The 101,123-nt window shown below is 42.3% G+C and carries 90 protein-coding genes and 1 pseudogene (1 of these 91 running past the window's edge); 47 read left to right on the forward strand and 44 right to left on the reverse strand.

The genetic code is table 11. The features are described from left to right. The 6 genes from LNTAR_RS07945 to LNTAR_RS07970 form a co-directional block, all read left to right on the forward strand. Positions 1-509 carry the final stretch of a sulfatase gene (locus LNTAR_RS07945; RefSeq protein WP_007278157.1) on the forward strand. It extends 1,063 nt beyond the left edge of the window, so 509 of the gene's 1,572 nt are visible here — the last part of the coding sequence; the start codon falls outside the window, past its left edge; its stop codon occupies positions 507-509. A gap of 403 nt (positions 510-912) precedes the next feature. Then, positions 913-3,165 (forward strand): APC family permease, encoded by a 2,253-nt coding sequence (locus LNTAR_RS07950; RefSeq protein WP_007278158.1) that lies wholly within the window; start codon positions 913-915, stop codon positions 3,163-3,165. A 123-nt stretch (positions 3,166-3,288) separates the two neighbouring features. Beyond that, on the forward strand, positions 3,289-4,140 hold the full coding sequence (kdsA, locus tag LNTAR_RS07955) for a 3-deoxy-8-phosphooctulonate synthase (protein ID WP_007278159.1): 852 nt from the start codon (positions 3,289-3,291) through the stop codon (positions 4,138-4,140). Positions 4,141-4,261: 121 nt separating this feature from the next. After that, a complete protein-coding gene (locus tag LNTAR_RS07960; RefSeq protein ID WP_007278160.1) occupies positions 4,262-4,798 on the forward strand; it encodes a hypothetical protein in 537 nt (178 codons plus the stop codon). Between the two features lie 11 nt (positions 4,799-4,809). Continuing rightward, entirely contained in the window at positions 4,810-6,156 is a 1,347-nt protein-coding gene (locus LNTAR_RS07965; RefSeq protein ID WP_007278161.1) for a hypothetical protein, read from the forward strand. After that, positions 6,153-7,466 (forward strand): B12-binding domain-containing radical SAM protein, encoded by a 1,314-nt coding sequence (locus tag LNTAR_RS07970; RefSeq protein WP_007278162.1) that lies wholly within the window; start codon positions 6,153-6,155, stop codon positions 7,464-7,466. Before LNTAR_RS07965 ends, LNTAR_RS07970 begins: the two co-directional genes overlap by 4 nt. On the opposite strand, the gene LNTAR_RS07975 is transcribed toward LNTAR_RS07970, so the two are convergent. From LNTAR_RS07975 to LNTAR_RS08000, 6 genes are all read right to left on the reverse strand, one after another. Further along, positions 7,463-8,044 (reverse strand): DUF4136 domain-containing protein, encoded by a 582-nt coding sequence (locus LNTAR_RS07975; protein WP_007278163.1) that lies wholly within the window; start codon positions 8,042-8,044, stop codon positions 7,463-7,465. The genes LNTAR_RS07970 and LNTAR_RS07975 overlap by 4 nt on opposite strands. A 716-nt stretch (positions 8,045-8,760) precedes the next feature. Further along, positions 8,761-9,531 carry a tryptophan synthase subunit alpha gene (gene trpA, locus LNTAR_RS07980; RefSeq protein WP_007278165.1) on the reverse strand — a complete coding sequence of 257 codons (771 nt, stop codon included), beginning with the start codon at positions 9,529-9,531 and terminating at the stop codon, positions 8,761-8,763. Next, on the reverse strand, positions 9,524-10,771 hold the full coding sequence (gene trpB / locus LNTAR_RS07985; protein WP_007278166.1) for a tryptophan synthase subunit beta: 1,248 nt from the start codon (positions 10,769-10,771) through the stop codon (positions 9,524-9,526). Before trpB ends, trpA begins: the two co-directional genes overlap by 8 nt. Positions 10,772-10,882: 111 nt before the next feature. Continuing rightward, on the reverse strand, positions 10,883-12,967 hold the full coding sequence (locus LNTAR_RS07990) for a serine/threonine protein kinase (protein WP_157473385.1): 2,085 nt from the start codon (positions 12,965-12,967) through the stop codon (positions 10,883-10,885). Between the two features lie 100 nt (positions 12,968-13,067). After that, positions 13,068-13,592, reverse strand: coding sequence for an NADPH-dependent FMN reductase (locus tag LNTAR_RS07995; RefSeq protein WP_007278168.1), 525 nt, complete (start codon positions 13,590-13,592; stop codon positions 13,068-13,070). 354 nt (positions 13,593-13,946) lie between these two features. Beyond that, complete coding sequence (locus LNTAR_RS08000) at positions 13,947-14,507, reverse strand: sugar O-acetyltransferase (RefSeq protein ID WP_007278170.1); 561 nt, start codon at positions 14,505-14,507, stop codon at positions 13,947-13,949. Positions 14,508-14,694: 187 nt separating this feature from the next. Between LNTAR_RS08000 and rluF the strand changes: the two genes are divergently transcribed. After that, a complete protein-coding gene (rluF, locus tag LNTAR_RS08005) occupies positions 14,695-15,588 on the forward strand; it encodes a 23S rRNA pseudouridine(2604) synthase RluF (protein WP_007278171.1) in 894 nt (297 codons plus the stop codon). A gap of 1 nt (position 15,589) precedes the next feature. Here rluF and LNTAR_RS27930 read toward each other — a convergent pair. The 7 genes and pseudogenes from LNTAR_RS27930 to LNTAR_RS08040 all read right to left on the reverse strand — a co-directional run. Next, positions 15,590-15,877, reverse strand: a pseudogene (locus LNTAR_RS27930) (peptide chain release factor family protein); the annotation flags it as partial. An 82-nt stretch (positions 15,878-15,959) separates the two neighbouring features. Then, positions 15,960-16,448 carry a CYTH domain-containing protein gene (locus LNTAR_RS27935; RefSeq protein WP_007278173.1) on the reverse strand — a complete coding sequence of 163 codons (489 nt, stop codon included), beginning with the start codon at positions 16,446-16,448 and terminating at the stop codon, positions 15,960-15,962. Then, positions 16,448-17,344: a glycosyltransferase family protein gene (locus LNTAR_RS08020; RefSeq protein ID WP_007278174.1), complete on the reverse strand. Its 897-nt coding sequence runs from the start codon at positions 17,342-17,344 to the stop codon at positions 16,448-16,450. The genes LNTAR_RS27935 and LNTAR_RS08020 overlap by 1 nt, the downstream gene beginning before the upstream one ends. Before the next feature lie 9 nt (positions 17,345-17,353). Beyond that, positions 17,354-18,139 (reverse strand): acyl-ACP--UDP-N-acetylglucosamine O-acyltransferase, encoded by a 786-nt coding sequence (gene lpxA, locus LNTAR_RS08025; protein WP_007278175.1) that lies wholly within the window; start codon positions 18,137-18,139, stop codon positions 17,354-17,356. A gap of 1 nt (position 18,140) precedes the next feature. Further along, the gene (locus LNTAR_RS25385; protein WP_007278176.1) at positions 18,141-19,070 is read right to left on the reverse strand and encodes an ApeI family dehydratase; all 930 of its coding nucleotides are present in this window, start codon (positions 19,068-19,070) and stop codon (positions 18,141-18,143) included. A gap of 2 nt (positions 19,071-19,072) precedes the next feature. Next, a complete protein-coding gene (gene lpxC, locus LNTAR_RS08035) occupies positions 19,073-19,921 on the reverse strand; it encodes a UDP-3-O-acyl-N-acetylglucosamine deacetylase (protein WP_040914478.1) in 849 nt (282 codons plus the stop codon). Positions 19,922-19,998: 77 nt separating this feature from the next. Next, positions 19,999-20,712 carry a zinc metallopeptidase gene (locus LNTAR_RS08040; RefSeq protein WP_007278178.1) on the reverse strand — a complete coding sequence of 238 codons (714 nt, stop codon included), beginning with the start codon at positions 20,710-20,712 and terminating at the stop codon, positions 19,999-20,001. Between the two features lie 66 nt (positions 20,713-20,778). On the opposite strand from LNTAR_RS08040, the gene rsgA reads away from it, so the two are divergent. Continuing rightward, entirely contained in the window at positions 20,779-21,981 is a 1,203-nt protein-coding gene (gene rsgA, locus LNTAR_RS08045) for a ribosome small subunit-dependent GTPase A (protein ID WP_007278179.1), read from the forward strand. A gap of 13 nt (positions 21,982-21,994) precedes the next feature. Then, on the forward strand, positions 21,995-23,839 hold the full coding sequence (locus LNTAR_RS08050) for a DUF2062 domain-containing protein (protein ID WP_007278180.1): 1,845 nt from the start codon (positions 21,995-21,997) through the stop codon (positions 23,837-23,839). Positions 23,840-24,069: 230 nt separating this feature from the next. Here LNTAR_RS08050 and LNTAR_RS08055 read toward each other — a convergent pair whose 3' ends face one another. Genes LNTAR_RS08055 through LNTAR_RS08065 form a run of 3 tightly spaced genes read right to left on the reverse strand, consistent with a single transcriptional unit; the run spans position 24,070 to position 27,501 of the window. Next, complete coding sequence (locus LNTAR_RS08055) at positions 24,070-24,840, reverse strand: succinate dehydrogenase/fumarate reductase iron-sulfur subunit (RefSeq protein WP_007278181.1); 771 nt, start codon at positions 24,838-24,840, stop codon at positions 24,070-24,072. Next, positions 24,840-26,774: a fumarate reductase/succinate dehydrogenase flavoprotein subunit gene (locus LNTAR_RS08060; protein WP_007278182.1), complete on the reverse strand. Its 1,935-nt coding sequence runs from the start codon at positions 26,772-26,774 to the stop codon at positions 24,840-24,842. Before LNTAR_RS08060 ends, LNTAR_RS08055 begins: the two co-directional genes overlap by 1 nt. Position 26,775: 1 nt before the next feature. Next, positions 26,776-27,501 carry a succinate dehydrogenase cytochrome b subunit gene (locus LNTAR_RS08065; protein ID WP_007278183.1) on the reverse strand — a complete coding sequence of 242 codons (726 nt, stop codon included), beginning with the start codon at positions 27,499-27,501 and terminating at the stop codon, positions 26,776-26,778. A gap of 176 nt (positions 27,502-27,677) precedes the next feature. On the opposite strand from LNTAR_RS08065, the gene LNTAR_RS08070 reads away from it, so the two are divergent. Beyond that, on the forward strand, positions 27,678-28,025 hold the full coding sequence (locus tag LNTAR_RS08070; RefSeq protein ID WP_157473391.1) for an STAS domain-containing protein: 348 nt from the start codon (positions 27,678-27,680) through the stop codon (positions 28,023-28,025). On the opposite strand, the gene LNTAR_RS08075 is transcribed toward LNTAR_RS08070, so the two are convergent. Both LNTAR_RS08075 and LNTAR_RS08080 read right to left on the reverse strand, forming a co-directional pair. Further along, entirely contained in the window at positions 28,026-28,637 is a 612-nt protein-coding gene (locus LNTAR_RS08075; RefSeq protein ID WP_007278185.1) for a hypothetical protein, read from the reverse strand. It abuts the gene before it with no gap. Beyond that, positions 28,609-29,007, reverse strand: coding sequence for an RrF2 family transcriptional regulator (locus LNTAR_RS08080; protein WP_007278186.1), 399 nt, complete (start codon positions 29,005-29,007; stop codon positions 28,609-28,611). The genes LNTAR_RS08075 and LNTAR_RS08080 overlap by 29 nt, the downstream gene beginning before the upstream one ends. A gap of 123 nt (positions 29,008-29,130) precedes the next feature. Between LNTAR_RS08080 and hmpA the strand changes: the two genes are divergently transcribed. Continuing rightward, positions 29,131-30,282: an NO-inducible flavohemoprotein gene (gene hmpA / locus LNTAR_RS08085; protein ID WP_007278187.1), complete on the forward strand. Its 1,152-nt coding sequence runs from the start codon at positions 29,131-29,133 to the stop codon at positions 30,280-30,282. A 19-nt stretch (positions 30,283-30,301) separates the two neighbouring features. On the opposite strand, the gene LNTAR_RS08090 is transcribed toward hmpA, so the two are convergent. From LNTAR_RS08090 to dprA, 4 genes are read right to left on the reverse strand one after another with little or no spacing between them, the layout of a single operon-like run. Next, positions 30,302-31,705, reverse strand: a complete 1,404-nt coding sequence (locus tag LNTAR_RS08090) for an MATE family efflux transporter (protein WP_007278188.1) — start codon at positions 31,703-31,705, stop codon at positions 30,302-30,304. Next, entirely contained in the window at positions 31,680-32,858 is a 1,179-nt protein-coding gene (locus LNTAR_RS08095) for a D-alanyl-D-alanine carboxypeptidase (protein ID WP_007278189.1), read from the reverse strand. Before LNTAR_RS08095 ends, LNTAR_RS08090 begins: the two co-directional genes overlap by 26 nt. Positions 32,859-32,875: 17 nt before the next feature. Continuing rightward, positions 32,876-35,569 (reverse strand): type I DNA topoisomerase, encoded by a 2,694-nt coding sequence (topA, locus tag LNTAR_RS25390; RefSeq protein WP_007278190.1) that lies wholly within the window; start codon positions 35,567-35,569, stop codon positions 32,876-32,878. After that, complete coding sequence (dprA, locus tag LNTAR_RS08105) at positions 35,562-36,704, reverse strand: DNA-processing protein DprA (protein ID WP_007278191.1); 1,143 nt, start codon at positions 36,702-36,704, stop codon at positions 35,562-35,564. Before dprA ends, topA begins: the two co-directional genes overlap by 8 nt. A 522-nt stretch (positions 36,705-37,226) precedes the next feature. On the opposite strand from dprA, the gene LNTAR_RS25395 reads away from it, so the two are divergent. The 9 genes from LNTAR_RS25395 to LNTAR_RS08150 all read left to right on the forward strand — a co-directional run bounded on the left by LNTAR_RS25395 (position 37,227) and on the right by LNTAR_RS08150 (position 49,351). Next, a complete protein-coding gene (locus tag LNTAR_RS25395) occupies positions 37,227-39,413 on the forward strand; it encodes a DUF1559 domain-containing protein (RefSeq protein ID WP_007278193.1) in 2,187 nt (728 codons plus the stop codon). A gap of 229 nt (positions 39,414-39,642) precedes the next feature. After that, positions 39,643-40,233 carry a prepilin-type N-terminal cleavage/methylation domain-containing protein gene (locus LNTAR_RS08115; RefSeq protein WP_007278194.1) on the forward strand — a complete coding sequence of 197 codons (591 nt, stop codon included), beginning with the start codon at positions 39,643-39,645 and terminating at the stop codon, positions 40,231-40,233. 21 nt (positions 40,234-40,254) lie between these two features. After that, positions 40,255-41,028, forward strand: a complete 774-nt coding sequence (locus LNTAR_RS08120) for a hypothetical protein (protein WP_040914481.1) — start codon at positions 40,255-40,257, stop codon at positions 41,026-41,028. A gap of 22 nt (positions 41,029-41,050) precedes the next feature. Beyond that, entirely contained in the window at positions 41,051-42,130 is a 1,080-nt protein-coding gene (gene mqnE, locus LNTAR_RS08125) for an aminofutalosine synthase MqnE (RefSeq protein WP_007278197.1), read from the forward strand. A gap of 112 nt (positions 42,131-42,242) precedes the next feature. Beyond that, positions 42,243-44,165: a protease modulator HflK gene (gene hflK / locus LNTAR_RS08130; RefSeq protein WP_007278198.1), complete on the forward strand. Its 1,923-nt coding sequence runs from the start codon at positions 42,243-42,245 to the stop codon at positions 44,163-44,165. Between the two features lie 2 nt (positions 44,166-44,167). After that, positions 44,168-45,088, forward strand: coding sequence for a protease modulator HflC (hflC, locus tag LNTAR_RS08135; RefSeq protein ID WP_007278199.1), 921 nt, complete (start codon positions 44,168-44,170; stop codon positions 45,086-45,088). After that, complete coding sequence (locus LNTAR_RS08140; protein WP_007278200.1) at positions 45,088-46,257, forward strand: SPFH domain-containing protein; 1,170 nt, start codon at positions 45,088-45,090, stop codon at positions 46,255-46,257. The genes hflC and LNTAR_RS08140 overlap by 1 nt, the downstream gene beginning before the upstream one ends. Beyond that, positions 46,257-48,221: a heavy metal translocating P-type ATPase gene (locus LNTAR_RS08145; protein WP_007278201.1), complete on the forward strand. Its 1,965-nt coding sequence runs from the start codon at positions 46,257-46,259 to the stop codon at positions 48,219-48,221. Before LNTAR_RS08140 ends, LNTAR_RS08145 begins: the two co-directional genes overlap by 1 nt. After that, positions 48,221-49,351 carry an ABC transporter ATP-binding protein gene (locus tag LNTAR_RS08150; RefSeq protein ID WP_007278202.1) on the forward strand — a complete coding sequence of 377 codons (1,131 nt, stop codon included), beginning with the start codon at positions 48,221-48,223 and terminating at the stop codon, positions 49,349-49,351. The genes LNTAR_RS08145 and LNTAR_RS08150 overlap by 1 nt, the downstream gene beginning before the upstream one ends. Here the strand turns inward: LNTAR_RS08150 and LNTAR_RS08155 are convergent. Together LNTAR_RS08155 and LNTAR_RS08165 are read right to left on the reverse strand one after the other, a co-directional pair. After that, positions 49,348-50,346, reverse strand: coding sequence for a glycosyltransferase (locus LNTAR_RS08155; RefSeq protein ID WP_007278203.1), 999 nt, complete (start codon positions 50,344-50,346; stop codon positions 49,348-49,350). The genes LNTAR_RS08150 and LNTAR_RS08155 overlap by 4 nt on opposite strands. A 503-nt stretch (positions 50,347-50,849) precedes the next feature. Next, complete coding sequence (locus LNTAR_RS08165) at positions 50,850-51,110, reverse strand: hypothetical protein (RefSeq protein WP_007278205.1); 261 nt, start codon at positions 51,108-51,110, stop codon at positions 50,850-50,852. 570 nt (positions 51,111-51,680) lie between these two features. Here LNTAR_RS08165 and cmk point away from each other — a divergent pair. From cmk to LNTAR_RS25400, 5 genes are read left to right on the forward strand one after another with little or no spacing between them, the layout of a single operon-like run. Beyond that, complete coding sequence (gene cmk / locus LNTAR_RS08170; RefSeq protein WP_007278206.1) at positions 51,681-52,370, forward strand: (d)CMP kinase; 690 nt, start codon at positions 51,681-51,683, stop codon at positions 52,368-52,370. A 4-nt stretch (positions 52,371-52,374) separates the two neighbouring features. Further along, positions 52,375-52,788 (forward strand): acyl-CoA thioesterase, encoded by a 414-nt coding sequence (locus tag LNTAR_RS08175; protein WP_007278207.1) that lies wholly within the window; start codon positions 52,375-52,377, stop codon positions 52,786-52,788. Next, the gene (locus tag LNTAR_RS08180; protein ID WP_007278208.1) at positions 52,788-53,369 is read left to right on the forward strand and encodes a DUF4202 domain-containing protein; all 582 of its coding nucleotides are present in this window, start codon (positions 52,788-52,790) and stop codon (positions 53,367-53,369) included. Before LNTAR_RS08175 ends, LNTAR_RS08180 begins: the two co-directional genes overlap by 1 nt. Then, entirely contained in the window at positions 53,370-54,599 is a 1,230-nt protein-coding gene (rlmD, locus tag LNTAR_RS08185; RefSeq protein WP_007278209.1) for a 23S rRNA (uracil(1939)-C(5))-methyltransferase RlmD, read from the forward strand. It abuts the gene before it with no gap. Positions 54,600-54,652: 53 nt separating this feature from the next. Beyond that, positions 54,653-56,587, forward strand: coding sequence for a DUF389 domain-containing protein (locus LNTAR_RS25400; RefSeq protein ID WP_007278210.1), 1,935 nt, complete (start codon positions 54,653-54,655; stop codon positions 56,585-56,587). A gap of 12 nt (positions 56,588-56,599) precedes the next feature. Here LNTAR_RS25400 and LNTAR_RS08195 read toward each other — a convergent pair whose 3' ends face one another. Together LNTAR_RS08195 and LNTAR_RS08200 are read right to left on the reverse strand one after the other, a co-directional pair. Further along, entirely contained in the window at positions 56,600-58,027 is a 1,428-nt protein-coding gene (locus tag LNTAR_RS08195) for a DNA recombination protein RmuC (protein WP_007278211.1), read from the reverse strand. A gap of 2 nt (positions 58,028-58,029) precedes the next feature. After that, on the reverse strand, positions 58,030-59,316 hold the full coding sequence (locus LNTAR_RS08200) for a 3-deoxy-D-manno-octulosonic acid transferase (RefSeq protein ID WP_007278212.1): 1,287 nt from the start codon (positions 59,314-59,316) through the stop codon (positions 58,030-58,032). Positions 59,317-59,442: 126 nt separating this feature from the next. On the opposite strand from LNTAR_RS08200, the gene LNTAR_RS08205 reads away from it, so the two are divergent. Genes LNTAR_RS08205 through LNTAR_RS26570 form a run of 5 tightly spaced genes read left to right on the forward strand, consistent with a single transcriptional unit; the run spans position 59,443 to position 62,303 of the window. Beyond that, entirely contained in the window at positions 59,443-60,051 is a 609-nt protein-coding gene (locus tag LNTAR_RS08205; RefSeq protein ID WP_007278213.1) for an adenylate kinase family protein, read from the forward strand. A gap of 2 nt (positions 60,052-60,053) precedes the next feature. Beyond that, the gene (locus LNTAR_RS25405; protein ID WP_007278214.1) at positions 60,054-60,647 is read left to right on the forward strand and encodes a DUF2760 domain-containing protein; all 594 of its coding nucleotides are present in this window, start codon (positions 60,054-60,056) and stop codon (positions 60,645-60,647) included. Positions 60,648-60,700: 53 nt separating this feature from the next. Further along, positions 60,701-61,291, forward strand: a complete 591-nt coding sequence (locus LNTAR_RS08215; protein ID WP_157473394.1) for a site-2 protease family protein — start codon at positions 60,701-60,703, stop codon at positions 61,289-61,291. Then, entirely contained in the window at positions 61,263-61,958 is a 696-nt protein-coding gene (locus tag LNTAR_RS08220) for a uracil-DNA glycosylase (RefSeq protein ID WP_157473397.1), read from the forward strand. Before LNTAR_RS08215 ends, LNTAR_RS08220 begins: the two co-directional genes overlap by 29 nt. Before the next feature lie 33 nt (positions 61,959-61,991). Beyond that, complete coding sequence (locus LNTAR_RS26570) at positions 61,992-62,303, forward strand: VF530 family protein (protein WP_007278217.1); 312 nt, start codon at positions 61,992-61,994, stop codon at positions 62,301-62,303. A 7-nt stretch (positions 62,304-62,310) separates the two neighbouring features. On the opposite strand, the gene LNTAR_RS08230 is transcribed toward LNTAR_RS26570, so the two are convergent. After that, complete coding sequence (locus LNTAR_RS08230) at positions 62,311-63,606, reverse strand: voltage-gated chloride channel family protein (RefSeq protein WP_007278218.1); 1,296 nt, start codon at positions 63,604-63,606, stop codon at positions 62,311-62,313. After that, positions 63,606-65,981, reverse strand: a complete 2,376-nt coding sequence (locus tag LNTAR_RS08235) for an endonuclease MutS2 (protein WP_007278219.1) — start codon at positions 65,979-65,981, stop codon at positions 63,606-63,608. Before LNTAR_RS08235 ends, LNTAR_RS08230 begins: the two co-directional genes overlap by 1 nt. A 130-nt stretch (positions 65,982-66,111) precedes the next feature. On the opposite strand from LNTAR_RS08235, the gene LNTAR_RS25410 reads away from it, so the two are divergent. The 3 genes from LNTAR_RS25410 (at position 66,112) to LNTAR_RS08250 (ending at position 70,138) form a co-directional block, all read left to right on the forward strand. Continuing rightward, the gene (locus LNTAR_RS25410; protein ID WP_007278220.1) at positions 66,112-67,326 is read left to right on the forward strand and encodes a sigma-70 family RNA polymerase sigma factor; all 1,215 of its coding nucleotides are present in this window, start codon (positions 66,112-66,114) and stop codon (positions 67,324-67,326) included. 122 nt (positions 67,327-67,448) lie between these two features. Beyond that, complete coding sequence (gene lysS / locus LNTAR_RS08245) at positions 67,449-68,927, forward strand: lysine--tRNA ligase (RefSeq protein ID WP_007278221.1); 1,479 nt, start codon at positions 67,449-67,451, stop codon at positions 68,925-68,927. 674 nt (positions 68,928-69,601) lie between these two features. Further along, on the forward strand, positions 69,602-70,138 hold the full coding sequence (locus LNTAR_RS08250) for an REP-associated tyrosine transposase (RefSeq protein ID WP_007278222.1): 537 nt from the start codon (positions 69,602-69,604) through the stop codon (positions 70,136-70,138). Positions 70,139-70,529: 391 nt separating this feature from the next. On the opposite strand, the gene LNTAR_RS08255 is transcribed toward LNTAR_RS08250, so the two are convergent. From LNTAR_RS08255 to lpxB, 5 genes are all read right to left on the reverse strand, one after another. After that, positions 70,530-71,060 carry a type II secretion system protein gene (locus LNTAR_RS08255; protein WP_007278223.1) on the reverse strand — a complete coding sequence of 177 codons (531 nt, stop codon included), beginning with the start codon at positions 71,058-71,060 and terminating at the stop codon, positions 70,530-70,532. Positions 71,061-71,069: 9 nt separating this feature from the next. Continuing rightward, positions 71,070-71,708, reverse strand: a complete 639-nt coding sequence (locus tag LNTAR_RS08260) for a glutathione S-transferase family protein (protein ID WP_007278224.1) — start codon at positions 71,706-71,708, stop codon at positions 71,070-71,072. A 15-nt stretch (positions 71,709-71,723) separates the two neighbouring features. After that, positions 71,724-72,995: an ISL3 family transposase gene (locus tag LNTAR_RS08265; RefSeq protein WP_238527699.1), complete on the reverse strand. Its 1,272-nt coding sequence runs from the start codon at positions 72,993-72,995 to the stop codon at positions 71,724-71,726. Between the two features lie 172 nt (positions 72,996-73,167). Beyond that, complete coding sequence (locus LNTAR_RS08270; RefSeq protein WP_007278225.1) at positions 73,168-73,902, reverse strand: J domain-containing protein; 735 nt, start codon at positions 73,900-73,902, stop codon at positions 73,168-73,170. Further along, positions 73,899-75,023 (reverse strand): lipid-A-disaccharide synthase, encoded by a 1,125-nt coding sequence (lpxB, locus tag LNTAR_RS08275; protein ID WP_007278226.1) that lies wholly within the window; start codon positions 75,021-75,023, stop codon positions 73,899-73,901. The genes LNTAR_RS08270 and lpxB overlap by 4 nt, the downstream gene beginning before the upstream one ends. 116 nt (positions 75,024-75,139) lie before the next feature. Here lpxB and LNTAR_RS08280 point away from each other — a divergent pair, with 116 nt between their 5' ends. The 4 genes from LNTAR_RS08280 to dbpA all read left to right on the forward strand — a co-directional run bounded on the left by LNTAR_RS08280 (position 75,140) and on the right by dbpA (position 80,278). Continuing rightward, positions 75,140-75,583 carry a hypothetical protein gene (locus tag LNTAR_RS08280; protein ID WP_007278227.1) on the forward strand — a complete coding sequence of 148 codons (444 nt, stop codon included), beginning with the start codon at positions 75,140-75,142 and terminating at the stop codon, positions 75,581-75,583. 48 nt (positions 75,584-75,631) lie between these two features. After that, the gene (gene priA / locus LNTAR_RS08285) at positions 75,632-77,839 is read left to right on the forward strand and encodes a replication restart helicase PriA (RefSeq protein WP_007278228.1); all 2,208 of its coding nucleotides are present in this window, start codon (positions 75,632-75,634) and stop codon (positions 77,837-77,839) included. 79 nt (positions 77,840-77,918) lie between these two features. Continuing rightward, the gene (locus tag LNTAR_RS08290; RefSeq protein WP_007278229.1) at positions 77,919-78,749 is read left to right on the forward strand and encodes an aldose epimerase family protein; all 831 of its coding nucleotides are present in this window, start codon (positions 77,919-77,921) and stop codon (positions 78,747-78,749) included. Positions 78,750-78,889: 140 nt separating this feature from the next. After that, on the forward strand, positions 78,890-80,278 hold the full coding sequence (dbpA, locus tag LNTAR_RS08295; protein WP_007278230.1) for an ATP-dependent RNA helicase DbpA: 1,389 nt from the start codon (positions 78,890-78,892) through the stop codon (positions 80,276-80,278). Between the two features lie 52 nt (positions 80,279-80,330). Here the strand turns inward: dbpA and LNTAR_RS08300 are convergent, their stop codons facing one another. From LNTAR_RS08300 to LNTAR_RS08310, 3 genes are all read right to left on the reverse strand, one after another. After that, positions 80,331-82,214, reverse strand: a complete 1,884-nt coding sequence (locus LNTAR_RS08300; RefSeq protein ID WP_007278231.1) for an outer membrane protein assembly factor BamB family protein — start codon at positions 82,212-82,214, stop codon at positions 80,331-80,333. Positions 82,215-82,335: 121 nt separating this feature from the next. Next, on the reverse strand, positions 82,336-83,652 hold the full coding sequence (locus LNTAR_RS08305; RefSeq protein WP_007278232.1) for a hypothetical protein: 1,317 nt from the start codon (positions 83,650-83,652) through the stop codon (positions 82,336-82,338). A 63-nt stretch (positions 83,653-83,715) separates the two neighbouring features. Further along, positions 83,716-85,182 carry a bifunctional metallophosphatase/5'-nucleotidase gene (locus LNTAR_RS08310; protein ID WP_007278233.1) on the reverse strand — a complete coding sequence of 489 codons (1,467 nt, stop codon included), beginning with the start codon at positions 85,180-85,182 and terminating at the stop codon, positions 83,716-83,718. 56 nt (positions 85,183-85,238) lie between these two features. Between LNTAR_RS08310 and LNTAR_RS08315 the strand changes: the two genes are divergently transcribed. After that, positions 85,239-86,258, forward strand: coding sequence for an FtsZ/tubulin family protein (locus tag LNTAR_RS08315; protein WP_007278234.1), 1,020 nt, complete (start codon positions 85,239-85,241; stop codon positions 86,256-86,258). Next, positions 86,255-87,127 (forward strand): M28 family metallopeptidase, encoded by an 873-nt coding sequence (locus tag LNTAR_RS08320; protein WP_007278235.1) that lies wholly within the window; start codon positions 86,255-86,257, stop codon positions 87,125-87,127. Before LNTAR_RS08315 ends, LNTAR_RS08320 begins: the two co-directional genes overlap by 4 nt. Here LNTAR_RS08320 and LNTAR_RS08325 read toward each other — a convergent pair. From LNTAR_RS08325 to LNTAR_RS25415, 4 genes are all read right to left on the reverse strand, one after another. Further along, on the reverse strand, positions 87,124-87,717 hold the full coding sequence (locus LNTAR_RS08325; RefSeq protein ID WP_007278236.1) for a tetratricopeptide repeat protein: 594 nt from the start codon (positions 87,715-87,717) through the stop codon (positions 87,124-87,126). The genes LNTAR_RS08320 and LNTAR_RS08325 overlap by 4 nt on opposite strands. A gap of 63 nt (positions 87,718-87,780) precedes the next feature. Beyond that, complete coding sequence (gene miaA, locus LNTAR_RS08330; protein WP_007278237.1) at positions 87,781-88,680, reverse strand: tRNA (adenosine(37)-N6)-dimethylallyltransferase MiaA; 900 nt, start codon at positions 88,678-88,680, stop codon at positions 87,781-87,783. Further along, entirely contained in the window at positions 88,664-89,260 is a 597-nt protein-coding gene (gene lspA, locus LNTAR_RS08335) for a signal peptidase II (RefSeq protein WP_007278238.1), read from the reverse strand. Before lspA ends, miaA begins: the two co-directional genes overlap by 17 nt. Then, entirely contained in the window at positions 89,238-89,681 is a 444-nt protein-coding gene (locus LNTAR_RS25415; RefSeq protein WP_007278239.1) for a TraR/DksA family transcriptional regulator, read from the reverse strand. The genes lspA and LNTAR_RS25415 overlap by 23 nt, the downstream gene beginning before the upstream one ends. Positions 89,682-89,829: 148 nt before the next feature. Between LNTAR_RS25415 and zwf the strand changes: the two genes are divergently transcribed. Further along, positions 89,830-91,257: a glucose-6-phosphate dehydrogenase gene (zwf, locus tag LNTAR_RS08345; protein WP_007278240.1), complete on the forward strand. Its 1,428-nt coding sequence runs from the start codon at positions 89,830-89,832 to the stop codon at positions 91,255-91,257. A gap of 71 nt (positions 91,258-91,328) precedes the next feature. Here zwf and LNTAR_RS08350 read toward each other — a convergent pair whose 3' ends face one another. Both LNTAR_RS08350 and LNTAR_RS08355 read right to left on the reverse strand, forming a co-directional pair. Next, positions 91,329-91,730, reverse strand: a complete 402-nt coding sequence (locus tag LNTAR_RS08350; protein ID WP_007278241.1) for a hypothetical protein — start codon at positions 91,728-91,730, stop codon at positions 91,329-91,331. A 123-nt stretch (positions 91,731-91,853) separates the two neighbouring features. Further along, positions 91,854-92,453: a c-type cytochrome gene (locus LNTAR_RS08355; RefSeq protein WP_007278242.1), complete on the reverse strand. Its 600-nt coding sequence runs from the start codon at positions 92,451-92,453 to the stop codon at positions 91,854-91,856. A gap of 290 nt (positions 92,454-92,743) precedes the next feature. Between LNTAR_RS08355 and LNTAR_RS08360 the strand changes: the two genes are divergently transcribed. From LNTAR_RS08360 to LNTAR_RS08385, 6 genes are all read left to right on the forward strand, one after another. Next, positions 92,744-93,043 (forward strand): Dabb family protein, encoded by a 300-nt coding sequence (locus LNTAR_RS08360; protein WP_007278243.1) that lies wholly within the window; start codon positions 92,744-92,746, stop codon positions 93,041-93,043. Continuing rightward, positions 93,030-93,530 (forward strand): hypothetical protein, encoded by a 501-nt coding sequence (locus tag LNTAR_RS08365; protein WP_007278244.1) that lies wholly within the window; start codon positions 93,030-93,032, stop codon positions 93,528-93,530. The genes LNTAR_RS08360 and LNTAR_RS08365 overlap by 14 nt, the downstream gene beginning before the upstream one ends. Before the next feature lie 10 nt (positions 93,531-93,540). Next, positions 93,541-95,622 (forward strand): GreA/GreB family elongation factor, encoded by a 2,082-nt coding sequence (locus LNTAR_RS08370; RefSeq protein ID WP_007278245.1) that lies wholly within the window; start codon positions 93,541-93,543, stop codon positions 95,620-95,622. A 9-nt stretch (positions 95,623-95,631) separates the two neighbouring features. Next, positions 95,632-96,474, forward strand: coding sequence for an ACP S-malonyltransferase (fabD, locus tag LNTAR_RS08375; RefSeq protein ID WP_007278246.1), 843 nt, complete (start codon positions 95,632-95,634; stop codon positions 96,472-96,474). A gap of 151 nt (positions 96,475-96,625) precedes the next feature. Then, complete coding sequence (locus LNTAR_RS08380) at positions 96,626-97,507, forward strand: hypothetical protein (protein ID WP_007278247.1); 882 nt, start codon at positions 96,626-96,628, stop codon at positions 97,505-97,507. Between the two features lie 68 nt (positions 97,508-97,575). Beyond that, a complete protein-coding gene (locus LNTAR_RS08385; protein WP_007278248.1) occupies positions 97,576-99,075 on the forward strand; it encodes a sulfatase family protein in 1,500 nt (499 codons plus the stop codon). A 147-nt stretch (positions 99,076-99,222) separates the two neighbouring features. Here LNTAR_RS08385 and LNTAR_RS08390 read toward each other — a convergent pair whose 3' ends face one another. Next, on the reverse strand, positions 99,223-99,441 hold the full coding sequence (locus tag LNTAR_RS08390; RefSeq protein WP_007278249.1) for a BrnA antitoxin family protein: 219 nt from the start codon (positions 99,439-99,441) through the stop codon (positions 99,223-99,225). A 5-nt stretch (positions 99,442-99,446) separates the two neighbouring features. Continuing rightward, complete coding sequence (locus tag LNTAR_RS08395) at positions 99,447-99,731, reverse strand: BrnT family toxin (protein WP_007278250.1); 285 nt, start codon at positions 99,729-99,731, stop codon at positions 99,447-99,449. A gap of 644 nt (positions 99,732-100,375) precedes the next feature. Here LNTAR_RS08395 and LNTAR_RS08405 point away from each other — a divergent pair. Further along, positions 100,376-101,123 (forward strand): tyrosine-type recombinase/integrase (locus LNTAR_RS08405; RefSeq protein ID WP_040914551.1); only part of this gene is annotated, 748 nt, incomplete at its 3' end.

The following is a 101,123-nucleotide window of genomic DNA, read 5'->3' on the forward strand; positions in this document are numbered from 1 at the left end:
GTTTAAAGAATGTATTAGCGAAAGGAGATAAGGCCTCAGTAGAGCGTAATCTACGCGACTTCGTCTTTTATTTCCCTTGGTATAATGGTGAGCCCGAGAGTGCGTTGATCTCAGGGAAGTACAAAATTCTCAAGAATCTCGATACTAAAGTCGTGCAGCTCTTTGACCTCAGTAAAGATGTTTCAGAAGGCAATGATATTGCCAATCAAATGCCTGAGAAAACAGTTGAAATGGAAAAGACACTGGATAATTACATCAAAAAAGTAAAGGCAGAAGATCTCATGGATTTGCGCATTGGTTACCTTGATCGCATGACCAAGTTATGGATCCCCAATACGGATAGAGAAATTATTGAGAACAAGAAGCTCATGGAGCAGGGCGATGCGCGTGGTAAAAAGGAATACGAACGCCTAACGGGTTACCGTAAATGGATGGAAGGCGAAATTAAATTCACTGTCGAACGTGCGAAAATGCACGGTAAAGATCTAAGTCATTATTTAAAACTCTAGTGACACGGCCATTTCAGCAATCTGTAGAGATCTTGCGAGTGATCTGCAAGTTCGCAGGCCGATATACTAACTTTACTTCTCGCTAAGGCGCTAAGACTTAGAGACATATTTTATGCCAAAGCCCATCAATTTTTGATGGGCTTTTTTGTTTTTTATTTTCATACTAGCAAATACAGGAAAATTCACTAATAATTTGAATGCTTAAACTGTAAGTTTTCATACTTAGTTTATTGTTCACTAATAGATAAAATAATGATTTAGCAGAATAAGGGCATGATGCTTTGCATACGAGAGGAATCCTTCCCCTCGAGCTCCCCTAGCAAGGATTTGCCAATCCTTGACCAGGCGACTGAGCTTTGCTCCTCTTTATGCTTAATCATGTGTAAATTTAGAGAAGGAAATTATGTCGACTCAGAACGAAGTACAGACTTCAGTTGATTCCCCAACGGGGAAGGTTGACAATGGGGCGCAAGCCGAACTCTTTGGGACTTTTCACGGTGTTCTGAAACCGACTTTACTGACGATTATTGGTGTGATGCTCTACATTCGTGAGGGCTGGCTTGTTGGCCATGCGGGCTTACTAGGAGCTCTTGGCGTCATTGTTCTAGCCTATGTGATTACCGGGACAGCGGCTTTATCTATTTCATCGATTACCAGTAATGTGCGTATGGAAAAAGGCGGTGTATTTACTTTAGTGGGGCAGACACTGGGCCTCGAGATTGGCGGTGCGATAGGGATCCCACTGTATTTTGCGCAGGCGATGTCGGCCGCGATGTACTTACACGGGATGAAAGAGGGCTGGTTATCCTTGTTCCCAGCAGAAAGAATGCAAGACACTTTTATGGCGCCGATTGTTGAAGCAGGAATCTACGAAAGCTTCATGGTAGTAGCTTTTTTCTTTTGTGCCATTGGGCTGACGCTCATCAGTACTCGGGTGGCTTTTAAGGTTCAGAATTTAGTCATGGTATTTATTGTTGTGGCCCTGAGCAGTATGTTTTTGGGCTTGAGTGTGCACGAATGGCAGACGCCGCAACTCATTGGCGATTTTGCCGATGGCAATAGCTTCAAATCCTTATTTGCTGTTTTCTTCCCTGCAGCCACAGGCGTCATGGTCGGGGCGAGTATGTCGGGGAGTTTAAAGGATCCGCGTAGAAGTATTACTAAGGGGACTTTGGGGGCTTGGGGGATTTCCTTTGTGGTTTACGCCTCAGTTGCAGTATTGGCCGCTTTTTTAGTTCCAACTCCAGAATTGATTAGCAACACCACCTCTTTGATTGATTATGCCCGCTGGCCTTTGCTCGTTCAGTGCGGCCTCATTGCCTCCTGTTTCACTGCGACTTTGAGTTCGCTAGCGGCGGCTCCAAGAGTTTTGCAGGCCTTGGGTGAATATCGCATTGTTCCGCGCGGTGATTTACTCGAGCAAGAAAATAAAGGCGAGCCTCGCAAAGCTTTGATTTACACGGGTATAAAAGTTTTTATTGTGGTTCTCTTGGGTGACTTGAATGCGATTGCCATGATTTTGACAATGTTTTTTATCTTAGCTTATTTCACCATCAATACGGTCCTATGCATCGAAAAGTCGATGAATTTGATTAGTTTTCGCCCCGTATTTTCGATCCCTTTCCTAGTACCTTTCTTAGGCTCTTTTTGTTGTCTTGGTGCGATGTTTGTGATTAATCCTCTTATGTCGCTCGTTTCCCTGGGGATTATTTTGGCGATTTACATTATTTTGGATCGAAAAAAACTGGAGAAGCCTTGGGAGACAGTGCACTCGGGACTGTTCGGAATTATTGCCAACTGGGCTGCCAAAAAAGTTTTCCGCACGGGGTACTTTGAACAGAAACGTGCTTGGAAACCCGACTTAATTATGCCGGTGGAAAAGGGTTCTCAACTCGAAGGTGTTTCGCCAATTTTAAAAGCCATCACTTACCCGCAAGGTTCACTGCAAGTGGTGGCCTTAAGTTATGAAGATAAGGCGAGTACTGAGCAGTTGCGCGGTGTCAATCAAATTGTTAAAGATCTCAACACGAAAGGGATTTTTGCCACCAGTTCACTTGTGGAAGCGCGGCGCTTTAGTGGTGCGGTGAAGACCGCAGTTTCAGTGATGCGTGGATCATTTTTTAAACCGAACGTTTTGTTTTTGCCAATCGAAGATCGCAGTGATGAAGAGCTGCGAGATTCGGCACTTACGGCTAAATCGGGCAGGATGTCCTTGGTCTTGATGAGCCTGCATCAAGAAAATGTTTTTGGACAGCAAAAGAGTGTTAATATTTGGGTGCGCGATCAATCGCCAGATTGGAATTTAGGTCTCTATATGACCAACGTCGATATGCTTGCATTGACGGCTTACAAAATTGCGGGCAACTGGAAGGGAAAAATTTGCCTCTGTTGCGCAGTTAGCAAAGAAGAGTATAAACGCCCCACGAGAAAGTTTTTCAAAAACCTCACTAGCTTAGCTCGTTTGGGCTCAAATGTGGAGATATTTGTCACAGATGAGAGCTTTTCAAATGCGCTTCATTCGGTTGATAAAGCTGACCTCAATATCTTCGGCCATAGCGATGAATTGACCAAGCAGGCCATGGAAGACCTGACCAAAAACTTAGGAACAACTTGCTTCTTTGTTAGAGGTTCCGGCATCGAAAGTATTATGGCTTAAAAATAAGCCCGCCTAGAGACTCATTAAAATTATTTATTAAAATTGGCGCATGAGAGTCAAACTGATTGCAGATGAACTGAGTACTCGTATATTCAGCGGAATTGATTAATTATGAGGATCAACATGAGTAAAGTTATTGAGTTCAATAATATTAGCCTAGCTAATGATAAGCCCTTCGTTTTGTTTGGTGGTTTAAACGTTTTGGAAAACGAAGCGGACACCCTAAAAGTTTGTGAAAAGTACCTTTCGGTTTGTGAAGAATTAAGTATTCCTTACGTTTTTAAAGCGTCATTTGACAAAGCGAACCGTTCCTCGGTGCATAGCTTCCGTGGTGTCGGTCTCGAAAAGGGAATGGAAATTTTTAAGGCACTCAAACGCGAATTTAATAATGTGCCAATTATCACTGACGTTCACGAAGTTGAGCAATGTCAGCCGGTGGCTGATGTGGTTGATGTGATTCAGCTTCCAGCCTTTTTAGCGCGCCAGACTGATTTAGTTGTCGCTATGGCGAAAACGAACGCTGTGATTAACATTAAAAAACCTCAATTTCTTAGTCCTGGTCAAATGAAAAATATCGTTGAAAAATTTGCCGAAGCAGGAAATGAAAAAACGATTCTTTGTGAGCGCGGATCTTGCATGGGTTATGATAACTTAGTGGTAGATATGCTAGGTTTCAGAACAATGAAGCAGAGTACTGGCGGCGCTCCGGTGATCTTTGATGTAACTCATAGTCTGCAATGTCGCGATCCCCTCGGAGCGGCTTCTGGCGGTCGTCGTGAACAAGTGCTTGAACTCGCTCGTTCGGGCATGGCAACGCGCTTAGCGGGTCTCTTTTTAGAGTCTCATCCGAATCCAGAAGAAGCCAAGTGTGATGGTCCTTCGGCCTTACCACTCGATCTTCTTAAACCCTTCTTACAGCAAGTCAAAGCCATCGATGATTTGGTCAAAAGTTTTGAGGAATTGGAAATAAAATAAATAATTGATTAAGAGCATATTAATATCTTTGAAATCCTTTTCTTGATGATTTTTAGTGAGATGGGACAGGTTTTTCTTTGTCCACTTTATTTCTAAATATCAAAGACTCATGGAGGATAGGATGAGCTTAACGCATAAAGAAGATCCAATAGATTACTTTTTAAACGCCTGTGATAAAGCACAAATTGTATATAAGATTGCAGATCAATTGGGAGAGCGCTTTGGTTCGCAGTCAAACTTATTAAGGGCTGACTTGCAGCAAGTGCTTCAATTAGGTCGGCAAGCACTTATTAATTATCATTTAATGCCTGATGATTGTCAAAAATCCAAACTCGAGTTGCTTAATGTTTTACAGCTCACAATGGATGAATTACGTGATGAAGTGAGCGATTTTTTGGAGCTTAAGCGCTACTCAAAATGGAAATGTAATTCAGCTCAAGTCTCCTTTGTTTATAATTTATCAATTATGGAAGATTATTCCTACAAATCTTATAGTAGTTTTATCGAGAAAAATAATATTGATAAGGTAGCCAACTTATTGATTTGTGTGATCGACCAAACTTCTGATGAATTAAGGCACGAAATTCACGTATTAGAACGCAGTATTAAACGATCAATGAGCATTACCAAAATTAAGGATAAATTGAGTCGTGCTTAAATGGGAGTTTTATGAGCGAGCGATTGAATCGAGAAGAAATTGATTCGCAGGAAAATGATCTTGAAGTTGCTGACTTAAAGGGACAGGTCGACAGCCATTACAATTTACAAGTAAAAGATATGCTCTTTTATTTATTGGGACGTAGAGAGGCCATTTTAAAAGTGGCTCGCAACAGCTCGAGTTTGTGGTATGGCATACTCTTTGTTTTTTTTGCGGGTATTGCAAGAGAGTATGACCAAGAACTCATTAGCAAAAACTTAGAGATTTATTTTATTCCTTTTGCGGCCTCTGCAATTATGATCCTATGGATAATGTTGTGGTTTCAAATCAATACGCGAACTCTCAGTATACTGCTTAAGCAGCGTCAGATGCGGTCATTCTTTACGCTGTTTTGGATGACGGGGCCATTAGCCTTTCTCTACGCATTCCCCGTGGAGGAATTCTTCACCTCTATGGTTGCAGTGAATATTAATCTCAGCCTCTTAACTTTAGTCGCATTGTGGCGTGTATTTTTGTTTGGTCGCGTGCTTCACATTTGTACGGGAGTTAATTTTTATGCACCACTAATCACTGCTTGCTGTGTGGTAGCTTATCCGAGTCTGATGTTCAAATATGTTTCGATTGTGGGCGTTATGAGTGGTTCGGTCTTGAGTCCGGAGCAGGAAGTACTGCGCAACTTCACAGGGGGCAGTATGGGAGTGGTTTCTATATCATTTTTTGTTTCCCTACCGGTGACTTTGTGGCAATTTGTGATGTTTAAAAAAGCGGAAAGTGGACCAGTAGTCTTTCCAAACATTGATCAAAAGGGACGAGTCAGCTGGGTATTTATAGTTTTGGCTAGTCTCATTTCTTGTCTTGCTTTGATGTACTTTCAGCCCAAATTGAATATTCATCACAAGTTCACCTCTTTAGTTCGCCAGGATAAGTATGATGAGGCGCTTGATTTTACTCAAGATTTGAACCGCGATGACTTTGTAAAAACACGTCCACTGATTATCAAGTATACCCATGACGAAGGGATTTATCTCATGGTGGGACTCCAAGATACACATCCACTTTGGTTAAAAGAAGTTGTTTACAACTGGGCGTTAAAGAATATGAGTGAAGGATGGAGTAAAGACGAAGCCCTATTGGCTTTGCTTAATAAAAGGCCCTTATTAGAAAGTGATCTCGAATTTCTAAAATCGAATAAAGAAGTTTTTAACGAGTTCCTTTTTGATACCTTACCAAATACTAAAGCGAAATCCTATGAGAAAAAGAAAGGAAGTCAGTTAATTGAAGCTGTATCAAATTTTGTTCAATATGGAATTATTTCCGATATAAACCTCGAACATTTAAAGCAAGTTCAAAATCAATGAAAATTGCTTTTGTGGCGATGAGTGGGGTGCGAGTTCAAGATGAGGACTTGTTGCGCGAGGGCTTAACGCTTCCGGGTTTTGTGGAGCGTAGTGAAGTCATTGCCTCACTCCCCAGTTTAGGCTTGTTGACTTTGGCGGGGCTAACTCCAGGCTACCATGAGAAAGCCTATTTTGAGGTGAAACAATTTGAGGGCATAGATTTTCTCTCTGCTGATTTTGATCTAGTTGTGATTTCTTCTTTTAGCGCGCAAATTTTCGAAGCCTATGACTTGGCCAAGGCTTGTCGCATTCAGGGCATGAAGGTGATCATGGGAGGTCTTCACGTGAGTCTAAATCCTCATGAGGCGATGAATCATTGTGACGCCATATGTCTTGGTGAAGGAGAAATCCTATGGGCGCAGATTTTAGGCGACTTTGAAAAAGACGAAGTCAAAAAAGTTTACGATGCGTCAGGACAAGAATATTGTCTCCAGAACTCTCCAATGCCGGCCTATGAATTATTAGATCCAAGTTTTTATAATCGTCTCACCATTCAAACGAGTCGTGGCTGTCCGCATAGCTGTGAGTTTTGCGCAGGATCCATTTTACTAACGTCTAAGTACAAGCAGAAGCCAGCTGAGAAAATATTAGCTGAACTTGATAGGATATGTGAATTGTGGGATCGACCCTTTATTGAATTCGCCGATGATAATAGCTTTGTCAATAAAAAGTTTTGGAGAGAATTATTGCCCGAGATTCAAAAGCGCAATATTCGTTGGTTTACCGAGGCGGATATTGCAGTTGGCGATGATGAAGATTTTTTGGACTTGCTCTTTCAGTCAGGATGTAAGGAACTCTTGATTGGTTTAGAGAGTCCCGTTTTGAACGGTTTAGATGGAATCGAATTGCGCAATAATTGGAAAGCTAAAAGGATTGAGACATATAAAGAAAACCTTTTGCGAATCCAGCAAAAAGGCATCCGAGTGAATGCCTGCTTTATCATTGGTTTGGATTCACATGACGAAAGAATTTTTGACGCTGTTTATGATTTTTGCGATGAGTGCAATGTCTATGATGTACAAGTGACTTTACCGACGCCTTTTCCAGGGACGGAGCTCTACAAGCGACTAAAGAAATCAGGGCGATTACTAGAAGATCAAGCTTGGGATAAATGCACTTTATTTGACCTCAATTTTGAACCCATTCATTTTACTTACGATGAGTTAAGAGATGGGTTTCGAGGCTTGGTGAAGCGCCTTTATGCAAAGGAATTCACAAACAAGCGCCGAGAGCATTTTAAGCGTCAATGGAAGCTAGCGCGAACGGTTTAATTCTGCTTAGTGGGCTTATCTTTGGGATTTGGAGGAAAGTTTTTCATCACTTCATTGACGGTCTCTTTCACGACTTCGTTGCGGCGTAAGCGATCCATGTTATTGGGGATGCGTCGAGTTCCCACACCACGCCAAATGAGTTTGTTAGTTTTGGCAGAAAGGATGTCGATGAAAATGGTGCCTTTGCGATAATTGCGAAGCTCAACGTTGCTGGCGTGATAACTCGGGTAATGATGACGTCCGTAATAATGAGGGGAGTAGCCCGAGTAAGAAGTCACACTGCGGATCTCCTGCATCTCTTTGGCAACAACGACATAGTTGACGAGAAAGTGAACGGCCTCACCTTCTTTGGCAGGATGATAGCCATCGAAGTTGAGTTCTTGGTCGATATTGCGGGTTATGCGTCGGTGAAGGAGGTCATCAACTCCAGGAGGGTTTTTCTCGCGTTCATACCATTTGTAAGCACGTAAAAGCCTGAAATCAGCGAACTCATCATAATCACTAGAAGTTTTGACGGGACTGATACTACATGAAGATAAGAAGAGGGTGAATAAAAGGGTGAGGCAAAGTTGTTTCATGTTGTGTCCTATTGATGAAAATAATACTATCTATTATGTGTTATCTAAAGTGAAATAAAAGTAAATAGGCACAAAAAAACCCGCATGTAAAAATGCGGGTTGATCTGAAATCAAAAAGAATTACTTCTTTGATTTTGCGATAGCTTCGCGAACAGCCTCTCTCTGACGCTTGTTGTATCTTTTGCGTGCAGCGCGCTTTGTTCTTTTACGTAGTTGCTGGCCCATAGTGGACTCCTTTTAAATTATGCTTTTCTATAAAAAGTAGGCTAAGTATAGTTCCACTCTTTTAAGTTTCTAGATCATTTTAAATTTTTGAGGGAAGAAGATTTCAGTACGCAGTTATCAGCCGTCAGATTTTAACGAATTTTCGGAAATGGTTCAGTCGTCCGTATGAGGTTATCTATCAGTAACATTCTTATGCCAATTCAATTGAAGTAGAGACATAAGATTTCACGCCAAGGCGCTAAGTCGCCAAGAAAGACATAAATGGTAATTTTGAATGATTCATTATAAAATTTGAATTGATGATTCAGCAATAGGCTTGAGTTTGAAATGTAGGGATTCTGACCCCTGCCCTGCTACGGTGACTATCCATCGACTCTGCGTAAAACTTGGTGCCTTAGCGCCTTTGCGAGAGAAACCTGAGAGTAATTCCCTGCGTCAATTCAATTGAAATAGAGACATAAGATTTCACGCCAAGAAGCCAGTGCTCTAAATCATTTTAAATTTTTGAGGAAGGTTTCCAGTTCGTCTTCGCCACCCTTTTCCCAAGCACGGAGTGAAGCGGTACCGACAATGGCCATGTCCGCTTTGCCCTTGAGGAAGTCAGTGTCTTCTTTAGAAGAGACGCCAAAACCCACCGCGAGTGGTAAGTCAGTGGCTTCTTTACAGCGACTAAGGAAATCTTCGAGCGCAGTACTCATTTGAGTTTTTGTGCCCGTTACTCCCTTGCGAGCGACTACGTAAATGAGGCCTTTTGCGGTTGCCGCAATTTTATGGAGACGTTCAGTTGGTGTCGTGGGAGTCATGAGCATAATGGGTGCGAGACCTTTCGTTTCTGCGAGTGCATGGAGTTCCTCACATTCTTCAACGGGAAGGTCGGGAAGAATAAAGCCAGTGGCACCAGCTTCTACAAGAGCGTCGGTGAATTTTTCATAACCCATTTTCCAAGCAGTATTGAGGTAGCCCATCATCAAGATTTTGAAGCTAAAACGTTCGCTAGCTTTTTTCATGAATGAAAGACAGTCGTGAACGGTCACGCCAGCTTCAACAGCGGCTTGGTTCGCTTTTACAAAGAGAGGGCCATCAGCTGATGGTTCAGAAAAAGGGAATTGAAGTTCCACAATATCAGCACCATTTTCATCCATAAGTTCGAGCATGCGCCAGTTTTCTTCAAAAGAGGGGTAGCCACAGACCACGTGAGTCATGAGCATGAGGTCTTTTTCTTGAGCCGTTTCGCGGCAAAAAGTTTCGAGTTGATTAGTCATAGAGATCAGCCCTTTCTTTAATAAATGATTTCCATTTTGTGTCGTTTAAGGCTTCCGCAACAGTGAAGATATCTTTATCACCACGTCCTGATTGATTGACGAGAATGACTTGATCTTTATTCATAGTTTTGGCTTCTTTCACGGCTGAAACAAAAGCATGGGTACTTTCTAATGCAGGGATAAGGCCTTCTATCGACATGAGTAATTTGAGTGTCTCGGTGACTTCCACATCAGTCGCAGCATCAAAGCGCACACGGCCTATATCAGCTAAGTGAGCAAGAATAGGTGAGACTCCGATATAATCGAGTCCTGCAGAGACGGAGTGAGTGTCGAGCATGTTGCCATCCGCGTTTTGCAGGTATTTAGTTTTATAGCCTTGGGCAATACCTGTAGTAGCATCTGGATAAGCAATTCGAGCTGCGTGCTTGCCGATTCCCGGGCCATGACCACCAGCTTCGACGCCGACGAGTTCAACTGAATCATCATTTAAGAAGCCTTGAAATATGCCCATGGCATTTGATCCGCCACCAACACAAGCAAAAACTTTATCAGGTAATTTTGCCCCATTTGCAAGTAACTGCTCACGTGATTCTTTACCAACAATACTCTGGAAGTAAGAAACAATTTCGGGGAAGGGGTGAGGGCCGCATGCAGTTCCGAGAGCATAGTGGGTGTCTTCCATATTTGAAACCCAGTCGCGCATGCATTCGTTAATTGCATCTTTAAGAGTTTGTTGACCATCAGTCACTGCAATAACTTCCGCACCAAGGTTTTCCATCCAGAAAACATTGGGTCGTTGGCGTGCCACATCGACTGCACCCATATAGACCTTGCAATCAAATCCCATGCGAGCTGACATGGTTGCTGTGGCGAAGCCATGCTGGCCAGCACCTGTTTCGGCAATAATACGTTTTTTACCTAGACGTTTACAGAGAAGTCCTTGGCCCATGACATTATTGATTTTGTGGGATCCCGTATGATTGAGGTCTTCACGCTTTACATAAATCTGTGCGCCGCCAAGGTGTTCGGAAAGATTTTTAAGGTAGGTGACTGGTGTGGGGCGACCCGAGTAATTATGCATTAATTCGACAAATTCCTGCCAGAATTTGGGGTCTTTTTTTGCGTCGTTAAAGCAATCTTTGAGCTCCGTTACAGTGGAGTAGAGAATTTCGGGTATGAAGCAGCCGCCATATTCGCCGAAGTAACCTTCGCGACCGTCTTCGTAATCAAAGAGATTCATTATCTTTCCTAGGTTTAATCAAATTATAAAAAGTGGGTCAATATAAACTCACTTAAGCTTTCGTCACTCTGTGCCGAAAGCAATATAAATCAAGAATCTAAGCGGGGTTAATTATGAGTCAGCTTGGATTGTTTTGTCGAAGCGATCAAACTGGATTGTTTTGTCAAAAGAACTCGAAGAGCTAGTTCCTGAGCCATCGCTAGTTAGGAAGTACTCGGAATTTAAACTCCACCAATTTTTTGCTTTTTCCTGCGTCCAGGTTGCGAGGTCAAGAGAATCGAGTTTTTGGGCGAGTTCCATGACGTTTGTCGGACGATCTTTCGGGTCTTTCTCGAGGCACCAGAGTACAATGGCATCAAATTCTTCTGGGATAGGGAATTTGACGAGTTCAGTGGGTTTCATGGGTGTATCTTCGCGATGAGCGCGAAGAATATCTTCGACTGATTCATCACAAGAAAAAGGGTATTGCCCTGTAAGCATGACTGAAATTAAAATACCAATTGCATAGATATCGATACTATCATTAAGTTCATTGCGAGAGCTCGAGGCTTCCGGAGCCATATAACGAGGAGTTCCAGAGACTTTGTGACCACTTTCATCATTGCTGTCGTGTACGAGGCCAAAATCAAGAACTTTGATGCTATCAAAAATACCACCGCGATTACAAACGACAATGTTTTGTGCTTTGATGTCACGGTGAATGAGATTCATTGTATGAGCTTCGTGGAGTGATGCGCAGATTTGTTTAACAAAATGAATGACGCGCTCTGGAGCAATAGGGCCAGTTTTAGTGATGACTTCTTGGAGGTCAGAGCCTTCGAGGTATTCCATGGCGTAATAAAAGAGACCTTCGCGAGTTTTACCGTAATCATAAATACATATTGTATTAGGGTGTGTAAGTCGGCAAGTGATTCGCACTTCTTTTTCGAATTGAACGAGATCAACTTCACGAGCCGCTTCGTTTTTGAGAACTTTTATGGCGGTTTCCCGCTGCATTAATTGGTGTTCAGCTCTGTAGACAACTCCCATGGCGCCTTCGCCAAGTTTTTCGATAATCTTGAATTGTCCCAGCTCACTAGCGGCTTCAAGAGCAGCGCTGCGGACTTTTTTCTTGAGTTGAATACTGTATAGCGCATAAGCAATGAGGCCTAAAGCGAGTAGGGAGGCAAGACCAAAAATAATGGCAAAGATTTTTCGAATAATTGAGAGCGATCTAAATGCCTCCTCTTTATCAATTTCACTGGTGATAGCAAAGTCATATTCTTTTAGGTAAGTCCAGGCACCGATGACTTCGTAATCACGATAATCTAGGTAGCCCTCTGAATTAACTTGGACTTGTGGATAAGTCGTATTTGGATTGGAGAATGCATCTTCCAAAACAGTTAAAGCTTTTCCTTCTTTGTCGATTAATTGAACTTCGAGAACAGATGATTGATCATCTTTTTCCAAAATGTTGAGCTCGCGAAGTTCTTCATCGAAGCGGCTATGGGAGATCATCCATCCATCTTTATTGATCGCATAAGTCTCGCTTGATTCACCCGTCTGGGCTGTGACCTCCATGATACTACTAAAGCCGTGACTAGGATTGACACTGAAGGCAAGGTAGGCGTAAGTTTCGCCATTTTTATTTTTCAAGGATGTGCCGACGTACATAAGTACAAATTCATGTCCTGTTACGGGATGAGTGGCTTTTTTTGGTAAGCAAACAAAGTTACCATCCTTATCCATGAGGCTCTGAATAGCATCTGCAGTGTTGACTTGGTGGCCAAGGAGGGCGGCATTTTTCGAGGCAATCATGCGGCCGTGTTGATTGATGAGATAGTAATCTAGGAAACCATTATGGCTAAAAAAGCCGTTTAAAATGGATTCGAGTTTGGCTGTTTCACTTTTGAGTTGAGTTTCTTTGCTCTGAGCATAAAGCTCGGTAATTTGCAGAGTAGATTGTTTTATATGAGGGATTTTGCTGATGCCGCGAACGCGCTCCTTATAACCTCGGAGTAAAAGAGTCATGGCCTCGGCGTTACTGCGCAAAGTTTTCTCTAAGGAGTCACGGACAGAGTTTTCAATTTCAAATTTGAGCCGACGTTCTGTGAAGTAGCCCGTGAGTACGAGTAAAAGCAAAACAATAATAATGATGCTTCTATTGCGAACTTCCATATTGTGGATGGACATCAATGATGAACGTGTTTTGGTCAAAATTTTCTCCTAGGCGACTTCCTGAATACAAAATAAGCTTAGTAAGTCATTTAGCAACTTAGTAAGCTTATTCTCAATGCTTTGATGAAGAACTTATACCTTAAAATTTCTGGGCGTATTCCATCATATTGTCTGCTAGTGCTTCAAGACGTTCGCGGAGGTTTTCATCGATAAGTGCCCCGGATTTATCAAAGACTTTGTAGCAGCTCGCCACATTGACCATTTTTGGGTAAGTGTAGCAGCCTAAATGAGCCGTAATGCTATTGAGGTGTTCAAGGGCTTTAAGAGCACCAAAAGGACTCGCTGCCACACCGAGGATGCCTACGGGTTTGCCACCGAGAGCAGAAGGGTAACCGAGATTATCAATAATGAGTTTAATCACAGAGCTGTAACTACCGTGATATTCTGGTGTCGCCATAATAACGATGTCTGCATCGCGTACGAGTTGAGTGATACGTTTGGTATCTTCCGTTTCAGTTGTAGCAGGGTTGTTGAGTTTAAGGTCGAGAGGGTCGAGCTGACTAACTTCTGCACCTAAATCAGTGAATTTATTTTCAACGACTGTTAAAGCTTTTTTTGTGTTGCTGTAAGCACTGGCTGAACCGAGAATGGTTACGACTTTCATGTAAATCTCCAAAATTTGATTTTTATAAAGTGTCCTAATAAAAATGAATGGCAAGTATTATTCATTCGAAAATCGACTTGGATCAGTTGAGAAGGGGATTTAGGCAACAAAAAAGCCGCCAAAATGGCGGCTCAATTGTTTTTCCTTTCCTCACAGATCACTAAGAACTTCCTCCAAAATTTTTAGTGAGACTCCATTTTTCGATGCCTCCTTTCCAAAGTCCACATCGAAACTCCTCTCTCCATCACTTGTCTCCTTTCCCAAAGATCCATCAAGTGATTTCCTTTTCTCATTTAATAATACGGAGCTCAGAAGCTCTATCTGTCGTCACTTTAAAATTTTTTTCAATAATTTTTATTTTTCGTCAACTTTTCTGATGACGCGGCAGGGGTTTCCTGCGGCAACAACTCCTGGAGGAATGTCTTTTGTGACCACGCTAGCAGCACCGATGACGCTGCCCTCACCTATGTTGATTCCGGGACAAATCGTTGTATTGCCTCCAAGCCAAACATTATCTCTAATGCTTACAGGAGCGGCAGTTTCTTGCCATGTGGCTCTTTCTATGGGATTAATGGGGTGCTGTGCCGTGTATATGTGGACTCCAGGGCCAATCATTACATTATCGCCAAGACTGACTTCGCAAGTGTCGAGAATGACGCAATCAAAATTGAGGAAGACTTTGTGACCAAATTTTATATTGTAGCCATAGTCGCATTTAAACGAAGGCTCAATCCATATACTGGAGTTCTCCGTCTGAAAGAGTTCCTTGAGGATCTTGACGCGAAGTTTCTTTTCAGTTTCAGTCGACTGATTAAACTGCCTGCAGAGCTTGCGAGCGACTTCTCTTTCGCGAGTGAGTTCTTTGTTAGCCGGGTTATAAAGTGTGCCGGAAAGCATTTTTTCTTTTTCAGTCATAGGTTCCTCATAGGTGTTAGCAGAGTGTCAATTCTTACTGGAATACTTGATGCGGACTTCGCAATTGTTTAAGAAGAGAAAATCGAAAAAACTCCTTACAATTGTGCCGATAAATCCCACTGGTTAAAAAATTAAGATGCAGTATTCTGTAAGCCTTAATAATCTCCCAAATATAAGGCATGTGTTGATGCGACTCAATAAATTTATCAGTGACTCAGGTTTTTGTTCTCGACGCGAGGCCGATCGCTTGATTGAAGAGGGGCGCGTATTGATTAATGGGAGACGCTGTAAAACGGGTCAACAAGTTGAGGACAAAGACTTTGTGGAAGTGGATGGTCAACGCATTAAAGCCAAGCGTCAAAAAGAGCGCGTCTATTTGGCTTTCAATAAACCCGAAGGGATTACCTGTACAACGGAAGGCTCCGTAAAGGGGAATATAGTTGATTTTATCAATTATCCTGAAAAAATATTTCCGATCGGACGTCTCGATAAATTTTCCAATGGCTTGATCTTTATGACTAATGATGGCGACATAGTCAATAAAATCCTACGTGCGGGCAATGCTCATGAAAAAGAGTATGTGGTCACCATTGATCGACCGGTGACGGATGAGTTTTTGAGAAAGATGTCCAATGGGATTCCGATTTTAGATACAGTTACAAAAAAGTGTAAGGTCACGAAAGTAAGTAAGAATACTTTTCGAATTATTTTGACTCAAGGCCTGAATCGCCAGATTCGTCGCATGTGCGAATATTTAGCTTGCCGCGTTTTGAGTCTCCAGCGGACAAGGATTATGAAAGTCGATTTAGGGAAATTAAAGCCCGGAACTTGGCGTCACCTCAATCCTAAAGAAATGGCTGAAATCAATCAAATGATTGAGAGCTCGAGCAATACGCAAGAGGCTTCAAAAGATTCGAATAAACAAGGTCGCAGATCGCTCCCAAAACGTCCAGTCGCTCGCCAAAATATGAAGACTTCAAGTCAGAGTCATAAGAAGTCGAGTCCTAAACGTCGTGGACAAACGTCTGGTCGTCCTTCCAAACAAAATAGTAAATCACGACCTCAGCGCAAGCGCCGATAAATTACTCCTCTGGATCGATTTTACGGCGATTTTGTTTCTTTTGTTTCTGCACTTCGCGATACTTTCGTTCGCGAACTGAGACACTGCGTTTCTTCCTTGTTGCAACGCGTTTTTTGCGCTTTCTTCCCGCCATCACTAGGCTTTGACGTAGCTTTTTTAAACAGATTTCGCGATTGCGATGTTGGCTACGAGATTCAGATGATTGAACCACGAGGCCCGTGGGGAAATGCACTAAGCGCACTGCGGAATCGGTGGTGTTGACGTGTTGACCACCGGCGCCCGAGGCGCGGAAGGCGGAAAACTGACATTCCCGAAAAAGAGCCTCATCTTCCGTGGGAATGACGTAGCCGAAAGGCAGTTTTTCGAGGCGGTTATTCACGAGTGAATTCCTCGGAGAAATGGGGCCAAGGGAATTTCGAGAGTGCGGAGTTCGCAAAGCGGTGATCAAAAGTGACTTCGCGGTAAGCCCAGGTCGGGAGGGGGAACTCGGTTTCTTCTGAGGGGAGCTCAATTTCGGCGAGTACGAGACCTTGATTATCACCATCAAAAACATCAATCGTCCATTCGAACCCTTGGTGTTCTAAAGTGTAGCGCTTTTTGCTGATGATAGTGGACGTGGCAAGCTCTGTGAGCATGAGGTTTGCGTCGTCTAATGGGATTGAATACTCACATTCGAGACGAGAAAAACTATTTTCTGGAGTTTGGCCCTTAATAGTTAACCAAGCTTGGTTTTGTGAAGTTCGCACACGAACAGTGGCTTTGCCTTCTTTAGCTATGTAGCCTTGACGCAAAAGCTGAAAAGGAGCCTCTAGCCAAGGTTGCCCTTGGACGAGGAACTTCTTTTCAATTTCAATAGACATTAAATATGGAGGCTTGGAGGGTAGATGTGCTGATCTACCGCTTCTTGCAAAGCGTCGATCACATCTTGTTTGTCCTCTTTGTAAGTAACACCAAACCATTTGCATGGACTCTCGATTATATCGCAGTCAGCTTGCTTGTTTTTGATAAGTTCGTCAATCACAGAAGGGATGTAGAATTCAGATTTTGGAGTGTTGAGCTGAGCGCTGAGGAACTCGATGAAAGCCGCTTCATAATGGGCCAGCATTGATGCGCTCATGCACCACATATTCATTGAAACCGGAGTTTTGGCATCGAATTCATTGCCATCTTCGTCAACAATTTTATCGCCTTTTTGAACAAGACCATGAGTTTCGGTGATGTCGCTCAAAGTATTTTTAGAAGACTTCTTGCAAACGCCGCGTGAGACTGTGCCATTTTGAGACAGAGTTTGAGCGAGTTCAAAAGTGACAATGCCACATTTTTCTTCTTCGGAATCTTCCCATGAATCAATCATTGTCGATGCCAACTTAAAACTCTCTAAACCATAAAAGTCATCTGCATTGATGATGAGGAAAGGATTCTTGATGGTGTCGATTGTCGATAGCAAGGCGTGACCTGTACCCCAGGGCTTTTCGCGACCTTCCGGGCATTCGAAACCAGTAGGGAGGTGGTCGAGCTCTTGGTAGCAGTAAACGATTTCAGCGAGGTCATTGAATTTGGGGCCAATGAGCTCTTTGAATTCATCAGCAAAGTCACGGCGGATAATGAAGATGATTTTATTGAAACCAGCTCGTAGAGCATCGTAGACGGAGTACTCGAGGATAGCTTCGTCAGAAGGGCCGAGTTGATCAAGCTGCTTGAGTCCGCCATAGCGCGATCCCATTCCTGCAGCTAAGATAACGAGAGTTTTAGTCATAGATTATCCTTATTTTGGGCGAGCTAAGCCGCGTTCAGATTTTTCACAAAAGTTGACAATGTTGTCGATAACGGGACTATCTGAAAATTCCTCTTTGAGTAAAGTGATCGCTTGCTCAAGTGTGTTGCCTCTTTTGAAAAGAATTTTAAAGGCTTCATTAGCATTGCGAATTTCGTCTTTGCTGTATCCGGCGCGGTCCATGCCAATTTTATTGACAATGCGGCAAGATCCGGGAGCTCCCTCGCAAATAGTGTAAGGTAAAACGTCTTGGATCACACGAGCCATTCCAGCAATCATGGCGTTTTTACCAACATTACAGAATTGGTGAACGGCTGAGAGACCACCGATATTAGCGTGATCTGATACAGTTACGTGACCTGCTAAAGTTGCGTTGTGACTGAGGACCACATGATCGCCGACGATGGTGTTGTGACCAACGTGAGACAGAGCGAGAAGAGCGCAGTTTGAACCCACTTTTGTAATCGTTCCATCATCAGTGCCCGAGTGAATCGTCACGTATTCGCGGATAATTGTGTTGGAGCCAACTTCAGTATAAGTGATATTGCCTTCTTTGAATTTTAAGTCCTGTGATTGTGAGCCAATCGATGCGAAAGCGTAAATTTTGCAATTGTCGCCAATTTTGGTACGACCATCAATGACGACGTGAGATTGTAGGTAGCAGTTATCGCCAATCTCTGCGTGTTCACTAATCGTGCAAAAAGGGCCGATTTCGCAGTTGTCACCCACTTTCGCATTGGGATGAACAAAGGCTTGGGGATGGATGTTCGAAGCCATTTTACGCTTCCTTTTCAACAAGAGCAAAAGCCATTGCGAGTTCAGCTAAGGGTTCAGAACCACAATAAACTTTACAAATACCGCGACCAAGGCGAGACTTGAGGAAATCGAGTTTGAAGTCGATTGTGAGGAGGTCGCCAGGAACAGCTGGGCGGAAGAATTCGGCATCTTCAATAGAGACGAAGAGCCCGATTTTGTTTTTGTTCTCAGGTTGTGCTAACATGTAAACACAGCCGAGTTGCGCGCAAGTTTCAGTGAGAACAGAAATAGGCAAAACGGGTGAAGGGGGAATGTAGTTCTGAGAATAAGGTTCGTTAATACTGACGAGTTTCTCGCCGACGATATGCATATCTTCCATGTGAATGACATTGTCGATAAACTGGAAAGGAAAGCGGTGAGGGATACTTGCGGAGATCGCATTTGTATCCATGACTTTTTCTTTGTACTCTGCGAATTCAGGAAGGGGCTCTGGGATGAGCGTTGTCGGCTCGAATGGCGTGCATTCAAGTGTGCCGAGAGTCAAAGTAACAATGCTGCAAACTTTGCCGTGACCATTTTTTGCGGTAGCACTGAGTTCGGCAGATTTTTCACTTACTTCTGAAATACTGAGCTCGATAATGAGTTGATCGCCTGGGAGGACAGGGTTTTTGAAACGCATTTTATTGATTTTTCTAACCCAAGGAGTTCCTTTGCCGCCTTCAAGTTTGAAAGCAGCACTCGCAACTTGCGATACGGCGGCTAATTGCAATACACCAGGCATGATGGGGTTATTGGGGAAGTGACCCACAAAATAATGTTCGTTTACAGTGACGTTTTTGAGGGCACGGTATTTACCCGTTTCTTCACCGACTTCGATGCGGTCAACTAAGAGCGCAGGAAAACGTTGGGGGATGAGGTCGAAGAGTTCGGGGTAAGAAATGATTTTTGACATTGTTATTTTGATCCTGATGTAAGTTTAAGCATTTGTTGAACCATGGTCACGTTAGATGGGTGGCCAGGTTTTACGGCAATGATATGAGCTTTTAAAGGCTTGCCGAGTAAAGAGAAGTCTCCAACGATATCGAGCATTTTGTGACGCACAAATTCGTCGTCATAGCGCAAGCCATCTTTAGAGTAAATGGTTCCGCCATGAATAACGGTAGCATTATCGAGGCTACCACCTTTAATGAGGCCCGCATTCATGAGGTATTCGAGTTCAAAGTATGAACAGAAAGTTCTAGCTTCGGACAAATCTTTCTCGAAGGAGTCTTGTGTGACTTCCATACTGAGGTACTGGGTGTCGAGCACGGATTGATCGTATTTCACTGTGCATGAGATGCGGAATTTATCGTCGGGAACGACGGTGATGAGGGCGTGGTCCATTTCAAGAGTTTGGACTTCATCAACGGTGAAATACTCTCTTTCGGCATCCTGTTCAACTGCGCCAGCTTCTTTGAGGATTTTTAAAAAGGGTAATGAGCTGCCATCAGCAATGGGGGGCTCAGGCCTATCCATTTCTACATAGACATTATCGATGCTACGACTCATGAGTGCGGCCAAAACGTGCTCAACTGTATGAACGACGGCGTCGCCATCTTTCAAAGTTGTGGCGCGTTCAACATCTGTGGCATTAGTGCCCACAGCGAGGACACCAGGTTGACCCGGTAGATCCATGCGGCGAAAGATAATGCCCGTGTTCGCGGGTGCAGGTTGAAAAGTCAGCCTTGCACGATGCCCTGTGTGAAGGGAGATTCCCGTGAAGGAAACCGACTTTTCAATTGTGTGTTGTTTGTCTGGGTTCAAAGTGCGATCCAAATTATAATTTTATCATCGCCCAATATACGAGAACTTGCCTTTATTTCACGGCAGAGCGAGAAAAATTAGTCGCGGTTTGAGCCCATATAGCGCAGGACATAATAAATTAGCGTCATCAGTGCAGAAATGGCAGATGCTAAGTAAGTTAAGAAGGCCGCATTAAGCACTTTGCCGGCACCATCTACTTCGCGCGGAGCTAATAAGCCCGCAGTCATCATCGCTTTTTTGGCGCGAGCTGAAGCGTCCCATTCAACTGGGAGAGTGACAACTGTGAATAGAAATGCTAGTGCCAAACCAATAATACCAATGAGCATGAAGGGGCGTGAGCTCAAAAATAGCCCTGCTATTAAACATATATTTCCCACTTGATTGCCGATGCCGACTAAAGGGCACATGGCAGAGCGCATATTTAAAAAAGCGTAGGCCTGAGCGTGTTGCAGGGCGTGGCCTGCTTCGTGACAGGCGACACCAATAGCTGATAATGAACGACCATTATAAACATCTGGAGATAAACGCAAAGTTCTCGACCTTGGGTCATAGTGATCAGATAAGAAACCTTGGGTGATTTCTATTGTGCAATTATTTACGCCGTTGCGACGCAACATTTCATTGGCGGCTTGCGCGCCAGTGAGGCCTTTGCTGCCAGGAACTTCTTTATAGCGGTTGAAGGTTGATTTTGTGTGCCAAGAGGCAAAAAGGGAAAGAGCTAAGGCGGGTAAGAAAAAGAAAAGGATGTAAGTCATGTCGAAAGCGAAGACAGCTAAAGGTGTAAAGATCACGTTAATCTCCTTGAGTTTAAAATTTAGCAATTTATTTTAATTTATAATTAATACCAAAAGAAGAATATGGCAAAAAAGAAAAAGCAAAAACAAAATCATGCTGAGCGCTTCGAAAATCTAAGCGAAGAACAGAAAATGGAGATCCTTAGTTCTGCGGCGCGTTTGCGAAAAGCGCATAAAATGAAGAAGAGCGATCGAGGAGATTGGAAGCGCAATTTAGAGAGGGGGCGCGACCACTCGGGGAAGAAGGCTTCGAGGATGGCTAAGCAAAAGCCAGATGCCTTAGAGGACTGGACTCGGAAAGCCATGGAATTAGCTGACTCAATGAACACCCTCGAGAAAGAAAGTGAACGTGAACTCTTTGAGGGCGTCGTAAAAAGTATTTCTCGTGGCGGTGGGATTTTGCGAGGTGCGCATGGAGAAATCACCTTTTTTCTTAAATCCGAATTAGCGATGTTGCAAAAAACAGGCGTTTCAGTTGGCGAAGAAGTCTACTACTCTATGAAAGATGATGGTAGCGCACTGGTGGAGCGTATCGCCAAGCGTAAGAGTATTTTTTCGCGACCCGATCCATTGCGACCCAAAATTGAGCGTGTGATTGCGGTGAATATTGATTACGTTTGCATGGTGTCTTCACTTGATAGTCCCGTTTTTAATCCCTTTTTTATTGATCGTGTACTCATAGGGGCTCGTCAGAGTGGTGCCGAGTTTGTCTTGTGTTTGAACAAGATGGATTTGGAAGTCGAAGATAAAGAGCAAGTCCTCAAGGAATTGGATTACTACCGCCAACTCGGCGTGAGTATTTTTGAGGTCTCAGCCCATGATGAGCAAGGGATTGATGATTTAAAGCTCTTTTTGAAAGGGAAAAAATCTGTATTTGTCGGAACGAGTGGTGTGGGTAAATCATCTTTGCTCAATGCGATTAGCCCAGATTTAGATATCAAAACTCAGGAGACTCGAGAAAAGGCTGGTGGTCGCGGTAGGCACACCACAGTGATGTCGACTTTTCACTATTTAGAAGACGATGACCTCTATATAATTGACACGCCGGGTTTCAGAGAGTTTAATTTAATGGAAATAAGTAAGGATGAACTGAAGTTTTATTTTCCAGAGTTTGATGGTTTAGAAAGTTGTAAATTTAGCAACTGCCAACACATTCACGAAGTGGGCTGTGTAGTTTTAGATGCTCTGGACAATGGTGATATATATGAACGTCGTTACGATAGTTATTTAAGAATTTTGGATACTTTACCCAAAAGTGAAACATAAAAAAGGATAGGAAATGTTTACTTTAAAATTATTAAGGAAGATAGGAAAAATTTTGCGTGGTGGTGCCACAACGCGTGAAATCATGTTGGGCTTTATGTTAGGTATGATTTGGGGTTTGATCCCTGGCTTTAACCTCGCGCAATTTTTAATGTTGTTTTTAGTCTTGTTACTCAATGCCAATTTTGGCTTCATGCTGATGGGGCTCTTAGCGGGTACTTTGGCTTGTTACGGATTGTCGACTCTGACTTTCGAGATTGGTTACGTATTGATTTCAAGTTTACAGGGTTTGTTTACAAGTTTGCATAATACAGCTGTGATTGCTTGGGTCGGTTTAGATAGTTACTGCTTAGTGGGCGGTGTTCCCTTGGGCATCATTGTCGGTGGAGCCATAGGTTTGTTTCTTGGCAAGACAGTCGTATCACTTCGCGAGCGCATGTTTAAACTCGAAGCAAGTGACAGAATGCAGGAACTCAATGATAAGTTGTGGGTTAAAATTCTTTTGTTTGTGGCTTTTGGAGGGAAACTGCCGAGCCAAGAAGATCAAGAAGATAAAAAACACCCCTTCTTTCGTCCCATGGGTCTTGGCCTTGTGATTGTCGTCGGGCTAGTTGTTTTTGCAGCTGAATTCTTCCTCATGGAAAGTATTATGAAGTCTCAGCTCGAAAAGCAGTTGACGAGAGCGAATGGTGCTGAAGTTAACATTGCGGACCTCAAATTTTCTATGGGCCAAGGTAGTTTGACTATCCAAGGTTTAGAAGTCACGGATAGCTCTGACTTAAGTAAAAATAGTGTACAAATTAAAGATATAGCCTTAGACTTACAGATGTCAGATTTGCTTCGTAGCCGTGCGGTTGTTGAACTCCTGAAAGTTGACATAGTGGAGTTTGGTATGGTGCGTGCAAGTCCTGGGAAAGACTATGATTCGAAATCTAAAAAAGAAGAAGAGCCACCCAAAGAGCAGGAAAAAGATAAGGAAGGTGAGTTCGACTTAAATACTTATCTCAACAAGGCAGAAGAGTACAAGCGATTTTACGACAAGGTCAAAGAGTATTTAAAGAATAAGGAACAGAGTGCTGAGGCTAAAGCCGAAAATAAACCTGTAAAAATTACGAAAGAAGACTTGCGTAAGAAGGCAGAAAAACTCGGCTTCCTCAATCTGCGAGCTCGTGAGCTCTATCAAAATGTTGCCGCTTGGCATGTGAAGCAAACGAGTGTGAGCAATATAAAAACGGACTCGCGTTCGTACACGATGGAAATATCTGATATGAGTAGCCACCCCGTGATTGTGGGTAAGCCCGTTTTAGTAAACTTGGGTGATGGCAAGAATATTGAAGCGAATTCGACTTTGAATGTGCATCAGTTGAATGCTCAAAATAGTCTGAAAGTTAAAGTTACTGACTTAAAGCGTAAAGAGGATATCGACTTCGGTGAAGATACGGCAGCGATTCTTCGCGATGGCGACATGAGTTTTGACTTAGAAGGCACTTTCTCTGCGAAAGAGATCAATTTGCCCTTTATGTTGAAATTGAGAAATCTCAATGTGGATGTTCGTCCTGGCAAGAAGGTCTTAGGTCTCAAGGAAGAGGATGCGGAGATGGTGCTCAATGCCATGGAGTCACTGGATGTTAAGGGTGAGTTCTTAGGGTCTTGGGATAAGCCAAAGCTTAAGATAGACTATGATCTCTTGATGGAGCGAGTTCAAAAGGCTTTAGTTGAATCGGGCAAAAAGCTTGCGAAACAAAAGATTGACGAAGAGAAAAAGAAAGCGGAAGAAAAAGTCCGTAAAAAAGCTGACGAGAAAATCGAAAAAGCTAAAGAAAAACTCGATGGTAAACTCAAGGGTTTATTCGGCAAATAAGATTCAGTAAATCTGATTTCAAAAGGCTTGAAGCGGTTCTGTTTCAAGCCTTTATTGCGTACCTTATAAGTCACTGTTAAGAGTTGCTGATGTCAATGGTAGTTGTTTTGTGACTAACATTAGGGGATGAACACGAATCTAGCCTTTCAGAGGCTTAAGTAGACTAATATAGGTACAAAAAAAAATCCCCGGTAAAGACCGAGGATTTTTTGAACTAAGTAAAAAGCTTTTTACTTACGAGAAATAGCAGAGGCTCTCAAGTACTCGCGGTTCATGCGAGCAATGTTTTCAACTGAAATTTCTTTCGGGCAGGCCGCTTCACACTCACTTTCGTTTGTGCAGTGACCAAAACCTTCTTCGTCCATTTGAGCTACCATGTTGAGGGCGCGTTCAGTACGCTCAACTTGGCCTTGTGGGAGAAGTGCGAGTTGTGATACTTTAGCTGAAGTAAAGAGGCTAGCAGAAGCATTTTTACATGCTGCTACACAAGCGCCACAACCGATGCAAGTTGCGGCATCCATTGCGAGGTCCGCATTTTCTTTGGGTACGGGTATTGCATGAGCATCAGGAGCTGAACCCGTCTTGATAGAAGTGTAACCACCAGATTGTATGATGCGATCAAATGAAGAGCGATCAACTCTTAAGTCACGAACAACTGGGAAAGCAGCCGAGCGCCAGGGCTCAATAAAGATAGTTTGTCCATCGCTGAACTCACGCATGTGAAGCTGACAAGTCGTTGTTGCTTTTGCAGGACCGTGAGGCTGACCATTGATGAATAGTGAGCACATGCCGCAAATACCTTCGCGACAGTCGTGGTCGAATACAACAGGAGCTTTGCCAGAGCGTTCGAGTTTATCGTTTAGTGTGTCAAGCATCTCGAGAAAAGAGATCTCAGTAGAAATGCCCTTCATTTCGTGCGTTTCAATGTAACCTTTCTCCGAGCGAGATTTTTGACGCCAGATTTTGAGGGTTAGGTTAAGTAGTGTTCCGTTAGAGCTCATTATTTGTAACTCCTTTGTGATGGTATGCAGTGTTTGAATTCGAGTTCTTCGATATGGCGTTCAGGCTCATTGTCGACGCCTTTAAATTCCCAAGCTGCTACATGCTGGAAGTTTTCATCATCGCGCTTAGCTTCATTATCTTCGGTTTGTGATTCTTCGCGGAAATGGCCGCCACAAGATTCTTCACGAGCTAGGGCATCGCGACCCATGAGTTCCCCGAGTTCAAGGAAGTCAGCTACGCGGCCAGCTTTTTCTAGTGTGATGTTTAAATCAGCATTTTCACCAACAACTGAAACGTCGGACCAGAATTCTTTGCGAAGTTCTGAAGTATCTTTAACGAGTTTTTCGAGGCCATTTTTGTCACGAGCCATACCACAATATTCCCACATCATTTTACCCAAGCGCTTGTGAATATCATCCACAGATTGCTTGCCATTGATATCGAGGAGTTTTTGGTTGGTTTCTTTTACAGCATTTTCTGCAGCTTCGAATTCAGGCATATCAGTACTAACTGTTTCTTGCTTATTGGAACCGAGGTAGTTAGAGACTGTGTAAGGTGCAACGAAGTAGCCGTCAGATAGCCCCTGCATGAGTGCTGATGCACCTAGGCGGTTAGCGCCATGATCAGAGAAGTTGGCTTCACCGAGAACGAAAAGTCCATCAAGGTTAGACATGAGGTTGTAGTCGACCCAAAGGCCACCCATTGTATAGTGAATTGCGGGGTAGATCTTCATGGGAACATCGTATGGTGAGTCAGCTGTGATGCATTGGTACATATCGAATAGATTTCCATATCGAGCTTTAATGGCTTCATAGCCGTCTCTTTCAATTGCCGCGCTGAAGTCTAAGAATACGGCTTCGCCAGTGTCATTTACACCTAAGCCGTTATCACATTCTAGTTTGGCCCCACGTGAAGCAACATCTCGTGGTACAAGGTTACCGAAAGCGGGGTAGCGCTCTTCTAAGTAGTAGTAACGATCGGCATCAGCAATATCTTTTGCAGTTTTAGTGCCTTTGCGAATGGCAGCTACATCTTCTTTTTTGCGTGGAACCCATACTCGACCGTCATTACGAAGTGACTCAGACATAAGGGTAAGTTTTGATTGATTTTCACCATGTACAGGGATGCAAGTTGGGTGAATCTGTGTGTAACACGGGTTGGCAAAGTAAGCGCCGCGTTTGTGTGCACGCCAAGCAGCCGTCACGTTTGAGCCCATTGCATTTGTAGAAAGGAAGAAAACATTGCCATATCCACCAGTACATAATAGAACTACGTCAGCAGCGTGACGATCAATACTTCCTGTGTGAAGGTTACGAGTGATAATGCCTTTAGCTTTGCCCTCGACCATGACTAGATCAAGCATTTCTGTACGAGTGTGCATGGTAACTTGACCGGATTTGATCTGACGACTTAGAGCACTGTAAGCACCAAGTAGCAGTTGTTGTCCAGTTTGACCCTTAGCATAGAAAGTACGCGATACTTGAGCACCACCGAATGAACGATTGGCGAGGTAGCCGGAGTATTCGCGAGCGAATGGTACACCTTGAGCGACACATTGGTTGATGATATTGCCAGATACTTCAGCTAAGCGGTGGACATTGGCTTCACGAGCGCGGTAATCACCACCTTTTACTGTGTCGTAGAAAAGTCTGTAAATACTGTCGCCATCATTTGGATATGATTTGGAGGAGTTGATGCCGCCTTGAGCTGCAATAGAGTGTGCTCGGCGTGGGCTATCTTGTATACAGAAGCAATCAACATTGTAGCCCATCTCTGCTAATGAAGCAGCTGCAGATGAACCAGCTAAGCCAGAACCAACTACGATTGCTTTGAATTTACGGCGATTGGCGGGGTTGACCAACTTCATATTGAATTTGTGTTGTTCCCAAAGTGTCTTTAGATCGCCTTCAGGTACATTTCCGTTGAGTTTCATATTAGTGTTCTCCTGGGCAGCATTCTGTTAACGAACAATCTACTGGATTGATGAAACCGAAGTAGATGGGGAAGATTAAGTAACCAATAGCAAAAATTAGTGCTAGAGCTAAAGATGTTTTCTTTACCAGTGGGGTGTAGCGCGGATGGTTAAGACCGAGAGTTTGGAAAGCGCTCTGAAAGCCGTGCTTTAAGTGGAAGCCAAGAAGAATCATAGAAACTATGTAATAAGCCGAATAAAGCTTGTTGCCGAATAATTCAACAACTGTTCTGTAGAGATCTCGAGTAGCCGGTGCTGCCGCAGTTGGCTCTAGCGCGTAATCAGTACCAAATTTAAATGTTACTAGGTGTACAATTAGGAATACAAATATGATACCCCCTGTGTGAACCATGAAGCGTGAAGAAAGATTACTTTCGCCATGTGTTTTGCGCACAACGTAATCTGAACCACGAGCGGCAGAACTGATCATCTTTGTGCGGATAGCGCAAAAAATGTGAGTTACGAATAAGGCGAGTAATCCGAATTCTGCGGCCCACAAAACGGGGCCTAAGGAAGTCAGTTTATAAGCGTATTCATTGAAAGCTTCGGGGCCGCCAATTGAGGGGAGAAGCAGGAAATTACCGGCAAGGTGTGTTACTAAGAAGCCTGTGAGAAGGAGGCCCGTAGCAGCCATGAGGACTTTCATCCCAATGGTGGATGAGATAAATCTGCACTTGCATTTGCTCATTTTTTTTCTCTTTTTTTAATTCATTTTAAGTCGCGGTCAAATATGTGTCATAGCAAACTATTTACAATACGAAAAAGTACCGAAATCGTAAAAAAACAAGCTTAAACTTACGCAAGTAACCTGTTTTTTTTTGTCCGCAAGTATACATTTATTTCACTAAATAATAATTAGGCAACATGCGATCAATGGTACTTGTAGATAATAAGATTTTTTTTATACAGCTTGAAGGTGATTTAGGCCTTAGTGAACTGCAAGCTTTACAGCAAGAACTTGCCGTTGGTTTTGATGCCTTTGGTGAGTGGGAGCAAATGACTTTGGATCTCTTTAATGCAGGGTCATTATGCAGTGCAGCTTTTGGCTACATAAAATATTTATTTAAAGTTTGCGAAGATCGCGGCTGTCAGTTTATGGTGATTGGCTGCTCTGATGAAACTCTGTCTCGTCTTAAATTATTTCGTTTAAATGAGCAGTTTCCTATTGGGATCAATAAAAGTAGCGCTGAACTCGCTGCCGAAAAGAAATAATTATTTAGAAAATTTAATAATGATTTTTTCCGAGTCTCTATGCAGGGGCTTGATGCGTCGGTATTGCCTGTCTGAGATCTTTAAGCCCTCCGTGCTTGGAGTGAAGCTGAGATGACTGCCGTGTATGAAGTTAAGTTTTAAACCATTGTAAAGGGTGATTTCAGTGCCGTCATTCTTGCCGCGAACTTTGGCATTTTTATCAATTTTCATGTTGATTTGAAATTTCCCTGTAATGGCTTTTTCGGAAGTATTCTTAAAGCGCCAATTTAATTCTAATGCATTTTCTTTTAGGGCAAATGAGCGGTTGACGTTAAGGCTAGGATGCGGAAGGAAGGTTCGCGAAATGATCGATTCCTTATCGTGAATATCGGAGCCATTACGTGAGCGGAAGTTTTGTGCAGTACTGGGGAAGCTTTCTTGTAGATAATCGAAGGCGAGTTCATCATCAAAGATGGCTTTGCCTATGTAGCTACCCTCCGTTTTATGGTAGACGATTTTGAGAGCATCTTGCTTTAGGAGGAGTGCGTCTGAACCTAAGTCTTCAACTTCGGGCTTATTAACACAGGAAAAAAATAGGGCAGTACTAAATAATATCAGCGAGAGTTTGTTCATTCATTTTCTCCAAAAACGCATTAAGTCCCGAGTACATTAATCCTGCAAGCTTACAGCTATCGATGACAGGGCAAGTATTTCGTTCATTGTTAAAGCATTGCACCAAATCCAAGTCGGGCTCAATATCTTTAATAATATTACCAATCCTCATTTCCTCTGGGGGATCAGAAAGTGTAAATCCACCACCGTAACGACCGCGTTTAACGTTGAGGTAACCTTTTTTCTTAAGTGCATTGACGATCTGGGTGACGTTGGCTTGTGTGATGTTGTAGCGTTCAGAAACCTCAGTTGAGGTAATGAGCTTTTCTTTGTTTTTTGCTGCATGAAGCAGGATGCGCAAGGCATAATCAGTTTTTAAATTTAATCTCATTATAATCTTTTATATTTTTTAAAACTATAATTTGAATGTCATCAAATGCAATGTTAATATTAAACTTAACTTAGATATTCATGTTTAAGCTTACACCACTATTTTAGCAAAGGAAAAATGATAATGGCACTTTCACAGGAAACCATTGATATAGTAAAAGCCACAGCACCTGTAGTAGGTGAGAATGCTGAAAAAATAACGAGTAGATTTTACCCGATCATGTTTGAGCGTTATCCGATGGTTAAGGAATTTTTTAATCAGAGTCACCAACGAGATGGCCTACAACAAAAAGCATTAGCAGGAGCCGTTGTTGCTTATGCTTTAAACATTGATAATTTGGGTGCATTAGGCGGTGCGGTAGAGGGAATCACCGAACGTCACGCATCATTGAATGTTCAACCCGAACATTACCCCATCGTGGGAGAATGTTTGCTTGCGGCGATCGCAGAAGTTTTAGGCGATGCCGTCACTCCAGAGATTGCTAATGCTTGGGGAGAAGCGTATGGCTTCCTCGCAGAGATTTTGATTGGAGCTGAAAAAGCGAAGTACGCAAAAACGGCTGAGAAAGCAGGCGGATGGAATGGCTATAAGTCATTTAAAGTGATCAAAAAGGTAAAAGAGTCAGCAAGCATTACCTCATTTTATTTTGAAGCCGAAGATGGTACGCCAATTATCTCATATGACTCAGGTCAATATATCAGCATGAAACTTGATCTTGGTGAAGAACAGAAGTCAGTAAGAAACTATTCTTTATCGAATTGGGGTGGGAAATACTTGAGAATTTCAGTTAAAAAAGACGGTGATTTCTCAACGCACTTACACGATAAAATTAACGAAGGCGACTGTGTCGAACTCAATGCACCATATGGTGTATTTAAGCTTGCTCCAGGTGAAGGGGCAGTGGTTCTCGTCTCTGGTGGTGTAGGTATTACGCCGATGCTCAGTATGCTGAATCAGCTCAGCAAAAATGAATCGACGCGTGAAGTTAGCTTTTTGCACGGAACTCAAAATAAAGATGAGTTAGCCTTTGAAGATGAAGTCAAAGCTTTAACAGAAAAAGATAATTTTTCTTATGAAGTAAGCTTCTCTGATGAAGGTAAAAAAATCAGCATAGATGATTTAAAGAAAGCGAGTAATAATGTGAAGGAAACGGACTTCTATGTTTGTGGCCCAGTTGGCATGATGAAAGCGCTTTGCAGTGACCTCAAATCTTGGGGTGTTGCAGATGAAAATATTCATTATGAATACTTTGGTCCTAGTGGAACACTTTCCTAAGTATAAACTTAGCACTTGATTAAGGCTGGGGCTTCAGAGCCCCGGCCTTTTTTATGTGCATAGACTTCAGATCTTTGAAAAAGAGTAGGAAGCAAAATGAAAAGGCTAAGAAAGTCCCAATGCCTAAGGTGAGATAAAATTCCTTTGAGTTTTGAAAGTGCTGAACAAGAAAGTAGCAGGCAGCACCCTGGAAAATAAAAACGGAACCTAGGGTGAAGGGCAAGGGACGGGCAGGAGTTGAGAGGCCCTGAAAAGCAAAATTGATCATGATACAGAGGGGGATGAAGATGACGTGCAAGATGGCATACTTAAAGTATTCAGAGCCCTCAGTGAAAATTTCATTGTTTTGAGTAAAGCTTTGGAACCAAAGCTCACTTTTGAAAAACATAAAGAGCCCCAGAACTAAGTTGATAGTTAAGAGTACTTTGAAGGAAAGAATAAAGCTTTCTTTGATCCGTGAGTAGTTATCTCGCCCTAAGTTGGCGCTTATGATAATCATATTGGCAGCACACACAGGGATAGCGAGCATGATCAGGAATTGCTCATAGCGTTTTGATAGAGAGTACGCATCGAGTGTAGCGGGGCTTAAATTAGCTAAGATGGCTTGTGAAATCCCTATGGTGAAGTTGGTGCATGCTGGAACTAAAGCCGCGATACAACTTGTTGAAATAATTCGTTTAAAGATTTCTTGTTTTTCATCATTTTGTATTTTCGAGGTGCATTTTTTGAGCCCTTGGCGCTCATGAAAGAAATCAAGAACTAAAAGAAGGGTCATTAAACTATAAGCAGCCACAGTCGATAAGGCCGCTCCCTTGATGCCCATATCTAAGAAAAGTGACGAATACCAAGCACCGCTCGACTCATAACAAAAAAGTGGCGTCAGCACAGCGTTGAGAACCATAGAGATGAGGCTGTAAACCATCGGACGTACGGCATTGCCAGTACCCCGCATGGCCGATGCGATCACGGCTCCCACACCCATAATAGGGAAAGGCAGGAAATACCAAAAACAATAAGTGTAAGATAGTTCAATAATTTCTGGGTGGTCGATGAGCTGTTGCGCCAAGATGGGGCGTCCAGCAAAAATGACCACCAAGGTGATGAGAACTGAAATAAAGAAGGCGAGCCACATGCCTAAGCGTAAACCAGTGGCGGTGTGAGCGTGTTTATCGGAACTAGAGTAGGCCGCAATGGCCGCACTGACTCCCGTTCCTAAGCCACCATAAATAACGGAACTTGAAAAAGTGATGAGAGGAAAAGAAATGTCGATGGCAGTGAGTTCAGCATCACCCAATTTGGCGATATACCAGGCATCGAGCCAAGAAAAACAGATTGCCGTGAACATCATGATGAACATGGGGACGGCAATCGAGGCAAGTGCCTTTACGATTGATCCCTCAGTTAGTATTTGTTTGTTCTTCATCAATTTCCCGCAAAAGCTTTATTACAGATTCGCTGAACTTACTACAGTTCGCTTGGTTTTGTAGTACAGACACAATGACAATCTCACCATTTTGCTTTCTGTAATAGCCACTTAAAGCTCGCGCATCACGAAGTGTACCGGTTTTTCCCCAAAAGCGGTTCTGAGGCAATAGGTTTTTTGAGGTCTTAGAGAGGGTGCCTTCTTGTCCTGCGTAGGCCATGGCTCGATGCCACAGTTCACGATGCTTTGATTGGTGCATATGGCTCAAAAGTTTGCAGATGTCTCGAGTTGAACTGCGGTTAAGGCGGCTTAGTCCAGATCCGTCCATTAACAGACTTTTCTTTAGGTCAATTGACTTTCTCAATGAATTGAAACCAGAGTTTAAGTCTGCGGTCTTTTGCATTCTTCGCAAATGGAGGGCAAGCAATTCGGCACGAAAGTTATCACTAAAGCGTAAGCTCGAGGTGATTAAATCTAATGTGCTGATTGGTGAAGAGAAGCTCTGTAGTTTTTGCGGATTTCGCAAAGCGGTGTCTGATTGGGTGTCGATATGAATGCCATGTTTATGAAGCTCAGCCTTAAGAATTTCATAAGTCCAATTATTTCCTTCAAGCCTCCAGTAATCTTCTGAATTGACATGAGGCTTGTAAAAAATACTGGAATTTGTGCGAGATTGACTGGAGATTTTGGTGTCAGCAATGAGTTCAAAACTACTTTGCCTAGCGGGGGATGTGGTGACTTCAGCATTTTTAACACTGACATCTACGGTGTTTTCATTGAAGGAAATAAATGAAACACAGGGATAATCTGGAAGAGGTTTTAAAAATGGAGTTTCGCAATGCAAATGTAGTGATTTAAACCGCGATTGTCCCGTTTCTTTGATTGCTTGAGCAAGCTGTGTGATGGCGGAATCGATAAATTGCGGTTCACGGTAGCGAGCAGAGAAAAATAAGTTGCCATGGAAATTGAGCTGTAGGCACTTGTCCTCGATGAAAAGTTCTAAGTCATTTCCAGGTGAGGTGTAAGGGTCAAAGGACTCTAAGGCTAAGGCACAAGTAAAAAGCTTGGTATTGGAGGCCGGCATCAAAGCTGCAGATGGGCGGAGAGATTTGATTTCTCGCCCATCTAAACTTGTGACGCAGTAGCTCAGCATTCTAAAGCTTTGCGGATTTAGCTTTCTTCAGTGAATTTATCTAAAGAATTGGCAAGGTTCTTACATTTAGGGAAGCCAGAGCAAGCGTAAAAAGGTCCGCGTTTCCCAACTTTTTTGACGATGGGAGAATCACATTTTGGGCATTTTACATCCGTCTTTTCTTCGCCACCCGATTTAGCGTCAGCTAAGCCTTCAGGGAATAATTCAGCAGGAATTTTTTCCTTGTAACGACCGACGCACTTTTTGAGTGCGGCTGATTGACGCGGCGTTAAAGAGCCTTTGTTAGCGAAGTTGCTGGAGAGAGACTCGTAGAAACTTTTGTCATCATAAGTCATGCGACCGCGTTTTGTTGGAGCATTCCATTCAGTGACGCTTGAGAGAGCTTTGAGAAGGGCAGTGATTTCTTTGCTTTCTTCAGGGTCGATGACGGCTTCTTCTGGGATCTCGAGTTTGAGTTCCGCGGCTTTAGCTTCAAAATTCTCGACTTGTTTCTGATATTTCAGAACCATCTTTTTGAGGGCATTAATTTGGTTAACACTGAGGTTACGTCCAGATTCGCTCTGAGTTTTGAGAGATTTGTAGAAATTTGCTTCGTTGAAGGCACGACGGCCTTTAGCAGGTTTCTGTGGTTCTTCAAAAGTGACGTTTTCTAGGAGTGCAAGTAATTCAGTAGCATTGCTATCGACATTGATTTTTTTCTCTTCTTCAGCTTTTGCAATGACTTCATTTAGTTCAGTGTCGAAACCGAGTTCAGCTGCTTTTTCTTTGAGATCAGGCATGATGTTGTCATATCTCAGTAAGACTTTGAGAAGCGTTTGCCATTGTTTTTCAGAAAGAGCTTTGTTTTCTTCGAGACTTTCGCGAATAGAACCAATAAATTCTTCGTCACTAAAAGCGTTTTTACCTTTGCCTGTTACAGGCTGATAGGTGATATCTTGTGGGATGATGTCGATGACACCCGCAAAAATACTCTTGTCTGGTGCGCCAGCGGTCTTGGCATCTTCTAGCCAGTCTTTGAAGCCTGAGTAGAAGTCGCCAAGCATCTTAGTCCACTCAAGGTCACCGTGTTCAACTTTGTCCAAGAGCTCTTCCATGTGGGCCGTAAATGTCACTTCAAATAAAGAAGGAAGTGTCGTGATGAGGAAATCGCAGCTCTCCATACCTTTATCAGAAGGATTGAGGCGGCCTTTATCTTTAAAAACGTATTCACGATCTTGGATGGTACGAATGATTGATGCGTAAGTAGATGGACGGCCAACGCCGTTAGCTTCTAATTCTTTGACGAGTGTTGCTTCAGAGAAACGGGGAGGTGGTTCAGTGAAGTGTTGCTTAGGAATCAATTGCAGCAGATCGCAGATTTCACCTTCTTTGAGTTGGGGTAAAATGACGTCTTTACTTTCGCCATCTTGACTGCCATCATCGGAAAAATTGTATACTTTCATGAAACCATCAAAGATTAATACGGAACCAGTGATCTTGAAGAGGTATTCGTGACTCATTCCGATGTTTTCAGGCAAGAAAGTGATGCTGTCTTGGCGATAGAGCGCAGGAACCATTTGACTGGCCACAAAACGCTTCCAAATGAGCGTGTAGAGCTTGAGCTCGTCATCGTTGAGGTAAGGAGCCATTTTTTTCGGTGTGCGAGTGACATCGGTAGGACGGATGGCTTCGTGACCACCTTGAGCAGAGTTTTTCGATTTGTAGAAGTTCGGTTTATCAGGCGAAAACTCACTACCATAAATATGGTTAACAAAGTCGATAGCCGCATTTTGGGCTTCTTTAGCAATGGCAACAGAGTCTGTTCTCATATAAGTGATTAAACCCGCCGTTCCTTCACTGCCGAGATCGCGACCTTCATAAAGCTTCTGTGCCAAAGACATCGTTCTACTCGGGCTGAAACGCAAGTTTGAACTTGCAGCCTGCTGCAGCGTACTTGTAATAAAGGGAGGTGCAGGGCGTTTTTTGCGATCTTTAGATTCTATATCTTTAACTCTGAATTGGCTGCCCTCTAATTCGCCAACGATTTTACTTGAAGTCTCTTCGTTGGGGATGTGAGGTTTTTTACCGTCAATTTTATCGAGCTTAGAAATAAAGGATTGGGCATCTGCTGCCTGATTCTTGAGTTCGGCCTGCAAGCTCCAGTATTCTTCTGGGGTGAAGGCACGAATAGCTTTTTCACGTTCGCAAATAAGACGAAGGGCAACTGTCTGAACACGTCCTGCACTACGGGCGTTTCTTTTCCATAATAAGGGACTGACTTTGTAGCCAACAAGTCGGTCGAGGATTCGGCGGGCTTGTTGAGCGTCAACACGATGCATGTCCACATCGTGAGCTTTGTCAAAAGCGCTTTTGATGGCTGATTTAGTAATCTCGTTAAAAGTAACTCGTTTAAATTCGGCTTTACTCTGCTTCTTGAGTATTTCATAGAGGTGCCAAGCAATGGCCTCTCCTTCGCGGTCCGGGTCCGGAGCGAGGTAAATGTTTTCGCAATTTTTTGCGGAGCTTTTTAATTCGGCGATAACTTTCTTTTTATCGGCACTTACCTGATATTCAGGCTCAAAATCGTTGTCTGGGTCGACACCTAATTTTCGTTGAGGTAAATCACGTACATGACCGAAAGATGCTTTTACTTCAAAATCTTTACCTAGAATTTTTTCAATTGTTTTCGCTTTTGCAGGCGATTCCACAATTACTAAATTTTTTTTACTCATATTGCCTTCGATTTGTAAGTTCGTACTTTTTTCCGGGAAGTAGTCTGATAAGTTTGTGTGTCTCTAAACCTAGCAGGGTGGCTAAGACTTGACCAACATTTAACTCAGATAATTCACAAATTTTGTCCACATGCAGTTCACCGGATTTTAAAATTTCCATAATTCTTCGCTCGTTTTCGTCTAATTGCAAGTCGAACTCACGATTCTCTTGCTTTTCTGTTTGTTCTTTTTTCGCGCTTTTCCTATTGGAGCCAAGCTCAAGATTAAATTCTTCATAAATATCTTTAAAACTCTCTGTGAGGATGGCACCTTGTTTTAAAAGTTGATGACATCCTCGTGATTGCGGGATGTCGACCCGTCCTGGAAGGGCGAAAACGGAACGCCCATATTCCAAGGCTTGGTTAGCGGTGATCAGAGAGCCGCTATTTAATCCCGCTTCGACCACAAGTACTGAGCGTGAAAGAGCGGCGATAATTCGATTGCGCATGGGGAAGGTCCTTCTGTCGGGTGGAAATAAGATGGGGTATTCACTCACGAGCGCCCCATGATCACAAATATCTCGAGCTAATTTTAAGTTGTCTTTTGGGTAGATTTTACCAATTCCACCGCCAAGAATGGCAATTGTCGGTCTCTTGAGTTGAACAGCAGTGTGATGAGCTTTGGAGTCTATGCCAACTGCAAGTCCAGAGATAATTGTCCACGAAGCATAGCTTGCTTCTGTAGCAAGGGCTTCTGTCATCTGAAGGCCATAGTTTGTCGGGCGCCGTGTTCCGACTATCGCTATGTTGCGGTCGTAGTTTTTTAACAAATGCGCATTGCCTCTTATATAGAGGATAATAGGTGCATCGTAAATGTTCCTAAGGCTTTCGGGGTAGAGTGGGTCTTGGCGGTTGATGATTTTAATATCGGCCAAGCGTGCCCGTTCGAGTTCTTCTCGAGGATCATAATTTCTTTCATGATTAAGGATCTCTTCGGCAACTCGCGGCCCAATGCCTGGGCATTTAAGTAGCTCCTTTCTTGAAGCCTTGAAAATATTTTCAGATTTTTTAAACTTTTTGACCAGTTTATTATATGTACGCGGTCCAACGCCAGGTAACATATTCAGGCAAACATCATGTATGATTTCACTGTTCATAACTTTCCTCCGAGTTTCGTACTTATAAAGAGTGTTACAAAGTTCGAGAAGTCAATTTTTTGATGAACAAAACTGATTCAGTAATCTATTGCCTAGACCCATGACCTACATTAGTGGAATTTTCTTAGTAATTCACTTTCAAAAGAATTGCGAACGTTCTTGAATAAAAGTTATAAAATATTAATAATGAGTTATCTACAAAAGTACCTAAAAATTAGTAAACGGATTTCTGGATTAAATAACTATATTTTGATTATTCAAAGTGAATATGCTTACGCCACTTAGGATTTTTTTATAAATTTTTAATTAATAACATATAATGAATAAAGTGCGTAAAAAAATGAAATGCGCATTTCAATTCATTGGCTTTAGCCAAAAAATTAAAAAAATGTTAAAAAAAACTAATAAAAAGCCTTCAGTGCTCTTGAGTCTGAGTTTTAGATGTTTTAGGTTTTAATATGCATTTAAGCATATTTTGATAAAAATTAAAATAAATTATATATAATATTAAGGAGAGTCCTTATGAAGACGCTGATAAAAAGCAAAAGCTTCTCGATTGTAGAAGTCATTGTAGTTTGCGCAGTTGTGGCGATTCTGTCTTCACTGATCATGAGTGCAAGTAGCTCAGTTCGTGAAGCTGGAAGAAAAACAACCTGTTTAAATAACCTCAAACAAATCCAAGCTATATACGAAGCTTATAGAAAAGATCATCGTAAGGCTCCTGCCGGTGATATTTTATTATTAAATGATTTCACTTTCGCTAGTGAGTATATCTCTGAGAGCGACTTGGAAACGTTTATTTGTCCTGGAGATGAATCCAATGAACTTCTAGCAAGAGGCATAGATGGTTTAGATGGTTATACTTCTTATTCTTATGTTCCTATTGATCATTTAAGTAATGGACTTGTTACTAGTGGTAATGAATTAGCTAGTAGTGAAGAAGTTCAACTGGCGTCAATGAAATTAGTTGCATTTGATAAAGATGATGGAAATCACCATGGTAATAGGAATATTGTTTATTTTCACGGTTCTGGAAATAGTAAATCAGGTATTGCTCAAACATTAAAAAGAGGGACATTTTCAGACCTTGCTCTCCTAGATACTCCGGACAACGCCTCAGAAGCTGATGACAACGCCTCAAGCGAGGAAGAAGAAGCTGATGACAATGCCTCTAACGAGCAAGAAGAAGCTGATGATAACGCCTCAAATGAGGAAGAAGAAGCTGATGATAATGCCTCAAACGAGGAAGAAGAAGCTGATGATGACGCCTCAAACGAGGAAGAAGAAGCTGATGATAATGCCTCAAACGAGGAAGAAGAAGCTGATGATAACGCCTCAAACGAGGAAGAAGAAGCTGATGATAACGCCTCAAACGAGGAAGAAGAAGCTGACGATAATGCATTAGAAGAAGCTCAAGAAGAACTAGAAGCTCGTGAAGATGAATTAGTTGAAGCCTCTGATGAAGCCGATGAAGCCTTAGAAGATGCTCAAGAAGCCGAAGAAGCTGCTGAAGCTGCTGAAGCTGCTGAAGAGGCTGCAAGAGAAGAAGCCGAAGAAGCTGCAAATGACGCTAAAGAAGTTGCTGAAGAAGCTGCTAGGAAGGAAGAGGCCCTTGAACAAGCTAAAGAAGCTTTAGAAAATGGACCGCAAGGTTACGATAGCCAGAACGTAACTCTGCCAGATGATAATAAAGGTAGTGTCGTTACAGTTAATACAGATGTTACAGTTACCTTGGAGCTCATTGGCTCAGGTTTTTCTTCAAATTCTATCTATTCAGATATCACAGTTGGTAATGAAACCTATAAGTGGGAAGATGAAGGTGGGGATGCTCACACAAGACACGTCGTTGGTGTGGAAGGTTTGGCTATAGACTTAGATGTTGAGACCGGCTTAACTATTGCAGTTAACGGTAGAAGTTCATATTATGACTCATCCAACCTTCAAGGAAAAGATAACTTAATGGTTTACAGAGATGGCGACAAAGCGACTTCAGTTGGTGGCTATAATGGTCAAGATTCAGTTAAAACATTTTTAAGTGATTATATCGATAAAGATGGTTATGTAACAATTGGTGCAGATCAAGTCATTTTCCTGATGGAATTAGGTACGACTAATAAAAGTAAATCTTATTACGATATGCAGGATTTAGTTGTCTTGGCAACTTTTGAGGTTGTTGCGACAGAGGAAGATGTAGCAGAGCTTGAGAAACAAGTTCAAGAAGCAAAAGAAGCTCTCATAACTGCAACTACTGATGCGAATGCCGCTGCAGAAGCTGCTGCTGAGGCAGCCGCAAAAGCTGAGACCGCAGTAATCGCTGCTGAGGCCGCTGCTGAGGCTGCTGCAGAAGCTGCTGAAGATGTCGAAGCTGCTGAAGAGGCTGTGCTTGAGGCAGAAGAAACAGAAAAAATGTGCCGTAATGGGAACACTCAAAATCAAAATAACGGTTTTGGTAATGGTGACCAAGATGCTCCGGGTAACAGCTTAGAAAATAATAATGCTGAAAATGCCCAAGGTAATAATGGCAATACCAACCCTAACTCAACTTCGAGCGAAGCAGATAACTCAGCGGAAATAGCGGAGTTAGAGGAAAAAATAGAAGAGTGGACAACTAAGCATCAGAAATTTGTAAAAAATGGTAAGAAAAACAAAGCTAAAAATATTCTTAAAAAGATTGAAGCAGCACAAGCTGAGCTGGAGGCTTTGAACTGAGATTTTCTTTCTCAATATAACAGAGTATTTGATCATAAGAGCCTTTTCATTAGAAAAGGCTCTTTTGTATTTGTAGTCCTTAAAGTTTTATAGATGTTTGTGCTTAATGTATTTTGTGAATTTTTTAGATGGATTGTAGGTTTTTGCTAGGTTGTTTGACGTTTGATCAATATAAAGAAATTAAAATTGGATATACATTAAGTAAATGATTTAGAATTTTGGAGAAATTATGAAAAGAATAAAGAAAGCTTTTACTTTAATTGAGATGATGATGGTGCTCGGGATTATTGCCATTCTCTTTGGGATTGGCACAGCTGTATTTACAGTGGCAACGGGGAAATCGGAGATAGCTAGTGCAAAAAGTCAAATAGCCCAATTAACAGCGGCAGTAGAAATGTATTATGACCGTTGGGGTCAGTATCCATTGGCTAATGGAGCCGATGTTAATGATGAGTTTAATTTTGGTGAGTGGCTTTCAAAAATAGCGGCGGATAATACTTTAGACAACAACTGGACGGGTAAGCGAGCTATGTTTATTAAATTTAATGAACAAGGATATGATGTGGATAACCCTGATTATGACGCTGATGGGGCTACTGCTACTGTGGTGTCGGATCCATGGGGGACTCCTTACGGGTACTCATATAACACAGCAACTAATAGTTTTATAATTTATTCTGTTGGGACTTTTGATCAAATCGATGGTGACCTAAAAGCTGATTGGGTTTCTTCTGAATGGCAGTTTAGTGATGATTCTAATGGTCCATACGGGGGTAAAGAGGCACAAGAAGTTGGTATAATTTCCAGTCATTTAAAATAAGAAGGGAGTGTGTAGGAGGAAATGAGGTGGTCTTTGGCGCGCAAGCGCATGTATGAAGCTTGTCCTCGTCGTTACAAGTATCATTATTTAGAAAGTCTCTATGCCTTTGACGAGGATAGGGACTTTTTTTCTAAGAAGCTCTATCAGCGGCGGCACGAAAAGACTTGCGAAGAAATATTTGCGTCTTGTGTTCAAAAAATCATTCCACTGGTGTTTTGCGAAGGTCGCAGAAGTTCTATAGTGAATAAGGCTTTAGATAGTACTATTTCACGAGAACTTATGTCTTACCCCGAGCAGGATCGCGAGCCAATTAAAGATCGACTGTACCCACGAATTGGTCGCTTGCTAGAGTCTTTATTGAGCCTAGATCAGTTCAAATGGCTATCGCCAATGGAGATGTGTTTACACAAAAATGAATTTTTACAGTTTGATACAGATGGTGTGACGGTTGATCTGTTTGTTTCATTGGCCTGGCGAATTAAAGGTGAATTAAATATTCTTCGTCTTCAGTATGGTGGTCTTGATCAAGAGGCGATTGCTTTGGAGGCTTTGGCATTTTATAAACTGTATGGGAGTGATTTAGCAAAAATTCAATTTTGGAATTTATTTATTAGAGAAGATAATTGCTATATGTCTGAGAATAAAGTTGATTTGTCAAGACTGTTTGATGTGCGAGAAATGATTCTAAAAACAAGAAGCTTATTGAATAATGACGAAAATGATTTTCCATTCACAAAAAATATGGCATTATGTGAGTCGTGTAAGTATTTGTCGCTTTGTGAAAGATATGAATGAGAATAAAAGTTAGGTTTTTTTGGTGAGTAAGATTCAAGAGATTTATGGTAAAGTCGAAAGGCAGGAAAGAATAAGCGAAGTAGAGGCCGTGTGCCTTTATGAAGATGGTGATTTGGCGACTCTGCAAAAGTTCGCTCATCAAATACGCAGTGAAAAACACCAAGATAAAACTTTTTATAATCGTAATATTCACTTCGAGCCAACTAATAAATGTGTTTATGCCTGTAAGTTTTGTAGTTTTGCCCGTAAGCCAAAAGCAACAGAAGAGGAAGGCGCTTGGGATTATGGTACTGAAGAACTTAAAGAGCAGTTGGATAAGTACCCAGTAGGCAGCTTGACAGAAGTGCATATTACTGGTGGTGTCCATCCCGATCGCGGCGTCGACTTTGGTGAAGAATTAGTAAGTTTTATCAAGCGCGAACGTCCCGAAATTCATGTCAAAGCTTTCACTGCAGTAGAAGTTACTTGGATGGCAAAACTGAGTAAGTTGAGTGTAAAAGAAACTCTGACTCGACTAAGAAATGCTGGCCTAGACTCCTTGCCGGGTGGTGGTGCAGAGATCTTTGACTCATCGATACGTCGAAAAATTGCAGGTGGTAAGGCGCCAGCGGATAGATGGTTGGAAGTTCATGGGGAGGCACATCGAGTTGGCTTGTCATCGAATGCTACCATGCTTTATGGACATATAGAAGATTATTCACACCGAGTGGATCATATGTCTCGATTACGTCAATTGCAGGATGAAACGGGCGGTTTTAATTCTTTTATTCCCCTGCGTTATCGCAATGAAAATAATAGTATGAGTAACTTAAAAGAAGTTAGCTTAGATGAAGATATGCGAAACTTTGCTGTTGCGAGGATCTTTTTGGATAATATTCCCCATCTAAAAGCCTATTGGGTTATGCTTGGCGTGGAAGAAGCTTTTAAAGCTTTGGACTATGGCGTGGATGATATGGATGGCACTGTAGATGATAGTACAAAGATTTATTCCATGGCGGGATCCATTGAGAACCCTGCTTTAAGTCGAGATTATTTATGTTCAAGAATAGCTGAACACGGCTTTAAAGCGGTGGAAAGAAACTCAGTTTACGAAGAAATATAAGTTTATTTACAGTTTTGTCCTAAGTCGACCTCTCCTAGGCTTAGTTGCCCTTGATTTAAGTAGTATTTTAAAACATACTTTTTCAAATTAGAAATGAATCATAGGAGAGACCATGAACAGCAAAGAGAAATTTTCAAAAGTTCACTTTGTTTCACTGCTCGCGATTGTTGCTTCCTTGGTCCTAACTTCATCTTTGTACGCCCTGAAGTTATGGTACCCCATTGAAATTTTTTCCACTTTTATTTACTTGGGAGCCTTCACTCTTTTAGTTGGAGGAATTGCTTGGCAGAGTAATAGGCTAGAAGCGAAACTTATAGAATACGGTCAGCAGGCAAAAAAAGCTTCTGGTGATGCTTTATTTGAAGAGGAGGAAGGTACCGATTTAGCGTTTGCTAAAAGATCCTTGATGTTTTTTGAACGCTATGTGGTTTCAGTTTTTTGTTTTGCTGTGGGCATTGGCGCTCTCGTAGGGATTTATTATTTTTGGTCGCGACTCGCTACAGATCCTGAGCTTGCCCTTGATAAGAGAAGTTCAAATGCAGCGGCAATGATGATGGGGCTCGCTGCAGGCTATTTTATATTTGCTTCTTATGCGGGCGGTGTTTCGCGAGATGTGGGCAGTTCAAAATTACGGGCATTATCCGGGTGGTTTTATTGTTCAGCGATCATGCTCTTTGTCTTAGGCGTTTTTGAAATCACTTCCGCTTTAGAGCTTTTTGATTACAGAAAACAGGTTAATTACGCTTTTGTGGTTATTATTGCGATCTTAGCAATCGAGATGGTTTTAGGCATTGTGATGGAATCATTTCGCCCTCGTCACAGTGAAGAAGAAAGGGCTTTCTTATTAGAGAGTCGCATGCTAACTGTGATGACCAGCCCCGGTGGTTTAGCATCAAACATTGTGCATGTCATTGAATATCAAACAGGTATTCACGTTTCAGAAAATAGTTTTAATATCGTTTTTAAGAAAGTTTTACTGCCGATTTTAGCCGTGCAGGCTGGCTGGCTGTATTTGATGACGACTATGGTCGAAATTAAACCAGGTTATGCGGGAGTTAGAGAGAACTTTGGTAAAATTAGCCGAGATGCTGGTGGCGAGGTTGTGCAACTTCAGCCAGGACTCAATTTTAAATTGCCATGGCCAATGGGCAAGATCTCTATATATAATGTTGATAAGCTCAGTACTTTTACCGTTGGTCAAGTTAAATCAGCTACCTCTGCTTTGGGAGAGCCACCCATGGAAGAGGACGAGTATAAGATTTCTAATGAAGAGAAAGTTAACGTTTGGGGCCGTAAATCACATGGTGCTCATGAAGAAGGTTATGAAGACTTTAATTACCTAGCCTCTGATGCGGCATCTGAAAAATCAAATATGAACATGTTGACGATTAAGGTTCCCGTTCATTATAAAGTGAAGGATATATATGAGTATCTTTACAATTATAAAGAACCTCAGTTAGTTTTACAGTCATTGGCCGAGCAGGAATTAGTCTCTTACATAGGGCAAGCTGATTATAGCGCTTTCATGGGTAATGACCGTACTCAAGCAGCTGATCAACTCAAGAAAGTGCTCCAAGAAAAAGCCGACGCAATCGACTTAGGCGTAAATGTGGTTTTCTTAGAGATTGAAGCGTCGCATCCTCCTGTAGATACCGTTTTGAGTCACGATAGAGTGATGGGGGCTGTTTTTGAAAGTGATGCAAAAATATTTAAAGCACAAACAAAGGCTAAGAGAGAAGTGAGTGCTGCCAGTAGCTATAAACTACAAATGATTGAAGAAGCAAAAACTGAGAAAGTTCAGCGCATCGCTTTTGCACGAGCTCAATCTGAACGCTTTACGATTCAGCAGAGGATTTACGGTAAGGCACCAGGAATATTTAAGTTGGTTTCTTATTTAGACTTTATTGAGCGCGACCTTAATGGAGTGCCCAAATACATCTTTAATTCGCCAAAAGCAGCGAAAAACATCATCATCAATTTTGAAAATAATAAAAATATTGGCTTACTCAAAAGCCTTAGTGTAGAAGAGGATTAATTATGGAAGCTAAAAAGAAAAAGAATCCTATCCCAATGATTGCGGTGTTGCTCGTGGCCGCAGTATTTTTAGGCTCGTCAGTCTGTCGTCAAGTTTCGGAAAATGAGTACCTAATAATTACGCGCTTTGGGAAAGTTAATCGCATCGCGGAGCCAGGGCTTACTTTTAAGTTGCCTTATCCGATCGAAAATAGCATATCTTTAGAGAAACGACTCAATACCTATGAGCGTCCACTGACCCAAACGAGTTTGAAAAATGCTCGTAGCTTAATGGTTTCTATGTACTGCATTTGGAAAATTGCTGATGCGGAAGTTTTTCTTCGCACAGTTAATACCAATGCCGAAGCGCAGAGCAATATTCTCCCCAACATTATTGGCTCAGCAAGTGGTTCAATTTTTTCGCGTTATGAAATGAATGATGTGGTGACGACTGATGCAAAAGCACATAAACTTGCAGAGATCGAACAAAGTATTGCCCAAGAAGCTAAGAAAAATGCAGAGCAATATGGTATCGAACTCGTGAGTGTGGGAGTTCGTCACCTAGGCTTGCCACCCAATAAAACACAACAGTCACTTATCGAGAGAATGCGTCAGGAACGTGAAGTTGAATCTCAAAAATATCTCATTAAAGGTGAAACCGAAGCTCAAAAAATTATTAGTGAAGGTAAGGCAGAAGGACGTAAAATTCGCGACACGGCCTTAGCAGAGGCTGAACGTATTCGTGCAGAAGGCGAGATGGAAGCCGCAATGTATTATGAAGTTTTCAATCAAGCACCTGAGCTCGCCAGTTTCTTGTTAAAACTAGAAGCCTTAAAATCGGCCTTAGCCGATGGCAAAACTGCCTTGATTCTCGATGTTAACACCAAGCCATTTGATCTTCTCAATGATGGCGCGATTAATGTCTTAGGCGAAGGAGCTCGCTAATGGCTCACGATCACCATCATCATGAACATGGTGAAAGTTGTGATCATCACGATCATCACCATCATGAACCTGTCGTAGAGCAGCAAACTGGCGAAGCGGAAAAGGCTGTTGGTAAAGCTTTGACTTTTATCTTTACAGCAATGCGTTTCTTCATGTTAGTCCTCTTGTTTTTTGTGGTTCGCAGTGGTTACTTTACTGTCGAATCGGGTCAACAAGTTATTACCTTTAAGTTTAAAGAGATCATGCTTCACGATGGTGAGGGTTTTATTAAGGACGAAGGATCAGTTCATTTAATTCTGCCGAAACCTTTTGGTGAAGTTCTTAAATTCTCTTCGGCTCACACCCCACAACTGGTGAGTAGTTCGAGCTTTTGGCCGAGCGGTGTTGGGCAAGCTCTTGGGGCTTCTGCGCAAGCAGGCGATTCTACAGCTGACTTAATGATGGGTGATGATGGCTACGTCCTAACTGGAGATCAGTACCTTTATCATGTGAAGGGCCATTTGACTTATCGTGTTGTCAATCCAGTACGTTATTACAAAAGTTTTTACTCCACAAAATTGGATGAAGAAGAAGGTGATAAACGAGCCCAAGATGTTTTAAGGAATATCGTTGACCGTACACTTACTTTTCAGAGTTCTAAATGGAGTGTGGATAAAGCACATTACGTCAGCCAAAATGAGTTCATGCAGATTTGCTTAGATTCCATTCGCAAAGAAGTTAGCACTTTGAACTTAGGCATTGAATGCGACCGTTTCGATATCAAACCAGAAGATAGAAAACCAATTGCGCAACTAAGTGGTAGCTTTGCTGGGGTTTCCCGTTCTATTACTTCGGCAAATAAGGCAGTCTCTAAAGCTCAAGAAGAAAAAGAAATAATCATTTCACAAGCACGTCAAGATGCTTACTCGAGTGAGAAGGATGCAGAAGTTTTTAAGAGTCGTCTGATTTCCCAGCTCAAAAATAGAAGTGAGAAATTCTCCGCATTTCTCAGTGTCTACGATAAAAAGAGCCCTGAGAAATCGCTTCTGCCGCTCTACATGACTTCATTATCACAATCTCTGCAAAAAGTTGAGAACAAGTTTATTATTTCTGGTACAGACAACCCCAATAACCAAATTCGGATCAAGTTATCTCCGTTTGCAGATGAAGAAAAACAGGAGGGCAAGTAATGATCCCACAAAAAAACACAGCGCTTTTTCGTGAGAAATACGATCATGACCATGTGCATGGATCGGATTGTTGTGACGATGGTCATTCCCATGCTCATGTGAGTGGTCCAGTGGTCATGCTCGGTGGAGCTTTGTTAGTGAGCTCTTATATCGCCGATTCAATTTTTGGCGAAGGTTCTTTCCATGGTCAACTTACGGCTTTAGTGGCGGCATTATTATTAGGTATCCCCATTGTGAAATCGGCTATACAGGACGTGATTAAGGGCAATTACTTCATGAATGAATTGGTGGCGCTCGCACTTCTTGCTGCTTTCATTGGTGAAGACTTTCGAACAGCCGCGGCCGTCGCCTTTTTTATGCTCATTGCGATTGCGATTGAACATAGAACGGCTGCAGGTGCGCACGAGTCTATCGAAGAAATCATTCGCTTGACCCCGCGAAAAGCAAAAAGATTAAAAGCAGATGGTTCTGAAGAAGAAGTCGATGCTTTAGAGCTTGCTTTAGGCGACAAGATTGTTGTACGACCAGGTGATGCGTTCCCTGCTGACGGTGAGTTAGTCAAAGGTTCCACAAGTGTCAACCAAGCTTCAATTACGGGCGAATCACTTCCTGTAGACTGTGAAGTTGGAGCAGAAATTTTTGCGGGCACTCAAAATTTGAGTGGCCTAGTACAAGTAAAAGTTACACGTATCGGTAGTGATACGACTTTGGGTAAAGTTCGCAACTTGATTGAGCAAGCCGAGAACGCCAAGCTTCCAGTCATGCGTATGATTGACCGCTATACGGCATACTACCTTCCCACAGTGATGATGATTGCAGCAGCGGTTTACTTCTTTAGTGGGTTTGATATGGATCGTGTTGTGGCGACTTTAGTTGTGGCTTGTCCTTGTGCTTTAGTTGTAGCTACACCATCGGCTTTAGTTGCGTCGGTAGCATCCTGTGCGCGCTTGGGCCTTCTCATTAAAGATGTGAGTGTTCTCGAATTAGCGGCAAAAGTAAATTCAGTTGTTTTTGATAAAACCGGCACACTCACTAAAGGTGATTTAGCCGTTGTGAAGCTCAAACCTGCAGAAGGAACTGAACCAGCAGACTTACTCAAAGCGGCAGTTATTGCCGAAAGTTCTTCCAATCACCCTGCGGCTCGCGCAGTTATTAAATTAGCTGGAGAAGCAGGTGTTACGGCTCCTGCAGATGTGGAATGCCAGGAAGTCCCCGGCCGAGGTGTCGAAGCGGTTTATGGTGGGAAAACTATTAGAGTTGGTCGTAGAAGTTGGCTCGAAGAGTGTGATGTAGATTGTAGTCCGATTGAAGTTAATCCTGAAGAAACAAAAGGCAGAAGTGTTGTGTATGTTGCTGAGGGAGCTAAAGTTCTTGGCTGGATAGGACTTAGCGACACTATTCGTGAGCAAGCACCAATTGCGATTAGCTCTTTGAATAAGCTTGGTGTAAATGATTTAAATATGGTGACGGGTGATAGTGATTCTGTGGCTGTGAAAGTGGCCAAAGAAGTTGCGGTGAATCAAGTGAGTTCAGAATGCCTGCCGCATGAAAAAGTAGAATATGTAGAACGACTCAAATCTGAAGGTAAAATCGTTACAGTAGTTGGTGATGGTGTAAATGATGCGCCAGCCTTGGCCGCGGGTCATGTAAGTATTGCCATGGGTGTTTCGGGTGCCGATATTGCCGTGAATAGTGCTTCTGTAGCACTCATGAATAACGATTTACGCCGCGTGCCTTTCTTTATTAAATTGGCGAAAACGAACCAAGCGGTGATGATGCAGAACTTATTTGTCGGTCTTATCTCGATTGTGGGTGGCTTAGTCTTGTCAACACTGGGGATACTCGATGGTGTCAATGCAGCTTTCCTTCATACAATCTCGACTTTGATCATTATTGCGAACTCCGCAAGATTAGTTCGTCAGGGTGAAGATATTGAAGCAAGTGAAACGGCAGAGGTCAGCTAATGAGCGAAACAGTTGTTGAAGTCAGTAACTTAAATAAAGTTTTTAAAGACTTTTGGGGTCGCCCCAAAGCAAAAGCCGTCAATGGCTTAAATTTTGAGATCAAGAAAGGTCAAGTTTTCGGCTTGCTTGGTCCTAATGGATCGGGGAAATCAACAACGATCAAAATGCTTTTAGGCTTACTTTTTCCTTCTGTGGGTAAAGTTAAAATTTTTGGTGAGAAACCAAGTAATTTAGATGTCAAAAAACGCATTGGTTATTTACCTGAAGAAACCACCCTCTACCGTTACTTGAATCCTGAAGAGATTTTGGATTTTTATGCGTCTCTTTTTAAAATTCCGAAGGCCGATCGTAAAAAGCGCGTGGATCAACTCATTGAAATGGTGGGCTTGACTCATGCGCGTAAACGTCCAGTAGGAGAGTTCTCTAAAGGTATGGCGCGTCGCATTGGCTTAGCTCAAGCCTTAATTAACGACCCTGACCTCATTATTTTAGATGAACCAACTTCCGGTCTTGATCCCGTGGGTTGTCGAGAAGTAAAGGACTTAATTCGCCTCTTGGCAAAACGAGGAAAAACAGTGATTTTAAGTAGTCACTTGTTGGCGGATGTGGAAGATATCGTAGATAATGTCGTGGTCATGTATGGTGGGCACGTTCGCTCGAGCGGACGTTTAGAATCATTGTTGCAAGAGACAGATAAGCATACTCTAACTTTTGAAACGAAAGACGATGAGCTTTTAGCTAAGATTCGAAAATTTGTCACAAAAGAACTTGGTGATGATGTGGATCTCGAGCACCCCAAGAGGTCACTTGAAGATATGTTCTTACAGGTGATTACTGAAGCCAAAGAAGATAGTATCACAACTTCTGGTGCAGATTATAGCGGTAAAGTCGCTGCCTATCTCCAAGAAGATGGGGAGCACGCTAATTCAGATGTTCTTGATAAGTTAACTCAAGCTGAGGTGATGGAAGAAGTTCCCGTACAAGAAGAGCCTGCTGAAGTCAAAAAAGAAATCTTGCAGGAAGTCATGCAGGATGAAGCAGTGGCTGAAGAGGAAACAGAAGAAGTCATAGAAGCCAAGAAGGAAGAGCAAAAAGAAGAGATTAACGATAAGTTATCAAACCTTCTTTAAGAGCACAAAATAAAGTTTCTTTGTGTTCTTAGATCGAGCTTTTCTAAGTAGCGTTTTATTTTTCCGCGGATCCCTCGATTTCCAACATAAGAAAGTATAAATTCATTTTGGAATTTTTGCGTATCCTGAAAATCATAGATGGGGACTCCATTTATTTCGCGGTCAATTAACTTCTTTGAGACATCAATATAAGCTTTGATTGTGATCCCGTACTTAAGTAATTCATCAGAGCGTTTGCGACTTTTGTTTCCTGCACCCCAAATCACCACTTCGTCAATATTATTTTTTTGTAGCTCCTGAGCTAAATAATAAGCTTTGCATGCGTAAAAATTCTCTGGGTCATAAAGTAGAGAACTACGCGTGAGACGTGAGGAGGAGTCATTCCAAGTTATGAGTTTGTGCGGGAGTTTTTCAATTTTGGCTCCGCTCGATAAAGCTTTGAGCCAGTAATCATAATCTTCTGGGAAACTGTTGTGTTGGTATGTTCCGATGGATTCATAAAGTTCTCGTCGAATCATGGTGCTTGGGTTGACCAGTGGCATTTCTATGAAGCGATTTTCTAAAATTTCCTCATAAGTGAGGAGAGTGTTGTTCCAGTCCACAAAGTGTTGGAATCCCTCTGCCTTATCTAAGCATGAATTAAATTCTACTTGACTGGCTGATACCTGTAAGTTGGAGTCGTTGGTCAAATGTTGATGTTGCAATTTAAACCTATCGGGATGAGCAAAATCATCCGCATCCATTCTAGCAATATATTCACCGACGGCATGCTGCATGGCGAAGCTATGAGCTCGAGCGACGCCTTGGTTCTTTTGCTGTATTAACTTGATTCTCTTATCATTGGCGAAGGATTTGGCAATTATTTCACTTTCATCTGTTGAGCCATCGTTGCAAAGAATGAGTTCGAAATTTTCATAATTCTGATTGATTAGACTTTCAATAGCAGTTTTTAACGTCGCTTCAGCATTGAAATAGGGTAGGATTACAGAGATCATCAGATAGATTTAATAAAGTTTGATAATGAGCCAGTCTAGCTTATGCTAATAGGGATAGAGATAAATAGATCATACTTTAATAAAATTATAAGGTCGTAAATGGATTTACTTTTGCTGTTACAAATCTTTGTATGCTTCAGCCTGACGGGCTTGATATGGCTCATTCAGATTGTGCACTATCCGAGCTTTAAATATGTAAGTGAGTCTCATTTTGCTGAGTTCGCAAAGTTTCACGCGGATCGTATATCATTTATTGTGGTCCCATTAATGATAGTTGACCTTGGGACATCTCTTTTCTTGATGGGGAAATACGGGGTCCTAAATGCTCTGTTGGCCATTTTGATTTGGCTTTCGACTGCCATTTGGAGCGTTCCTTGTCATGCTCGACTGCAAAAGCACGGAAAAGATGAAAAATGTATTCAGCGCTTGGTGCTTAGTAATTGGCCTCGGACCATTTTATGGTCAGCAAGATCAATTATGTGGATGTTTGTTCTGCTTAAACTTTAACTTGCTTTGAGAAGCCCCTTTGTTTTAGGGGCCTCTTCACTTCTAACTGAAGAAAGGATCAAAGCATCGAACTCCTGACTTGTGATGTAAGGGATGTTCTGGACAATCGCTAAAAGCAACTGCGACTCGCTAGAGAGTTCGCTTGGGGGCTTATCTTTTACTTTCAAGAATAGCTTTTGTAAATTGATAATGAATTGTTGCTTAACTGTATTTTTAGCTTTGATAGCTTTTTGGTATTCGTTTTGTAAATTAACCATTGTATGTCTCTTAAATTTATATTGATTTTTGGGCAAAAAAAAGCCCCGCAGATTTTTCTGCGGGGCTTCGGAAAGTGTATGTGGATAAATCTATCTATTGAAATCCTTTTGCACATGTCCATAGCCCCGCGGTCGTATAATGCTTAGGCATTACGACTGTGGTGTTCCAGCGATATGTTGTGCAAAGTGCGTTCATGATTTGTATCCAAAATTTTTATTTGTCCTTTACAATTAGGATGATTTGGTTTTTTTCAAGTCGCATTAGTGAATATTTTTTTTTGGGATAAAAAAACTGTCGCCCTGCTGGGAGTGTCAATAGGAGGGAGGGGAGGGTGCAGAACGACAGTTAAATGATGAGAAGCTCTCCTTCTCTGCACATAGTATATGGCTAGAAAAAGTAGATAAAAAGTTTTAGATGTGAGTCTTTGTGAAGCTGTTGTTCATTATGTACACCTAACCTCCAAAATTAATATTTAAGTTGTATTTAAAAGAAGTGCTGAAAAAATCATTTTCTTCGACTGAATTAGGTTTCAAGCGAGCTATATTGAGAAAAATTTTAAAGGATATTTTATGGCTGAAATAGCTCAAATTACACTTGATGGCCCTGCCGCATCTGGTAAAAGCTCTGCAGCAAAAGGGCTTGCAAAAGAACTTAATGCGTATTTTGTAAATACGGGCGATATGTATCGCGCTTTAACTTCCGTGGTTATCGCTAAAGGGATTGACCCCGAAACTCAGGCGGATGCCGTCGAAGCAATCCTTCCAGAGCAAGATATTCGTTACGTTTCTGGTGAAGGGTTAGATCTATTGTTACATATCAATGGGGAATTAGCTGAGGCCTCGCAGGTACGTTCGCCGGAAGTTGCGGCAAAAGTTAGTCTTGTGGCAAAGATCCCTGCTGTTCGAAAATGGTTAGTGAAACGCCAACGTGAAGCAGCTGAATTAGGCTTGATCGTTATGGAAGGGAGAGATATCGGAACAGTGGTTTTTCCCGAAGCAAAATTCAAATTTTATGTGAGTGCATCACCCATGGTAAGAGCCCAAAGACGCTTGGCTCAAGAGGGAGAAGTTTCTGAAGGAGCTACAGTTGAAAAAGTAGCTGCGGAGATCGCAAAGAGAGATGAAATGGATATGAATCGTGCTGTTTCACCTTTAAAGCCTGCCGAAGATGCGGTGATGGTTGATACTTCTGATCTTAGTTTAGAAGCAGTGATTGCGATGATGGCAGAACGAGTAAAAAAAGGCTTAGCAGAAGGTTAATCAAATGGTTGAGGCAGAAATTTCTTATCGAGTACCCTATGCAGACACAGATCAAATGGGTGTGGTTTACTACGCTAATTTTTTCGTTTATTTTGAACGTGTTCGCAATGAACTTTTAAGAAATATGGGACTGCCTTATACGACTTTAGAAGCCGATGGTTTAATGTTGCCAGTAGCATCTGCAAATTGTGACTATAAAATCCCTGCGAAATACGATGATATGTTGCTTATTAAAGCGAGTATTTCAGAAATGAAAGGTTGCCGCATGCTTGTGAAAAACGAAGTTTTCAATCAAAACGGCGACTTATTAGTAGTAGGCGGAACGACGCATTGTTTTGTGAGTGCAGAAACGCGAAGACCAGTAAAGATTCCAGAGAATGTAATGACTTTGTTCAATGATTATAAGGAGAGTAAATAATGGCCGATTATCAAAAAGCCCTTGAGCTAATTTTAGAAAAAAACCAACTTGATCCCGATAAAAAAATAATTGATGGAAATGAAGTCGGTGCGAATGTGCTTTACTCTAAATGCATGGGAGAATGGCAAGAGCGCCTTTATCCAGAAGTTGACGAAACTATTAAGCTAGCAGCAAGAGCACAGCATATTTGCCGTTGGGAATTGAAGCGCAATGATTTTCCAGAAGGTAAAGCGGGATACTTTAAATGGCGTACCACATTAGCTAAACTTCACGCTAAAATCCTTTCTGAAATCATGGAAGAATGTGGATACTCAAGTGAAGAAATTGTACGTGCAAGTGAAGCGTGCCAAAAGAAAAACTTTAAGAATAATAGCGATAGCCAATGTGTCGAAGATTGTGCCTGCATGGTTTTTCTCAATTATTACTTTGATGACTTTATTGCTAAACACAGCGATGAAAAACTAGTAGATATCGTACAAAAAACTTGGGGAAAAATGAGCGAAAAAGCTCATGAAGCAGCTTTGAAACTCGATCTTTCAGAAAAAGCTTTGTCGATTGTGAAAACGGCTTTAGGGGCCTAAATGGCACGAAAAAAGCGAGTTAAAGGCAACGCCAAAGCCAAAGAGAAATTCATGCAGATTTTTGCTGAGGTTCGCTGGAAGCATCGCTTTGATGCGGAACCCGCATGTCAACATTTTGAAGAATGCGGTGGTTGTAGTTTGCAGCAACATTCTTATGAGCAACAATTAGAAATAAAAAAACAGGCCTTAGAGCGCTTAGTGAGAGAAACTCCAGGTATGTCTTCTCTGGCGAAATTAGAAGTAGAGGCGGTTGCGTCTGCGCGGGATTATAAATATCGCCAGCGCATGGATTTTATTGTGACTCCAGAAGGTTCTGGGCAACGTCGTTGTGATGGTCAAAAAGGCATTGTCGAACTCAATGAATGTTCATTAGTTGAAGACGAAAATTATGCGATCTACGCAAAGACCTTGGGATTAAGTCGCGAAGTTGGCTTGGAAGCCTATGATCAAAATAAGTATTACGGCTGCCTTCGCTATATTATCATTCGTCGAACGAGGTCAGGTCAACAATTAGTATCTCTTTTGACCACTTCTTCTGCAGATGAAGCTAAACTCGAACAGATAGCACAAAAGCTTCTAGATGAAGGAGTGCAGTCAGTTTATTGGAATGTAAACGATAATCGCCTTGACGATAGCTTGGGTGAATGTCGCAAGTTTTGGGGACAAGAGTTCATTACGGAAAACCTCTTAGGACGCGACTTTATTTTAGGTCCGCTCACTTTCTTTCAGGCTAATCATGATGTGGCTTCCGCAGCTTATACCTCAGTTCGTAATTTTATTAAAGAATGTCAGCCAAAAAAAATCCACGATCTTTATTCAGGAACCTGTACAATGCCAGTGATTTTTGGCGACTTGGTGGACTCAGTTACAGCGGTTGAAAACTTTCCTGAAAACGTTCGCATGGCGGAAAAAAACCTTAAGGCCAATGGTATAGAGAATGTCAAATTTATTGAGCAGGATGTGGCGGAATTTCTCAAGCAAAGTGATTTAGAGATGGAGTTCTCTGTGCTCAATCCTCCTCGCAAGGGAATGCACGAACAGGCTCTTCGTAGAATATTAGAATTAGCTCCGGATAATTTGGCCTACCTCTCCTGTAGTCCACGCTCATTATTAGAAGACTTAGGGATTCTGTTTCGTGAGTATAAGCCGCTTAAAATTCAGTTGTTTGATATGTTTCCTCAAACGGAACATTTCGAAACTTTAGTTCTCTTGACAAAAAAGGGTCGTTGATTTTTGTGATTTAAGTCACTAATTTGCGGGAGGAAAAAAATGGAAATGTGTCAATGAGTGTAGCAGTAGTCGTCGAAAGTCCAGAAGAAGTTAAGCCACTAATTGCCTGGGCTTATCAGATGGCTTACGCCGAGAGTCATGACCTGTATATCTTTGTGATTCGCAAAGTGAGGCAAGATGAGACTAAAGTAGAACAACTCGACTTAGCTGAATACGAAGGTAAAGATGGCGTGCCAGGTCAAGTGTATGCGCGCATTGTACGCGAACAACGCCGTATTCAGACTCATGTGGCTATCCCCAATGAAAATTTCACTGAGACTCCAGAGACTCCCTTCATTCCAAAAATCACTTGTTTGCAGCTCAGTGGAGAACGCTTCACTAAGGTGACAATGAAGTTGCTCTCAGAAAAGAAGTGCAAGCAATTATTTTTGAGTCGCAGAGCGGCTGGGAGTAAAGAGCATTATACCGATAAACTTTTTGAATTAGCTCCTTGCTCAACGACTATTATTCGTCCGGGCAAGGCCGATGTGGGGCGAATTGAAAAGATTTTGGTGCCATGCTCGGGTGGACCTCATGCCCTTGATGCGCTCAAGCACTGTAATTCATTGGTGAAGTCGCAAGGTACACATGTTCACCCCCTCATGGTTAAACCACCAAATAATCAGCCCGAAATCATGGAAGAAGTGGGTATTCACCAACTCTCGAAAATGTTAAAAAAAGTCGACTTAGAATTAGATGGTCATTATTTAAAGGGTCGTGTGGTTCATCATAAAGATGTTTTGGAAGGAATTGCAGAGACGGCAGAAGAGGGCTACGACTTTGTCGTGCTTGGGGTTTCTACGGGCGGTTCAATTCAGAAAACTCTCTTTGGAGATATGGCGGATAAGCTCATCGAGAAAAATAAAGATATCTCGGTGGCAGCACACCGCGTAGCCAAAAATAAGGCTGAAAGATTTAAAGATAAATTTGAGTATTATTGCAACTTAGCTGTACCGCAATTGACACGTGAAGGGCGCATTGAGCTTCACGAAGCTTTGTTGATGAACTCCACCTGGAATTTCGACTTTGTTTCCTTGATGTTGCTCTCCACTTCTATAGCCGCCTTGGGCTTAATTAGTAACTCAGTGGCCGTCGTTATTGGGGCGATGTTGGTAGCTCCTTTGATGACACCTATTTTAGCTACGGGCTTGGCTTTAGTCCAAGGCAATGTGCCGATGATTATTAATGCCTCGCGCTCAATTTTATTTGGTTTTTTGGCATCTTTAGGGATTAGTTTTCTCATTGGCTTGTTCACCCCGATGGAGCATTTAACCAGCGAGATTTTATCGCGTGGAACTCCACGAATGGCGGATTTATTCATTGCCTTCGTTTCTGGTATTGCCGCAGCACACTGTATGACGCGAACGCACCTTTCTGCAGCCTTGCCGGGTGTGGCAATTGCTTCGGCTTTAGTTCCGCCAATTGCCTCCATTGGGATAGCTCTCTCCAAAGGCATTGCGGCAACGGTACAAGGGGCAACGGTTTTATTCATTACTAACGTTATCTGCATTGTCTTAGGCTCGGCACTCACTTTCTTTGCAGCGGGTATACGAGCTCGCCCAGATCAGTCAGCCAATAAGTTGGTTAAGCGCCTTTATCTATTGCTTATCTTTTGCATGACCCTTTTGTGTATCCCTCTGAGCTCACGCTTGGTGAAATATGTGGTTAAAAAAGTAAGCGATAGTTCACTTCCCAACCGCGAAGAATTTGTGGGCATGACGGATCCAGTTTTGAAAAAATACAGAATCACCAACGTGACAAAAGTGAGCTACAAGGATTTAAAAGAAGAAGGCCTGAGCGTATGGATCTGGGTTCAAGTTGGCCATGTTCCCGACCGAGTCATCATTGATGAATTCGAAGCTTTACTCAGCAAGGAACTTAAACGCAAAGTTGTCGTCAGTATCTGGCCAGAATTTGTGATGACCAAAAACTTAGAATTTATTAAGTAGAGTCTTACCTAATTATTTGGAGTTCTCTTCAATCAGCTCTGGACTTGAAAAGTCCATGTCAGCTTTATGCAGTACTTCTTTGGGCATAGCCTTTTTACTTTTGATACCGAGTTCTTCCAAACTTTTACAAGTACGAATGAGGTTGCCTCTTCCGGTCATCAGTTGGCCTTCAGCACTATCGTAAGCTTTGCGAGCCTGCTCAATGCCCTTGCCGACTTTTTGAAAGCTTTCTACATAACCAACAAATTTTGAATAGAGGGCTTCTGCCTTATCGACAATAGCTTGCGTATTTCTGTTTTGATTTTCGAACTGCCAAATTTTACTGATGGTACGCAAAGTGATGAGAAGGGTGGAGGGGCTCACGAGCATGATGTTTTTCTTATAGGCATCGAGAAAGAGTTTTTCGTCAGCTTCCACTGCGAGGCGGAAAGCACCCTCCACTGGCATGAAGAGCAAGACGTAATCCAGAGAATTAATGCCGGGCAAATTTTCGTAGGATTTATCTGAGAGTTCTTTGATATGATTTTTGACTGAATCTAAATGAGCTTTACGCAAAGTGAGACGTTCATCTTCATCAGCAGAAGAGCAATACTTCTCATAGGCGACTAAAGAAACTTTAGAGTCAATAATGATCTGCTTTTCATCGGGCAAATGAACGATGGCATCAGGCATGTAGCGTTTGCCATCTTCGGCAGTCTCAGTGACCTGAGTGAAGTACTCAGAGCCATTGCGAAGGCCAGAGGCTTCGAGGACGCGTTCCAGGATGAGCTCGCCCCAAGTTCCACGAGCTTTGGAATCGCCTTTTAGGGCTTTGGTGAGCTGCAGGGCATCTTCACTCATGCGGGTATTGAGTTCTTTGAGGCTCTTGATTTCCTTCTCTAGGGAGAAACGTTCTTTGGCTTCTTTATTGTAGCAGTCCTGAACTTGCTTTGAAAAAGTATGGATCTGCTCTTTCAGTGGTTTAAGTGTGAGGTCGAGCTTCTCTTTGTTGGCTTGACTTTGGTTTTTACTTTGTTCTTCAAAAATTTTATTGGCAATTTCTTTGAAGTTTCGACTGAGTTCTTCCTTGCTAGCCTTGAGTGACTGCAGTTTTTCGTCATGGAGGGTGCGATCGGCTTGCATTTGAGTTTTCAAAGTCGCATTGAGGGTGATGATTTCCTGTAGCTGAGAGGTCGATTTTTGTGCTTCGTCTTCAAAGCGGGAAATGAGTTTTTGGCGTTCGTTCAAGAGGCTCGTTGAGCTGGCGACTTCAGCTCTGAGCGTACTTATTTCATTTTGTTGGACTTGGATCTTTTCTTCTTTTTCAGCTGTACTTTTGGCCTGATCGCGAAGCTTTTCCAGTTCAATTTCTAGTTCTCTTGAGGTACCTGAATCTTTCTTGAGGAAAAACATGATGGCAGCTCCAATAATTAAGCCCAGTAATGCGTAGACAATTTCCATATTTATCCTTCTAGTTCTTTGATGATGACTTCGACAGTGTGATGTACGGCACCCTTTGCGGCACTAATGATCTTATATCCCGATTCTCCTATCTCAAGTTGTTTTTGCGGATCTCGCAAAAGCTTGTCGAGTTCTTCGCTTAACTCTTCCATAGTGCATTGCAAACCTGCATTGGCCTGTTTGCAGAGTTGGTAGAAACCGGGTTGTGAATAGGTATGAGGGCCAAAAACAAAGGGTTTCTTGTAAAACGAGGGCTCGAGGAAATTGTGGCTTCCAACTTTTCCAGTAAAACTTCCACAGACAATTCCAATGGTGCCGATTTGATAAGCTTTCATTAATGCACCCATCATGTCGATCACAAGAATATCTTCAGCAGCTTGATCATCTCTTATTTGCGAAGCTCGCGAAAATTTTGCACCGGATTTTTCGAGCATAGCGCAAACTTTATCAAAGCGCTCAGGGTGACGTGGAACAATGATTGTCTGTAATTCGGGAAAATTCTTTTTGAGTTTATTATGAGTTTCGAGGGCTAATTCTTCCTCGCCGGCGTGAGTCGAACCGTAGATGAGGCAATGATTAAGGCTTGTGTCTTGCAAACCGAGGGAGCTTTTGAAATCATTTAGTTCACTTTCACTAAGAAAGGGAGGATTGGAGTCGAGTTTGATGTTGCCGCTTACTGTGAGTTTGTCCTTGGCGATGCCCATTTCTTCAAAACGTTCTCTAAAAGTCTCTGACTGAACAAAAAAGTGGTGCATGGGTTCGAAGAGAAGTTGGCCAAACTTAGCAAATTTTTTGTAGGATCGCAGGGACGAGGCGGATAGTTTGGCATTGACCTGATAGCAAGGGATGTCGCGTACTTTGGCTCCGTGAAGGTAATTGAGCCATAAGTCATTTTCGACGATGATGACGGCGTCGGGTTGAATATATTTGAAAATTTTGTTGGTCAAAGGCCAAAGATCGTAGGGAAGATAGAAGTGGCCATCTACATCTTTTAGTTTAGACGCCACGGCTTGCCCCGTTTCGGTGACAGTAGAGACAAAAATTCGGCAGTTGGGATCTTCGGCTTTGAACTCACTGGCAAGTGTGCCAGCAACTTGAGTCTCACCCACAGAGACGCTGTGAATGAGGTAGGTCTTTTTGCTTTTGTCGGCTTTAGGATAACTTTGAAAGCCCAAACGAGGTAGGGTACTTTCGCGATATTTACTCCCCATGATAAGACGGATGATGTGAACCGGTGAGTAAAGGATCAAGAAGACCGAGACGAGAGCGTTGTAGAGGATGAAAGTCATGTAGGGAAGAACCTAATTCTGTTTAGACTTAATATTGGCAGTTAATTCATTTGAACAAATTCTATTAGGGCATAAATTCGGGCTTATTTACAATTATTTATCTAATGAAATCATAAGGAATTAAAGATGTCTAAGCCAAAAGCTATTTTATTGTTCGGCCCTCCCGGTGCTGGTAAGGGTACAGTAGGTGCTAAATTAACGAATGTTAGCGCTAACTACCACCTCTCAACTGGTGACATCTTTCGCGGTCTTCCTCCGGAAAGTCCTAATGGTAAAGTATTTTATAGCTACGCGAACGAAGGCAAGCTCGTTCCTGATGATGTGACAATCGAAATTTTCTGGCGTTACATGCAGGGACTCATTGACACAAATAAATTTGATCCTTCAACTCAGTACATTTTCCTCGATGGCATGCCCCGTACAGCAGAGCAGGCCAAGATCCTCGATAAGTATGTTGATGTGGTAAAAATCATTTCACTCAAAATCACCAATGATGACGAGATCGTTGAGCGTTTAGCGAAGCGCGCAAAAATCGAAAAGCGTGCCGATGATGCAGATAAATCAATTGTCCTAAATCGCTTGGCTCAGTACCGCGAAAAAACGCAAGTGGTTCTTGAGCACTATGACGACGCAATTATTTCTGAGTTTGATGCGCAAAAAACTCCTCTCGAAGTTTTCCGCAACGTACTCGACGGAACACTCGACGTTCTTAATCAAAGTCCTGCAGAAGCTTAATTATGGGTCTCGCAACGGCATTTAAAGCTTTTTTCTCTATCCTTGGCGATGGAGAGAAAGCGGAACTTTGGGAGAAAGCTTGCGGTGGTAAGCTTATTGAGGATACTCAAGTCAAAGATTTGGAAGGCAAAGTAGGGGCATTAGAGGGCGAGCTCAATTCTGAAAAGAATACCGTGACTCAACTCAAAGATGAACTCAAAGCTGCCAATTCAAAAAATGACCGTAGCGATGCTATTTATACGCTTACACTGCTCCAGCGCGAAGGCCGCCTGATCGATTTCTTGAAAGAAGACATAGGTCCTTATAGCGATGAACAAGTTGGAGCTGCAGTGCGTCAGATCCACGAAGGCTGTGCAAAAGTTTTAGAAAAGAACTTTAAAGTTCAGCCTCTCGTCGACTCTGCGGAAGGCGATGAAGTAGAAGTGCCGAAAGCCTATGACCCAGCTAAGTATAGTCTCAGTGGTCAGGTGAGCGGTGAAGGGCCTTTCAAGGGTTCACTCGTTCATAAAGGTTGGGTCGCTTCTGCACTCTCACTTCCCGAAAGATCAAAAGATACCGACACATCTGTTATTTGCCCTTCTGAGGTAGATGTCTAATGGAGTTCTCCCTGTTCAAGTTGCCGATTAAGGTAAGGAACAGCTTTTTCTTTTTGATTGGCTTTCTTGCCCTTATGTGGGGTAATGGCCCAGATGGAGCCAATTTAATGATTTCTGTTTTGTGGTTTATTACACTTTTTACCGCCATACTCACTCATGAATTAGGCCACGCTCTTTTTGCTCGTTGGTATGGAATGCAGCCACGGATCGAGATTCACGGCATGGGTGGAGTAACCATCTGGCAAAGCATGAAACGCCTCGATTTCCGTCAGCGCTTTGTGATTAGCTTTGCTGGTCCCGGTACGGGTTTGGTGCTCGCCGGTTTATTTTTTGGCCTCTTGCAAATACCTAACTTGCCTGCCTTAGTCCACGCCTTATTAACCATGCACCTTACAGTTTATATCTTCTTAAATCTTATGAACCTACTACCGATTCGTCCTCTCGACGGCGCGGAAGTTCTCAGTACACTCATTGGTTGGAAAAAGGGCAGTGTCAATGAGAAAATTATTGATAAAGTTTCCTTTGTTACGGCAGCTGGTTGTGCTGCTTATGCCTACATCAGTGGCTTCTTGATTCTAGCCGTAATGGCGGGGTATTTGGCTTGGCGTTCTTATAATGCAGCGAACCCCAATGCTCGTCGATAAACTTAGTTCAGATTGGCAAAAGGCCCTTGGGCTTGATAAAAAGTATTTTGCGGAGCTCGCAAAGTTTTTAGATTCCGAACGTGAAAAGTATAGCGTTTACCCCAAGCAAGAAGATTTATTCAAAGCTTTTGATTATTGCGATTTTAAAGATGTGAAAGTTGTCATTTTGGGGCAAGATCCATACCATGGCCCCAATCAGGCAATGGGCCTCTCATTTTCAGTTCCACGTGGTGAAAAGATTCCTCCTTCCCTAAGAAATATTTATAAAGAACTCGATTCCGACCTTGGTATCTCTCCTGCTTTAGATGGTGATTTAAGTCCTTGGGCTCAACAGGGGGTACTCTTACTCAACACCAGTTTGTCAGTTCGTGATGGTGAGCCAGGCTCGCACTCAAAAGGTCATTGGGAAGAATTTTCCGCACAAGTTCTCAAGAGTTTGTCGGAGCAAAGTGAGCATCTAGTCTTTGTTCTTTGGGGCGCTCATGCACAGAGTCACAAAGATTTGCTCGATGCGCAAAAGCATCTCATTATTGAATCGGTTCATCCTTCACCACTTTCTGCAAGCCGTGGCTTTTTTGGATCAAAACCCTTTTCAAAAATCAATAAATATTTAGAGTCGACTAAGCAAGAAGCGATTGATTGGCGCCTCGAGCAGCTATTGTTTTAGTTGTTAAACTTATTTTTATAAAAGGACTAATGTATGGATAATACTGATGAAAATAAGCTCAGTGAAGAAAAAACAGCTGATGGTATAGTACCTGAAAAGTTCAATGAAGTAGAGCTCGATGAGCTCGTCTATGGGGAGAGAAAAAAGAATCCCATGGATGGGGTGACACTCAAAATTATGCTCATCAATCTCGAGGAATACTACGGTTGGGAAGGCCTCGGAGAACGTATCGAAATCCGTTGCTTCAATCACGATCCCTCCATGAAGTCGAGCCTTAAATTCCTTCGCAAAAATGAGTGGGCCCGCAAAAAAGTCGAAAAACTCTACGAGATCACTTTTTTATAAACTTAGATTATTTATTACTATCGTTAAGCGTCTTATCTTGATCGTCTTTGAGGCTGGGGTGTTTGACGTGGTGCAAGATCTGAGAACTATAGATGCTTGAATGTCCTGAGAAGATGTAGGCGACGACACAGGATAAACCCAGGTAGATGCCGATTTGGGCTCCAAAGAGTTCGATGCCCATGAGTGTGCAGGCAATCGGTGTATTTGTTGCACCGGAGAAGACGCCGACAAAACCAATGGCCGCGAGTAGAGCTAGGGGTAAGGGGATGATAAATGAGAGCGCTGAACCTAAAGTGGCGCCGATGAAAAAGAGTGGAGTCACTTCTCCGCCTTTGAAACCAGCTCCGAGAGTGAAAGAAGTGAAGAGCAGTTTTAGGGCAAAGTCATAGGGCATCATTCTTTGAGTGAAGGACTCTTCAATGACAGGAACGCCCAGACCTACGTATTTAGTAAAATCAACTGAAGTTTGACCAAGAGCCCAAAAAGCAAGGGCAAGAACAATGCCACCAATAAAGGGACGTAGGGGTGGGTAGGAGATTTTTTTGGAAAAAAGATCGCTCCAAAAATGGTTGGCTTTGGAGAAAAGCATCGCAGTCCAACCAAAGAGAATGGCCACAAGGAAAGTATAGAAAAGTGTACTTGGACTAAGAGCAAGCGCTTCAGGGTGGAGGTAGTGGGTGTGGGTGACCACAGTAGGGTATTTCCATTGAACACAAACTTGGTCGGCAATAATCGCAGAAAGAAAAGCGGGCAAAATGGCTTGGTACTGCACGCGACCAATGATGTAGACTTCTAAAGCAAAAACGGCCCCTGCTAAAGGGGTGCCAAATACGGCGGAAAAACCCGCTGCGACCCCCGCAATAATGAGGATGCGTCGTTCATCTTTGTCGAGTTTAAAGATTTGGCTGAACTGATCGGCAATAGCTCCACCCATTTGCACACCCGTACCTTCGCGTCCTGCTGAGCCACCAAAAAGGTGAGTGGCAATTGTGCCGAGGGCCACGAGTGGAGCCATGCGTAGTGGAATGATTTTTTTTGGTTGAATGATCTCATCTAGGAGCTGATTGTTGCCTTTGACAACATTTTGCCCAAGGTAGTGATAAATGAGGCCAATGCACAAACCTCCAAGGGGTAGAAGCCAGAGGATCCACATGCGATTATCGCGAAAATTCCCGGCCCATTCCAAGCCCATGAGAAACCAAGCGACGGCAGATCCCACCAAAAGGCCAACAATAATTGAAATGAAAAGCCACTTCGCTAAGTGACCTGCATCTCTGAATTGGCTGGTGAGTTGTTTTTTCATTAGCGTTTAAATTCGACCCAAGTCACGGCGTCACCTGCGGGATCTTCGGAGAGATCGGGGCAGTAGAAGCGTTGGATATATTTTTGTGAGGCAAGGTGTTTGTGTACGGCACGTCTGAGTTGGCCTGAGCCACGACCATGAATGACTTTCACTTGATCGTGATTACTGCCGTAGGCTGAGGAGAGCCAAGTGTCCAATTCACGCAAGGCAGCTTCGGCGTACATGCCGATAAGTTTAATTTCCATGGACACATTATTTGTCAGTCGATAACTCTGCTTAGCTTGCTTGACCTTTGGTTTTTTAACTTCAGGAACTGATTCAGCCGTGCCTAGTTCACTACGTTTAACGGCAATTTGCATGCCATCCGCATCGAGTAGGAATTGTTTGCCACGTTTCTCCACTTTAATGATTTTGGCGTGGCTTTGAAGTTTTTCGACCCAGACTTTATCGCCTTCTTTGAGCTCTTGATCCTTGATGGGCTCAACGGGAGTAGCTTGGTTATTATCGAGAGCCGTGCGCAAGCCATCGCGTTTTTGGATGACCTGTTTGCGAAGATCGCTAATGTCTGCTTCAGGCTGGTGTTTTTTGAGTTTGCGCTCGACTTTTTCCACTTGGCTTCGCGCATTATTGAGGATGCTCTCCGCTTCTCTTTGCGCTTGTCGCAAAATATCTTTACGTTCGCGACGTAGAGTGGTGAGTTCTTCTTGGACGCTCGCAGCTTCTTTTAAAGCTGTGTCGCGACTGTTGCGAGCTTCGCGAGCATCTTGTTGCATCTGACTCTGTTGCTTTTGCAGTTTGCCGATGACGTTCTCGAGCTTGAGTTCTTTGTCGGAGAGGAAGCTCTTTGCATCTTTTAGGATATCGTGGGGTAATCCATGGTTGCGAGCGATTTCGATGGCGTGACTGGCGCCAGGGATACCAATATCGAGAATGTATTCAGGTTTTAGACTCTGACGATTAAAACGTACCGCAGCATTCATCATGCCTTCTTGTTCTTGGGCAAAAACTTTGATGGAACCAATGTGAGTCGTTAAAAGGGTCAATGATTCACTCTTGGCGAGACTCATGAGGATAGCATTGCCCAGGGCACCGCCTTCGACGGGGTCAGTTCCCGAACCCAGTTCATCAAGAAGTACGAGGCTCTTCTTTTTTCGAGCCAGCTTAAGAATGGTACTGACAGATTTTAGGTGAGCAGAGAAAGTTGAAAGATTTTGACTAATGGATTGTTCATCACCAATATCCGCTAAAATATCTTCGAAAAGTGGCAGTTCAGAAAACTCATTAAGTGGAACTGGCAAGCCACTTTGGTGCATGATGCTAATTAAGCCAATTGTTTTGAGGATGAGGGTCTTACCGCCAGTATTTGAACCGGTGACGGCGAGGGTGCCTAGGTCAGAAGGAAGTTCCATGTTCAAGGGGACTAAGTTTTCCTCATGACCTTGCTCTTTGAGAGTTTTAAAGAGTAGAGGGTGGCGTGCATTAATTAACTTGAATGTTTTACCTGTTTGCGGGAAACGTGCTTTGACTTCTTCGGCCCAAGCCTGGACGGCAAAACACTGGTCGCAGAGGGTGAGTGACTTAAAGGCATTCATTAAATCGGGGATCTCGGAACGAATTGAGGCACAGAGTTCCTGGATGATTTTAAGGATGATTTTGCGCTCTTCGCTGAGCATGCCGGCGCGCTCATTGCCTAAAGCAACGATGGATTCGGGCTCAATGAAAATTGTTTGGCCCGTGGCGGATTCGTCGTGTACAATTCCTTTGAGCTTACTTTTTTGATCTCGCTTCAAAGGGACACAAAAACGATCGTTGCGCGAGGTGATGTATTTATCTTGGAATATGTCGTTTTTATCATTCTTTAAGTAGTAATCTAAGCGGTTTTTGATCGCTTTTTCACATTTGCGAATCATTGGGCGGATGCTGGCGAGTTCCTTGGAAGCACTATCCTTGATTTGATCTTTCGCATCAAAAATTTTATTGAATTCATCGCGAAGTTCGCGAAAGGGCAGGATGCGTTCATGGAGTTCGCGAATACTATCGAAAGTTTTGAGTGATTCCTTGTTGAAGCAAGCATACATTTGCGCTGAATAAGTGATGAAGCTTCGGACTTGAATGATTTCATCGGGCTCAATCCATGAATCCACTGCGTTGAGAGCAGTAAGATCTGGGAGCGAAAAATTACTGCAGGGAATGCCTTCTGGGATCAATTGAGTGACGGCATCAAAGTCGCGATAGAGTTTTTGTCGACGGGGGACTTTGGCTGTGCTGGGTTGCAAACGGGCAATAGATTCTTGGCCCGAAGTGCTTCTTGCGTAAGAGGCAATCCAGTTTAAGAGTTCAGGGAATTCCAGGATTTGTTGACTGTGTTGGTTCATACATATAACTATTGTTGAAATTGAGGTGGCAATGTAAAACGCAAAACAAGCACTTCAAGATGAGTATGGGTCTTGCTTTCCCCTATTGTTAAGCTAGCTTAACAGAACAAATAGTTAAAAAACGAGTTATATGTCTTATTCGAGTTACTCTGGAATTGATACAATCTCTGCTTATATGCAGAACGTGGCTAACCTGCCACGATTAACCAGTGAAGAAGAGGTTTATTACTCTTCTAATTTCCGTGAATCACGCGTTCATTTGAATGAACTACTCGCCGCTTTTCCCAAACTCGTCAGAGAACTCTTACTTAATGAAGGTTACCACGATCACGCGGGGCGTAAGAGGCATTATTTTACTGGCGAACGTTCAAGTGATTACTCCGTAGCCGATGTGGTAGAATATCTTTCGAATACAGAAGAACAGAGCGAGGGACATGATCCTGAAGAAAACTCTTTGATCTACAAAGTCTTAGCTAACAAAATACGTGACTTACAATTTTCCGTGGCATTTTACACGGATATGAGTGAGAAATTTAAGCAAAAAGAATTCGAGGATTGTTTTATTTTAGAAGAATCACTCAAGAAGCCTTTTGCCGATGGTTTTCGCAAATCTTATTATCGTATGGAAAATTCGGTCAATGCCATGGTGGAAGGTAATTTGCGCTTGGTTATTTCAATTGCTCGAAAGTACTCAAATTCCCAAGAAGGCTTTCTCGATTTAATTCAAGAAGGCAACATCGGGCTCGTTTCAGCGGTAGAAAAATACGATGCTAGTTTTGGTTACACTTTTTCAACTTATGCGACTTGGTGGATCCGTCAGGCCGTTTCTCGTGCACGAACTGAATTAGTTCGTACGATGAAGCTCCCAGCCAATATCATGGTGAAAGTTAATAAGATTTATCGTACAGAACGCGAGCTCTTTCAGAAATTTGGTCGCGAAGCAACGATTGATGAAGTTTCTGAGGCTGTGGAATTAAGTCCTGCTAAGATCCGCTCCCTTAAACGCATGTGCCAACAGCCCATTTCTTTGCAAACAACTGTTTCGGAAGAGCATACGGGTGAACTTGGCGACATCGTGAGTAATGATGATGACGTCTTGCCTGATGCTGAAGTGGAACAAAAGCAACTGCATGAAAGTTTGGTGGCTATGCTTGATATCCTCAATGAGCGCGAGCAAGAAATTTTGCGTATGCGTTTTGGTTTAGCCGATGGTGAATATCATACACTCGAAAATATTGCTAATGAATTTGGTATATCACGTGAGCGTATTCGACAAATTGAGACTTCGGCACTGAAAAAGTTGCGTCGTCCAACAGCAGTAAAATGCTTAGGCTTAGACCTCTAAAAATCCTAAAAAACTGACTTTTCTAAGTTATTCTAAATCAAGGCTTGTCAAAACAAAGCTTTTCGGTATGTTATGCGCGATTTATATAGACTAAAACTGACCGCATAACGGAGAGACCAGAGATGTCAGAGAACATACAGAAAGAAGAAAATGAGCAGATTGCGATTCGCAAGCAGAAGCTCAAGAATTTAACCGATGCAGGCATCAATGCTTACGGTGAAAAATTTACAGAAACAACTCATTCAGAAACCGCCAAGGCAAACTACAAAGAAGAGACTGAAGGTCAAAAGCTTCGTGTAGCCGGCCGTGTGATGACTGTACGCGTTATGGGCAAGGCACTTTTTGCAACGATTCAAGACGCCGAAGGCCGTATCCAGATCTACGCAAGTCGTAACGAGATGGAACAGCTTGAGTTCAATCGCATGAAGAAAATGGATATCGGCGATATCATTGGTGTTGATGGCGAACTCTTTAAGACAAAGAAAGAAGAAATCACTGTGCGTACCGCGACTTATAAAGTGCTATCCAAAGCTCTTCGTCCTCTTCCAGAAAAATTCCACGGCCTCAAAGACGTAGAAACTCGTTACCGTCAGCGTTACCTCGATCTCATTTCTAATGAAGAGAGCCGTCGTGTTTTCCGTCAGCGTGCGGCGATTATTTCCGCAATGCGTGAGTACCTCGAAAAAGATAGCTACATGGAAGTGGAAACTCCCATGATGCACCCCATTCCTGGTGGTGCTTCCGCTCGTCCTTTCGTGACTCACTACAATGCTCTTGACCAAGAGATGTTCATGCGTATTGCTCCTGAGCTCTACCTCAAGATGCTTCTCGTAGGTGGTTTCGAACGCGTTTTCGAAATCAACCGCAACTTCCGTAACGAAGGTGTTTCAAAGCAGCATAATCCTGAGTTTACGGCGATTGAAGCTTATCAAGCCTATGGCGATTGCTCCACAATGATGGATCTCATGCAGGGCATCATCCGTCACTGCGCACAAAAAGTGATTGGGACACTTCAGGTCACGCACCCCGATGGTAAAGTCATCGACTTCGAAAAAGATTTTAGAGTTGTGACTCACCGCGATTTACTCATCGAACACACGAGAGAAGATTGGTTTGAAATCACTGATGAAGAACGTGCCAACATCGCTCGTGAAATGGGCTGCACAATCATGCCAGATTGGACTGAAGAAGAAATTACTGAAGAAGTTTACTCAAAGAAAATTGAGCCGACGCTCATTCAGCCAACTTTCGTGACTAAGCTTCCAGTTCACATGGTGCCATTAGCCAAACGTTGTTCAGAAAATCCTGAGCTCGTTGATGTTTTCGAATTAGTTTGCGATGGTAAAGAACTAGCACCTGGTTACTCAGAGCTAAACGACCCTATCGAGCAACGCCAGCGCCTCATGGCTCAGTTTGAACGAGCGAAAGGCACTGAAGAAGAAGATAGTGGTCGCATTGACGAAAGTTTCCTAACAGCTCTCGAACACGGCATGCCGCCAGCTGGTGGTATGGGTATGGGCGTTGACCGCCTCGTGATGATGCTCACTGGAGCGCCTACAATTCGCGACGTGATCTTATTCCCCCAGCTTAAAAATATTTAAGTTAAGCTGACCGTAATTAAAAAGGCGAAATCATTTGATTTCGCCTTTTTAGTTTTTAAAGCTGAACAGTTAGTTGCTCAAAACCTCTAGAGTGGGGTTCACTCGGGTGCGAAGTCTTGGCCTATACAGTTGATTTTCTAAAGAGTTTTTGACTGTTAAGCTCCTTGTTATCTGAGCAGTAAAATATTCATACTTGGATAGCTAGGCTCCAAGCTAGCTGTTCAGGAATGCCCCTTTGGACCGCCAGGCTCCAGCTTGGCATTTGCGGATAGAAATGAATTAGGTCAGCATTGTATAAGCCGGTCAGGAATGCCCCTTTGGACCGCCAGGCTCCAGCCTGGCAGTTGCGGATAGAAATGAGTTAGGTCAGCATTGTATAAGCCGGTTAGGGGTCACCCTTTGGACCGCCAGGCTCCAGCCTGGCATTTGCGGATAGAAATGAGTTAGGTCAGCATTGTATAAGCCGATCAGGAGCCCGGCGGTCCCATCATAAATCCGGTCAGGAGCCCGGCGGCCCCATGAACACCAGTTTGGACGCTGTGGACAAAAGTAGTTTCTTCCAATAAAATTCTTCCATTTTTATTGTTGATCGTTTAGGGTATTTCCAATGGAGAAATGAGATGAATAATAATAGTGTATGAAGAAGCCGAGGCTATTTACCTCATTATGATGAAATGGGGATTTATCAGTCACTTACTTTTCGATTGTTTGGTAGCATCCCTCAAAAAATCATTCAGCAGTTTCGTGAAGAACTTGAAAATGTCGATGCTAAATTACTTCATCAAGAAATGAAAGAGAAAATTGAGGAGGCTTTAGCTCAGGGTATGGGATACTGTGCATTTAAGCACGATGAATTAGCTGGAGTCATGCAAGAAGCCTTGTTTCATTTTGATGGAGAACGATATGATTTAATTGCATGGTGCATCATGCCAAATCATGTCCATGTACTTATTAGGGTCAATGATCAATTGGCAAAGATAATTAATTCTTGGAAGTCTTTTGTAGGGAAATATGCCTTGAGTAATAGGCGTAAATTTGGTATAGAGGAGGATCAAAAAAGCTTTTGGTTGCGCGAGTATTGGGATCGTTATATACGAAATGAAAATCATTTATTAAAAACAATAAACTATATCCATCAGAATCCAGTAAAAGCTGGTTTGTGTTCCGATGTCATAGAGTGGAAGTGGTCGAGTGCCTATAATGGGAAGTGAATAAAAGAGCTCTGCTTTCGTCGACTAGGAATAAGCCTTTGGATAGCTAGGCTCCAGCCTGGCATTTGCGGATAGAAATGAGTTAGGTCAGCATTGTATAAGCCGGTTAGGAATAAGCCTTTGGACCGCCAGGCTCCAGCCTGGCATTTGCGGATAGAAATGACATTAGGTCAACATTGTATAAGCCGGTCAGGAGCCCGGCGGTCCCATCATAAATCCAGTCAGGAGCCCGGCGCGCCCATCATAAAGCCGGTCAGGAGCCCGGCGCGCCCATCATAAAGCCGGTCAGGAGCCCGGCGCGCCCATCATAAATCCAATCAGGAGCCCGGCGGTCCCATCATAAATCCGATCAGGAGCCCGGTGGTCCCATGCTGAGAGAAGAATTTTGAAATTAGAGTCCATCTACTCTCTGATCAAACCCACCTGTGCTGGATTCCACATGGCCGTCACCCGCTAAAATGTTGGCGCGACCACCGGTTTTGTGAGTATCTGCGGTAGCTTCGGAGCCTTGAATATAACTTTCGGTAGCGACTCGACTTTGAGGATCTTCGATATATTTAAACTTGGCTCCTGCAATACCCTCACAAAAGCTATAAACTTTAGCTTTTGGATCAGTTCCAGTATTTCGTTTTGCCATGCATGATAGAGCTCCATATTCTAATTCCCAAACATCGCCTGGGTCATTCTTAGGCGCCGAGCTATAACTTTGGAGGTACGAAGAGGAAGATGTGGGTATATTTGTCTCAGCACCATCATGGAAATACATGATCATTGCAGTCCCAATCATTTTTAGGTTACCAGTACAGCCCTTTTGTCGAGCTTTGTCACGAGCTGATCCAAGTGAGGGTAAAATAATGGGAGTAAGTAAGCCCATGATGAAGATGATAACTAGTGCATCAATTAGTGTGAATTTTTTTCTCATGAAAAAAAATCAAAAACTTTCCATTTCCATTTTTTCTTGCTCAATGAGTTTCTTGATGAAGTCAAGATTCATTAAGTTCTCGGTATATTTGGCGAGATTCGGCCATTGCGTGGCATCTATTTCGTAGCCTAGATTAAAGAAATTGGCAAAATTGCTCGCTAGACTCAGGTCAGCTAAAGTAAGGCATTCATTGACGAGAAATTTCTTACCTTCTAGTTGTTCTTCGAGGTAGTTGAAAATGACGGGGAATTGCATTTCTTTACTTTTAATTATGGCTTCATCGGGTTCACGGCCAAGAAATTTGGGGGCGCCGAAACGTTCGAAGAAAATACCGGAAATTATTTCTGAGACTTTGGTGTCGGAATACTCATCAAACCACATGGCGCGCGCTAGACTATGAGGTTCTTGGGGAATCACAGGGTTCTGTGCATATTTCTTATCGAGGTAATGCACGATGACTGAGGAATCGCTGATACTAAAGTTGTTGTCAGTAAGGTAGGGGATTTTTCCAAGAGGAGATTTAAGCAAGACTTCGGGGTCTTGACTCGGAGGTACCATGATGTGTTGATATGCAAGGTTTTTTAATTCGAGAACGAGGCGAACTTTTCGAACATAAAGTGAGACGCTAAAGCCATATAAAGTGATCATGATTTCGGTTCTTTCTCACTTTGAGGGGATGAGGTTTGGTATCCCAGTTAAATTTCCTTTAGTGAAATAGAGCATCATTTTTAGATATTCTTTAGATCTAAACCCTCTGGCCCGTCTTTTAACTGCTGAGAAAACGGAATTAATTCCTTCCAATACAGCATTACTTGTTCCGTGCCTCCATCGAGCAATAATTCCATCAAAATGTTTTGTAAGAGATTCGGCAAATTTCTTTAGAGGGTTTAAAAAGTATTTCCACATTTCTTTTTCAGCTTCATTATGAACCCAAGATATCCATGCTTTTAACCCTAACAAAGCTTTGATTTCGGACTTCGTTTTAAAAATATCTTGGAGACTTAAGCGCATTTGGTATGCCATGGCTGTTGCAGTGTTCAGCTCTTTTAATTTTTCTATAGTTTGCTGATCTTTTTCCTTGAGTTTGTCTCTGTTCTTTTGAAATAAACGAGGCTTTTTTAGGAGGTTTCGAATATCACCTTTTGTACGGCGCTCTCTGGAACAAACTTTGCCAATTGCTTTGTTTAAGTTTTGTGCAATATGGAAGTAGTCAAATACTTTACGAGCATTGCGCATATTTGAATCAACGCCACTTTTATAAGAGGGACTCATATCCATGCTAACTTCAGTAATTGCATGAGGGTGACCGTCTTTCAGGTAAAGTTCCTCGGTGAATTGTTCAAAAACTTGTGCATCTTTGCCGTCTGCAGCGAATAGAACACTATGGTTTTCCATATCCACAAAAACACTTACATAACGATGACCTTTTGCGATACTCAACTCATCTACTCCAATTCTCGTGAGTTCACTCCAGTCAAGTTTGGCCCGTTCTTTATCAATATATACTCTTAGAATCCTCCATAATTTTTGATCATCAACTTTCATTAATTTACCTACTTTTGACACGGGCATATGACGCATGAGGGTCAAGGCTAATGCCTCAAAGTCTTTACTGGAATGTTTATTGACACCTTCCCAAGGAGCTCGAATTGTCCACGTTTTTTTACAGGATTTACAAAGGGCACGAGGCAATCGGCATTTTAATACAGTTTTATAAGTCCACATTTGTAGATGATCCCATAGCCTTTCATTTGCATGATCTTTTATAATTAAATCGGTTCTCTTACAACAAGGGCATTCCATACCTTCTAAAAGTTTAGCTGTATCTTTAATTGTCACTTCAATACATGATTGCTCTGCCAAAACTTCTAGTTTACTAACTTCCCATTTATCCCCGAGATTTAACATTTCTGCAAAAAGTTGTTCGGTCATCATTAGCTCCTATTTTGATAAGCTTAACAATACTCCTTGGAGCATCTATCCACAAAAAATGAGAAAGAACCATGATTTCTTTCCTAATTATTTGTTTCAGAAGAAATTATATTCGCGACTCTCGCAAAGCAAAATTTATACGAATTTTTAATACTTCTAAGCCTCAAGGAAAGACTTACTTGACCGTTTTAAGTGTCTCGTAGGCTTGGTTGATTTGGTGGAGTTTTTCTTTGGCCCATTCTTGTTTGTCTTGGGAGGCTTTAACAAGTTTATCTGGATGATAGAGCGAGCATTGACGTCGCCAAGCTAATTTAATCTGCTCTTGATCAACCATGGAGCCAATCTGCAGTGTGTGATAAGCTTCCGCATGGGGATTGAGGAATTGTTCTCGAACGGGCATATAGTTAATGGGGTGTAGCTCAAAATCTTTAACGATTTTGAGGAGCCACCTGTCGGCTAAATAAGAAATCTCTCCATGGCACAAGGACATAGCGAGGCACATATTAAAGATGCGTTGAACTTCGGTGTTGTCGTGGCCCCAAGCTTTGTTGATTTTTTCGATCTGCGTTTTGGCTTCGGTCTCGATATCGTGCACACTCTGGATACGATTGAAAATTTGAACTGCATAAGTCGCCGGGCGTGAATGCATGGCAAGCTCATCTTTAATTAAATAATGCAGTAAGCTAGCTTCGCGTTTGGAGATAAAAAAATCTGATTTGGCAAAGCAAGCAAGCAGGGTAAAAGTCCCTTGCATGAGCGTACGACTGCGTTCCGCAGCACTCATAGCAGAGATATCTGGGGCTTTGCGCTTACCGCCAATAATGAGCATTTGCAGTTTGCGCGCAGTGATATTTTTTGAATTAAAAATACTCGCAATTTCAGGGGAGAAAAATTCTTCTGTCCAAGTCATGAGAGTTCTGCACTTGTGCCAATGAGTTCTGCAGTCTTTCCAAAAATGTTTGTGCCCTTACCAAGTTTTTTCACCATTTCTTCTAAATCGGCAATGACTTCTGCATGGCGTTCGCCACCCGGGAGGATTTTTTCGATTTGAGGCACAAGGACCTCGGGACGAACATCGCCTTGGAGGTACTCACGATAGATTTCTTTCTCGGCAATAATATTCACCATGGTGAAGTAATTCAGATCCACCAAGCGTTTGGCGAGGAAGTAGGTGAAGGCATTCACTTTGTATATAGAAATTAAAGGCAAGCCAAGTATGGCTGCTTGAATAGTGACGGTGCCCGAAGATGCGAGTCCCGCAATAGCTTTTTGCATCCAATAAACGCTACGCCCATTTTCAATAATGAATTTGGATTTGTCGGGAACATCTTTTATGGCGTCTGTAATCATAGGTATAAGGTATTCCCGTGCAGCAGGGATCACAAATTTCAAATTGGGATGTTTGGAACTAATTTCCAGTGCCGAATCAATCATCGGTTTTAGAAGCGTGCTGAGTTCGCTTTTACGGCTGCCTGGGAGCAGAACAAATTTGTCGGGATCACGTTTATCTTCAATTTTTTCTTCACCCAGTAATTCAATCAGGGGGTGGCCCAGGAAATCGGCTTGAAAGTTGTGCTTTCTCCAGAAATCAACTTCAAAGGGGAAGATGACAATCAATCGATCGACTACTTGCTTGATGGTTGGGATGCGGCTTTTGTGCCAGGCCCAGACTTGGGGACTGATATAATAAATAGTTTTGATTTTGAGTTCGTGCAATTTTTTGGCGAGGCGTAAGTTGTAACCAGGATAATCCACCAAGACCACGGCGTCGGGGCGCTCTTGTTCTGCGCGCTCTACCATCTTGTTAAAAATGCGTTTGAACATGGGGTAGCGCTTGATGACTTCTACGAAGCCCATGACTGCCATTTCACTAGAGTCTTGAATGATTTCGGCGCCAGCTTCTTGCAGTTCACGGCAGCCCATGGCTTTGATATGCACGTCGGGATATTGTTTTTTGAGTTCAGAGTAAATGCGTGCTCCGTAAATCTCGCCGGAGGCTTCACCTGTGATAATCCAAATGCATTTGCTCATAGTTTGTTCCCGTGTTAAATGATCGCTCAATTTAGTGGGAAAGTGAACTCTTGCAAAGATTGAAAGTCATTCATCTATGCTTAAATTATGTGAAAATTTTAAAAAGGAAAAATGAGATGACTCAAGAAGAAATTGAAAAGATCATTATTGCGGGTCTACGTGCAGAGAAATCTTTGAATGAGATTCACAAGGAACTTCAAACTGAACACAATGTAAAAATGACTTTCATGGAGCTTCGCCTCCTGAGTGCTGATTTAGATATTGATTGGGATTCTTTAGAGCCAGAGCCTGAAGTTGTGGAAGAAGATCCAGCTGAAGCGGCGGCGAAAGCCCAAATGTTGGAAGATCAGGCTTCTTCAGTACAAATTGAAGTTTCAAAAATCTCTCGTCCTGATGCGGCCTTGAGTGGCACAGTGAGTTTCCCTTCTGGCTTGAGTGGAGAATGGACTTTGGATCACTACGGTCAATTAGGTATGGATCTAGGTGATCCGGAAGCACGTCCTTCAGAAGAAGAAATGATGGAGTTCCAAAACACACTTCGTGCCCAGTTAGGCGGGTAATTTCATCTCACTGAGCTTTATGCGCCTTAATCATAATCGGGGATAATTATGCCTAAATTTGCACGGGTACTCCCCGATATGTCATTGGATAAAACTTTTGACTACAAAATCCCTGCGGGCATGGATTTGCGTTTGGGTTGCCGTGTACGCATCCCCTTTGGTAGAACTGAACGAACGGGCTATGTGGTCGACCTCGTTGATAAAAGTGACTTCCCCGAAAATCGCCTCAAAGCTATAGCCGTTAATGAAGGTCATTTAATTCCTGAAAAAATGATGCAACTCGGCCAATGGATTGCCGATTATTATTGCACTGGCATGATTCAGTCCGTGCGTAATATGTTGCCTGCTCCCGTACGCAAAGACAAGGTCAAAGAAAAGACTCAAAAACTTTTGAGTTTTGCCGAAGGCATTCAGCCTCCCTCCCTCGTTCCCGAATTAGAAAAAAAATATCCTCCGCGTGCAGCGGTAGTCAAAGCTTTGCTTGGCCTCAAAGAAGCGCCACAAGCATTGTTGATGAAAGTGGCGAATGTTTCGGCTTCTCCAATCAAGAGTCTTCTCAAAGCAGGTATTCTTGAAGAAGAAGTTCGCCATGTTGAGCGCGATCCCTTTGGCGATGAAGAGGTCATCATTAGTAAACCACTAGAATTGACTGACGAGCAAACTGACGCATTTAAACTCATTACCAATGAAATGGATGAAGAAAAGCCTGCGACTGTGGTGCTGTATGGTATCACCGGTAGTGGTAAAACAGAAGTTTATTTACAGGCGATTGCCGAAGCTTTATCTCGTGGCAAACAGGCGATTGTTCTCGTTCCAGAAATTTCGCTAACTCCGCAAACTGTGCATCGCTTTCGCTCGCGTTTTGGGAAGCAAGTGAGTGTATTGCATAGTGGCCTAAGCGAGGGCGAACGTTATGATCAATGGAAATTGATTTCACGCGGCGAAACTCAAATTGTTGTTGGGGCGCGTTCCGCACTTTTTGCTCCTTTTCATAATCCAGGAATTATCGTTGTTGACGAAGAACATGAACCTTCCTACAAACAGGATAGCCATCCAAGATACAATGCGCGAGACATTGCTGTCATGCGCGGAATTATGGATAAATGCCCTGTGGTGCTGGGGTCGGCAACCCCTTCTTTTGAAACCATGAATAATGCCAACCAAGGCAAATATAAAATGGCGAAATTGACGCAACGTCCAAGTACTGCCGTTGTGCCCAGCATCAAACTGGTGGATATGCGGACAGAAGCGGCGGCAACGGGAAGCAATCAGATTTTTTCTAGAGAACTCATCGAGTCGGTGAAGCAACAATTACACGATCGCATGCAGACCATCCTCTTTCTCAATAGGCGTGGTTATTCAACTCATTTGACTTGCGAAAAATGTCAGTACACCTCCAAATGTGGGGATTGTAGCACATCGCATACCTACCATCGAAAAAGCAATGTTTTGATTTGCCACCTCTGCGGTGATATCAAAGAACCTCCCACAAAATGTCCTGATTGTGGGCATAAAGATCTTTCTTTTTCAGGGCTTGGTACGGAAAAGATTGAACGACTCTGTCGTGGTGTTTTTCCCAATGCGCGTATTGCTCGCATGGATAGCGATACGATGACGCGCAAAGATTCCCACAAGACTATGTTGGGAGATTTTCAGCAGGGCAAATACGATATTCTCATTGGCACACAAATGATTGCCAAAGGTCTGCACTTCCCTCGTGTTACATTAGTAGGAGTTGTCTTTGCCGATGCGGGGCTCAATATGGCGGACTTTCGTGCGGCAGAACGAACTTTTCAGCTCTTGGCTCAGGTTTCGGGTCGTTCGGGACGTGGTGATGACGCGGGCCGCGTCTTGATCCAGACTTATAACCCCACTCACCCTGCATTGCAGTGTGCTTTAGAAGGTGATTTTGATGCATTCTATGAAGACGAAAAAATGGGTAGGGAAGTGATGAAGTTTCCACCTTTTAGCAAAATGGTACTGATTCATTTTCGCGGGCCAGAAGAAGGGCCGCTTGCGAGCCTCGCAAGTGACTTTAGTCAACATCTTAGTAAAGCGTGTACAAAAGATGATCGTCTCATGCCTGCGGTGCCTTCGCCAATCGAAAAAGTTCGTGGTCAATACCGTTATCAGCTCACTATTTTTTCAGATAATATTCGTCGTCTCGTGCGAGTTTTGAATTGGTTACGACTCAATTATAAGGCTCCCAAAGAATATAAAATCATTATCGATGTGGATCCGCAATCATTGATGTAGATTGATGCTTATCGTGTCTTATGATTTGTTTAAATTCTCGCTTTGAGGTCTATTAAGCAAAATTAATTGGAGAACTTTGATGAATGAAAAAACCATAAGTAAAAAATTTATTATTGGTGATGTGCAGCTTGGCTTTGTTTGCGATAGCTTTGGAGCGAAAATCCTCGCTTTTTATAAAGAGGGTAAGAATTCTCTTTTCTATGCAGAAGATGACATCTCTCACAGCGGTATACCTTTGTGCTTTCCGAGTTTTGGCCCCTTAGAGAATAATCATTTTCTTTGGCAGGGGAAAGCCTACGAAATGAAGCAACATGGCTTCGCTCGTGATAATGATTTTGAACTTTTGAGTCAAGGTGAATCTAGCCTCAGCCTCGTTTTACGAAGTGCGCAAAAGACTAAAGAGCGCTTCCCCTTTGATTTTGAATTTAAAGTCACTTATTCTTTAGTAGCTGGCGAACTCATTATGGACTATGATTTCAAAAATCTTTCTGCAGAAGCGCTTCCTTTAGCGCCAGGTATCCACCCTTACTTTGCCGTTGATGACCCCAATGAAATTCTCTTCTCTTCCAATGCGCAGTCAGTGAATAATAATTTACAAAACTACGCCTTGATAGACATGGCTGAAGCCGAGTGTTTTGAGCCTGTAGGCGAGCAAACTTATCGGATTCATGGGGCACCCGATTTACATGTTTCAGGACATACGCAATCAAGGAATCTTCTCAATTTAGGCAGTCAAAAAATCGAGATGACCTTTGATTCCTTGCTCTTCAAACGTTACACCATTTGGCGAAAAGATGCCGATGTTAATTATATTTGTTTTGAGCCCGCCAATGAAAAAAATGCGCTCAACGCAAATCCTCAGATGATTGAGCCAGATAAAAGCTGGCAAACGCGAGTTATACTCAAGTAGTTCAAACAAAGACAAGTAAGAACAGTTCTTGAAATGACAATGGGGTTAGCAAGAATCAGAAAGGACGCTAAGCTTGCTAAAAATCAAACTGTCTTAAGCCGAGTGTCTTGCGCTAAGAGACTCCAGATAAGGAACATACTATGAGTTCAAAAGACTTTGCCTCGCTGCCGCTTTCGGAAGACTTAATCAAAAACGTGGCTTCTTTGGGTTATGAGGAAATGACCGAGATTCAAGAGCTCAGTTTGCCCGCAATTCTCGATGGCAAAGACCTCATTGCTCAAGCTAAAACGGGAACGGGCAAAACGGCCGCCTTCGGCTTAGGAGTTTTATCAAAGCTCGTTTTAGACGATTATAGAATTCAGGTCTTAATCTTGTGTCCGACACGCGAATTATGTGAGCAGGTTTCTAAAGCCATTCGCGATTTGGCACGAATGATGCCCAATATTAAATTATTGAGTTTGGGTGGGGGCATGCCTTTTCGCCCGCAAATGAAATCTGTTGCTCATGGAGCTCACATTGTGGTGGGAACACCTGGTAGAATTTTGAAGCACCTCAATAAATCCTCTTTATCTTTGGATCATGTTAGAACTTTAGTTTTAGACGAGGCGGATCGCATGTTGGATATGGGTTTTCAAGACGAAATTGATGCCATTATTGATCAGACAAACAAACAGCGCCAGACTTTGTTATTTTCGGCAACTTACCCGAAGAAAATTGCGACGATCGCAAAGCGTGTGATGAAAGACCCTCTTCGCATTGAGTTGGATTCCCAGGTCCATGAAGAAAGTACAATTGAACAACATTTTTATAAGGTGACGAGCGAGAGCCAGCGTTTACTTGGCCTTCAGCTGCTCTTGGATAAGTTTAAATCTGAATCTGCGGTCGTTTTTTGTAACACCAAGCAAGAGGCAAAAGATATTTGTAAAGACCTTTCGAAAGTAGGTTTTAGTACTTTGGCTTTGCATGGTGACTTGGAACAAAAGGATCGCCAGGAAAACTTAGTTCGCTTTGCCAATAAAAGTGTGGCGGTTTTAGTGGCAACGGATGTAGCTGCACGAGGTTTGGATATTGATTCCATAGACTTGGTGATTAACTATCATATTTCACGTGACTTTGAGGTGCATGTTCATCGTATAGGGCGAACAGGACGGGCTGGGAAAAATGGCATTGCCTGCTCGCTACACAGTCAAAAAGAAGCGCACAAGATCTCTTTGCTCCAAGAATTTTTGGGACAAGAAATTGAGAGTGAAACTTTGCCTGATAGGTCTGTATTAAAAGAACTTAAATATCGCCCTCAGATGTCCTGCCTGAAAATACTCTTTGGTAAAAAGCAGAAATTACGTGCAGGTAATCTTCTAGGGGCGCTCACAGGGGAAAAAGGTCTCAAGGGAGATCAGGTCGGTAAAATGCATATCTTTGATTACTATTCCTACGTGGCGATTGAACGTCAATCGGTGAATCATGCTTTGAAGATTTTGCGAGATGATAAATGGAAAGGGCGTGCGTATAAATGCATGCTGATTCGCTAAGGGCATAAAAAATGCCGTGCATAACTCGGCATTAAATGAATTTATTTTTTCCTTATTCTACACAAATAACGGCCTTGAGGTCACGGTGGTAGATTTTTCCATTGGCATAACTTAGAGAACCTACAGTCCAAGTTTTTCCTTTTGCACCAAGATCATTTACCGCAATAAGCGCTTTTTTGTTTAAGACTGGAGCTTTCGCATCAATCACATAAGTAAGACCGAGTGCACTCGTGAAATAAACTTTGCCATTCACTGCAGTTGGTGATCCTAAGAAGCATTTTTGGAAGCCATCACCTCGAGTTCTTGAATCGCCCGCATGACGTTGACCCTTGGAGTTTAAGCCATCATTCATTTCTTTTGTTTGATAGAGCCACTGATCATCTTTTCCCTTTTCACGAATGAGTTCTGTGGGAAGTTCTAAAGCTTCTGTTTTTCCTGTTTTAGTATTGTGACGAACGACAAAGGGGGCATAGCGCATGAGGTATAATGCATGGTCACCAACAATGATGTTGCAGTGGCGCGATTGATCCTGCCTTCTGAGCTCAGAATTGAGTTCGACTTTATACTTTGAAGTTTCAGTATCGTAAATGTAACGATCCATTGTGTTGAGTGGAAGCTGATTGATTTCTTTGCCAGTAGTGGAATCAATTGAGATATGAGATATTTGAGCTGGGTTGTTAAACCAGTAGGCTCTGCCTTTATCCCAATGTTGAGTGGACAGAGCACCCCAGCCAGAGGTTTTATTGTCGTCCTTGGGCTCCCACTGCCAAAGGATCTCACCGGCATTTTTACTATCAAGACTCACCATACTGAGTCCGACGGGACGCTCTGGAACACCATGAGGTCCACCACGGCCAATGAGTACAGCTTGAGTTCCATCAGCCATTTTCCCAAGAACAGGCGCATTATAATGAGTGATGGCATCTTTGCAGACCCAAAGAGTTTTGCCCGTCGTTTTGTCTAGAGCACGAATATAATTCCATTCTGGATTACGTGTTGTGTCGCCTTTTTCAGGTGGCTCAACATTAAGGATAGAGCTTGCTGTCATGATGGAGTCAAACTGTTTATTAAAGGGACGGCCGCCTGTGGGCATCCAAGTGCGAGACCAAACTTCATTGCCTTCGAGATCAAAGCAGGCCATGCCTCCACTCGCATTAATGGCCCAAACATGTTTGCCATCAGATGTGGGGCAAGGAGTTGTTGAGTCACTGAAGCCGTAGTGATAACCGCTCGACATGAGACCTTTGACAGGCTTTTGCCAAAGAATTTTGCCATTGTTACTATCAAGACAAATTAGAGTGATGTCGGGGCTTGAGCCAGTTGTTTTAAAATACTTTAAATTTTTTGATAATTCGGCATCCAAAGCTTTGAGCTGCTTGTCTGAATTATGTATAAAAACACGAACATTATGTTCTGCTTTTCTTAATGCTTTACCTTCATCAGTGGATGAGAGTAAACGTTTACGACTGCGTTCAATTTGGTTTTTAGGCATTTTTTTACTACGCTTAGCAAAGAAATCATCCCATGTTTTTTGGGCTTGGCTTAAAGCAGTCGTTTTTTCAAGATAAGTAGGGGCATCTTTGATTTTATTAATGACAAGTTCTTTATGAGTATCATAGGCTTTTTGAGCTTTATCTAAATCACTGGTGATTTGATCAAAGGGGGGAGTGTCTAATTCTGGGTTAATCGTTAAAAATAATTTATCACCCCAAACCGCGATGCCGCTCTGGCCACCTTCGGGAAGTTCTGTGCGCCATTTAACATTTTTACCTGTGCGTACGGACCACTCAGTTGGTACGTGTTGATCTGTCGTGACTTGCCAGTTTCCTTCAGGGCCTCCTGACATTGGCCAAGAATTGGCCTCTGAATCGGCTGCTAGAGGCAAGAGAGATAAGGTACTGAGTAATGTAAGTTTTTTGACGAAATGTTTGATCATGTAAAGGCCCTTATGTGTTAGTGAGTTATAAATACTACTGTTCACATAAGTGTAGGTTTACAGGTTCTGTTATAAAAAACTTTGTTTATTGCCTAATTTATAATATCTGACGACTTGAGCTCTAAAGTTTAGGTGAGGAGCTTGTTAGGCGGGGATAGCCATCAAGTGTTTCTACTAAAACTTGGTGAATACGGGCTCGACTTGATCTCAGATGGATGAAATTATTGGGGAGTTTGGGACCTGTGAGGATTTCATGTAAGCGATCCATGACCATTTTCTTGAGGTCAGCTTGAAGGTGTTGAAATGCACCTGAATAAATGAGCCATGAACAAGGTAAGTCTGACATGCGCTCATCAAACTTTAACGTGTAGAGGCTATCGCCATTGCTTGCCGCGGGTTTGCCTTTAGCAAAGTCTTCTTTAAAATTCGCACTGCCTTCAATAGCGCGTATATGAACTTCATCCGTAAAAAGCATGTACTCGAGAATTTCTTCACTGGCATTTTTGAGAATTTTTTGTGTGAGAGGGCGGCGACCTGTTTCACCTAAAGCACGGTTAATGGATTCTTCGGCTGCAATCATTTTGATGGCTTGGAAGTTTCTTTGGGTAAAAATATTATGCATTTGAACCTGATGTTCAAGTACCATGAGAGCTTCGATGTCGCTGCTTTGCGCAAGGTATTTATCAGGATTAAAGAATTTTTTTAGCGCATGGGTGGTGAGAGCTTTGTGGGGTTTTCCGATGCGCTTAGATCCGGTGGCGTAAATTGTATTACCACGGTGGATTTCGGTTTTGTTCCCTGTGACGTACCAGCCACCCCAACGGTCACCAATATCAGAACTATGATCAATCGTATCAGAACCGAGTCGGCTTATGGGTTCACCATTCTCATCGGGAAATACAGAGCGGATGAAAAAGCCAGGCTCATTTAAAGTTCGACTCGAAGCATGACAGGATAAACATGAGTCATCGCGATTAAGTTGAACCGCATCGCTTTTCTTTTGTTCCAAGGTGTAAAAGATACCGCCGAGTTCGGGGTCGGCAACGGCAATTTCCAGTAAATCAGTGCCTGGAACCCAGCCCACATAGATTTCGTCGTTAAAATAGAGGGCACGCGGATTACTAGGATAAATCTGTTTGCGATGAAAGCTCGTTTTAGAGAAAATCAGTGATTGAGAATTAAGTGGTATTTTGAGCTCTTTAAGCAATGCATCTAAATAGCCTCGTTGATCATTGTATTCGAGGGTGATTTGCTTCTTGCGAAGAGCGTCGTTGAGTTTTTCGACTGCGTTATTTGCTTGGCGACCTTCATAATTTATGAGCGTAGTTTCATATAAATCGTTGGCATGGATATTGTTAATGAACAAGCAGAAAAATGCTATAAGCAAAGTACTATTAATACGTGTTGAGGAGAAAAGCCTTGATGTGTAAAGAGACATAAGAAATCCTTACTTGATTATTATAGTCAACTTTAAAACATATGAGGAAAAAGTCAAGTTTAATTAGAAAATAAGCGTTTTTTCATAAACGGGTATCACTTCTTTGAGTTGTTTGCGAACTGCCTCGCGAGTTTTTATGGGGTGTTCTTTTAAGTTGGCACCTGGGCGTGAAATAATCGCTTTCAAAATGGGGAAACGTTTACCCCCACTCGCAGCGACACGGCTATTGAAGCATAGAGTCAGCTTTTTCTTATTCCTGTGTTCAGCTTTTAGCATAATGGAGTCGGCTTTGACTTTGTAAACAAAATTGATGGGTGCGTTAAAAGTATATGATTTTTGATACTGCATTTGTTCCTGCATAATGACTTGCAAATCTTTAGGGCTAACTTCCGCAGTGAATACGTCATTTTCATAGGGAATGATAGAAAACAGTTCACGTTCACCAATTCGCCCAGCCTTTAAACTCCTAGAACTTAAGCGCCCGTGAATTGCGATGTCCGCAGAACTGGCTTCTAAAATGGCGTGGCCAATGAGGTGACTGATTTCGCAATTAATTCCGACCTTCCCTGATTTAATGTTTTTATCCAGTTGAGTGATAGGCGTATTGAGCCGATTGAGAAACTGATCATAATGCTTTTTCACAATAGCTAAGGCTTCTTTGTCAATTGGAATCTTTTGATCAATTGGGATGAGTTGAGATTCTATCTGTGGCGATCCATTTTCAGGGAAAGTCACACTGATATTGGCAAAGCTTCTCGCATGGGCGCCAGCTTGGATGTAGACGACTCCATTGCTAAGGACTTGAGCAGGAAAGTCTCGGTGTGTGTGACCTCCAAGGATTAAATGAATTTCGGGGAAGAGTTTGGCGATTTCAAGAACTTCATTCACTTTGCGACTATCGCGAAAGGCGAGTCCTTGGTGAAGAGCCAAGATGATGAGGTCTGCATTTTCTGCGAGTACTTTTGGCATGATCTTTACTAATTCCTCTTTAGCACTCCAAACTCGACAATTTGAAAATTGACTTCCCGTTGACCAGTAATTTAAAAATGAAGCCTGCATGCCAATGACAATAATCTTCTTATTAGCACGCTGGTAAACTTTATATTTTTGAAATTGAAATGCATCTTTGGACGTAAACTCAAAGTTGCCACTCAGTACTGGGATACTTGTTTTATTACAGAGTTCATGAAAACGCTGTGTACCAAAGTCGAGTTCATGATTGCCGGGTACCCATGCATCATAGTTAAGATGATTAAGCATTTGAATAGCCGTTTCTCCTCGAGAAAAGACTCCTGAGAGACTGCCTTGGATGGTGTCGCCACAATCGATGAGTAAGGTGTTGTGACTCCCATGTTCAGCACGAGCTTTTTTTAGTGCAGATGACATGCGAAGCCAAGAAGTGGGAGCATTAGAATCTTCGTCGTAAATAGCGCTATGGATATCCGTTGTTTGCAAGACTAGTAAGCTTTGATCAGCATGACAAAAAAGACTAAGGAAAATTAATGTGAAAGCAGTGTGTATGTATGGCATAAGCTCGTTTTTCCCCTAATTTATAAAAATTTACAATCGCAAGGACTCAAAACCAAATGATAGAGAATAAGATGAATGAAATGATGGTCATTGGCTTGGGTGAAACGGCGGGTGATTTGATTGCAGATTTACCTGAGATGAATAATTTTGCCAAATTAGTCGCCTTGCGTGAAGGAAAGCGTTATGGACGTGATAGCAAAATTAAATTAATTAATTTGAAAGAACGAAATCCCTGGCGTGAGTTATGGGTTCCCGAAGGTGGGATCATCGTGCTGGCAGATTTAGATAGTCTTGAGCGCGGGGAAGAACTTCTTAAATTAAATAAAAAACTCTCTCATAAAAAAGTTGTCTTTTTATTGATGCGTCCTCACCGTTTAGAGGGTGATCTCAAGCTCAATCGTGCGAACCTCATTATTGAAAAATTACTAGAAAATAAAGCGTCAGTTCTGTGTTTTGATGACGAAGTTATGATTTCCAATATGAGAAGTAGTGTGAATGATGCTTTTGCAAATAAGCGCAATTTGATGACTCAGAGTATCGCTTATTTTCTTGATATGCTGCGCGATTTGGGGCCCGTTAAAATCAATCTCGATGATCTTCGTTCTCTTTTGAAAGAAGAATACGGAATTGTGAACTTTGCTTATGGCAAAGGTCACAGAATCAGTGACTCTGTAGAAGACCTTTGGAGTTCTCCCCTGTTGGGGAAATCTCGCTCCTCAGCTGATGTTGGATTACTCTACATGCGCATGGGCTCAGCTCATGGAGATTTAAATGTTTTACATGATTTAGGAACCACGGTGGAGTTAGCATGTCCAGAGCATTGTCAATTCCTTCGAGCTTACGGCAATGGCTATGGCGACCCAGAGGAAATCGAGTTGCTCTTGGCCTTGATCCGTACAAATAAAGTCGAGCAAGCTCCCAAGCCAACTTATCAGAGTAAGCCCGATATTAAAAAGCAAGTAACTTATGATGAGGATGTTATGCACATGTTTTTACGCCATGAAAATACTCCAGGATTAATGACAAAATTAAAAGTGCCAACCTATAAACGCTTGGGGCTTAAGGTTCAAAAATGAGATTTATTTTTATAGTTTTTCTCGTCTTATTGACGAGTTGTGATGAAGAAGCTGTTTCATCACGTATTGATGGTGAGTACTGTATGGCTTTGGTTCAGAAACAAATTGATTTTGGTCCGAGGGTACTCAACTCCAAGGCGGCAAAAGTAACGACGGAATGGATTGCTTCGGAAGCCAAGAAAGCGGGTTGGGAAGTTGAGATTGATGAGTGGACCGAGAAGCATCGCGGCAAAGTGAACACTTATAGAAATGTTATTTGTACCTTGCCAGGGGAAGGTAAAGATTTCATTTTATTGGGCTCACATTATGATACTAAAACGATTGCAGGGATGCCAAACTTTGTAAGTGCGAATGATGGTGGATCCAGCACAGCTCTTCTCATTGAGCTAATGAAGCACATACCCAAGGGCGGAAAGTCAGTCCGCATGGTTCATTTTGATGGTGAGGAATGTGAAGTTAATTATGCTCACAACGATGGTTTGCATGGGAGTAAACGCTACGCATCTCAGCTAGTTTTGAGTGGAGAATTGAGAAACTGCAAAGCGATGATTCTTTTGGATATGATTGCCGATAAAGATCTGCACATTGCGATTCCCGCAAATGGGGATGATAGCTTAAAAGATTTAGCTTTAGAAGTAGCGAAGAAAAATAATTGGTCCCAACATTTCTCTAAGGGTAAAACGTCAGTTCTTGACGACCATGTTCCCTTTGTCGACTTAGGTGTTCCGGCCATAGACTTGATTGATTTTAATTATGGCCCTAACAATTCATACTGGCACACTGAAGCAGATACAATTGAAAAACTATCTCCCCGCAGTTTTGAGATCGTCGGTGAAGTCACCCTGCAAATGCTAGAAAAACTCCGTTAAATATAAATTTTGTTGTCGGCTTTCGGCACAGGATCAGGCTTCTGTACGGACTCGCTAGGAGCGTCTTTGACAGCATCCTTCTCTTGGGTTGAAGGCCTTGTTTTATTCACTTCTGTAAAGCTTGGAGCTTCTAATTCATTGGCTTTAGCAATGTGTAAAATTTCTTTCTTCGCAGATTGAATCATCGTTTCGGGAGCGTGGCCACTCTTTATAAGAACGCTGAGTAGTTCAATCGCTTCTTCAGCTTTATTGAGGCGCTTATAAGCATTGGCTTGTCTAAGAATCGAAGTGTTGATTCTAGCGTGATTAATTTTGTCTTGCTGCTTAGCTAAGTCAATAACTTGCTGAAAGGTTTCGATAGATTTTTCATACTGTTCTTGTGTGTAAAGAATGTCGGCGATAAAGAAAAGACAGACTAACTTTTGATTATCATTTATTGCTGATTCTAGCGCTTTATTATAACTTTGTATTGCGGAGTCATACTTTTTTTCTTTCCGAAAATCATTGGCTTCTTTGCTGAGCTGACCAAAGGAAGCATCTGCTAAAGCGAGAGTTGAGGTGAAGATGAGTATTAAAAATTTACTGAACATGATCTATTCCTTGTTTTAGTTGCCATAGGAAACCAAATCAAGCTCAAGGATCTTAACAGTATCTTAAAATTGTGAGAGAATTTGAGTAAAAACTTCTTGGCGGCTTTCTGCAGAATCATACTGAAAAATTTCTGCACCCGGATGTTGATTGCGAAACCAGGTGCGTTGACGCTTGGCGTATTGGCAGGTTTTGATAGTGAGTTTTTCTTGAAGCTCTTCTCGGCTCAGCTCCCCATTGAGGTGCAAGGCAATTTCTTTATAACCGAGGGCTTGTGCCGCAGTTGGCGTATTAAGTAAGCCTTTGGCAATGAGTTTCTCACCTTCCTCAATCCAACCTTCATTGAGCATTTCAACGCAGCGTTTAGCTATGAGTTCGCGACTCAAATCAGCACTGGGCATGAGAACAATTTGTCGACAGTCAAATCGAGTTTCTTGGGCAAAGCTTCTCTCTGGCAAAGGTCCATTCAATAGAGATGCGGCTTCAAAGGCGCGTAAGAGTCTACGCTTATTATCCTTTAATTTCTCAGCACTCGAAGGGTCGATTTTTGCGAGGTCCGCATAGATATTAGCAATGCCTTCACGTTCGTAGCGTTCGCGAATTTCTTGAGCTAAGTTTTTATCGCTGGGCAAGGTGTCAGCACCATAAAGAAACATTTTGGCGTAGAGTCCAGTTCCACCAGCCATGACGAGAGGGAGGTTTTCTTGATCGAGACGAATTTCCTCAGCTTGTTTACAAAACGCTGCGGCAGTCCAAGTTTCTTTAATATCGAGCTCGTCCACCATGTGGTGTTTGACTTCTGCTAATTCGCTTGGAGTCGGTTTAGCACTGCCAATATCGAGCTCGCGATAGATCTGCATTGAATCGCAGGAAATGATGGGGCATTGGAGTTTTTTAGCGAGGGAAAAAGCGAGTGAGCTCTTGCCACTGGCGGTAGGTCCAAGGATGCTAATCAGTTGCTTCATCTACTTTCGCGGGAGCTTTAGGAGCTTTGAGAGAGGCAATGATATAAATGAAAACGGAAACGCAAATGGCGCTATCGGCAATATTAAATGCAGGGAAGCGATACCAACCCTCTTTGTAGACGAAGGGGATAAATACTTCGACCATATCCACTACGCCCTCGGGACGGAAAGCACGATCAATACCATTGCCCATGATACCGCCGAGCATCATTGAGATGGCTAAGAAATTGATTTTGCGCTTTTCGCAGAGTTTTGGAAATTCAAAAAGTATGGCGAAGAAGGCCACAAAAGAAATGATGGCTAAGATATTAGTATGAGAACTGCCCATACCCCAAGCAGCACCTAAGTTACGGTAGTGAACGAGGTTGAAAAAGCCAGGGATGATTTCTCGGATCAAGCGCGGGGAATAGGGCGTTGCTTGGATAGTCATGACCTTGGTAATTTGGTCCAAGGCAATGATTGAAGCACATAAGATTAAAGGCCAACCATAAAAGTCGACCTTTAATTCATTGAGTCTCTCGGAGACTAATTTTTTGATGCGGCTCAGAATAACTTCTCTATTCAGTGAAGTCTTTGGCAACCGTGTTGTTTGTGAAGTTTGTTACGCCTTGAGATTCGCGTGTTTCTTTACATGCAACACAAAGTTTTGCGTAAGGAATTGCATCGAGGCGTGCTTCAGGAATATCGTCACGGCAATCGACACAACGACCATACTTACCTTCGTCAAGTCTTTCGATAGCTTGTTGAACGAGTTGAACTTTGATGCCTTCATCACTCATTACATTGAGGTTGATTTCGCGCATGAAGTTGTCAGAACCGACGTCGCCGCCATCTTCACCAGCGTTTCTTTCTACCTGAAGGTTGACACCGTTTAACATAGAGACTTGATCTACGAGTTGTGCTCTGAGAGCAAGGAGTTGCTCATAGCGTTGTTTTTTATTCCCACGGTATCTGGGAAGATCTAATTGGATATCAACTTGTGTAGGTTTGCGTGTAGACATATTGTATATTTCCCTATAGTGCGAGTGGTTAGTGTTTTTAGTGGATCAAATAAAATGCAAAAGCATAGCAATTCAAGACATAAATAATTGAAATATTAAGGCTGAGCTTTAGATTCAGCGAAAATTAACATTATTTCAGGAGAAAAAGATGAATAAACCCGTTTCAGTGGTGATCATGGGTGCATCAGGGAATTTGGCTTTAACAAAATTGTTGCCAAGTTTGTACACATTATATACATCTGGGGCTTTGCCAGCTCAGTTCACAATTTCAGGGTATGCCCGTACAGGTATGACTCACGAAGAGTTTCGTGCCAAAGTCAAAGCTAATTTAATGGATAGCGTTGAAGAGACTCAATTAGTCGAATCACTCGTCAACACCTTTATTAGCAAGATTTTTTACCATGCAGGTAACTATGGTTCAGTCGAAGACTTTGGTCAGCTCAAAACCGAGTTGGATGAAGTCAATGCTGAATTTGGCGACGATATCAAGCGCGTTTTTTACCTTTCTATTCCTCCAGCTGTATTCGAGCCAGTTATTAACTCACTTCGCGAAAGTAACTTAGTTGAAAAAGGTAACCTTGATCACTTTGTTGTTGTAGAGAAGCCTTTTGGTTACGATACAGATTCGGCTCGTGAACTCAATGCAACGATTGAACAGACTTTTGACGAAAGCCAAGTTTGCCGTATTGACCACTACTTAGGTAAAGAAGCAATTCAAAACCTTATGGTTATGCGTTTCGCCAATATCATTTTTGAGCCCGTTTGGAACAGAAACTATATCGAATCAGTAACGATTAGCTGGGAAGAAGACAAAGCTATTGGTGATCGTGGCGGATATTTTGATGATGCAGGTATTATTCGCGACGTTATTCAAAACCACCTTTTACAAATTCTCGCACTTGTAGCAATGGAGCAGCCTTCTGAGTTGACTTCAGATGAAATCGCCAGTGAGAAAAATCGCGTTCTTCGCAAAATCACTCCTTTTAAAGCAGAAGATGTCGTGGTCGGTCAGTACACAGATGGTGTTTGTTCAGGTCGCTCAGTGAACTCTTACCGCGATGAGCCAGGTGTTCCAAAAGACTCCATGCGCGATACTTTTGCAGCTGTGCGTTGCGAAATTAATAATCAGCGTTGGAGCGGTGTGCCATTTGTTGTGAAAGCTGGTAAAGCTATGACGAAGAGCTGCACGGAAATTATTATTCAATTCAAAGATGTGGTGGGAAGTATTTTTGCTAATCAACCTCATCATGCCAACAAGCTCGTGATTCGTGTTCAGCCTGAAGCTGGTATGATTTTCAATATCACCAATAAAGTTCCTGGTAAAGGTATGGTCCTTAAAGATGTTAAAATGGACTTCACTTATAATAGTGGTTTCGATGTCGCTATGCCGGGTGCTTACGAAAGACTTTTACTTGATGCAATTAACGGTGATAAGAGTCTCTTTATTTCCTATGATGAGCTCATTCAGTCTTGGGAATTGTTTACGCCGATACTTAAGAAGATTGATGCAGGTGAAAATGAAGTTCATTTCTACCGTGCAGGAACTTCTGGTCCTGAGGAAGCTGACTTTAAATAGAAGTACCTTCTACTTAGAAAAAAAGGCTCGCTCATTAGCGGGCCTTTTTTATTGTCTAAAACCAGTAGATCTTACTCATTATTGATGAGTTGTTTTAACTGTGAATTAAAATTATTTTTGTAGGAATTATTTTTGGATTTGGAAACTTTTTCTGCAAGGAAACTTAATTGACTATAAATAAAAAGTCGATCGAAACTATTTCCTCCAGTGTAGTTATGGCTCATGAGTTTTCGAAGCATGCGGAAAGCGCGTTTTTCGGCATTGAGTAAGATTAACATCTGGGCTTCTTTCCTCGCTGAACGAAAGAGTGCGTAGGCGAGTATGGGGTTTTGATCTAGGTGGATTTCAGCAAGCATGCGGCATTCCTCGAAACAAAGAGCAGCACGAAGATAGTTCTTATTTTTTTGCTCAGCATCACCAGTGAAGAGCAAAGAATAACAATGAGTTATTTCTCGAGGTAAAGTATTTGTCATTTCATTTCTCCATATATAGAATACGGATTTACAGTAATGACTGAAAATAAAATATCAAATTAAAATGAGATTAAATCTCAATAAATAATATGGAGTGTTTTTGGGTTTAGTTACGTTCTGTGTTTAGTTTGCTAAGAAATCTGCGATCTCTTGGATCTCGTAGGGGCTCAAATTTTTGACTCGCTGAGCCATTTTATGGCCCTTTTTATCTTCTGGGCTAGCGCCTCTTCGTCCAGCTTGGAAATCACCGCATTGTTTAACGATGTACCAGGATTCGAGTTCGAGGATAGAAGGACTTCCGGTGAAGAATTTCCCCATAGTTCCTTGGTGGCAACCATAACAATGTTGTTTGTACAAGGCTTCGCCATTGCCTTGATGTACTGTGTCAGAGGGGATTTTTTTACTTTCTTGTGAGGCAAACCAAGCGTTGATTTCTTTGAGATCATTATCTTTTAAATTAACAATGGCTTCGCGCATCGAGATCGCATCTTTGGAGGCCTTTTCGCCCCCGCGTAGACCCTTACGGTATTTATCAATCTGAGCATTCATATACTTGAGCTCGAGACCGTATAAGGAGGGCGCTCCAAACTTCTCGCCTTGAGAATGGCAGCTATTGCATTGCTGGATTTGGTTTTGCATCTGCACGCTGAGTTGATTGAGTTCTTTGTTGCTTTGGCAAGAAAATAAAAATAATAGGGTAAATAAGGTGAATAATTTTTTCATAGCTAACCTGAGTTAAATAATAGTCTTTTTAAATGTGCCATCTCGATGGACAGATGAAAACTAAATCAAGTCCAGCAATCCTTAATTTAGAGTAAGTTATTTATTCAATTTCTGATAAAGTTCTCATCAGTTCCATTTTTGAGTTTTTTAATAAGATATTTGAGATTTAGCGCACTTCATTAGATATCATCTATCATGTCTAAATAAGTGCTCGTGAAAGTGCTGCTTTAGTTGAATTTTTGACTTGCTAAGGCAATATAGAAGCTGAGATAAAACAATAAGGAGACAAGATGTTAGTCCATACAGTATTTTTCTGGTTAAAAGATGATTTAAGCGCAGAACAAAAAGCAGATTTTTCTCGTGGTTTAGAAACTTTAAAAGAAATCCCATCTTCTGGTCCTGTAAGTACGGGTACTCCTTCAGCAACAACTAAACGTCCTGTGATTGATGATAGCTATGATTTTGGCTTAACCTGCGTTTTTGAAAGCGTTGAAGAACACGATGTTTACCAGCAGCATGACATCCATCAAAAATTTATTAATGAGTGCGCACAATATTGGAAGCAGGTGAAAGTTTATGACTACGATTAAATCTTTATTGATTGTAGCGCTTGGTTTGTTCCTGAGCTCTTGCGAAAGTCACGACTGGGACAAAGATGATGCTCTTCAAGAAATGGTTCAACTCTTTGCCATCTTGCCAGCCAATGCACCCGATAGTCAGCTGACCCGTTCAGTCCCTGGAGCTGATGGTAAACCGATCAAAGTTAACCGAATTCCCATGCTCACGAATTTAGAATTGGCCCATGCGGAAACTCGTTACCACGATAGAGATGATGATATGATGATTCTCAAAGTGAACCTCAGTGGCTTAGGCGAAAATAAATGGCGTCTCGCGAGTGCAAACTACGCAGGTTACCGAGTTGTTATGATGGTGGGTGAAGAGTTTAAATGCTTTGTAAAATTTGACCCTTATTACCAGAAGGGAACCGTGAACCTTTATTGCTATTTGACCTCTGCAGAAGCAGATGAGGTCTGTAGTCTAATTAAGAAAAATTATAAAGCTTTAGTAAGAAAATAAGAAGGTAAATATGTCAGCAGACAAATTAGAATCATTAATTTTAGCCGCCAGTGATGAAGGCAAAGCCAGTGAAGAGGCCCTTACATGTGCACGCGCTTTAAAAGCCGCCGATCTTTCGACTGCGCAACGCGCAAGCATTGGTCAGGCCACAGAACTCTTTTTGGCCTCGGGTGCCAGTGATCAACAAAGTGTTGAGCTCGCCGTAGCTTTAGCTTTACTTAAGCCTGAAGGTGACTTCTCAGCTGCTTTCAGTTCATTAGCACGCGATATCTTTTCCGCATACACCGATCCAGGAGCTGTACAAGAGGCTTTAGGTGAAGGCAGTGTAGATGAAATAGCAAAACGTTTTCAAGTCCTCCTCGTTATCTTGAGTGACTCAAGTTCTGTCAAAGTATTTGGCAAAATTAAACTCGCCGATCTTTCCGTTTATCACGTAGACTTTGGCTTTGGTCAAGTTGAGTCCTTGGATTCAATTACGAGTCAAGTTTCCGTGAAATTCAAAGTGGTGCAAAAAGTTCCACTTAAGTTTTTTGCGAAAAAATCTCACATCCTCTTACCTGGAACTTTAGGTGCGAAGTTGGTGAAAGGCGAAAAAATGGTCATTAAAAACGTCCTCTCAAAAGACTTAGTTAGCCAAATCGAGTCTGAAACTGTTCCAAACCTCAAAGTTAGTCAGGCGATGATTACTCGTTTAGTCATGCCCACTTACATTAAAACAGCGAAGGCTTTTGACGAGTGGTTCCGTCGTCGAGTTTTAGTTGATGCGACTAAGAAATCAACTTCTGCAAGTGGCCGTTCATGGGATATGAGTCGTAGTTTAGATGAACTCAAAGTTGCCTTAAAAGATACTGAGACAGTTAAGTTTGGTGAAGACGAGAAAAATAACCTCATCAAAGCCTTTAAATTTGCTGCGGCAAGACCAGCTCAAAACAAAATTTTTGCTGAATCCATCTCAGGCCTTTGGGATATGGTTGCAGAAAAAGAGTATGTGGTCGACATGATTCAAGAACTCGCTGACACCGCTTCTATCTGGAAAGATACTGAAGGTTTTGTAAAAGTTTCTACCCCGATGAATGTCAAGACAATTTCTGCTTGGTTTGCAGTAACTTTGGAAGCTAAGGGTATTGAGTACTTTGCTAAAGATGTGATGCACTTGCCGATTAAATTCCTCAATGCAATCGATAAGATTGGCGATGATCGCAATGCACAAGCTTTGATTACTTCTGCAAAGCTTGAAGTCCTTTCTGGCAACCTAAGTGCTGCCGTTGCCTGCTGGTTATGGAATAAACTCTCTAAAAAGCCTGCGGAACTCGCAGAAATCATTACTGCGCCAATTCAAGTTTTCCGTGCTTTATCAAATGCAGAAAAAGCTGACAAGTCTGGTAAAGACTTACGCAAACTCATTATGTCAAACGAGAAATTCCTCGAGTTCTTACTCGGTACGGGTTCTAGCGAAGATGTGAAAAGTTTGGTGAGTACCGTCAAAACTTTCCCGGGTCTCGATAATGGCGAACGTCAAAGTTTACTCGTTAAAATTGTTCGTATTAAGCCTGATGCCCTCGACCAAGTTCAAACGAAGAAAGTTGAAGTTAAAGTAGGTAAGTTGCCACAAGTCACTTCTCAGCGTTCATACAAAGCCCTTCAAGAAGAACACGAAAGACTCGTTAATACTGAGATTCCTGATAACTCGAAAGCTATTGCGGCGGCCCGTGAACACGGTGATTTACGTGAGAATTTTGAGTTTAGAGCGGCGAAAGATCGTCAGAAATATCTTCAGTTACGCGTGGGGGAGCTCGATGCCATGTTGAATAAAATTGGTCCTACAGATTTTTCTGAATTCAAAGTGAAAAATCGTGTCATTCCAGCTGCTAAAGTGACGATTAAGTCACCTGAAGCCGAAACGACATATTCTATTGTCGGCATGTTAGATGGTGATCCCGATAAGAACTGGCTTTCGTTCGAAACACCTTTAGCGAAGTCAATGTTAGGTCACCAAGTGGGTGATTCCATTGAACTTCCAGGTGGTGATGAAGCCGAGATTCTAGCAGTCGAACCCCTCGATACAGAAACACTTAACTTTTTTGTAAAATAAGGATAATTAATGTCTACTGCTTATGTATTCCCAGGTCAGGGCTCCCAGAAAAAAGGTATGGGTGCGGAACTTTTTGAGAAATTTCCTGAATTAGTTGCTTCTGCAGATGAAGTACTGGCTTGTTCAATTGTCGAACTTTGCACGGAAGACCCGCGCGAAGAACTCAATAAAACTCAATTCACACAGCCTGCGCTCTACGTGGTTAATGCTCTGACTTACCTCGATAAAATCAATTCAGGTGAAGCGGCTCCCGCCTACCTTGCTGGTCATAGCCTTGGTGAATATAATGCCTTGTTCGCTGCGGGTGCCTATGACTTCGTGACGGGTTTAAAACTCGTTCAAAAGCGTGGCGAAATAATGAGTAAAGTCGAAGGTGGCGGCATGGCAGCTGTACTCGGTATGAGTGCAGAGCAAATTGCTGAAGTGCTTTCAGGTAATGGTGCTGGCGCCATTGACGTGGCTAACTTCAACTCCCCAGCTCAAACTGTGCTTTCTGGCATGAAAGATGATATCGTAGCCGCAGAAGGTGCTTTTAAGGATGCTGGCGCTAAACGCTACGTCGTTCTCCCAGTAAGTGGAGCTTTCCACTCGCGTTATATGGAAGCCCCCCGAGAAGAGTTCCGTTCATTCGTGAATTCCTTCGAATTTGGCAAGATCAAAACTCCCGTTATTTCTAACTTTGAAGCTGATCTTTACGATAGCTCACGTATTGCTGATTTGCTCTGTTCGCAAATCGCCGGTTCAGTACGCTGGGTTGAGTCAGTGAATAAGATGAAAGATTTAGGTGTTGAAGAATTTGTGGAATGCGGTCCAGGTCGTGTTCTTGCAGGTCTTATTCGCCAAATTGGCTAGAGAAAAAGCTTGTTTTTTAAATGCGGAGTTCGCGATTGCGAACTCCGCATTTTTTTGTTAAGAAATGGTGACAAATGGCTCCAAACTCAATCTCCCGCTTGGGTGAGAGAGAAAGTGGTAGTATAATTTCTTTAGCTTTAGAGGATTTTTTATGCGTTATATTGTTGCTGTGAGTGTTTTTTTAGCTTGGGTTTCCTGCGGAAGTTCAGGTAATTCTACCAAGCTTTTTGATTTGCCCGAGATGCAAACGGTGAGTTTGACTCCCGTGGGCCAAATTAAGAATAAAGAAATTTCCGAAGCTTCCGGGCTCATTAAGAGTCGAACTTATCCCAATGTCTATTGGACTCACAATGATTCAGGAGGCAAGACTCGTTTATATGCCCTCAGTTTCGATGACAATGATGACTTGAGTATAAGTGCTCAGATTGACTTAAAAGATGTGAAAAATCAAGATTGGGAAGACATAAGCATTGATCGGCACGGCAAGCTCTATGTGAGTGATACGGGCAATAATAGCCAAGGGCGTGAAACCATGAGTTTCTATGTGTTGTCTGAGAAGTCCAAAACAGGTTTAGCCAAAGAGTATAAGTTTAAGTATCCCGATTATCAAAAACCAGTAAAATACGATAACTTTGATTGCGAGGCGATGTTTCACTATAAAGAAAAACTCTATTTATTAACCAAGCATCGCGATGATGCGAAAACGAAATTGTATCGCTTTAATGACCTTCAGCAAGAAGTACTCATGGTGCCCGAAAAGCTCTATACTTTTGATATTGGGGGCATGGTCACCAGTGCGGATATGTCCGCAAAGGAAACACAATTGGCAGTACTCACTTACAATAGTGTATGGTTATTTAAAAATTTTAAGGAAGATAAATTCTTTTCAGGAGATGTTTACTTCTTGCCGATTTCAGCTCAACAATGCGAGGCCATTTGCTTTGATAATGAAGAAGAGCTCATTATTACGAATGAACAGAGAGAAGTCTTTCGCTTGGCAATTCATGACTTTATTAAAATTGAAAAACGTTAAAAATCCCACACCTCCTGTCAAAAAATATGTTCCCAGAGCCATAGTTAAGAAAAACTTTCGGAGCCCCCATGAATAAACTATTTTCTCTACTCTCTTTTTGTCTGCTCTCTGCGGTATACCCTGAAGAGAAGCCCAATATTATTTTCATTGAAGTGGATGACTTGCCTGCACATTACATTGGAGCCATGGGGGCCGACTTTGCCGAAACCCCAACTTTAGATCGCTTGGCAAGTGAAGGCGTGTTCTTTAATAACGCTGTCTGTCAGGGGACTCAATGTGGCCCAGCAAGAAATTCATTGATAGCCGGAGTATACCCTCACAATATTGGTATGTATCAGAACGGCCCTTTTAAAGGACTGGCTCCCGATGTTTGGACACTTCCTAGGGCTTTACAAAAAGCAGGCTATAAAACGGCTCATATTGGCAAGAGTCACATACATCCCAGTAACGAGGGTTTGAGCGGGACAAAAGAAGAAGTTCGCACAGAGGGTCACCGTCGTTTAGGTTTTGATTACGTCTGGCAATCTTTAGGCCGTGCCGTTGTCGGTGGGAAAGAAGCTAAAAAGGGCGAGGATGCTTACGTTGATTTTCTTATTGAGGAAGCTTACTTCGATCAAATGAAAGCGGATCGAGGAAAACCAACAAGTCTACCTGACGATATCTACCTCGACGGACTTTTTACTGACTTAGCCAAGAAATTCATTGCCGAACAAGAGCAGCCTTATTTCCTTTGGTTAAATTACTCAGTGCCTCATGGACCTTATGATGTGAAACAAGCGTACCACGATCGCTTTGTCGATGCACAAATTCCCGAGCCGAATGCCAAACATGACAAGGGCGAAGGCATTCCCAAAGAGTTGCGTCCGAGCCCACTAAAAGATTTTTCAAAGCTCGAGAAAACGCAGAAGGGCAATTGTGCGAGCATCGCATTCATGGATGATCAATTAAAGGCAATCATTGAAGCAGTGGAAACAAGTGGCGAAAAAGATAACACAATCATAGTTTTCTTTAGTGACCACGGTATCCTTGTTGGTGAACATGGCCTCCATCATAAAACGACGCTTTATAAAGAAGTCTTAAATCCCAGTTTAGTCATTTATGATCCACGTCAGAAGAGATCGAAAGTTGTTAGCCAGCCCGTGCAGTTACTCGACTTAGTGAGCACGGCATTAGCGTGGGGCAACGCCTCAGACGAAGACAAAGCAAAGCCCTATGGCGATAGCCTTGTGCCATTATTAACGGGCGAAGGTGAATTCGCTCGTGATTACGCCGTGGGTGAGTGCCCAGGTTATTACGCCATTGTCACAGAAAAATATAAATACATTGCCCCATTCGATTATCAGAAGAATGGCAAAATCATTTTATTTGACTTGGATAACGACCCAACAGAAGTGAGCAATGTGGCCGATCAAAACCCAGAACTCATTGCGATGTTCAAAGATAAAGCCCAAAAATGGCTCGCTGATTCAGGTGAGGTTCTGGTTCAAGACCCCGTCCCCACCAAGGAAGAAAAACGTCGTAAAAAAGCCGAGAAAAAAGCGAAAGAAGCCAAGCGCAAAAAGAACTAAGCTTAGCCATAGAGCCATCTCAATAAAACAAAAAAGCATTTCGACTAAGAGCCGAAATGCTTTCTGTAATGTGACTACTTAAGTCTATTTTATAATTTGATCACTAGTCTAACCATCACTTCGATTCACTGGTTCTACAATTTCTTATTATGCAGACCAATCCATTTTTAGCTTTCTGTGTTCAGATACACAATCTTGTAGGTATAGATTAATTAAAGATTGATAAGGAATACCAGATTCTTCTGACATGTCTTTAAAATAATTAATTACATCTGGTCTAACTCTAATAGTAACTTGTTTCTTGAGAGCCTTTGCATAAGGGTTTTTGCGTGACTCCATTGTGGATAAATCATATTCTTCTTTCATCTTCATCACCTCTTATAGTTTTTAGCTTCATTTTTTGTTGCTTTTCGAGCTGAAATAATTCTAATTATATTATCATTATCTCGATAACAATGACAAATAAGTAATAATTTGAATTCAGTGCTAAGACCTAGCATTAAAAATCGGTCCTCCCATTCAGAGTTGTTTTTCTCAAAAAACTCTAATGCTCGTTCATCATAGAAAACAGTGATTGCTTCCTCAAAGGAAACTCCGTGTTTTTCCAAGTTGCTTTGGGCTTTATTTTTATCCCATTCAAATTTCAATTTACTCATATTTACAATGTAAATACATTATATATAAAAATCAAGTTGTTTTTATTTGTGTAGAACGTCCTAGATCACCTGTAGCTAACAAACTATTAATATCTGATGATATTCGGCGAAGCCGAATTCATCAGGTGCGACCCATGGTTAGAGATTTTTCTATTTCGTTTTTCTTGTTTTTATTAATTGTGTTTTTAACTGATCTTGAAATTATAGATGGAATCGCAGGAATAATAAAGAGGAATGTGATTACAACCATATGTAAATTAACTATTTCTTTTAGGTCTATTTCTTTCCAATTATTTCCGTTAATTTGACCTTTGATGAGCATGATAAAAATAATTGTGCATAGTAAAAATAGAAAGGCTACGGAGAAACTAATTAGTATTGATTTAAGTACTTTCATTTAATTAAATATATTCTCTAACGACCGAGATTAGTGAGATTTGAGCCTAAGCGAAAATCTTCACTGCAGCTCATGGTTGAACGAAGCCGCCCTGCGGCAGGCTGTGCTTGTGTAAGTCATTTTCTCCTCTTGTCAAAACTTTCCTCGGTGCCTTTTAATTTGTAGTTTGGTCTTCTTTTACGGTAGTTTTTCTCTGTAGCTTATCAAGGACACAGTTTTGTGTTCTGGCTTAATTAAACGGAGAAAAATGATGAATGATTCATTCCAAAAATATTATAGAGCGATGCAATTGGAGCTTAAGCTCCAAGCTAAGGCAAAGAGTACAGTGGACAACTACTTGCGAGCTTTGCGTCGCGTCAATGATTTGATTGCTTCGCCTCTTGATCAACTTAAAGAAGAGGAGCTCAAGCTCTACTTTTCTGAATTGGTGGATACTTATTCCTGGAGCACGGTGAAGATGGATCGCTGTGCCCTAAGTTTTTTTTATCAATACGTGCTCAAGCGCGAGTGGAAATGGCTCGAAATTGTTCGTATCCCCCGAGTAAAATCCTTACCCGATATCCTCAGCCAAGATGAAACTTTACTGATTTTGTCTCATTTGGAAAAAGCTCGCTATCGAACTTGTCTCACAGCAATTTATTCCATGGGTCTACGCATCAGCGAGGGTGTGAGAATTCAAACGGGCGACATTTGCAAGGATCGCATGCGTTTACATGTGCGCAATTCCAAGGGCTACAAAGACCGTCTCGTTCCCTTGCCCCAAGTGACTTACCAGATGCTAAGGGATTACTGGGTGATGCACCGCAATCCGCTACTGCTATTTCCGCGTTATGCCGGGAAAAGTCGTAGCAATTCCAAAACGACTTTGCACATGGATAAGGGCGGGGTGCAGTCGGCCTTTAAAGCGGCTTTGGCTGATAGTGGCCTCGCCAAACAGGTGTCGGTGCATTCCCTGCGTCATTCCTATGCAACACATTTGGTGGAAGCGGGAGTGA

Source organism: Lentisphaera araneosa HTCC2155 (assembly GCF_000170755.1).
In the GTDB taxonomy this organism is placed as follows: domain Bacteria; phylum Verrucomicrobiota; class Lentisphaeria; order Lentisphaerales; family Lentisphaeraceae; genus Lentisphaera; species Lentisphaera araneosa.

Excerpts from the sequence above, each read along its gene's own strand:
- lpxA (WP_007278175.1), bottom strand. The coding sequence starts at position 18,139 with ATGGCTTCGAACATCCATCCCCAAGCCTTTGTTCATCCCAATGCGAAA.
- LNTAR_RS08370 (WP_007278245.1), top strand. The coding sequence starts at position 93,541 with ATGTCAGCAGACAAATTAGAATCATTAATTTTAGCCGCCAGTGATGAA.
- LNTAR_RS25405 (WP_007278214.1), top strand. The coding sequence starts at position 60,054 with ATGGGTCTCGCAACGGCATTTAAAGCTTTTTTCTCTATCCTTGGCGAT.
- LNTAR_RS25410 (WP_007278220.1), top strand. The coding sequence starts at position 66,112 with ATGTCTTATTCGAGTTACTCTGGAATTGATACAATCTCTGCTTATATG.
- LNTAR_RS08055 (WP_007278181.1), bottom strand. The coding sequence starts at position 24,840 with ATGAGCTCTAACGGAACACTACTTAACCTAACCCTCAAAATCTGGCGT.
- LNTAR_RS08315 (WP_007278234.1), top strand. The coding sequence starts at position 85,239 with ATGATAGAGAATAAGATGAATGAAATGATGGTCATTGGCTTGGGTGAA.
- LNTAR_RS08395 (WP_007278250.1), bottom strand. The coding sequence starts at position 99,731 with ATGAGTAAATTGAAATTTGAATGGGATAAAAATAAAGCCCAAAGCAAC.
- hflK (WP_007278198.1), top strand. The coding sequence starts at position 42,243 with ATGAACAGCAAAGAGAAATTTTCAAAAGTTCACTTTGTTTCACTGCTC.
- LNTAR_RS08380 (WP_007278247.1), top strand. The coding sequence starts at position 96,626 with ATGCGTTATATTGTTGCTGTGAGTGTTTTTTTAGCTTGGGTTTCCTGC.
- LNTAR_RS08060 (WP_007278182.1), bottom strand. The coding sequence starts at position 26,774 with ATGAAACTCAACGGAAATGTACCTGAAGGCGATCTAAAGACACTTTGG.
- LNTAR_RS08205 (WP_007278213.1), top strand. The coding sequence starts at position 59,443 with ATGTCTAAGCCAAAAGCTATTTTATTGTTCGGCCCTCCCGGTGCTGGT.
- rluF (WP_007278171.1), top strand. The coding sequence starts at position 14,695 with ATGCGACTCAATAAATTTATCAGTGACTCAGGTTTTTGTTCTCGACGC.
- LNTAR_RS08325 (WP_007278236.1), bottom strand. The coding sequence starts at position 87,717 with ATGTTCAGTAAATTTTTAATACTCATCTTCACCTCAACTCTCGCTTTA.
- LNTAR_RS08390 (WP_007278249.1), bottom strand. The coding sequence starts at position 99,441 with ATGAAAGAAGAATATGATTTATCCACAATGGAGTCACGCAAAAACCCT.
- LNTAR_RS08255 (WP_007278223.1), bottom strand. The coding sequence starts at position 71,060 with ATGAGAAAAAAATTCACACTAATTGATGCACTAGTTATCATCTTCATC.
- dprA (WP_007278191.1), bottom strand. The coding sequence starts at position 36,704 with ATGAACAGTGAAATCATACATGATGTTTGCCTGAATATGTTACCTGGC.
- trpB (WP_007278166.1), bottom strand. The coding sequence starts at position 10,771 with ATGAATCTCTTTGATTACGAAGACGGTCGCGAAGGTTACTTCGGCGAA.
- LNTAR_RS08065 (WP_007278183.1), bottom strand. The coding sequence starts at position 27,501 with ATGAGCAAATGCAAGTGCAGATTTATCTCATCCACCATTGGGATGAAA.
- LNTAR_RS07970 (WP_007278162.1), top strand. The coding sequence starts at position 6,153 with ATGAAAATTGCTTTTGTGGCGATGAGTGGGGTGCGAGTTCAAGATGAG.
- LNTAR_RS08230 (WP_007278218.1), bottom strand. The coding sequence starts at position 63,606 with ATGAAAAAACAACTCACCAGCCAATTCAGAGATGCAGGTCACTTAGCG.
- LNTAR_RS25395 (WP_007278193.1), top strand. The coding sequence starts at position 37,227 with ATGAAGACGCTGATAAAAAGCAAAAGCTTCTCGATTGTAGAAGTCATT.
- LNTAR_RS08075 (WP_007278185.1), bottom strand. The coding sequence starts at position 28,637 with ATGAACAAACTCTCGCTGATATTATTTAGTACTGCCCTATTTTTTTCC.
- LNTAR_RS08350 (WP_007278241.1), bottom strand. The coding sequence starts at position 91,730 with ATGACAAATACTTTACCTCGAGAAATAACTCATTGTTATTCTTTGCTC.
- rlmD (WP_007278209.1), top strand. The coding sequence starts at position 53,370 with ATGGCACGAAAAAAGCGAGTTAAAGGCAACGCCAAAGCCAAAGAGAAA.
- LNTAR_RS08305 (WP_007278232.1), bottom strand. The coding sequence starts at position 83,652 with ATGTCTCTTTACACATCAAGGCTTTTCTCCTCAACACGTATTAATAGT.
- hflC (WP_007278199.1), top strand. The coding sequence starts at position 44,168 with ATGGAAGCTAAAAAGAAAAAGAATCCTATCCCAATGATTGCGGTGTTG.
- LNTAR_RS08355 (WP_007278242.1), bottom strand. The coding sequence starts at position 92,453 with ATGAAAAAATTATTCACCTTATTTACCCTATTATTTTTATTTTCTTGC.
- kdsA (WP_007278159.1), top strand. The coding sequence starts at position 3,289 with ATGAGTAAAGTTATTGAGTTCAATAATATTAGCCTAGCTAATGATAAG.
- LNTAR_RS08360 (WP_007278243.1), top strand. The coding sequence starts at position 92,744 with ATGTTAGTCCATACAGTATTTTTCTGGTTAAAAGATGATTTAAGCGCA.
- LNTAR_RS25385 (WP_007278176.1), bottom strand. The coding sequence starts at position 19,070 with ATGTCAAAAATCATTTCTTACCCCGAACTCTTCGACCTCATCCCCCAA.
- lysS (WP_007278221.1), top strand. The coding sequence starts at position 67,449 with ATGTCAGAGAACATACAGAAAGAAGAAAATGAGCAGATTGCGATTCGC.
- LNTAR_RS08310 (WP_007278233.1), bottom strand. The coding sequence starts at position 85,182 with ATGCCATACATACACACTGCTTTCACATTAATTTTCCTTAGTCTTTTT.
- LNTAR_RS08385 (WP_007278248.1), top strand. The coding sequence starts at position 97,576 with ATGAATAAACTATTTTCTCTACTCTCTTTTTGTCTGCTCTCTGCGGTA.
- LNTAR_RS08120 (WP_040914481.1), top strand. The coding sequence starts at position 40,255 with ATGAGGTGGTCTTTGGCGCGCAAGCGCATGTATGAAGCTTGTCCTCGT.
- LNTAR_RS26570 (WP_007278217.1), top strand. The coding sequence starts at position 61,992 with ATGGATAATACTGATGAAAATAAGCTCAGTGAAGAAAAAACAGCTGAT.
- LNTAR_RS07965 (WP_007278161.1), top strand. The coding sequence starts at position 4,810 with ATGAGCGAGCGATTGAATCGAGAAGAAATTGATTCGCAGGAAAATGAT.
- trpA (WP_007278165.1), bottom strand. The coding sequence starts at position 9,531 with ATGACTAATCAACTCGAAACTTTTTGCCGCGAAACGGCTCAAGAAAAA.
- LNTAR_RS08150 (WP_007278202.1), top strand. The coding sequence starts at position 48,221 with ATGAGCGAAACAGTTGTTGAAGTCAGTAACTTAAATAAAGTTTTTAAA.
- LNTAR_RS08175 (WP_007278207.1), top strand. The coding sequence starts at position 52,375 with ATGGTTGAGGCAGAAATTTCTTATCGAGTACCCTATGCAGACACAGAT.
- LNTAR_RS25415 (WP_007278239.1), bottom strand. The coding sequence starts at position 89,681 with ATGTCTACACGCAAACCTACACAAGTTGATATCCAATTAGATCTTCCC.
- LNTAR_RS08195 (WP_007278211.1), bottom strand. The coding sequence starts at position 58,027 with ATGGAAATTGTCTACGCATTACTGGGCTTAATTATTGGAGCTGCCATC.
- zwf (WP_007278240.1), top strand. The coding sequence starts at position 89,830 with ATGAATAAACCCGTTTCAGTGGTGATCATGGGTGCATCAGGGAATTTG.
- LNTAR_RS08265 (WP_238527699.1), bottom strand. The coding sequence starts at position 72,995 with ATGATGACCGAACAACTTTTTGCAGAAATGTTAAATCTCGGGGATAAA.
- LNTAR_RS08020 (WP_007278174.1), bottom strand. The coding sequence starts at position 17,344 with ATGACTAAAACTCTCGTTATCTTAGCTGCAGGAATGGGATCGCGCTAT.
- LNTAR_RS08280 (WP_007278227.1), top strand. The coding sequence starts at position 75,140 with ATGACTCAAGAAGAAATTGAAAAGATCATTATTGCGGGTCTACGTGCA.
- LNTAR_RS08250 (WP_007278222.1), top strand. The coding sequence starts at position 69,602 with ATGGGGATTTATCAGTCACTTACTTTTCGATTGTTTGGTAGCATCCCT.
- LNTAR_RS08095 (WP_007278189.1), bottom strand. The coding sequence starts at position 32,858 with ATGCTGAGCTACTGCGTCACAAGTTTAGATGGGCGAGAAATCAAATCT.
- LNTAR_RS08220 (WP_157473397.1), top strand. The coding sequence starts at position 61,263 with ATGCAGCGAACCCCAATGCTCGTCGATAAACTTAGTTCAGATTGGCAA.
- LNTAR_RS08235 (WP_007278219.1), bottom strand. The coding sequence starts at position 65,981 with ATGAACCAACACAGTCAACAAATCCTGGAATTCCCTGAACTCTTAAAC.
- LNTAR_RS08290 (WP_007278229.1), top strand. The coding sequence starts at position 77,919 with ATGAATGAAAAAACCATAAGTAAAAAATTTATTATTGGTGATGTGCAG.
- LNTAR_RS08145 (WP_007278201.1), top strand. The coding sequence starts at position 46,257 with ATGATCCCACAAAAAAACACAGCGCTTTTTCGTGAGAAATACGATCAT.
- priA (WP_007278228.1), top strand. The coding sequence starts at position 75,632 with ATGCCTAAATTTGCACGGGTACTCCCCGATATGTCATTGGATAAAACT.
- LNTAR_RS08155 (WP_007278203.1), bottom strand. The coding sequence starts at position 50,346 with ATGATCTCTGTAATCCTACCCTATTTCAATGCTGAAGCGACGTTAAAA.
- LNTAR_RS08365 (WP_007278244.1), top strand. The coding sequence starts at position 93,030 with ATGACTACGATTAAATCTTTATTGATTGTAGCGCTTGGTTTGTTCCTG.
- LNTAR_RS08320 (WP_007278235.1), top strand. The coding sequence starts at position 86,255 with ATGAGATTTATTTTTATAGTTTTTCTCGTCTTATTGACGAGTTGTGAT.
- LNTAR_RS25400 (WP_007278210.1), top strand. The coding sequence starts at position 54,653 with ATGAGTGTAGCAGTAGTCGTCGAAAGTCCAGAAGAAGTTAAGCCACTA.
- LNTAR_RS08300 (WP_007278231.1), bottom strand. The coding sequence starts at position 82,214 with ATGATCAAACATTTCGTCAAAAAACTTACATTACTCAGTACCTTATCT.
- LNTAR_RS07975 (WP_007278163.1), bottom strand. The coding sequence starts at position 8,044 with ATGAAACAACTTTGCCTCACCCTTTTATTCACCCTCTTCTTATCTTCA.
- LNTAR_RS07950 (WP_007278158.1), top strand. The coding sequence starts at position 913 with ATGTCGACTCAGAACGAAGTACAGACTTCAGTTGATTCCCCAACGGGG.
- LNTAR_RS08080 (WP_007278186.1), bottom strand. The coding sequence starts at position 29,007 with ATGAGATTAAATTTAAAAACTGATTATGCCTTGCGCATCCTGCTTCAT.
- LNTAR_RS27935 (WP_007278173.1), bottom strand. The coding sequence starts at position 16,448 with ATGTCTATTGAAATTGAAAAGAAGTTCCTCGTCCAAGGGCAACCTTGG.
- LNTAR_RS08270 (WP_007278225.1), bottom strand. The coding sequence starts at position 73,902 with ATGACTTGGACAGAAGAATTTTTCTCCCCTGAAATTGCGAGTATTTTT.
- LNTAR_RS08260 (WP_007278224.1), bottom strand. The coding sequence starts at position 71,708 with ATGATCACTTTATATGGCTTTAGCGTCTCACTTTATGTTCGAAAAGTT.
- lpxB (WP_007278226.1), bottom strand. The coding sequence starts at position 75,023 with ATGAGCAAATGCATTTGGATTATCACAGGTGAAGCCTCCGGCGAGATT.
- LNTAR_RS08000 (WP_007278170.1), bottom strand. The coding sequence starts at position 14,507 with ATGACTGAAAAAGAAAAAATGCTTTCCGGCACACTTTATAACCCGGCT.
- topA (WP_007278190.1), bottom strand. The coding sequence starts at position 35,569 with ATGAGTAAAAAAAATTTAGTAATTGTGGAATCGCCTGCAAAAGCGAAA.
- LNTAR_RS08090 (WP_007278188.1), bottom strand. The coding sequence starts at position 31,705 with ATGAAGAACAAACAAATACTAACTGAGGGATCAATCGTAAAGGCACTT.
- fabD (WP_007278246.1), top strand. The coding sequence starts at position 95,632 with ATGTCTACTGCTTATGTATTCCCAGGTCAGGGCTCCCAGAAAAAAGGT.
- LNTAR_RS08180 (WP_007278208.1), top strand. The coding sequence starts at position 52,788 with ATGGCCGATTATCAAAAAGCCCTTGAGCTAATTTTAGAAAAAAACCAA.
- LNTAR_RS08200 (WP_007278212.1), bottom strand. The coding sequence starts at position 59,316 with ATGACTTTCATCCTCTACAACGCTCTCGTCTCGGTCTTCTTGATCCTT.
- LNTAR_RS08115 (WP_007278194.1), top strand. The coding sequence starts at position 39,643 with ATGAAAAGAATAAAGAAAGCTTTTACTTTAATTGAGATGATGATGGTG.
- LNTAR_RS07960 (WP_007278160.1), top strand. The coding sequence starts at position 4,262 with ATGAGCTTAACGCATAAAGAAGATCCAATAGATTACTTTTTAAACGCC.
- LNTAR_RS08050 (WP_007278180.1), top strand. The coding sequence starts at position 21,995 with ATGTTTACTTTAAAATTATTAAGGAAGATAGGAAAAATTTTGCGTGGT.
- miaA (WP_007278237.1), bottom strand. The coding sequence starts at position 88,680 with ATGAAGCAACTGATTAGCATCCTTGGACCTACCGCCAGTGGCAAGAGC.
- rsgA (WP_007278179.1), top strand. The coding sequence starts at position 20,779 with ATGGCAAAAAAGAAAAAGCAAAAACAAAATCATGCTGAGCGCTTCGAA.
- LNTAR_RS08140 (WP_007278200.1), top strand. The coding sequence starts at position 45,088 with ATGGCTCACGATCACCATCATCATGAACATGGTGAAAGTTGTGATCAT.
- LNTAR_RS07995 (WP_007278168.1), bottom strand. The coding sequence starts at position 13,592 with ATGAAAGTCGTAACCATTCTCGGTTCAGCCAGTGCTTACAGCAACACA.
- cmk (WP_007278206.1), top strand. The coding sequence starts at position 51,681 with ATGGCTGAAATAGCTCAAATTACACTTGATGGCCCTGCCGCATCTGGT.
- LNTAR_RS08165 (WP_007278205.1), bottom strand. The coding sequence starts at position 51,110 with ATGGTTAATTTACAAAACGAATACCAAAAAGCTATCAAAGCTAAAAAT.
- hmpA (WP_007278187.1), top strand. The coding sequence starts at position 29,131 with ATGGCACTTTCACAGGAAACCATTGATATAGTAAAAGCCACAGCACCT.
- dbpA (WP_007278230.1), top strand. The coding sequence starts at position 78,890 with ATGAGTTCAAAAGACTTTGCCTCGCTGCCGCTTTCGGAAGACTTAATC.
- LNTAR_RS08070 (WP_157473391.1), top strand. The coding sequence starts at position 27,678 with ATGCGATCAATGGTACTTGTAGATAATAAGATTTTTTTTATACAGCTT.